The sequence below is a fragment of the Anaerostipes rhamnosivorans genome (genome assembly GCF_005280655.1).
In the GTDB taxonomy this organism is placed as follows: Bacteria; Bacillota; Clostridia; order Lachnospirales; family Lachnospiraceae; genus Anaerostipes; species Anaerostipes rhamnosivorans.
The window spans coordinates 3,007,060-3,122,402 of the sequence record NZ_CP040058.1 but is presented as its reverse complement, the minus strand read 5'-3'; the positions used below and the strand labels follow the sequence as shown (position 1 = coordinate 3,122,402).

General features: G+C 44.4%; 100 protein-coding genes and 2 riboswitches (1 of these 102 running past the window's edge). Of the genes, 78 read left to right on the top strand and 22 right to left on the bottom strand.

Going from position 1 to position 115,343, the window contains the following annotated elements; genetic code table 11:
• Positions 1–28 precede the first annotated feature (28 nt).
• From AR1Y2_RS15345 to AR1Y2_RS15270, 15 genes are all read left to right on the top strand, one after another.
• Positions 29–1,282: a zinc-binding dehydrogenase gene (locus AR1Y2_RS15345; protein WP_137329759.1), complete on the top strand. Its 1,254-nt coding sequence runs from the start codon at positions 29–31 to the stop codon at positions 1,280–1,282.
• Between the two features lie 20 nt (positions 1,283–1,302).
• Positions 1,303–2,067 (top strand): DeoR/GlpR family DNA-binding transcription regulator, encoded by a 765-nt coding sequence (locus AR1Y2_RS15340; protein WP_137329758.1) that lies wholly within the window; start codon positions 1,303–1,305, stop codon positions 2,065–2,067.
• Between the two features lie 37 nt (positions 2,068–2,104).
• The gene (locus AR1Y2_RS15335; RefSeq protein WP_137329757.1) at positions 2,105–3,949 is read left to right on the top strand and encodes a PTS mannitol transporter subunit IICBA; all 1,845 of its coding nucleotides are present in this window, start codon (positions 2,105–2,107) and stop codon (positions 3,947–3,949) included.
• A 235-nt stretch (positions 3,950–4,184) separates the two neighbouring features.
• Positions 4,185–4,826 (top strand): VanZ family protein, encoded by a 642-nt coding sequence (locus AR1Y2_RS15330; protein ID WP_137329756.1) that lies wholly within the window; start codon positions 4,185–4,187, stop codon positions 4,824–4,826.
• A gap of 184 nt (positions 4,827–5,010) precedes the next feature.
• Positions 5,011–6,264 (top strand): zinc-binding dehydrogenase, encoded by a 1,254-nt coding sequence (locus AR1Y2_RS15325; protein WP_137329755.1) that lies wholly within the window; start codon positions 5,011–5,013, stop codon positions 6,262–6,264.
• A 3-nt stretch (positions 6,265–6,267) separates the two neighbouring features.
• Complete coding sequence (locus AR1Y2_RS15320) at positions 6,268–7,050, top strand: DeoR/GlpR family DNA-binding transcription regulator (RefSeq protein WP_137329754.1); 783 nt, start codon at positions 6,268–6,270, stop codon at positions 7,048–7,050.
• A 320-nt stretch (positions 7,051–7,370) separates the two neighbouring features.
• A complete protein-coding gene (locus AR1Y2_RS15315; protein ID WP_137329753.1) occupies positions 7,371–8,792 on the top strand; it encodes a PTS mannitol transporter subunit IICB in 1,422 nt (473 codons plus the stop codon).
• Positions 8,793–8,854: 62 nt separating this feature from the next.
• Complete coding sequence (locus tag AR1Y2_RS15310; RefSeq protein WP_137329752.1) at positions 8,855–10,933, top strand: BglG family transcription antiterminator; 2,079 nt, start codon at positions 8,855–8,857, stop codon at positions 10,931–10,933.
• A gap of 12 nt (positions 10,934–10,945) precedes the next feature.
• On the top strand, positions 10,946–11,389 hold the full coding sequence (locus tag AR1Y2_RS15305) for a PTS sugar transporter subunit IIA (RefSeq protein WP_137329751.1): 444 nt from the start codon (positions 10,946–10,948) through the stop codon (positions 11,387–11,389).
• A gap of 20 nt (positions 11,390–11,409) precedes the next feature.
• Positions 11,410–12,564, top strand: a complete 1,155-nt coding sequence (locus AR1Y2_RS15300) for a mannitol-1-phosphate 5-dehydrogenase (RefSeq protein WP_137329750.1) — start codon at positions 11,410–11,412, stop codon at positions 12,562–12,564.
• A gap of 3 nt (positions 12,565–12,567) precedes the next feature.
• Positions 12,568–13,194 (top strand): 3-hexulose-6-phosphate synthase, encoded by a 627-nt coding sequence (hxlA, locus tag AR1Y2_RS15295; RefSeq protein WP_137329749.1) that lies wholly within the window; start codon positions 12,568–12,570, stop codon positions 13,192–13,194.
• A gap of 30 nt (positions 13,195–13,224) precedes the next feature.
• Positions 13,225–13,785, top strand: a complete 561-nt coding sequence (gene hxlB / locus AR1Y2_RS15290) for a 6-phospho-3-hexuloisomerase (protein ID WP_137329748.1) — start codon at positions 13,225–13,227, stop codon at positions 13,783–13,785.
• A 92-nt stretch (positions 13,786–13,877) separates the two neighbouring features.
• A complete protein-coding gene (locus AR1Y2_RS15285; protein WP_137329747.1) occupies positions 13,878–15,032 on the top strand; it encodes a mannitol dehydrogenase family protein in 1,155 nt (384 codons plus the stop codon).
• Between the two features lie 263 nt (positions 15,033–15,295).
• Positions 15,296–16,705: an NAD(P)/FAD-dependent oxidoreductase gene (locus AR1Y2_RS15275; RefSeq protein WP_137330296.1), complete on the top strand. Its 1,410-nt coding sequence runs from the start codon at positions 15,296–15,298 to the stop codon at positions 16,703–16,705.
• Between the two features lie 229 nt (positions 16,706–16,934).
• Complete coding sequence (locus AR1Y2_RS15270; RefSeq protein ID WP_137329746.1) at positions 16,935–18,353, top strand: MATE family efflux transporter; 1,419 nt, start codon at positions 16,935–16,937, stop codon at positions 18,351–18,353.
• 132 nt (positions 18,354–18,485) lie between these two features.
• On the opposite strand, the gene AR1Y2_RS15265 is transcribed toward AR1Y2_RS15270, so the two are convergent.
• Complete coding sequence (locus AR1Y2_RS15265) at positions 18,486–19,364, bottom strand: PHP domain-containing protein (RefSeq protein WP_137329745.1); 879 nt, start codon at positions 19,362–19,364, stop codon at positions 18,486–18,488.
• 127 nt (positions 19,365–19,491) lie between these two features.
• Between AR1Y2_RS15265 and AR1Y2_RS15260 the strand changes: the two genes are divergently transcribed.
• The 4 genes from AR1Y2_RS15260 (at position 19,492) to AR1Y2_RS15245 (ending at position 23,526) form a co-directional block, all read left to right on the top strand.
• The gene (locus AR1Y2_RS15260) at positions 19,492–19,842 is read left to right on the top strand and encodes an Hpt domain-containing protein (RefSeq protein WP_137329744.1); all 351 of its coding nucleotides are present in this window, start codon (positions 19,492–19,494) and stop codon (positions 19,840–19,842) included.
• Positions 19,843–19,857: 15 nt separating this feature from the next.
• Complete coding sequence (locus AR1Y2_RS15255) at positions 19,858–21,309, top strand: GGDEF domain-containing response regulator (RefSeq protein ID WP_137329743.1); 1,452 nt, start codon at positions 19,858–19,860, stop codon at positions 21,307–21,309.
• Between the two features lie 278 nt (positions 21,310–21,587).
• The gene (locus AR1Y2_RS17910) at positions 21,588–21,737 is read left to right on the top strand and encodes a hypothetical protein (RefSeq protein WP_175403677.1); all 150 of its coding nucleotides are present in this window, start codon (positions 21,588–21,590) and stop codon (positions 21,735–21,737) included.
• Complete coding sequence (locus AR1Y2_RS15245) at positions 21,727–23,526, top strand: recombinase family protein (RefSeq protein WP_137329742.1); 1,800 nt, start codon at positions 21,727–21,729, stop codon at positions 23,524–23,526. The genes AR1Y2_RS17910 and AR1Y2_RS15245 overlap by 11 nt, the downstream gene beginning before the upstream one ends.
• Before the next feature lie 72 nt (positions 23,527–23,598).
• Here the strand turns inward: AR1Y2_RS15245 and AR1Y2_RS15240 are convergent, their stop codons facing one another.
• Positions 23,599–24,912, bottom strand: coding sequence for an MFS transporter (locus tag AR1Y2_RS15240; protein ID WP_137329741.1), 1,314 nt, complete (start codon positions 24,910–24,912; stop codon positions 23,599–23,601).
• Between the two features lie 36 nt (positions 24,913–24,948).
• Positions 24,949–25,824: a phosphodiesterase gene (locus AR1Y2_RS15235; RefSeq protein ID WP_137329740.1), complete on the bottom strand. Its 876-nt coding sequence runs from the start codon at positions 25,822–25,824 to the stop codon at positions 24,949–24,951.
• A 267-nt stretch (positions 25,825–26,091) separates the two neighbouring features.
• Here AR1Y2_RS15235 and AR1Y2_RS15230 point away from each other — a divergent pair, with 267 nt between their 5' ends.
• The 3 genes from AR1Y2_RS15230 (at position 26,092) to AR1Y2_RS15220 (ending at position 28,614) form a co-directional block, all read left to right on the top strand.
• Positions 26,092–26,355 (top strand): hypothetical protein, encoded by a 264-nt coding sequence (locus AR1Y2_RS15230; protein ID WP_137329739.1) that lies wholly within the window; start codon positions 26,092–26,094, stop codon positions 26,353–26,355.
• Between the two features lie 141 nt (positions 26,356–26,496).
• Positions 26,497–27,213, top strand: a complete 717-nt coding sequence (locus AR1Y2_RS15225) for a DUF554 domain-containing protein (protein WP_137329738.1) — start codon at positions 26,497–26,499, stop codon at positions 27,211–27,213.
• 18 nt (positions 27,214–27,231) lie between these two features.
• Positions 27,232–28,614 carry an MATE family efflux transporter gene (locus AR1Y2_RS15220; RefSeq protein ID WP_137329737.1) on the top strand — a complete coding sequence of 461 codons (1,383 nt, stop codon included), beginning with the start codon at positions 27,232–27,234 and terminating at the stop codon, positions 28,612–28,614.
• Positions 28,615–28,991: 377 nt separating this feature from the next.
• Here the strand turns inward: AR1Y2_RS15220 and AR1Y2_RS15215 are convergent, their stop codons facing one another.
• From AR1Y2_RS15215 to nifJ (AR1Y2_RS15200), 4 genes are all read right to left on the bottom strand, one after another.
• A complete protein-coding gene (locus tag AR1Y2_RS15215; RefSeq protein ID WP_137329736.1) occupies positions 28,992–30,158 on the bottom strand; it encodes an iron-containing alcohol dehydrogenase in 1,167 nt (388 codons plus the stop codon).
• Positions 30,159–30,280: 122 nt separating this feature from the next.
• Positions 30,281–32,002 carry a sigma-54 interaction domain-containing protein gene (locus AR1Y2_RS15210; RefSeq protein WP_137329735.1) on the bottom strand — a complete coding sequence of 574 codons (1,722 nt, stop codon included), beginning with the start codon at positions 32,000–32,002 and terminating at the stop codon, positions 30,281–30,283.
• Positions 32,003–32,120: 118 nt separating this feature from the next.
• Positions 32,121–33,614, bottom strand: coding sequence for a 4-hydroxyphenylacetate 3-hydroxylase family protein (locus AR1Y2_RS15205; protein WP_137329734.1), 1,494 nt, complete (start codon positions 33,612–33,614; stop codon positions 32,121–32,123).
• A gap of 81 nt (positions 33,615–33,695) precedes the next feature.
• On the bottom strand, positions 33,696–37,205 hold the full coding sequence (gene nifJ / locus AR1Y2_RS15200; protein ID WP_137329733.1) for a pyruvate:ferredoxin (flavodoxin) oxidoreductase: 3,510 nt from the start codon (positions 37,203–37,205) through the stop codon (positions 33,696–33,698).
• Between the two features lie 327 nt (positions 37,206–37,532).
• On the opposite strand from nifJ (AR1Y2_RS15200), the gene AR1Y2_RS15195 reads away from it, so the two are divergent.
• From AR1Y2_RS15195 to AR1Y2_RS15140, 12 genes are all read left to right on the top strand, one after another.
• Positions 37,533–38,150 (top strand): GntR family transcriptional regulator, encoded by a 618-nt coding sequence (locus AR1Y2_RS15195; protein WP_243118780.1) that lies wholly within the window; start codon positions 37,533–37,535, stop codon positions 38,148–38,150.
• A 65-nt stretch (positions 38,151–38,215) separates the two neighbouring features.
• Positions 38,216–38,848, top strand: coding sequence for a TetR/AcrR family transcriptional regulator (locus AR1Y2_RS15190; RefSeq protein ID WP_137329731.1), 633 nt, complete (start codon positions 38,216–38,218; stop codon positions 38,846–38,848).
• A 255-nt stretch (positions 38,849–39,103) separates the two neighbouring features.
• A complete protein-coding gene (locus AR1Y2_RS15185) occupies positions 39,104–40,318 on the top strand; it encodes an NAD/NADP octopine/nopaline dehydrogenase family protein (RefSeq protein WP_330554796.1) in 1,215 nt (404 codons plus the stop codon).
• A gap of 395 nt (positions 40,319–40,713) precedes the next feature.
• Positions 40,714–41,496, top strand: a complete 783-nt coding sequence (locus tag AR1Y2_RS15180; RefSeq protein WP_137329729.1) for a glycyl-radical enzyme activating protein — start codon at positions 40,714–40,716, stop codon at positions 41,494–41,496.
• Positions 41,497–41,515: 19 nt separating this feature from the next.
• Positions 41,516–42,256: an AraC family transcriptional regulator gene (locus tag AR1Y2_RS15175; protein ID WP_137329728.1), complete on the top strand. Its 741-nt coding sequence runs from the start codon at positions 41,516–41,518 to the stop codon at positions 42,254–42,256.
• 65 nt (positions 42,257–42,321) lie between these two features.
• Positions 42,322–43,974, top strand: a complete 1,653-nt coding sequence (locus tag AR1Y2_RS15170; RefSeq protein WP_137329727.1) for a BCCT family transporter — start codon at positions 42,322–42,324, stop codon at positions 43,972–43,974.
• Between the two features lie 42 nt (positions 43,975–44,016).
• Positions 44,017–44,964, top strand: a complete 948-nt coding sequence (locus AR1Y2_RS15165) for a sugar phosphate isomerase/epimerase family protein (protein ID WP_137329726.1) — start codon at positions 44,017–44,019, stop codon at positions 44,962–44,964.
• 89 nt (positions 44,965–45,053) lie between these two features.
• Positions 45,054–45,944 (top strand): YitT family protein, encoded by an 891-nt coding sequence (locus AR1Y2_RS15160; protein WP_243118779.1) that lies wholly within the window; start codon positions 45,054–45,056, stop codon positions 45,942–45,944.
• Positions 45,945–45,982: 38 nt separating this feature from the next.
• Entirely contained in the window at positions 45,983–46,942 is a 960-nt protein-coding gene (locus AR1Y2_RS15155) for a tetratricopeptide repeat protein (protein ID WP_137329725.1), read from the top strand.
• A 271-nt stretch (positions 46,943–47,213) separates the two neighbouring features.
• Positions 47,214–49,610, top strand: a complete 2,397-nt coding sequence (locus tag AR1Y2_RS15150) for a glycyl radical protein (protein ID WP_137329724.1) — start codon at positions 47,214–47,216, stop codon at positions 49,608–49,610.
• Between the two features lie 398 nt (positions 49,611–50,008).
• Positions 50,009–51,820 (top strand): leucine-rich repeat domain-containing protein, encoded by a 1,812-nt coding sequence (locus tag AR1Y2_RS15145; RefSeq protein WP_137329723.1) that lies wholly within the window; start codon positions 50,009–50,011, stop codon positions 51,818–51,820.
• Between the two features lie 156 nt (positions 51,821–51,976).
• Positions 51,977–53,035, top strand: coding sequence for a protein kinase family protein (locus AR1Y2_RS15140; protein WP_137329722.1), 1,059 nt, complete (start codon positions 51,977–51,979; stop codon positions 53,033–53,035).
• Here the strand turns inward: AR1Y2_RS15140 and AR1Y2_RS15135 are convergent.
• Both AR1Y2_RS15135 and AR1Y2_RS15130 read right to left on the bottom strand, forming a co-directional pair.
• A complete protein-coding gene (locus tag AR1Y2_RS15135) occupies positions 53,015–53,770 on the bottom strand; it encodes an ABC transporter permease (RefSeq protein WP_137329721.1) in 756 nt (251 codons plus the stop codon). The genes AR1Y2_RS15140 and AR1Y2_RS15135 overlap by 21 nt on opposite strands.
• Entirely contained in the window at positions 53,763–54,530 is a 768-nt protein-coding gene (locus AR1Y2_RS15130; protein WP_330576931.1) for an ABC transporter ATP-binding protein, read from the bottom strand. Before AR1Y2_RS15130 ends, AR1Y2_RS15135 begins: the two co-directional genes overlap by 8 nt.
• A gap of 130 nt (positions 54,531–54,660) precedes the next feature.
• Positions 54,661–54,748: riboswitch (cyclic di-GMP riboswitch) on the top strand.
• 180 nt (positions 54,749–54,928) lie between these two features.
• Positions 54,929–55,016, top strand: a riboswitch (cyclic di-GMP riboswitch).
• Between the two features lie 99 nt (positions 55,017–55,115).
• On the opposite strand from AR1Y2_RS15130, the gene AR1Y2_RS15125 reads away from it, so the two are divergent.
• Together AR1Y2_RS15125 and sfsA are read left to right on the top strand one after the other, a co-directional pair.
• Positions 55,116–55,907, top strand: coding sequence for an anthrax toxin lethal factor-related metalloendopeptidase (locus AR1Y2_RS15125; RefSeq protein ID WP_243118778.1), 792 nt, complete (start codon positions 55,116–55,118; stop codon positions 55,905–55,907).
• Positions 55,908–56,117: 210 nt separating this feature from the next.
• On the top strand, positions 56,118–56,816 hold the full coding sequence (gene sfsA / locus AR1Y2_RS15120; protein WP_137329720.1) for a DNA/RNA nuclease SfsA: 699 nt from the start codon (positions 56,118–56,120) through the stop codon (positions 56,814–56,816).
• Between the two features lie 84 nt (positions 56,817–56,900).
• Here sfsA and AR1Y2_RS15115 read toward each other — a convergent pair whose 3' ends face one another.
• Both AR1Y2_RS15115 and AR1Y2_RS15110 read right to left on the bottom strand, forming a co-directional pair.
• A complete protein-coding gene (locus tag AR1Y2_RS15115) occupies positions 56,901–58,151 on the bottom strand; it encodes an MFS transporter (RefSeq protein ID WP_137329719.1) in 1,251 nt (416 codons plus the stop codon).
• 116 nt (positions 58,152–58,267) lie between these two features.
• On the bottom strand, positions 58,268–58,918 hold the full coding sequence (locus AR1Y2_RS15110) for a TetR/AcrR family transcriptional regulator (protein ID WP_137329718.1): 651 nt from the start codon (positions 58,916–58,918) through the stop codon (positions 58,268–58,270).
• A 149-nt stretch (positions 58,919–59,067) separates the two neighbouring features.
• Here AR1Y2_RS15110 and clpB point away from each other — a divergent pair, with 149 nt between their 5' ends.
• Positions 59,068–61,650 carry an ATP-dependent chaperone ClpB gene (clpB, locus tag AR1Y2_RS15105; protein WP_137329717.1) on the top strand — a complete coding sequence of 861 codons (2,583 nt, stop codon included), beginning with the start codon at positions 59,068–59,070 and terminating at the stop codon, positions 61,648–61,650.
• A gap of 212 nt (positions 61,651–61,862) precedes the next feature.
• Entirely contained in the window at positions 61,863–61,958 is a 96-nt protein-coding gene (locus AR1Y2_RS18080; RefSeq protein ID WP_330554812.1) for a putative holin-like toxin, read from the top strand.
• Positions 61,959–62,116: 158 nt separating this feature from the next.
• On the opposite strand, the gene AR1Y2_RS15100 is transcribed toward AR1Y2_RS18080, so the two are convergent.
• Positions 62,117–62,926 (bottom strand): HAD family hydrolase, encoded by an 810-nt coding sequence (locus tag AR1Y2_RS15100; RefSeq protein ID WP_137329716.1) that lies wholly within the window; start codon positions 62,924–62,926, stop codon positions 62,117–62,119.
• A 97-nt stretch (positions 62,927–63,023) separates the two neighbouring features.
• Positions 63,024–63,509: a peptidylprolyl isomerase gene (locus AR1Y2_RS15095; RefSeq protein WP_137329715.1), complete on the bottom strand. Its 486-nt coding sequence runs from the start codon at positions 63,507–63,509 to the stop codon at positions 63,024–63,026.
• Between the two features lie 174 nt (positions 63,510–63,683).
• On the opposite strand from AR1Y2_RS15095, the gene mltG reads away from it, so the two are divergent.
• Together mltG and nifJ (AR1Y2_RS15085) are read left to right on the top strand one after the other, a co-directional pair.
• The gene (mltG, locus tag AR1Y2_RS15090; protein WP_243118777.1) at positions 63,684–64,544 is read left to right on the top strand and encodes an endolytic transglycosylase MltG; all 861 of its coding nucleotides are present in this window, start codon (positions 63,684–63,686) and stop codon (positions 64,542–64,544) included.
• Between the two features lie 273 nt (positions 64,545–64,817).
• The gene (gene nifJ, locus AR1Y2_RS15085) at positions 64,818–68,342 is read left to right on the top strand and encodes a pyruvate:ferredoxin (flavodoxin) oxidoreductase (RefSeq protein WP_137329713.1); all 3,525 of its coding nucleotides are present in this window, start codon (positions 64,818–64,820) and stop codon (positions 68,340–68,342) included.
• A gap of 67 nt (positions 68,343–68,409) precedes the next feature.
• Here the strand turns inward: nifJ (AR1Y2_RS15085) and AR1Y2_RS15080 are convergent, their stop codons facing one another.
• The 6 genes from AR1Y2_RS15080 to AR1Y2_RS15055 form a co-directional block, all read right to left on the bottom strand.
• Positions 68,410–69,270, bottom strand: coding sequence for a MurR/RpiR family transcriptional regulator (locus AR1Y2_RS15080; protein WP_137329712.1), 861 nt, complete (start codon positions 69,268–69,270; stop codon positions 68,410–68,412).
• Between the two features lie 45 nt (positions 69,271–69,315).
• A complete protein-coding gene (dhaL, locus tag AR1Y2_RS15075; protein ID WP_137329711.1) occupies positions 69,316–69,954 on the bottom strand; it encodes a dihydroxyacetone kinase subunit DhaL in 639 nt (212 codons plus the stop codon).
• On the bottom strand, positions 69,941–71,032 hold the full coding sequence (locus tag AR1Y2_RS15070; protein ID WP_243118776.1) for a dihydroxyacetone kinase subunit DhaK: 1,092 nt from the start codon (positions 71,030–71,032) through the stop codon (positions 69,941–69,943). Before AR1Y2_RS15070 ends, dhaL begins: the two co-directional genes overlap by 14 nt.
• A gap of 12 nt (positions 71,033–71,044) precedes the next feature.
• Positions 71,045–71,902 carry a sugar phosphate isomerase/epimerase family protein gene (locus tag AR1Y2_RS15065; RefSeq protein ID WP_137329710.1) on the bottom strand — a complete coding sequence of 286 codons (858 nt, stop codon included), beginning with the start codon at positions 71,900–71,902 and terminating at the stop codon, positions 71,045–71,047.
• A 15-nt stretch (positions 71,903–71,917) separates the two neighbouring features.
• Entirely contained in the window at positions 71,918–73,114 is a 1,197-nt protein-coding gene (locus AR1Y2_RS15060) for a cupin domain-containing protein (RefSeq protein ID WP_137329709.1), read from the bottom strand.
• Positions 73,115–73,275: 161 nt separating this feature from the next.
• Positions 73,276–74,280: an aldose 1-epimerase family protein gene (locus tag AR1Y2_RS15055; protein ID WP_137329708.1), complete on the bottom strand. Its 1,005-nt coding sequence runs from the start codon at positions 74,278–74,280 to the stop codon at positions 73,276–73,278.
• A 302-nt stretch (positions 74,281–74,582) separates the two neighbouring features.
• Between AR1Y2_RS15055 and AR1Y2_RS15050 the strand changes: the two genes are divergently transcribed.
• The 8 genes from AR1Y2_RS15050 (at position 74,583) to AR1Y2_RS15015 (ending at position 81,450) form a co-directional block, all read left to right on the top strand.
• Positions 74,583–75,461, top strand: a complete 879-nt coding sequence (locus AR1Y2_RS15050; RefSeq protein ID WP_137329707.1) for a ketose-bisphosphate aldolase — start codon at positions 74,583–74,585, stop codon at positions 75,459–75,461.
• A 22-nt stretch (positions 75,462–75,483) separates the two neighbouring features.
• Entirely contained in the window at positions 75,484–75,933 is a 450-nt protein-coding gene (locus AR1Y2_RS15045; protein WP_137329706.1) for a PTS sugar transporter subunit IIA, read from the top strand.
• 13 nt (positions 75,934–75,946) lie between these two features.
• Positions 75,947–76,252, top strand: coding sequence for a PTS fructose transporter subunit IIB (locus AR1Y2_RS15040; RefSeq protein ID WP_039946376.1), 306 nt, complete (start codon positions 75,947–75,949; stop codon positions 76,250–76,252).
• A gap of 25 nt (positions 76,253–76,277) precedes the next feature.
• Positions 76,278–77,360, top strand: a complete 1,083-nt coding sequence (locus tag AR1Y2_RS15035; protein WP_024726441.1) for a PTS fructose transporter subunit IIC — start codon at positions 76,278–76,280, stop codon at positions 77,358–77,360.
• A gap of 120 nt (positions 77,361–77,480) precedes the next feature.
• Positions 77,481–79,121, top strand: a complete 1,641-nt coding sequence (locus AR1Y2_RS15030; RefSeq protein WP_024726442.1) for a Na/Pi cotransporter family protein — start codon at positions 77,481–77,483, stop codon at positions 79,119–79,121.
• A 94-nt stretch (positions 79,122–79,215) separates the two neighbouring features.
• A complete protein-coding gene (rpe, locus tag AR1Y2_RS15025) occupies positions 79,216–79,872 on the top strand; it encodes a ribulose-phosphate 3-epimerase (RefSeq protein WP_137329705.1) in 657 nt (218 codons plus the stop codon).
• A 2-nt stretch (positions 79,873–79,874) separates the two neighbouring features.
• A complete protein-coding gene (locus AR1Y2_RS15020) occupies positions 79,875–80,696 on the top strand; it encodes a P-loop NTPase (protein ID WP_137329704.1) in 822 nt (273 codons plus the stop codon).
• Between the two features lie 340 nt (positions 80,697–81,036).
• Positions 81,037–81,450, top strand: a complete 414-nt coding sequence (locus tag AR1Y2_RS15015; RefSeq protein WP_137329703.1) for a 3D domain-containing protein — start codon at positions 81,037–81,039, stop codon at positions 81,448–81,450.
• A 264-nt stretch (positions 81,451–81,714) separates the two neighbouring features.
• Here AR1Y2_RS15015 and AR1Y2_RS15010 read toward each other — a convergent pair whose 3' ends face one another.
• Entirely contained in the window at positions 81,715–82,629 is a 915-nt protein-coding gene (locus AR1Y2_RS15010) for a nucleotidyltransferase family protein (protein ID WP_137329702.1), read from the bottom strand.
• Positions 82,630–83,692: 1,063 nt separating this feature from the next.
• On the opposite strand from AR1Y2_RS15010, the gene AR1Y2_RS15005 reads away from it, so the two are divergent.
• The 9 genes from AR1Y2_RS15005 to AR1Y2_RS14965 all read left to right on the top strand — a co-directional run bounded on the left by AR1Y2_RS15005 (position 83,693) and on the right by AR1Y2_RS14965 (position 93,020).
• Positions 83,693–85,621, top strand: coding sequence for a BglG family transcription antiterminator (locus AR1Y2_RS15005; RefSeq protein ID WP_137329701.1), 1,929 nt, complete (start codon positions 83,693–83,695; stop codon positions 85,619–85,621).
• A 449-nt stretch (positions 85,622–86,070) separates the two neighbouring features.
• Complete coding sequence (locus tag AR1Y2_RS15000; RefSeq protein ID WP_137329700.1) at positions 86,071–88,137, top strand: BglG family transcription antiterminator; 2,067 nt, start codon at positions 86,071–86,073, stop codon at positions 88,135–88,137.
• Complete coding sequence (locus tag AR1Y2_RS14995; protein ID WP_137329699.1) at positions 88,118–88,582, top strand: PTS sugar transporter subunit IIA; 465 nt, start codon at positions 88,118–88,120, stop codon at positions 88,580–88,582. Before AR1Y2_RS15000 ends, AR1Y2_RS14995 begins: the two co-directional genes overlap by 20 nt.
• Before the next feature lie 50 nt (positions 88,583–88,632).
• A complete protein-coding gene (locus tag AR1Y2_RS14990; protein WP_137329698.1) occupies positions 88,633–88,917 on the top strand; it encodes a PTS sugar transporter subunit IIB in 285 nt (94 codons plus the stop codon).
• Between the two features lie 32 nt (positions 88,918–88,949).
• The gene (locus AR1Y2_RS14985) at positions 88,950–90,311 is read left to right on the top strand and encodes a PTS galactitol transporter subunit IIC (protein WP_137329697.1); all 1,362 of its coding nucleotides are present in this window, start codon (positions 88,950–88,952) and stop codon (positions 90,309–90,311) included.
• Between the two features lie 13 nt (positions 90,312–90,324).
• Positions 90,325–90,825: a hypothetical protein gene (locus AR1Y2_RS14980; RefSeq protein WP_137329696.1), complete on the top strand. Its 501-nt coding sequence runs from the start codon at positions 90,325–90,327 to the stop codon at positions 90,823–90,825.
• 81 nt (positions 90,826–90,906) lie between these two features.
• On the top strand, positions 90,907–91,779 hold the full coding sequence (locus tag AR1Y2_RS14975; protein WP_137329695.1) for a class II fructose-bisphosphate aldolase: 873 nt from the start codon (positions 90,907–90,909) through the stop codon (positions 91,777–91,779).
• 18 nt (positions 91,780–91,797) lie between these two features.
• Positions 91,798–92,319: a YjbQ family protein gene (locus tag AR1Y2_RS14970; protein ID WP_137329694.1), complete on the top strand. Its 522-nt coding sequence runs from the start codon at positions 91,798–91,800 to the stop codon at positions 92,317–92,319.
• Positions 92,320–92,330: 11 nt separating this feature from the next.
• Entirely contained in the window at positions 92,331–93,020 is a 690-nt protein-coding gene (locus AR1Y2_RS14965; RefSeq protein WP_137329693.1) for a triose-phosphate isomerase, read from the top strand.
• Positions 93,021–93,788: 768 nt separating this feature from the next.
• Here AR1Y2_RS14965 and AR1Y2_RS14960 read toward each other — a convergent pair.
• Positions 93,789–94,676 carry a LysR family transcriptional regulator gene (locus tag AR1Y2_RS14960; protein ID WP_137329692.1) on the bottom strand — a complete coding sequence of 296 codons (888 nt, stop codon included), beginning with the start codon at positions 94,674–94,676 and terminating at the stop codon, positions 93,789–93,791.
• Between the two features lie 143 nt (positions 94,677–94,819).
• On the opposite strand from AR1Y2_RS14960, the gene AR1Y2_RS14955 reads away from it, so the two are divergent.
• Together AR1Y2_RS14955 and AR1Y2_RS17905 are read left to right on the top strand one after the other, a co-directional pair.
• Positions 94,820–95,314 carry a GNAT family N-acetyltransferase gene (locus AR1Y2_RS14955; RefSeq protein WP_137329691.1) on the top strand — a complete coding sequence of 165 codons (495 nt, stop codon included), beginning with the start codon at positions 94,820–94,822 and terminating at the stop codon, positions 95,312–95,314.
• Between the two features lie 86 nt (positions 95,315–95,400).
• Positions 95,401–95,553, top strand: coding sequence for a hypothetical protein (locus AR1Y2_RS17905; RefSeq protein WP_175403676.1), 153 nt, complete (start codon positions 95,401–95,403; stop codon positions 95,551–95,553).
• 266 nt (positions 95,554–95,819) lie between these two features.
• Here the strand turns inward: AR1Y2_RS17905 and AR1Y2_RS14950 are convergent, their stop codons facing one another.
• Positions 95,820–96,626, bottom strand: coding sequence for a class II aldolase (locus AR1Y2_RS14950; protein WP_243118775.1), 807 nt, complete (start codon positions 96,624–96,626; stop codon positions 95,820–95,822).
• A gap of 347 nt (positions 96,627–96,973) precedes the next feature.
• Here AR1Y2_RS14950 and AR1Y2_RS14945 point away from each other — a divergent pair, with 347 nt between their 5' ends.
• The 19 genes from AR1Y2_RS14945 to AR1Y2_RS14855 form a co-directional block, all read left to right on the top strand.
• A complete protein-coding gene (locus AR1Y2_RS14945; protein ID WP_137329689.1) occupies positions 96,974–97,384 on the top strand; it encodes a PTS sugar transporter subunit IIA in 411 nt (136 codons plus the stop codon).
• Complete coding sequence (locus AR1Y2_RS14940; protein ID WP_137329688.1) at positions 97,381–97,866, top strand: PTS sugar transporter subunit IIB; 486 nt, start codon at positions 97,381–97,383, stop codon at positions 97,864–97,866. The genes AR1Y2_RS14945 and AR1Y2_RS14940 overlap by 4 nt, the downstream gene beginning before the upstream one ends.
• A gap of 15 nt (positions 97,867–97,881) precedes the next feature.
• Positions 97,882–98,676 (top strand): PTS mannose/fructose/sorbose/N-acetylgalactosamine transporter subunit IIC, encoded by a 795-nt coding sequence (locus tag AR1Y2_RS14935; RefSeq protein ID WP_137329687.1) that lies wholly within the window; start codon positions 97,882–97,884, stop codon positions 98,674–98,676.
• A gap of 1 nt (position 98,677) precedes the next feature.
• Positions 98,678–99,517 (top strand): PTS system mannose/fructose/sorbose family transporter subunit IID, encoded by an 840-nt coding sequence (locus tag AR1Y2_RS14930; protein WP_137329686.1) that lies wholly within the window; start codon positions 98,678–98,680, stop codon positions 99,515–99,517.
• 30 nt (positions 99,518–99,547) lie between these two features.
• Positions 99,548–100,594, top strand: a complete 1,047-nt coding sequence (locus AR1Y2_RS14925; RefSeq protein ID WP_137329685.1) for a zinc-dependent alcohol dehydrogenase — start codon at positions 99,548–99,550, stop codon at positions 100,592–100,594.
• Positions 100,595–100,597: 3 nt separating this feature from the next.
• Positions 100,598–102,076: a xylulokinase gene (locus AR1Y2_RS14920; RefSeq protein WP_137329684.1), complete on the top strand. Its 1,479-nt coding sequence runs from the start codon at positions 100,598–100,600 to the stop codon at positions 102,074–102,076.
• Positions 102,077–102,092: 16 nt separating this feature from the next.
• Positions 102,093–102,686, top strand: a complete 594-nt coding sequence (locus tag AR1Y2_RS14915; protein WP_137329683.1) for a DUF4428 domain-containing protein — start codon at positions 102,093–102,095, stop codon at positions 102,684–102,686.
• Positions 102,673–102,930, top strand: coding sequence for an HPr family phosphocarrier protein (locus AR1Y2_RS14910; RefSeq protein ID WP_137329682.1), 258 nt, complete (start codon positions 102,673–102,675; stop codon positions 102,928–102,930). Before AR1Y2_RS14915 ends, AR1Y2_RS14910 begins: the two co-directional genes overlap by 14 nt.
• A 193-nt stretch (positions 102,931–103,123) precedes the next feature.
• On the top strand, positions 103,124–104,032 hold the full coding sequence (gene nadA, locus AR1Y2_RS14905; RefSeq protein ID WP_137329681.1) for a quinolinate synthase NadA: 909 nt from the start codon (positions 103,124–103,126) through the stop codon (positions 104,030–104,032).
• Between the two features lie 45 nt (positions 104,033–104,077).
• Positions 104,078–105,385, top strand: coding sequence for an L-aspartate oxidase (locus AR1Y2_RS14900; protein WP_137329680.1), 1,308 nt, complete (start codon positions 104,078–104,080; stop codon positions 105,383–105,385).
• Positions 105,354–106,208 carry a carboxylating nicotinate-nucleotide diphosphorylase gene (gene nadC / locus AR1Y2_RS14895; protein WP_282432147.1) on the top strand — a complete coding sequence of 285 codons (855 nt, stop codon included), beginning with the start codon at positions 105,354–105,356 and terminating at the stop codon, positions 106,206–106,208. The genes AR1Y2_RS14900 and nadC overlap by 32 nt, the downstream gene beginning before the upstream one ends.
• Positions 106,209–106,538: 330 nt before the next feature.
• Positions 106,539–108,512 (top strand): BglG family transcription antiterminator, encoded by a 1,974-nt coding sequence (locus AR1Y2_RS14890; RefSeq protein ID WP_137329679.1) that lies wholly within the window; start codon positions 106,539–106,541, stop codon positions 108,510–108,512.
• A 343-nt stretch (positions 108,513–108,855) separates the two neighbouring features.
• Positions 108,856–109,575, top strand: a complete 720-nt coding sequence (locus AR1Y2_RS14885; RefSeq protein ID WP_137329678.1) for a ribulose-phosphate 3-epimerase — start codon at positions 108,856–108,858, stop codon at positions 109,573–109,575.
• Positions 109,559–109,987 (top strand): PTS sugar transporter subunit IIA, encoded by a 429-nt coding sequence (locus AR1Y2_RS14880; protein WP_137329677.1) that lies wholly within the window; start codon positions 109,559–109,561, stop codon positions 109,985–109,987. Before AR1Y2_RS14885 ends, AR1Y2_RS14880 begins: the two co-directional genes overlap by 17 nt.
• A 15-nt stretch (positions 109,988–110,002) precedes the next feature.
• The gene (locus AR1Y2_RS14875) at positions 110,003–111,070 is read left to right on the top strand and encodes a PTS fructose transporter subunit IIC (protein WP_137329676.1); all 1,068 of its coding nucleotides are present in this window, start codon (positions 110,003–110,005) and stop codon (positions 111,068–111,070) included.
• A 35-nt stretch (positions 111,071–111,105) separates the two neighbouring features.
• Positions 111,106–111,420: a PTS fructose-like transporter subunit IIB gene (locus AR1Y2_RS14870; RefSeq protein WP_137329675.1), complete on the top strand. Its 315-nt coding sequence runs from the start codon at positions 111,106–111,108 to the stop codon at positions 111,418–111,420.
• A 303-nt stretch (positions 111,421–111,723) separates the two neighbouring features.
• A complete protein-coding gene (locus tag AR1Y2_RS14865) occupies positions 111,724–114,078 on the top strand; it encodes a glycyl radical protein (protein ID WP_137329674.1) in 2,355 nt (784 codons plus the stop codon).
• A 1-nt stretch (position 114,079) separates the two neighbouring features.
• Positions 114,080–114,991, top strand: coding sequence for a glycyl-radical enzyme activating protein (locus AR1Y2_RS14860; RefSeq protein ID WP_175403675.1), 912 nt, complete (start codon positions 114,080–114,082; stop codon positions 114,989–114,991).
• Between the two features lie 22 nt (positions 114,992–115,013).
• On the top strand, positions 115,014–115,343 hold the beginning of the coding sequence (locus tag AR1Y2_RS14855; RefSeq protein WP_137329673.1) for a fructose-6-phosphate aldolase. 357 nt of this gene lie beyond the right edge of the window; the window shows 330 of its 687 coding nt (coding positions 1–330); the start codon lies at positions 115,014–115,016; the stop codon falls past the right edge of the window.

Below are 115,343 nucleotides of genomic sequence, written 5' to 3'. Positions count from 1 at the left end.
AACACATGAAAATTCCAAGGAGGGCATTATGCAGGTAAAAGGTGTAAGATTGTACGGGGTGGACGACATTAGATTAGAAGAATTTGAACTGCCGGAGATCAAAGATGATGAGATCTTAGTGAAGGTCATCAGTGACAGTATTTGTATGTCAACATGGAAGACAGTAAAGCAGGGAGCAAACCATAAAAGAGTGCCGAATGACGTTGCGGATCATCCGATATTGGTGGGACATGAGTTTGCAGGCGATATTGTGAAAGTAGGAAAGAAGTGGAAGGATCAGTTTAAACCTGGACAAAAGTTTGCCCAGCAGCCGGCCATCCCGGGTCAGATGGAATCCCCTGGGTATTCTTATCAGTACTGTGGCGGTGCGGCAACCTACTGCATCTTCCCGAACGACATTATCGAGAAGGGATGTGTATGGACATTTGAGGGAGACAGCTACTTTGACGCATCTGTGGCAGAGCCTATGTGCTGTGTGATCAGCGGCTACCACACAAACTACCATACAGTTCCAGGGAACTATGAGCATGTGATGGGAACAAAAGAAGGCGGAAATATCCTGATCTTAGGCGGATGCGGACCTATGGGATTAGGTGCTGTGAGCTACGCGCTTGCATTTGAGAATAAGCCGAAACGTGTTGTTGTGACCGATATCAGCGACGACCGTGTGGAACGCGCAAAACAGGTGATTTCAATCGAGGACGCCAAAGCGGCAGGCGTGGAACTCCACTATGTGAATACTGCAGCTATGGATGACCAGGAAAAGGAACTGATGGATATCACAGAAGGACACGGATATGATGATGTATTCGTATATGTTCCGATCACAGGCGTTGCAGAACTTGGAAATAAGCTTCTTGCATACGACGGATGCATGAACCTCTTTGCAGGACCTACAGATCCGAAGTTCTCAGCAAATATGAATCTTTATGACTGTCATTACTCCAGAACTAAAATCTTAGGAAGCACAGGCGGAACGATTGACGATATGAAAGAGGCCATCAACAAGGCAGCTTCCAAGGAGATCAAACCTGCAGTCATGATCACTCATATCGGAGGAATCGACGCAGTTGCTGAGACAACAAAGAATCTTCCGGACATCCCAGGAGGAAAGAAGCTTACTTATATGCAGTTTGACATGCCGCTGACGGCGATTGCTGATTTCAGAAAGTTAGGAGAAACAGATCCGTTGTACGCCAAACTGGCTGACGCATGTGACAAACACAACGGATTATGGAATGTAGAAGCTGAGAAGATCTTATTTGAGCACTTTGGGGCATAACAACAGATAGTGAGGTGCCAATGTTTGCAGAGGAAAGAAGAGAACAAATTCTAATATATTTAAAAAAGCACAAACGGGCTGAAGTGAAGGAACTCATTGAAGAGTTCCAGGTCACAGGGGCAACTCTGAGGGCGGACCTGCGGGCGATGGAAGAGGAGGGGTCGATTGTCCGCACCCACGGCGGCGCACTGCTGAAAGAAGATGTTCTGCAGAAAGAAGACTTCTTATCACTCAGAAGAGGGCACGAAGAAGAAAAGAAAGCCATTGCCAAAATCGCCAGAGCTTATGTGAAAGAGGGAGACGCGGTTATCTTGGACAGCGGAAGTACCACACTGGAACTTGCGCTGCTGTTAAAAGACGCGAAAAACATCAAGGTTATCACCAACGATCTTCAGATTGCGTTGGAACTTCAGGAAAATCCGTGGATTGAACTTTACATTGTCGGAGGAAAGGTGAGAAATAACTTTCGTCTGACCCAGGGAGCTATTGGCACTGACTTTATAAAAAGCATTGCGGTAAACAAAGTATTTCTATCTCCCAACGCCCTGTCCATTTTCGGCGGGGCAACTACGAGTAATGAAGAGATGAAGGAGATCAAGCAGGCTATGATGGAAGCGGCCGGCGAGATCTATATGCTCTGCGACAGCTCAAAGATAGGACAGAGAGCTTTCTGTAAGTTTGCCAGACTGAGCGAGTTTAAACTGATGCTCACGGATTCCGGAATTTCCAAATTAGACAAAAATGCAATTGAAGAACAGGGACTTGAAGTAAAGATATGCAAATGAGGGGGAATGTTTGCATGGGAATGAAGGAGATGAATATATGAAAAACGCAGTACAAAGATTTGGAAAGTTTTTGAGCGCAATGGTCATGCCGAATATCGGCGCATTTATTGCATGGGGATTAATCACGGCCCTGTTTATTGAAAAGGGATGGTTCCCGAACGCAAAACTTGCAACTATGGTTGATCCGATGCTGAAGTACATTCTTCCGGTACTGATTGGTTATCAGGGAGGTAAACTCGTAGCCGGAGACCGGGGCGGGGTCATCGCAGTCATCGCCATCCTGGGTGTGATCTGCGGAAGCAATGAGGTCATGTTCATGGGAGCGATGGCTATGGGTCCTTTTGCAGGATGGGTCATCAAGAAGTTTGACAAGGCAGTGGACGGACATATTCCGGCCGGATTTGAAATGCTGGTCAACAACTTCTCCATCGGTATCATCGGAATGATCCTGGCGATCATCGGCTACTACCTGATCGGACCGGTTATGACAGCCATCCTGACCGTACTTACGGCAGGAGTTGATTTCCTCATCGGACACAGCCTGTTACCGCTGGTATCTGTTTTTGTGGAGCCGGCAAAAGTATTGTTCCTGAACAATGCCATTAATCATGGTATCTTTACTCCGATCGGAGGAGAGCAGGTACAGGCAGCCGGGAAATCCATCATGTACATGATCGAGGCGAACCCAGGCGCAGGCCTTGGAGTTCTGTCCGCATACTGGGCATTTTCCAAAGATAAAAGAACAAAGGATTCCGCGCCAGGCGCGATCATCATCCACTTTTTCGGCGGAATCCATGAGATCTATTTCCCTTATGTACTGATGAACCCTGTTGTCATCATTGCATCCATCGTAGGTTCTGCCTGTGCGGTATTCTATTACTCTTTGTTTAACATCGGACTTACCGGACCGGCATCACCTGGATCTATCATCGCTTTTCTAACAATGGCGCCGAAAGGATCAACGCTGGCCGTACTGCTCGGAGTTGTGATCGCTGCGGTTGTATCTTTCCTCGTAGCGGCTCCGATCATCAAGATGTCCAACGGAAAGAGCCTGGAAGAGGCCTCAGACAGTGTTCAGAATATGAAGGCCGCCAGCAAAGGTATTGCAAAAAAGGCAGGAGAGATCAAGAAGATCGTATTCGCCTGTGACGCAGGTATGGGCTCCAGCGCCATGGGAGCGACCAAATTCAGAAACAGGATTAAGCCTTTGGGGCTTGGCATTACAGTGATCAATTCCTCTGTTGATACGGTGCCTGCCGATACGGATGTGGTTGTATGTCAGGAGGTTTTAGCAGACCGTGCGGCCAAAAGCGCACCAAATGCACAGCTTGTAACGATCAAGAACTTTCTCCAGGACGAGGCCATTGACGGTCTGTACGATAAACTGGCCCAGGGCCGGGAAGAAGGAGCCGTCTCTGTGAAAGAACAGACAGAACAGGCGTCTTCAGGGACAGAGGCAAAACCGATGGTCATGGTGAGGGAAGGAATCAAGCTCGGACAAAAGAGTGTCTCCAAAGAAGAAGCCATAGAGGCAGCAGGAAAATTACTTTATGAGCTGGGTTATGTAGAAAAAGAGTATATTGAAGCCATGCAGGAGAGAGAACGCACAGTCACCACCTATCTTGGTATGGGAGTTGCGATCCCTCACGGAACCGGAGATGCGAAAAATAAAGTCAAGAAAACCGGTATCGTCCTTGTTCAGTATCCGGACGGTGTGGATTTCGGAGACGAAAAAGCCTACTTAGTGTTCGGAATCGCAGGAATCGGCAACGAACATCTGGAACTGCTTGGAAAGATCACACAGGTGATCGACAGCCAGGATAATCTTGACAAATTAAAAGCAGCGGGCAATGTCCAGGATGTTCTGGATATGCTGAAATAGAGTGAAAAAGAGTGCTTTTGCAGGGCAGGCCGGAGAAAGGACTGCCCTGTAGAAGCTTTTGTTTTGAGGAATACATATCATTTGACAAATAACAAAAAACGGTTTCTTTCAGAGTTCATAAATAAGTTCCTTTTATAAAGTCAGAAAAAAGTAAGAACCCTGGAAGGGTTTCTTAAAGCGGGGATGTTATGCTGTTTACACAGAAAAATCATGTGTGTAAAAGGAGGGAGCCGCTATGGAAACCCAGTTAAGCCTATTTGAATCAATCAAAGACCTGTTATATTTAAAGCCGTTGTTTTTTGTGGGACTGGCAGTGATCATTATATTGCTATATCTGGTGTCCAGGGCAGACAAGACATGGCTTAACATAAAGGTATTGTGCGGTTCCTGTCTAATGTACTATTACCTGTGTATTGTTTTAAAGCATATTGTTGGGGTCCCGACAGTAAAAGATCTAGTCTGGAGAGCTGGGATCGGGGAGGCGATTTTTAATCCGAATATCAGTCTGATTCCACTGGCTGGCGGTATCGGAATGGATTTTATCCTGAACATTCTTTGTTTTATCCCCTTGGGGCTGCTTTGCCCGGTTATAAGCAAGAGCTATGGACGGATGAAAAAGACGGTTCTGTTTGGACTGTGGTTTTCGCTGGCCATTGAGATAAGCCAGATGTTTACACTGTACAGGGCAACAGACAGCAGTGACCTGATCGCAAATGTCTTGGGAACAGCCCTAGGCTGGTTCTGTTTTAAGATGGCCGCACGGCTTAGAAAGACTAGGAAACCGTACGGTGACAGCGGCTCCGCGGGAAAAGATCCTGGGCGGTTTTTCCCTGGCCTGACCTTAATGACTGCTTTTATGTTTACTTTTATAAGCTAAGATAAACATTTTATGTACGCTAAAAATCCGGAGAGGGATCAGAGATGATCCTTTTCCGGATTTTTAAGTTTTATGAATTGACGGTTGCCAAACAAAAGAATGCGTGGTATGATATTTGTGAAATGAAAAAAATAATAAATTTTTAAAAATAATTAAAAATTTTTGCAAAGCCAGGAGGGACATTATGAAGGCAAAAGGTGTGAGAATGTATGGGGCAAAGGATATTCGGCTGGAGGAGTTTGAACTGCCGGAGATCAAAGAAGATGAAGTGCTTTTGAAGGTCATGAGTGACAGCATCTGTATGTCTACATGGAAGGAAGTAAAACTTGGAAGCGGACATATCCGTGTACCAGACGATATCGCAGACCATCCGGTCATCATCGGACATGAATTTTCCGGAGTGATCGAGCAGGTCGGATCTAAATGGGCAGATGAATATAAAGAAGGGGAACGTTTTGTAGTACTGCCGGGTATTCCGGACCAGATGGGTGCGCCGGGTTATTCCTATGAGCATTTTGGAGGTGCAGTGACTTACTGCATCGTTCCGAATGATGTTATTGAAAAAGGGTGTCTGCTCCATTATGACGGTGATGCTTTCTATGAGGTTTCTGTGTCAGAGCCTATGTACTGCATCATCGGCGGTTATATGGCTAACTACCATACAAAACCTGAGACCCATGAACATTTTATCGGGGCAAAAGAAGGCGGAAATATCGCAATTCTTGGAGGATGCGGCCCGATGGGGCTGGGCGCTATCAGCTATGCGCTCGCTATGGAAAATAAACCTAAAATGGTTGTAGTCACAGAGATTAATGACGACCGAATTAACAGGGCAAGAGAAGTAATCTCAGAAGAAGATGCCAAGGCGAGGGGCGTTGAACTTCATTATGTAAATACTGCGAAGATGGACGATGAGGTCAAAGAACTGATGGATCTCACCGGAGGAGAAGGATATCATGATGTGTTTGTATACGCTCCGGTAAAAGCCATTGCAGAGACGGGCAACAAGATCCTTGCGTTTGACGGATGCATGAACCTTTTTGCAGGGCCTGCAGACAGTGGATTTTCCGCAGACATGAATTTATATGACTGCCACTATAGAAATACAAAGCTTCTTGGATCTTCAGGCGGCATCAAAGCAGACCTTCTGGAGGCATTGGATCTAATAGCCAAGAAGGAAGTAAATCCGGCTGTTATGATCACTCATGTGGGAGGTATAGATTCTATCGTTGATACGACCCTGCGTCTGCCGGAGATTCCGGGAGGAAAGAAGCTTACTTATACACAGTTTGAAATGCCGTTAACTGCCATTGATGATTTCAGAAAACTGGGTGAGACAGATCCTCTGTTTGCGAAGCTCGCGGATGCCTGCGATAAGAATCAGGGATTATGGAATAAAGAAGCAGAAGAGATGTTATTAGATCATTTCGGAGTATAATATATGTTTGCAAGAGAGCGGAAAGAAGAATTGCTCGCCTACATGAGGATACATAAAAAGGCTGGCATCCATGAATTATCGGAAGAATTCCATGTGACCGGCGCCACCATAAGGTCCGACTTGAGTGAATTGGAGAAAGAGGGACACTTGATTCGGACCCACGGCGGTGCACTGTTAAAGGAAGAAGAAGTCACCAAGGAGGCATTTCTTGCCTCCCGGTGGAATTTAAATCCCGATAAAAAAAGGATCATTGCCGAGGGAGCAAAGGAATATGTCAGTGAGGGTGATATCATCTTGATCGACAGCGGTTCCACCATGCTGGAGTTTGCAAAGGTTCTGACAGACTTCAACGACTTGAAGGTTGTGACAAACGATTTGAACATCGCTCTTGAACTGCAAAAAAAACCTTCGATTCAGGTGATACTGATTGGAGGAACTGTAAGGAACCAGTTTGATTGTACCTTTGGTTCTCTGGGGATTGAATTCCTTGAGAGGATTTCTGTGGATAAATTGTTTTTGTCACCGAATGCTTTATCCGTGTCCAAAGGGCTGACCACGCCAAATGAGGAGACGGCAGCGATGAAGCGTGCAATGATGAAAACCGCTACGGAAGCATACATGCTGTGCGACAGTACGAAAATTGGACGGAAAACCTTTTGCCGGTTTGCGAGGCTTTGTGATTTTCAGTATCTGATCACAGATGATGGGATTGGTAATGCTGACAAAAAGGAACTTGAAAAACAGGGAATGAAGGTAAAGGTGTGCAGGATGAAGACCGGGAGCTGACTCGGTCTTTATCTGACCACCGGTAATAAATCAAAATTTATTAAAAAAAAGGGGAGAAAAATAATGAGAATTTTTCTCCTCTTTTTTGTGTTGGGGGAATTAGTAAAACCACCATTTTATGCGGTTTAGGAGGGATCTATAAGGAGAAATATGTAAGAAAACTTTGTCAAAAATTCTTCTGCAAAATTTACCACTGGCAATAGTGGACGTATGGAAATACAATCAATATAATGGAATTATAGATAAACGTTTATCAAGTTAATACCATTAACCGCAGCAACAAATTATACCAAAAAAGAGGAGAAAAAAGGAGGATTATTATGGCAAGTAGTTTTAAAGCTAAAGTCCAAAAAATGGGCGGATTCCTTTCAGGAATGGTAATGCCTAACATTGGTGCCCTGATTGCATGGGGTATTATCACAGCATTATTTATTCCTACAGGATATTTCCCGAATGAAAAGATGAATGAACTCGTAGGCCCGACACTTAAGTTCTTGATTCCATTGTTGTTTGGATATACCGGAGGTCACACAGTATATGGAAGACGTGGTGCCGTTGCAGGTACACTTGCAACAATCGGTGTTATCATTGGATCAGAAGCAACTATGATGATCGGTGGTATGGTCATGGGACCGCTTGGTGCATTGATCATCAAACAGTTTGACAAATTATTAGAAGGACGTGTAAAACCAGGTCTGGAAATGTTAGTAGACAACTTCTCCATGGGTATCATTGGAGCACTCATGATGATCGCAGGATTCGTTGTGATTACACCGCTTTTTGCAGGTATCACAAATATCTTAACAGTGGGTGTTAACTTTGCTATTGATCACAGTATCCTTCCATTTACACCAATCTTTGTTGTACCAGGACAGGTATTGTTCTTAAATAATGCGATCAATCACGGTATTTTTACTCCGCTTGCGATTGAACAGGCTGCACAGACAGGAAAATCTATTCTGTATCTTGTTGAGGCAAATGGTGGTAACTGGGCAGGACTTGTACTTGCGTTTATGTTCTTTGGAAAAGGTATGGCAAAGAAATCTGCACCTGGCGCAGCAATCATACATATCATCGGTGGTATCGGTGAAGTATCTTTCCCTTACGCTTTGATCAAACCAGTAACAATCCTTGGGCCAATCTGTGGTTCTATCGCAGCATTATTCTGGTTCCAGATCATGGGTGGTGGTGCTGTTGCAGCAGTATCTCCTGGATCTATCATTGCATTGGCAATTATGTCTCCGAAAGGCAAGCTGCTCGTCAACTTGGCGGGATATGTCATAGCCGCTGTGGTATCGTTCCTCATCGTAGCGTTCTTCCTTAAACGAGATAAGACACCGGAGGATGAGGTTGAAGAAGTAGGCGGAATTGACATGAGTCAGTTTGTGGAAAGCCACAGTGCTCCTGGAGAAGAGAAAAAAGCAACAGCAGGAGATACAACTCTTCCGAAAAAAGAAGTTAAAAAAGTAGCATTTGCGTGTGACGCAGGAATGGGATCCAGCGCAATGGGTGCTTCTATGCTGAAGACACAGCTGAACAAGATTGGAATGTTTATTGATGTCAATCATGTATCCATCCATCAAATCCCAGCAGATATTGATGTTATTGTAACGAACGAAAACTTATATGAGACTGCGAAGAATGCGGCTCCTGCAGGAGTACCGGTCATAGCGATCGAAAACTTCCTGGATGCGGCAGAACAGGCAGCAATCGCAAAGAAGATTAAAGATATGTCTGAATAGTCAGGCTGCGGCGCCATAATTGAATGATTATGGCGCCTTATAAGTAAAGGACCTGCAAAGATATGCTGATGTCTAATCGTGTAAAAGATATAATACAGATAGTCTTAAGCAGCCGTGGATTCGTGACGATGAAGGATATTGCCAATAAAATGAACATTTCAGAGAGGACGGTTTACCGGGAGATTCCCGAAGTGACAGAGGTCCTCAGGCAGTATCAGATTACGCTGGAAACGGTGAGCAAAAGAGGGATCCGAGCTATCGGTATGCCAGAAAACATCAAAAAGATTCAGGATGAACTGGGAGAACAGACAAAGTACCAGGTAGTAGACCCCAAGGAACGCATGTATTTCGTACTTTTAGAACTGCTTCATCAAGAGGACTTTATAAAGACAGAAGCATTGGCGATTGATATGGGCACCTCCCTGCCGACAATCCGGAACGATCTTAAAAAGATCGAGAAACTGCTTCCGGAGTACAACATTAAATTAATCTCTAAAAAAGGAGACGGAATATGCCTGAGCGGAGAGCAGGTTGCCAGGGACCATTTGATGGTCAACATTGTAATGAAAAATACAGATGTTGACGTGACGGTACATTGGCTTGCAGGAAACGTCAGACAGTTTCATCCGTTTATGCAGAAGTTAGCTGAATACGGCTATATGGAATTATTCCAGACTTGTGAGGGAATCTTAAGAGAGATCAGCCATAAGCTGATCCAGAAGAATTACCAGATACTGGATCAGAATTATGCTGAACTTGTAATGCTGGTTGCACTGCTGATTCGCAGACATAAGCTGGGCAACCGGAAATACAGCACAGACTTTGTGGTAGGAGAAGTTGACAAGAACCAGAGAAAAGTGAGTGCGGCACTGATCCGTATGCTGGAAAAGAAATATTCTATTTCATTGGATGAAGCAGAAAAAGAATATATAGCATGGGTGTTAAATATCAGTGTTGGCAAGAAAAAGAATGAAGATGTTTTTGTCAAAAATTTTGTGCTGAAGCCTAAAATTGAAGAATTTGTTGAGCTGGTGGAAGGGCGTATGGGTATATCACTCAGTCAGGATACAAAGCTTATGGACGGGCTGCTGGCGCATATTGATAAGGCGCTGATACGGACGAGAAGCGGAATGAGTATATCAAATCCCATTATCCGTGACATTGAAAAGGATTATTCGCAGCTGTTTACCATCATAAGGGATACAATCAAGAAGGTTTTTCCGGAGGACTATTTTCCGGATGACGAGATTGGGTATCTGGTATTATATTTTGCGGTATCACTGGACAACATTACAAAGAAGACCTTCCGGGTGCTGGTGGTATGTTCCAGCGGGATGGGGTCCTCAAAGATGCTGGCCAGCCGCCTTGAGAGGGAAATACCTGAGATCTATGTGAGAAAGATTGTGTCTTTGGTCGGACTGGGAGAAGAAGACCTGAATGACTATGACTTGATACTGTCAACGATTCCTCTGTATCTAAAGGACAGAGAATATCTGAAGGTATCGCCGCTCTTAAATGACAACGAGTTGGAGATTGTCAAAGAAAAGATAAGAAGGCACAAGCATCAGACTTTAAGGAAGATCGAGGAAGAGGAAAGAAAGGCGGCGGAGTTAGAAAGCATAAACAGTATTGTATCTTTAAAACAATTAAAACAATTAACAACGTGGGCAGTAGACTTATTAACTGAATTCCATGTGTATGAGATCAACAATCTGAAGGATGAAAACCATCTGTTTTCTCATTTGGAGCATACGATCTGGGAGGCGGGCATTTTTATCGGAGAGCAGGAGATCAAAAACTATGTGATCCGGCATGGAAATGAATGCAGGTTTACCATACCGACAACGGAGATCAGTTATTTTGAATGTTATTTAAAGAAAATTAAAAAACCGCTTCTTTTCGTCTATCATTTAAAACAAAAACGAATGATCGATCCTCAGGAGGGAGATGCCATCAGTAATATCATATTTTTCTTCTATCCGGCAGAAATGGATGAAGTGCAGAGAATGTTCCTGCGGTATATTACCGAATTAATCATCGAAGACCGGGATATCATGAAGTTAATAGAAAAGGGTGACGAAGAAGAAATCAGGCAATGCTTTGGACATAGGTTCAGACATTATATAGGAGAATCAATTTAGGAGGTTTCAGTTATGGGAGATAAGAAAAGTATTTTTAACGCGGACAACATCAGATTAAACGCATCTTTTGCGTCAAAGGAAGAAGCAATCCAGGCAGCAGGACAGATCCTGGTAGACAACGGCTATGTAAAGAAAGAATATATTGAAGATATGCTGAAGAGGGAAGAAGTGGTCTCTACCTATATCGGCAATCATATCGCGATCCCGCACGGCATCGTAAAATCCGAAGAAAGGATTATGGCTTCAGGAATTTCCTTTATCCAAGTTCCTGAGGGTGTAGACTATGAAGGAAAAACAGCCAATGTTATCATCGGTATCGCAGGAAAGAACAATGAGCACATTGAAATCTTAGGAGATATCGCAGTGGCATGCTCAGATCTTGACAACGTGGAAAAACTTAGAAATGCAAAGACCAAAGAAGAAATACTAAATGTATTTGCAGACGTGGTCCGCTAGAATAAGACGGAGGGAATAAAATGAAAGCAGTACACTTTGGGGCTGGAAAGATCGGCCGCGGATTCATTGCAGACTTACTGCATGACACAGGATATGAAATCGTATTCGTGGACGTTAATGAGAAAGTCAACGAGGAACTGAACAAATACCATAATTACTACTTATATGTAATTGAAGAAGACTATAGGAGAAAAGAGATTGACAAGGTTTCTGCTCTTTCTCCGATCACAGAAGAAGACAAAGTTGTAGAGGCTATCGTGGAAGCGGATGTGGTTACCACAGCTGTACTGGCAGATAATTTTCCGAAAATCGCAGGAACGCTCGCCAAAGGATTAAAGGCCAGACTGGAAGCGGGAAAAGACAGGATCAACGTGATCCCTTGTGAGAATGCGTTGTTCAACGGAGACCTGCTGTTGAAGGAGCTGGTGAACACAGGAATCGCATCGGAGGAAGACTTTTTAAAGGCAGCCGCATTCCCGAACACCGCTGTGGACCGTATGGTATTCGGAACTGACAAAGATGGCAGGGACGGTATTGATATCGGTAAGGATCATGAACTGGCTGTGGAAGTCAACAAGCTGGTGGACCCGGAAAAGCTTCCGATCGATGGGGCAGAGTATACAGACAACCTTCAAAAGTTCCTGGAGAGAAAACTTTATACCATCAACTGCGGCCATGCGTGGTCCGGATATATCGGAAAGCTCATGGGCTATGAAATCATCCAGGATTACTTTGCAGTGCCGGAGAACATTGAGATGACCAGAGAGGTCATGAGGGAAGTGGCAGCCCTTATGGTGGCAAAACACGGATTTACGGAAAAGGATATGGAAGACTATATCACTTTTGCCCTGAACCGTTTCTGTACTCCTGGAATCAAAGATACCATTACCCGTATTTCCAGAGCGCCGATCAGAAAACTGGCGCCGAATGACCGTCTTGTAGGACCAACAGTTCAGTGTGAGGAAAGAGGACTTAAGAATACTCTGCTGCTTCGGGGAATTGCTGCAACGTTCCTGTTTGACGTGAAGGAAGATGAGCAGTCTGTGGAACTGATGAAGTACGTGGAGGAACATGGCATTGAAGATGCGGTAACTCACTTTACCGGCATTGAATCAGGAACCAGGATGTTTGACGAGATCATCAAGGATTATAACGAATTAAAGGAAGGGAAGTAAAAAATGAAATTACAGTTAGCATTAGACGAAATGAATCTTGTGGATGCACTGCGTTTTGCCGATAAGGTTGCAGAGCATGTTGACATCATTGAAGTGGGTACGCCGTTCGTCATGGATGAGGGAATGCGTGGAGTGCGCGAATTCCATCGTTTCTTCCCGGACAAAGAGATTCTTGCGGATCTTAAGATCATGGACGGCGGATATCTGGAAGCCAGCTACGCTTATGAGGCAGGGGCAGCATATGCAACAATTCTGGGTGTCTCTGATAATCTGACCATTGAAGGTGCATTAAAGGCAGCCAGAGATTATGACAGAAAGCTTGTAGTGGATATGATCTGCGTGGAAAATCTCCCGGCAAGGATCGCAAAGATGGAAGAGATCGGGGTGGATATCCTGGCTGTCCATACCGGAGCTGACCAGCAGGCAGCCGGAAGAGAGCCGATTCAGGACCTTCAGGTTATGACAGAGCATGCGAAAAAGGCCCAGATTGCGGTAGCCGGTGGCATCAACAGCAAGACCATTGATAAATATGTTGCTCTGAAACCAGAGATTATCATTGTTGGATCAGCGATTGGACATGCGGATGATCCTGTGGCGGAAGCTAAAGCAATCAAAGATGCAATGCTTTAAATTTTAAAGCACGGACTGGAGGAAAAGATTATGACAGAATGTAAAAATATGATGGCTATTCTCGGCGAGTTGACCGATAATGCAAAAGAAGTAGACAACGATCAGATCAAAGAGGTAGAGAAACTGATCACAGAGGCAAAAAGGATTTTTGTCGGTGGTGCCGGACGTTCCGGATTTGCTGCAAGAGGATTCTCAAACCGTCTGATGCATCTTGGATATACCGTATACTTTGTTGGAGAACCAACGACTCCATCAATTCAGGCAGGGGATCTGCTCATCGTGGGTTCTGGTTCCGGCAATACGGCAAGCCTTGTATCCAATGCAAAGAAGGCAAAGAGTCAGGGCGCAAAGGTAGCGACCATCACTATGTTCCCTGAGAATACCATCGGATCTATGGCGGATGCAGTGATCACACTTCCGGGAGTTACAAAGAAATGTGACAACCATGAGGGCGCAGGAACTGTGCAGGCCGCAGGTTCTGGATTTGAGCAGTTAAGCTGGATTACATATGACTGTATGGTAATGGATTTGATGAGGATCACCGACCAGACGGACGACGATCTGTTTGCGAGACACGCGAACATGGAATAAAAAGACAGAAAGATAAAAGGGGGCTCTTTTTGGGGCCCCTTTTTAAAAATATAAAACCAAAATACATGACAGTAGGGAGGAAACTTTAGACTATGAAACAGGTAATGATTGTAGGAGCGGGACGTCTCGGAAAAGGATTCTTTGGAGAAACATTTGACAATGCCGGTTGGAAGATTGCTTTTTTGGACAAAGATCCAAAGGTAGTTGAAGAGCTGAAGAAAACAGGAAGTTATCATGTGGAAGTCCACAGGGTAGATTCCATCGAGGACCGGACGGTGTCAGGCTATGAGGCTTATGTCTGTGACGAAGAATATTCCTGTATGGAAGCCTTTTTGAATACGGACGTCATCATGATGCCGCTGTACCCGAAAGATTTTAAGGAAGCAGGGCATTATTTATCAAAATGTTTCATCGAATTCTATAAAAAGCAGCCAGAAAAAAAGCTGACAGCCATCTGTGTCACAAACAAAAATTATCTGATCCCTGGCATTGTGGAGAACTTTCGCGAGAAGCTTCCTGAGGATGTAAAGGCATGGTTTGATACCAACGTTGCCATCAGGGATTCCATCATCCGTAGAGGTACAGACGCCGCAACCCACTATTCTACAGATATTGTGACCATGGCGGTGGCTTCACTGTTGATTCAGACACCAGTTTATAATGATTTCAGCGATGTGGAATGGCTGGAGTTAAACGACCGGATCGAGATGCTCAAAGACTTAAAAGTGTTTGCCATTAACGGCCCGCATGCATCCACCGCCTTCTGGGGTTACCTGAAAGGGTACAAGACGATTCCGGATTCTGAGAAAGACGAGGAAATTGCACAGATTATCGGACAGGTGCATCAGGAGATCCTTGATATGATCGGGGAAGAGTATGATATCACCAAGGAGGAACTGGATAATCTGGAGAATCTTCCGACTCCGATGGGAGAGATCCCGGATTCCATCTACCGGGTTGCTTTTGACCCAATCCGTAAACTGTCAAAGGGAGATCGTTTGACAGGTGCGGCAGAGAACTGTCTCAAGCACGGACTTTCTTATGCTGCGATTGCCAAAGGAATGGCAGCCGGATTTGCTTACTCTGATCCAAAGGATGAGAACGCTGTGGTTCTCCAGAAGGATATCAAGGAACTGGGTATTGAAGAGGTGGTGAAGAAATACACTGGCCTTGAGACTGAGAATCCAATTTTCAAGAAAGTAGTGGAAGAGTATCAGGCTCTGGAAACCAGAGGATTCATTAAATAACATGTGATGAAAAGCTGTGCCCGGAATTGGTGCACAGCTTTTCTTTATGGGGTTCATTCATCTTCCAGTTCTTCTAATAAACGCATTCCCGCAGTGCTGGTCACTGCGGATGGCAGAGACACCGATACCAAGGGCCATGATAAAAGGGACAGTCATGGTACCATAAAAACCGATGAAGAAAAATATATCAAATAAAAAATCTTATGTTACAATAAAGCTGTGTTTTGAAATCTAGAAGCAGTGGAAAAAGTATTGGAAAGGGCGTGTGTGTTGTGGATAACAAGTTTGATGTCATCATTATCGGGGCAGGACCTTCTGGGATTTTCTGCGCCTACGAGTTGTCACAGAAGAAACCGAAATTAAAGATACTGATGATAGAAAAGGGGCGGAGGATCGAGGACCGGTTATGCCCAAAAAGAAAGACGAAGGTCTGCGTGGGATGCAGACCCTGTTCCATCACCACGGGCTTTGCAGGTGCAGGAGCATTTTCTGACGGGAAACTCTCCCTGTCGCCGGATGTGGGAGGAAATCTTCCACAGATCCTTGGCTATGATGAGACAGAAAAGTTGTTAAAGGAATCGGATCAGATTTATCTGAAGTTCGGGGCAGATACAAAAGTCTACGGCCTGAACGAAGAAAGGGAGATCGCAAGGATCAGAAAAAAGGCGATCAGGGCCAATTTAAAACTGATCGAGTGTCCAATCCGCCATCTGGGAACGGAAGAAGGGTACAAAATATACCAAAGACTCCAAGAACATCTGCTCAAAGAAGGTATCCGGATGGAATTTAACACTATGGTGGAAAATATTCTGATCGAAGAAGGACAGGCGAAGGGAGTTGTGACGGATAAAGGGGATACTTTTTATGCCCCAGAGATCGTGGCCGCAGTGGGAAGAGAGGGATCAGAGTGGCTCAGCAATCTGTGCAGGGAGCATAAGATTGAGACAGAGGTAGGCACCGTGGATGTGGGTGTCCGTGTAGAGGTGCGGGATGAGATCATGGAAGAACTAAACAGGAGCCTGTATGAAGCCAAGCTGGTTTACTATACCCCAACTTTCGATGATAAGGTCCGGGTTTTCTGTACGAACCCGTCGGGGGAAGTAGCCACAGAATATTATGAGGACGGTCTGGCAGTGGTAAACGGACATGCATATAAGGCAGAAAAATATAAGACAAAGAATACCAATTTCGCGATCTTAGTTTCAAAAAACTTTACGAAGCCTTTTAAGGAACCAATACAGTACGGCAAACATATTGCACAGCTGAGCAATATGCTCTGTGACGGAAAAATTCTTGTCCAGAGATTCGGAGATTTTGTCAGGGGACGGAGGACAACGGAAGAACGGCTGCTTCGCAACAACATCACCCCTACGCTAAAAGATGCGGTACCAGGGGACCTTTCCCTGGTGTTTCCGTACAGGATCATGAAAGCAATCGAGGAGATGATTTACGCTTTGGATCAGGTAACACCGGGTATGGCCAGCGATGAGACTTTGCTCTATGGGGTAGAAGTGAAATTCTATTCTAATAAGGTAGTCACAGACAAAGCATTTGAAACTAACATTAAAGGGCTTAGAGCCATCGGAGACGGGGCATCTGTCACCAGAGGACTTCAGCAGGCATCTGCAAACGGTCTGAGTGTTGCCAGAAGTATTTTGAAATCGCAGCTATAGGATAAATGAATAAAAATTTCAATTCTTTTTTGTATTTTTCTATTAAAATGAACGAAATTCTAAAAAACACTTACGAACATGATTTTGAACCTGATATACTGAAAATGTAAATAAAATAGAAGACAGAAATGGAAATGGTAGCGAGATTATAAGACTCTAATCGCAGCGAAAGTTACGGTCTTATACTCACGCTGCCTTTTTTCTGCAAAAATATTGTTTGGAGGGAATTATGGAAAGAAATCGTTTTATGGAAAAAGAAAGTGTGGGGAAATTAATGCTGAAATTCTCCGTACCTTGTATTTTGTCGCTGCTGGTGTCATCCTTATATAATATTGTAGACCAGATATTTATAGGACAAGGGATCGGCTATTTAGGGAACGGGGCTACCAATGTGGTATTCCCAGTTACGATCATAGCACTTGCTATGGCCTTGATGATCGGAGACGGGTGTGCTGCCTGTCTGAGTCTCTGCCAGGGATGCAAAGACACAGAGAGGGCACACAAAAGCGTCGGCAATGCCGTGGTGATCCTCACTGCAGCCGGAATTATCTTTACTGTGTGTCTTTTCATTTTTAAGGACCAATTTCTATATGCCTTCGGAGCCACAGAAAATAATTTTGCATATGCGCAGGAATACTTTCTTTATATCATGATAGGGATTCCGTTTTTTATGTTTTCTAATGGTATGAACTCGATGATCAGGGCAGACGGGAGCCCGCAGTTCGCGATGATATCTACCCTGATCGGCGCGGTCATCAATGTGATTCTGGACCCTGTCACGATCTTTGTATTTCACTGGGGCATGATGGGAGCCGCATTGGCAACGATCACCGGGCAGATCGTATCTGCTCTTCTGGCGGTTTATTATCTATGCCATATGAAATCTGTGGATATGAAAAAAGAGAGCTTCAGCCTGAAAGCTGCAATTTCCAAGAAGGTTCTGTCTCTTGGAATCAGCAGCTTTCTTACGCAGATTTCTATTGTCGCCATCATGGCAGCTATGAATAATATGCTTGTGATCTACGGGGCCAGGTCCAGATTCGGAGCAGATATACCGCTCACGGTGGTGGGGATCGTCATGAAGGTATTCCAGATCGTTATCGCTTTCTCTGTCGGTATTGCGGCAGGCTCACAGCCGGTCATCGGCTTCAATTACGGTGCAGGACTTCATCTGCGGGTTAAAAAGATATTTAAGCTGATGGTTGCGGCAGAGGCCTGTGTGGGTTTTGTGTCTATGATACTGTTTGAGTGCTTTCCTATGGAGATCATCAAACTGTTCGGAAATGAAAATGCGCTTTACAATGAGTTTGCGGTCATGGCGTTCAGGACCTATCTGTGTACGATTATTTTATGCTGCATTCAGAAATCAATCAGTATTTTTCTTCAGGCTTTGGGAAAACCGTTTCTGTCTATGGGGCTTTCCCTGCTCAGGGACTTTGTGCTAAGTGTTCCGCTGGTGATCCTGCTGCCGAGACTGTTCGGATTAAAAGGAACTTTGTACTCAGCGCCTGCAGCTGACATCATCTCCTTTCTCGCCGTGATCGGCGCGGCTGTTTTTGTCTTCAGACACTTAAAAGATGGCAGGGACGAAAACAAGGAGGCAGTATTACAGAAAAAGAAAGATAGAGTAAACTTAGCCGCGGAATAAAGATAAGTTTTATTCTATTATTGGACATCACTTAAAAACAGGTTCCCGTTAAGTAGGAACCTGTTTAACTACGTCAAATCGAGCCATTCAAAGAGTGAGGGAGTGGAAAGAGGAGCGGGCTTGTCCGCTTTGTTATTGATCTTCGGTGTCTTGCTGCCTAGGTGATTCAAAGTATTCCCGGTTTGCCTTTTTTCCTGCGGCTTTCAGCCGTTCCAGTCCTTCCTCCGGGCACAGAAAGGAACCAATAGGATAAGGAGTTTTGGTGTAAAGTCCATGAAAATCTGTACCGCCGGTCATAAATAAGTCATGCTCTTTGGAAAGTGACTCTATATGTTCTTTTGTGTGTCTGCCATTTCTAGGATGGTTTAATTCCAGTCCGTCTAACAGATGTTCTTCGATGAGCATTTCCATGAGCATTGGATTCTTATATTCTCCGGGATGGGCCAGGACTACCACGCCGCCGCAGGAGCGGATCAGATCCACTGCTTCCCGGGTGGTCATATCCTTTTGGGCCAGTTTATATTTAGAACCTGAGGAAAAGAGCTCCCGGTGGAGTTCTCCAATAGGAGTGCCGGTATATCCAAGGGAGGCCAGCACCTGCATCATATGGACTTCATAAAGAGTTGTGCTTTCGCTGGCAGCCTCAAAAAGCTGTTCCTTAGTGATGGGATAATCCTCCATGAGTTTTTCATACATGGAAAGTTTTGTCTCCCTCTGATATTCCAGATAACGGTCTAGCTTTTTTTGAAGCTTTTTTACATCCGCGGGGTAATAGCACAGAAGATGGGGTTTTGTGTCTGAAGCCTCATGAACCGAGTTAATCTCAACTCCGGGGATCACATGGATACCCAGCTCTTCTCCCAGTGCCCTGGCAGCAGGGATAGAATGAGTGGAATTGTGGTCAGTGACGGCAATATAGTCCAGGCCGGTTCGTTTTGCCTGAGAGATCAGCTGGTCGACGTTCAGAGCTCCGTCAGACAGCACAGTATGTGAGTGAAGATCTGCTTTCATTTTTAAATTCCTCCTAGTAATTTAGCTGAATATATTATATCATGAAGATAAAGCAAAATAACACAAATACTTACGAAATCTAAGTTTTCAGGTGCTGTGGCAGTGAGAGCTGAAAGGGGCTGTAAATATGAATTTAAAACAATTTTATCAGGGAAGAGATGAGGATTATCCGGTGATCCTGGGACGGTTTATGGGAAATGAAAATCTGCTTGCTAAGTTTGTCAGGAATTTTCCTGATGATCCTACCTACAAACTGCTCTGCAGTGCGATGGAAGCAAGGGATTGGGAACAGGTGGAAATGTCAGCCCATACCCTGAAAGGTGTAGCAGCAAATTTAAGCTTTACAAAGCTGTTTCAGGCATCGGCAGATCTTGTCAACACCATCAGAAGCAAAGAGTTGGATAAGGCAGAAGGGTTATTCCAGGAAGTTAAAAGAGCATATGAAGAGGTAGTTCAGGATATATCCGGGCTGGATTAAGGTTAGGGAAACGCTATGGCAGAAGAGAAACGGACGCTCTTGATCGTTGATGATGTAGAATTAAACAGGGCAATCCTGAATGAGATATTCTGCAAGAGCTATCATATAATTGAGGCTGTCAACGGAAAAGACGCCCTTGATATTATAACAGATAAGGAGAAAAAGGTAGATCTGGTTCTGCTGGATTTAGTCATGCCTGTCCTGGATGGTTTCGGTCTGATGGAGATTCTCAGAGAAAAAGGGATATTGGAACATCTTCCTGTCGTTGTCATTACGGTGGACGGCTCGGAACAGATTCTGGAAAAGGCATATTCTATGGGGGCGGAAGAGATCATCATTAAACCGTTTAACCCCGATATTATCAGAAGGAAGGTCAGGAACATTCTATCGATGTACATGAGAATGGAGCTGATCAGCAATATAGGGAAGCTACAGCATTTGCCAGAAGGAGAGGCGGAAGATTATGGATCTGTGGATGTCGGTTCTAAAGCTGAGATGGAGGCTCTTTCCAGTCGTACCTTATACCTTCTGGAACTGGAGAGGGAGAAGAACAGAGTCCTGGCCAATCTATCCGGGGACATTATGTTTGACTACGATGTCAAGTCAGACACTTTGTCTTTCTCTGAAAAATACTATGAGGTGTTCGGCCGGGATACTATGATCGAGAAGGTCAGCAAGAAGGTCAGCGGTACCGATATCATTTACGAAGAAGACAAACAGGTGCTCATAGAGAATTTAAAGGGTCTGAGCATCAATAATTCAACCATGAGGGCGCAGATCCGGCTTATGACAAAGGACAGCGGATATTTATGGTATGAGTGTTTTATCAAGTCCATCTGGGATATGGATGACGAGACATGTCTTTCTCTGATCGGCAAGTTCGTCAATATTGACAAGCATCGGAAGGAAATTTCCCGTTGGAAAGAGGCTGCTGACAATGATGCCCTGACAGGGATCAACAACAGAAAAGGACTGGAAGAGAAGATCCTCAATATTATGAAAAGCAGCTGGGACTCTACAGGTGTACTGCTGTTTCTGGATCTGGATGACTTTAAACAGATCAATGACAGCAAAGGCCATGCGTTTGGAGATAAAGTCTTGAGGACTGTAGCAGAGAAGATCAAAAGCTGTGTCCGCTCAACAGATGTGGTGGGCAGAATCGGCGGAGATGAATTTATTGTCTTTTTAAACGGGATCAGCGGTAGAAATGCCGCGCTCAAAAAAGCAGAGGAAATTGACCGGAAGATCCAGAATAGCTGCATTGGTTATCCCGTTACTGTAAGCATTGGCATTGCACAATTTCCAGAAGATGGGTCAGAGTACGATGTGTTGATCAAAAGGGCGGATCAGGCACTTTATTATTCCAAGAATAAGGGAAAGAACCGATACACATTTTACGATAAAAAAACGAAAGACATGCCGTTTCAGTCTCTGCTTTCCAAGAAGGACAGCGATGAAGAAGGGTGAATGTTAATTTGAGATCATCGGAAATCAACGGGCAAAGAACGTTTGATTTCCTTTGGTCTCATTTTTTTGCGAATCAGATTTTTCTCTGATACATTTTCTTGATGAATCCAGTCAGAGCGTAGAGAAGCATAGCGATGATGCACAAAATCACGATAGACATTAATACCCAATCCATTTTAAAGAGAATGGAGCGCCGAAAGAGAAAAATGATCGGTTCAGTTCATGTTACAGGGATCTGTCTCATATAATGAATTAATCAAATTGTACGGGGCATGTCAATGGAGCATCTGAAACGATTGACAGAAGAGGAACCGCTGCAGCGGACAAATCAGGTTTTGATGTATGTGGCAGAACTTTTGCAGCAGGAAAACCTGATCACCATTGATGAGAGAGTTTTTATGACGGAGGCTCTCCAGGATGAAATATAATACAGAATTACAGCGGGCGGTCCTTTACGCCCGCTGTTCTACGGAGGAGGAAAGCCAGAAAGATGCCCTGCAGAAGCAGGTTAGGGAAGGGAGAAATTGTATTGAGAAAAACGGCTGGCTATTGTCGGATGTCTACGTGGAGGCAGTCAGCGGCACGGTTGCGGGCAGGAGAAGTGAGTATCAAAGACTTTTAAGAGATATGAAGCATGACAGATACGATATTATCGTGATCAAATGCCTGGACCGCCTGATGAGGGAGACAAAGGAGTGGTTTTATTTCTGTGATAAGCTGAATCAGGAGGGAAAACGGCTGTATCTGTATCTGGACGGCCGTTTTTTTGAACCAGAGGAAGACCAGGCGAACCTTGTGTCAGGGATTGAAGCGATCATGGCGGAGCAGTACAGCAGAAATCTGAGCCGTAAGATCAACAATGCCCACAAAAACAGGCAGAGATCCGGGGAATCGGTAGTCCTGACCTCCCGCACATACGGATACCGGAAGGAGCACAAAAAGATCCTGGTCGACGGGGAGCAGGCGGATGCGGTAAGGAAGATGTTCTATTACTGCAGGGAAGGTTTTGGAGGGCGCCTGATCTCCAAGATGCTGGAGCAGCAGGGCTTCCGAAATTTGAATGGGAAACCCATCGGGGAGGCAACCATCCGCCGTATCATCAGGAACCCTTTATATAAGGGAGTGGCTGTGATGAATAAAGTTCATTATGATTTTAACAGAAAATGCCTGATAAAGAATCCGCCGGAGGAGTGGATCTATCACGAAGAAGCAGTGCCGGCCATTGTAGATGCGAAGTTGTGGGAGGAGGCCAACAAAGCCATGGACCTTCGGACCAAAAAAGCAGGACATGGGGAAGCACGTTCAACGGGAACTTCCCATAGATCCTCCCGGCTTTCTGGAAAACTTGTCTGTGGTTTCTGTGGGTGTCCATATTATAGGAGTGTGAGAAGGTGCGGAAAAACAGGCAGAAGGGTTGTAGAGTGGAAGTGCAGCCAATATCTCTCCAGAGGGAGAAAAGGTCCTCAGGGCGGGTGCGATAATGTACATGTGGATGAAAAGGTTCTCATAAGGATACTGGAAGAAGTAGGAGAATCATATTTCAAAGGGGACTTACCGGACAGGGATGTGGTCATAGAGCAGGCTATCTTTATTCTTCAGAATATTTTTCAAAGAGACCAGGAGCAGTCTGGGAAGACAAAACAGATAGAGAGGGATATTGAGGCGGTAAAACATCAGCAGAGACAGCTGCTGGATCTGCTTTTGAGAGGAGTGGTTGATGAGGAACTCTATGTGGAAAAAAACAAGAAGTTAAAGGAGCGGATGAAGCAAAGGGAATCAGACTTAGACATGCTGAGAGAATCTGAAATCCCCACAAAACAGGGAGAGAAACGGCTGGAGCATATCAGACATCGGCTGCAGGAGAATATCGCAGAAACAGCCGCAGCTTATGTGGCCGCGGACAGTATTGAAAACATAAAGGTATACCCAGAATATTTAGAAATCCAGTTTTCCTCAGGCAATGACGTTAAAAAGGCTGAATTTTGCAGTACACGGATCCCCTGTGTCTTTTCCTCATCGTCAAAGCTTAGAAGAGAACAGGAAAAAGGAGAGATCATGCGCTTAATGGATGAGAATCCAAGGATTACGGCGAAAGAGATCGCGCGGGAGATGGAGAAAAACATTTCTTTGGTCAGAAGGAGGATCGACCAGCTGAGAAAAGACAATAAAATACGGTTTGTGGGAAAGGGAGGACACGGATACTGGGAGTCCAAGTAAGGAATATAATAATTTTCCCCAGCCCGGATGCAAGGATTCCGGGCTGGGGAAAAGAAGGAATTGATCACAAGGTTATCGTTTTCCCTTGTCGTGGCGCCTCTTTAGAAGGATGGCACACAAAAGGCTGATCAGCGCAATCACTGTGGAATAGATTCCAACGTAGATGGTATCTCCTTTTCCGTAGTTGATCAGGAGAGTACAAATAGTAGGGACTAAGCCCGCAACCAAGAAGCTTGGTACATGATATACAAAGGAGATGCCGGAATAACGAACCTCAGTCTCAAAGTAAGAGGACCATAAGGAACTTAACACAGCCCAGATCAGGTTATATGCAATACTCCATCCCAGGACAACTCCGGTGATCGTAACAAACAAGTTTCCATTGCTGAGTTCAATCACTTTTAAGGTTGGGATGCTCAACACTGCAGATGCAATACATCCGATGGCGAAGGTTTTTGTTGTTCCGAATTTCTGCGCACACCAGCCTCCGAACAGTGTGAACGGAATCTTAAAGACACAGGCAACGATGGTGATGATGTAAGTCTGGATCAGCGGCATTCCCAGCCATCCTGTACAGTAGGATAGGATCCAAACAATAAAAATATTATAAAATGTCCCGTCAACCCAGCGGGTACCGCAGCCTAAGAGCAGGGTTTTCCAGTAGTCTTTTACCATCGGGATAAAACCGACTTTATGTTTGATTCCTTCCGCTTCTTCAGCCTCAAGCTTTGCCTGGGCTTTTTTATAGTCTTCGGTTTCCATCATCTTCCCTTTCTGCCGTATGACGATGATGGTTAAGATGATAGCTGCTAAAAATGGCACTCTCCAACCCCATGAGAAGAAAATTTCTTCAGGAAGGAGCAGGGTAGGCACAGCGATCAAAATGGAAGACAAACCGAACCCGATGGGCAATCCGATCTGAGGAATAGCAGAGTAAAAAGCCCGCTTGTTTTCTGGAACGTTTTCATATGCCATCAGGATACTTCCGCCCCATGTGCCGCCGCGGCCAAAGCACTGTGCCAGACGCATAAGCTGTAAGATGATGACGACTCCGACTCCGGCTGATGCGGCGGAGGGGAGGATGCCAATAATGGAGGTGGAAATTCCCATCATGAGCAGGGATGCATACATTGTGACCTTCCGCCCCTTTTGATCTCCGATATGTCCGAAGAAGATTGCGCCGAACGGACCGGCGATATAACCGATCGCAAAGGACATGTAAGACAAGATCAAAGCGGTGGTGCCGTCCCCGGTTGCTGAAAAGAATACTTTGTTAAAGACTGTGCCGGCTGCCGTACCGTACAGCAGGAAGCAGTACCATTGGACTGCGCTTTCAAATAAAGTGATGGCAGCGATTTTTCTAAAATCATTTTTCTTATTTTCCATATGAGTTTCTCCCTTTCTCATCCATACTTTTCATGACTAGTGTCCTTCTCCGTCATAGTATTTAAAGGGCCACGGACCGGAATAATCAGCTTCGGCTGGAATGGTCACATAATGGGTGTTGATCGTATCTCCCTGTAGGTCATGAATCAGGTAAGCAGGGTTTCCAAGGAAGAAGCGGTCTCCACCGCCTTTGAAATTGTCTTTTAATTCATCCGGCGTCACATCTGGACCGTCTTTTCTTCTGAAGTCTACCTCCATCTGCATGGAGACAGAAGGACATGTAACGCATGGAATCCCGTTCCACATGGTAAAAATACTGGTGTGCATATGGCCGCAGCACAAGCGCACGTTTTTGTGTTTTTTCAGAATCTCTGCAAGCCGGTCCGCCTGGTCAAATCCTTCATCCATGGCCGGAAGGCCTGTTACAAAAGGAGGATGATGGGTAAAAACCAGAGTTGGTTTGTCAGGATATTCTGTTATTTTTGTCTCAAGCCATTGGGCTGCCTTGTCAGTCATTCCTCCGGAATGACAGCCTGGCTTGCTGGTGTCCAGCACGATCGTGCGGATCGGATCATCATCGAGGGTATAACAAATGTAAGGTTTGATATCTTCCTTTACAGGCGTTTCAGCCGGAAACATCTCAAGAAAGAAATCGCGTTTGTCATGATTGCCCGGCACAATATAGCAGGGACGGGGAAGCTGGTGTATCTTTTCTCGTATGATCTCGTAGCCCTCCCTGGTGCCTCCGTCCGCAAGATCACCTGTGACGACAAAGTATTCTGGCAGTTCATATTCCTTGAGACTGCAGAAATAGGCTATGGTCTTGTTTAAGGCTGCGATGGTATCTGCTTTTTGGAAAGAGAGCTTTCCGTCACCTCTGAGATGAAAGTCTGAGATCTGAATGATTTTCATATAAATATACCTCCTGCTTAACAATGGTTTTCGGTACTCCGGAGTTAAAAAGAAAAATGATTCATTAAAATTTTAATGAAAAAACATATCGATTGTTTTTAATATAGTGCAATTTTAACTCAATAATGCGTTTATAGCAATTATTTTTATATGTTTTAATGAAAAAACATTAAATTTAATAAAAATATATTTGTAATTTGAACAAATATAACAAAGGAAAAGAGAATAAAATTAAAATTTTAATAATTAGAAAAAGGAGAAATAGTAGTGAAGGAAAATTTAGAAAAAATAGGGATTAAATATTGCGGAGGGTGCAATCCTCTCTTTGATAGAAAGGAGTATGTACAGAATTTGGAGAAAAATATGACAATTCCGGTGGAACTTGCGGTGGAAGGCCGGGAATATGACTTGATTTATGTTGTGTGTGGCTGTCCGGTATGCTGTGCAGATATTTCTGGATTAAGATCCAAAGAGTTTATTTTTGTCGCTGAAAACGGGCGATACATAAAAAGGACGGTGATGACTCAGTAGACAGAATCTGTGTGCTGTTTTTTGGATGTTGTTTGCCGCAGCTCTGTTTTTCAAGCATTTCTCTTATAATCAGTAAAGCTTTGTGCTAGAGTCAAACGAGATAATATACAAAGAAATGAATCAATCAGAGGGGGAAGGCTCATGCCTGGATTAGGAACAGTCATAAATGTCAGTCTCATACTGCTTGGGGGAATCTGCGGGCTTATGTTCGGAGAAAGACTTTCAGATAACTGTAGAGACAGTCTGATGAAAGTAAACGGTGTAGCGGTATTTCTCATCGGAGTCTCCGGAGCCTTAAGTAAGATTTTTGTGATCCAGGATGACACGCTGGCCACACAGGGTACTGTGATGATGACCGTTTCCTTGGCTGCGGGGACGGTCTTTGGCGAGCTATGTCATATTGATTACCAGATAGAACGGTTTGGAATATGGCTGAAGAACCGGTCAGGAAACGCAAAGGATGTTCAGTTCGTGGAAGGATTTGTGACGGCAGCATTTACTGTGTGCATAGGAGCCATGGCCGTCATCGGATCCATTCAGGACGGGGTGTCCGGTGATCATTCTATTTTGATCGCAAAAGGGGTCTTGGACTTTGTGATCATACTGGTCCTGGCTGCGGCTATGGGCAAGGGATGTATCTTTTCAGCCATTCCTGTGGCGGTTTTCCAGGGAACGATTACTTTACTGTCAAATTATCTTGCGCTGATGATTACGGACGGAGCCATGGATCATATATCTCTTGTGGGATCTGTTTTGATTTGTTGTGTTGGCATTAACCTTGTATGGGACCAAAAGATCAGAGTGGCCAATATGCTGCCTGCGGTGGTCATTGCGGCGGCATGGAGCTACATATTCTGAAAGAGATTGAGGTAGTTTATGAGGGAAAAAAATAACGATTTAACACAGGGGTCTATTTTTAGGGGGCTTTTTCTTTTTGCCCTGCCTCTGCTGGGCAGCAGTCTGATTCAGCAGATGTACAATACTGTTGATCTGATGTTTGTGGGAAATATTCTGGGAAAGGAGGCCTCGGCAGCTGTCGGCTCTACCAGTCTGCTTACTGTATGTATCATAGGATTTTTTAACGGTATGGGCACCGGCGTGGGAGTCATCACTTCTCAATACTTTGGGGCAAAGCAGAAACAGAGTCTTACAGATACCATTCACACTGCGGCAGGTCTCACCATTGTCTTATCTGCGGTTGTTATTGTTTTCGGATGGATCGCCTGTCCGGTTCTGCTGAAATGGATTAACATCCCCGACAATATTATGGGGCTGGCGCTTACTTACATCCGTATTTATTTTCTCAGTGTTTTTTCCATTGTAAGTTACAATATCAGCGCAGGGATTCTGCGGGCACTCGGCAATTCCCGCTCACCAATGACTTATCAGCTGATCGGAAGGATCGCAAACGTTTTTGCAAACGCATTTTTTATGTGTGTACTAAAGCTGGGGATCGCGGGAGCAGCGCTTGCCACCTTGCTCTCCCAGACCGTAGCTGCGGTTTTGACCCTGCGCCACCTTTGCATGCTGAACGAAGAATACCGCCTGAAGTTAAGGAAGATCCGTATTATACCATCCATAGCGAGAAGAATATTTATCATCGGTATTCCCGAGGCGGTCCGTTCTATGCTGATCACATTAGCCAATCTGATCGTACAGTCTCAGATCAACATGTTGGGAGTGGACAGTATGGCCGCCTATGCTGCGTATTGTAAAGCGGAAGGCTTTTTATATCTCCCCCAGTGGGCGGTAGGGCAGGCAAATACCACTTTTGTTGGGCAGAATCTTGGCGCTGGCAAGGTAGAGCGTGTAGAGAAAAGTACGCGCACCGCTTTGGTCATGGGAATCGGCATTACTATGGCTATAAGCGCTGTTGTGCTAATTTTCCCACATCAGGTATTCCGTCTATTCTCCAATGAGCCGGATATCATAAGCCTTGGAGCGAAGATTGGGCAGATGACCTTTGGTTTCTACTTCCTATATGCGATTGTGGAAGTACTGTCCGGGGCTATCCGGGGAGCGGGAAAGAGTACGCCGCCGATGGTTGTCTCTCTGATCAACATGTGCGGTGTGCGTCTGATCGTTTTAAAGGTTGCTCTGATGTTTATACCTACGGTCAACGGCATTGCCATTGTGTTCCCGATCACCTGGGTTACAACGAGCTTATCTATCGCTCTCTATTATAAGAGTGGGCGATGGAAAAACTCATCTGTAGTAAACCATAATAAAATAGAAGCTGTAAAAGCAGAAGAGTGTTGAAAATAAAGTAAGAAGGAAAAGATCCGGCAAAGCGTCGGTTTCCGGGCTGTCGATACAGAAGTGTCGACAGCCTTTTTCATTCCATAGGAAAGTTCTGCGAACCTCCCTATGGAAGAAAAAAGCCCTCCGGTTTGATGAGGTTGGGTAAATGAAAAGTAGGATCGGCGCAAAGAGAGGCGGCAGAGCCATATTTAGAATGCACTGGTTTGATAGATGAGCTAGAAAGGGTTTATGTAATATGGAGTGTGAGATATACCTGATGAATACAGAAAAGTTCTGCGGTTTTTGTAGGAGTGAAGCGAAATGTCAAAAACCGCAGAACAGGTAAAAAGATATATATAAATGTAATCGAGATGATATGTTAAGCAGAAGGAGGTTTAAAGTGCCATTCTGTATATTTCCATAGCGATTTCTTTTGTGAGTTTTACGAAGTTTCCGTGATCCGGAGCTCCGTGGAACATGCTGTCGGCAAGTTTAGGAACATCTTCTTCCTTGCCTCCGATCTCGCTGATGGTGGTCGGCATTCCGATCTCTTTGATAAATGCCTGGTAACGTTCGATACCTTCCAAAGCTGTCTTTTCAGGATTCTGGAAATCCATCTCGCAGCCCCAGACTCTGACAGCAAACTGTGCGAATCTCATAACGTCTTCTTTCATAGCGTATTTCATCCATGATGGGAAGAGGATTGCCAGGCCTGCACCATGAGAACATCCGTAAGTGCTGGAAAGCTCATTTTCCATGTGGTGTGTTCCCCAATCCTGGGCACGTCCGGTACCTGTGATATTGTTATGAGCAATGGTTGCAGCCCACATGATGTTGGCGCGTGCTTCATAGTTTGCTGGATCATTCATGGCTCTGCGGCCTTCTTTGATCATACACAGCATAACGCCTTCCAGCATACGGTCTGTCAGTTCTACATCCGGAGTTTTTGAGAAGTAGCGTTCCATACAATGAGCGATGATATCAGTGATACCGCTGGCTGTCTGGTATGGAGGAAGTGTTGTGGTGAGTTCAGGATTCATGATAGAAAACTTAGGGCGGAGAATATCGCCGTCAGCGCATCTCTTGTACATACCGTCTTCATGTGTAACGACAGTATCTGTGGAAGCTTCGCTTCCGGAAGCCGCAAGAGTTACAATGGTTCCTACCGGGAGAGCTTCCTCAACAGCTTTTCCAGTGTAGAAGTCCCAGAAATCTCCGTCATAAGGGACGCCAAGCGCAATAGCCTTAGCAGAGTCGATGACACTGCCGCCGCCCAGTGGAAGCATAAAGTCAACGTTTTCTTTTCTGGCCATTTCAATGCCTTCATAGACAAGGCCGCTCTTTGGGTTAGCCTCTACGCCGCCTAGTTCAACATACTCAATGCCTTCAGCGTCGAGAGAAGCTTTCACCCTGTCCAAAAGCCCGGAACGCTTAACGGAACCTCCGCCGTAATGCAGCATAACCTTATGTCCGCCGTATTTTTTTACTAACTGTCCGGTCTGGTTTTCTGTCTCTTTTCCAAAAACAAAATATGTAGGGCTGTAAAAAGTAAAATTATCCATTATGGAACCTCCTTATATGGTCAATCATTATCTTAAAATCATTATAGATCAAATACCGGAGGAAGGTTTTGCTGTTCATCTTTTCTTCTTTGCCAAACCTCGTTTTATCGTAATGAGTGCTGTTAATTACGGAAATCTTTAATGTCAATTTTATAGCGCTTGATGCGGTACTGGAGGTTCTGTCTGCTCATTTTTAAAACCTGTGCGGACTTTGAGATATTGCCTTCATTCTCCATTAGAATCTGGCAGAGTGTATTCCGCTCAATATCCTGCAGCTTGTTGTGCAGAGAGTGGGAAGGCTCAGGTTCTGCGGCAGCTGCGGACAGGGAGGAGATATCTTCTTCTGTCAGTAGGTTCTGGGGGATATATTCGGAGGTGATCAAACACTGATCCTCCGGCAGCATGATCACGGCGTGTTCCATGGCATGCTGTAATTCCCTTACATTTCCAGGCCAGCTGTATGTGTTGAAGATCTCCAGAGTGATCGGGTCAATACCCTTAACACACTTCAACAGCTTGCTGTTAAAACTCATCATAAAATGCGTGGCAAGGAGAGCGATATCCTCTTTCCGTTCTCTCAGCGGAGGGATATTGATATTGATCACCCCAAGACGGTAAAATAAGTCCTGGCGCAGCTTATTTTCGGCAATGGCCTGATGGGGAGGAATATTGATGCAGGAAAGAACCCGTACATCCACTTTTATCTCTGTAGATCCTCCGATCCGCCGGATGATGCCGTCCTGGAGGACACGCAGCAGCTTGGCCTGCAGTGAGATATTCATGGAATTGATCTCATCCAGCAGGAGTGTGCCGTGGTTTGCCTGTTCAAAAAAGCCGGGCCTGTTTTCCGCACCGGTATAGGCGCCTTTGACGGAGCCGAAGAGCAGGCTTTCCAAAAGATTTTCTGGAAGGGCGGCACAGTTTATCGCCAGAAAAGGCCCGTCAGAACGGTTACTGGCATTATGAATACTCTGTGCGAACAATTCCTTTCCTGTTCCTGTTTCACCGTAGATCATAACGGAAGAGTCAGTCTTGGCGACCTGTCTGCATTGGTTGATGACTGTCCGCATAGGAGAGCTTACAAAAATAATGTCATCAAAAGTATATCTTGCGGACAGGACACTTTTCGTTTTGTTATTGCCGGAAGTATAATGGAGCAGTTTTTCCCGCAGGTCAATGATCTGTTTGTGGAGGTCATTGACGGTGCTCCAGTCTTCCACAATATTAAACGCGCCTAAAACCTGTCCGTCTTTGATGACAGGATGGGTATCCGCAACCGCATCCACCTGTTTGCCGTACTTTGTTGTGTAGCGGTGGCGGTGGTTGAGGATCGGGCGTCTCTTTTGGAGTGTTTCTGGAAGTGCGCAGTTTTCTTCGCCGTTCATAGTATATACATCATTCACACATTCGCCTAGGACATTTTCCGCCACAAGGGAATCCAGCCTGACTGCTGGGTTGTTGAAGAAACTTAAGCGGCTGTCAGAATCACACATGACAATGCCCTCTTTGATCTGGTCAATGACACTGGTCATCATTTCAAGCTGGTAATCGTTTGTCCCGTCGCGGAAGACGATGAGTCTTGTGTGTTCCGGCAGGCTTATGTTCTGCGGAGAAGGCTGGCGGAGCAGATATTCCCCGAACTTTATATTAATATAAATAGAATCATCCTTTTGTTCACAGAGGGGAAGCGCAAATTCAGGGACAGAGTTCCCTGTAAGTTTCCCATTTCCGTGGAGAAGACGGTCACCGGTCATATTGATTGACAGTATTGTATTATCCTCAGAAATCAACATAGCTCCCAAGCCATACTGAGACAAAACCTCTATTAATTCCTCATGGTTCATCGGTGTACCTCCCTGATTTATAACCCTGATCAACTGGAAAAAGGACAGGATCAACAAACGATGCGAGCTTGATCCTGTCACTTTTGTTTATGCTATTATTTTAAATATTTGAGAATTTTTAGTCAATAGCCGAATCGGATTTTTTAATACCGGCAATGATCTTTGCTAACTCTTTTTTATTCTGGAGGTTGCTCTGACGGGAAATCATAATGCGCTGAGCCTGCGGAGATCCTGCGCCGTGCATGGATTCTGTACGGTATCCGACAGCGGCTGCGCCAAGGCATATGTTCTCAAGGAAACGCATGATTTTCTGGCGGTCTTCTGTGGAGACACCCTCATGGGCCGCAAAGTACTTGTTGCAGATCTCTCCAATGGTCTCTCCATTGCGGCCTGCAACAGTAGCTGACTTGAAGTCTTTTTCGGAAGGCATGGTCACCATCAGACCGCCGGCGATATCTTCTGCAAGGCGCACGATCTCATATGGGAAACGGGTAACGTTCTGTTTACAGACGTTTGCCAGGAGAAGGTTGATCTGATAATTTCCGGATTTTGTCGGACAGCCTTCACAGGAACATGCGATACCGCAGGAAAACAGTGTCTCATTGAGATGAGTCATCTCGATCAGTTTATCTTTGATATGGGAAGCCTTCTCAGCGCCGTTGTACTCTGCGGCTAAGGCAGCGGCACCGATCACCACATCACCTACACCGACTTTGCATCCGCCGTAGCTCTGGCGGTGGTATCCGGCGAAGCGTTCTACCATCATACCGGAGAAGTCATATTCTCCGTCCATAAAAATATATTCATTCGGGATAAATACGTCATCCAGGACAACCAAAGCCTCCTGGCCGCCGAATTTAGGGTTTCCTACGTCGATGCAGCCTTCTTCCATTTTTCTCGTATCACAGGACTGGCGTCCGTATACCATGTAGACCCCTTCTGCGTCACTTGGACATGCAAAGGAAACGGCATAATCTTTATCTGCCTCTCTCATGGCAATGGTAGGCATCATAAGGTGCCAGTGAGAATTGATGGAACCAGTCTGGTGAACCTTAGCCCCTCTGACTACGATACCGTCCGGACGTCGTTCTACCACATGGACAAACATATCTGGGTCCGGCTGGTCATGAGGTGCCTTTCCCCGGTCTCCTTTTGGATCTGTCATAGCTCCGTCGACTACCAGGTCATTGTCCTGGACGAAAGTGAGAAACTTTTTAAAATTGTCGTGATAATGTGTGCCGTATTTTTCATCCACTTCAAAGGTTGTGGAAAATACAGCGTTGAAAGAGTCCATTCCCACACAGCGCTGGAAACAGGAAGCTGTCTTCTGTCCCAGGAGACGCTGCATTTTCACCTTTTTCACTAAGTCATCGGTGGACTGGTGAAGATGATTGAACCGGTTGACTTTTTTCCCGGTGAGATTGGAAGTGGCTGTCATCAAATCTTCACATTCTGGATCATGGGCCAGGTCATAAGTCATCATGATGCTGTTGATAGATGGTCTCACCATAGGGTGATCTACCCAGTTTTCTATTTTCTCCCCAAACATATATACACGGGTGTTCAGTTTTCTTAAGCTTTCAACATATTCTTGTCCTGTCATTAATGCCATAATGGAACCTCCTTAATTAAATCGGTTATTTGGAACATACATCTTTGCAGAAGAAGCCTCCTGCAAAGATGCGATAAGTAGTTATTGATTATCTGCCATGGCAAGATAAGATTCGTAGCGTTCCATTGCATCTCTTTCTGCCTTGTCATACAGTTCCTGGGCTTTCTCAGGGAATGCAAGTTTCAGAGACGCGTAACGGCTCTCGCCCATGAGGAATTCCTGGAAATCACCGGTCGGTTTTTTGGAATCGAGGATGAATGGATTCTTTCCGTCCTTCTTTAAATCCGGATTGTACCGGTACAGATGCCAGTATCCTGCGTCAACGGCTTTCTTTTCTTCCATGATGCTCTGACCCATACTGGCTTTCATATGGTGTTCGATACATGGGCAGTAGCAGATGATCAATGAGGGACCGTCATATGCTTCCGCCTCGCGGATTGCCTTTAAGGTCTGGTTTGGATTACCGCCTAATGCAACCTGGGCAACATAAACATATCCATAGCTCATGGCCATCATACCAAGGTCTTTTTTCTTCGTGTCTTTTCCGCTTGCCGCAAACTTGGCAATGGCAGAGGCAGCTGTTGACTTGGAAGCCTGGCCTCCGGTGTTGGAGTAAACTTCAGTATCCAGAACAAGAACATTGATATCTTTGCCGGAAGCAAGAACATGGTCCAGTCCGCCGTAGCCGATATCGTATGCCCATCCGTCACCGCCGAAGGCCCATACACTTTTCTTTGTGAGGAATTCCTTGTTGTCCCGGATGAATTGTGCTTCTTCGCTGTTGTTATCCTGAATAGCGGAAAGAAGTTCATCACACACTTCACGGGTCACTTCCGGGTCTTTGCCTTTCTCAAGGTATTTCCTGCAGGCATCCGCCGCAACCCCTTGTTCCATTAACGTCTGTACTTTATCTTTCAGCTGGTTCTTGATGGCTTCCTGTCCCAACAGATATCCGTAAGCATACTCTGCATTATCTTCAAATAATGACATTGCCCAAGCAGGACCGCAGCCTTTTTTGTCCACACAGTATGGAGAAGAAGGAGTGGAACCGCCGTAAGCAGAGGAGCATCCGGAAGCGTTGGTGATATACATTCTTTCTCCGAACAGCTGGCTGACAAGTTTGATATATGGAGTCTCTCCACAGCCTGCACATGCACCGGAAAATTCAAAATAAGGTTTTGCGAACTGGCAGTTTTTGATAGAACAGCTGTTGACTGCATCCTTTTTGATCTCCACTTCCTCAACCGCATAGGTCCAGCTGTCTGCTTCTTTAAGCTGGCTGTCTAACGGTTTCATAACAAGAGCCTTTTCCTTTGACGGGCAGACATTCACACAGCTTCCGCATCCGGTACAGTCATACGGAGATACCTGAATACGGAACTGATAGCTTTCAAGTCCTTTTCCAATGGCTTTCTTTGTCTCAAATCCATGGGGAGCTAAAGCCTTTTCCGCATCTGTGACAAGGATTGGGCGGATCGCAGCGTGCGGACATACGAGAGAGCACTGGTTACACTGAATACATTTTTCAGCTTCCCACTGAGGAACCTCTACTGCAGCACCGCGTTTTTCGTATTTGGATGTGGCAGCAGGCCATGTTCCGTCTTCCAGACCGTATTTCACCATCTGGGAAACAGTGAGGACATCCCCTTCCTGGCGGTTCATTGGTTCTACAATCTCTTTGATAAATTCCGGTACGTTCTTTTCGACAGCCTCATCCTGTGCTGTAAGCCAGCTTTCAGGGATCTGGATCTCATTGAGCTCATTAATACCGTGTTCAATGGAAGCGGTGTTCATATCAACGATTGCCTGGCCTTTTTTCTTAAAGTAGGATTTATAAATCGCATCCTTCATCTCAGTCACAGCCTTATCAATCGGAATGACACCGGAAAGTTTAAAGAAAGAGGCCTGTAAAATTGTATTGGTCCTGTTTCTGAGTCCCAGGTCACGGGCGATACTGATGGCATCAATGGTATAGAATTTCGCATGTTTTTCTGCGAGAGAGCGTTTCATGGACGCAGGAAGGTTTTTCTCAAGCCCTTCAAGATCCCATCCGCAGTTCAGTAGGAAGGTTCCTCCATCCTTTAAGTTATGTACCATGTCGTATTTATCCACATAGGAAGGATTGTGGCAGGCCACAAAGTCGGCTGCCTGGATCAGATAAGGTGATCTAATCGGGTTCTTTCCGAAACGCAGGTGAGACTGTGTAAGTCCGCCTGATTTTTTGGAGTCATATACGAAATATGCCTGGCAGTACAGGTCTGTGGAATTACCGATGATCTTAATGGAGTTCTTATTGGCTCCGACGGTTCCGTCTGATCCCATGCCCCAGAACTCCGCACTGGTCTCGCCTTCCGGAGTTGTATCGATTTCTTCTGGAACTGGTAGGGAAGTGAAAGTCACATCATCCACGATTCCAACGGTAAAGTTGTTTTTCGGTTTATCCTGTTTCAGATTCTCATAAACGGCCAGTATCTGTGCAGGTGTGGTGTCTTTTGAACTGAGGCCGTAGCGTCCTCCGACGATGGTCATCGGGATGTCCTCTTCCTTAAAGATTGTACAGACGTCCTGGTACAGCGGCTCACCCATGGCTCCGGGTTCTTTTGTCCTGTCCAGAACAGCAATCTTTTTCACTGATTTTGGGATTGCCTTCAGGAAATAATCTGCTGCAAAGGGGCGGTACAGGTGGGCATTGATCATTCCAACCTTTTCTCCGTTTGCGTTCAGATAATCAATGGCTTCCTTAGCCGTCTCTGCGCCGGAGCCCATCAAGATAATGATGCGTTCTGCATCCGGTGCTCCGTAATAATTGTATAGATGATAGTCACGGCCGGTCAGCTTGTTGATCTCCTGCATATAGTGTTCAATGGCATCCGGCATCTGAGCAAGCTTTGTGTTCAGAGCTTCACGGCACTGGAAGAAGATATCCGGGTTTACGGTGGTTCCTCTTGTTGCCGGGTGTTCTGGATTCAGGGAATTCTGGCGGAATGCCTTTAACGCATCCATATCAACCAACGGGCGGAGGTCTTCATAGTCAAGTGCGTCAATCTTCTGAATTTCGTGGGATGTTCTGAATCCGTCAAAGAAATGCAGGATCGGCATTCTGCAGTGGATCGTAGCCAGATGTGCAACTGCGCCTAAATCCATAACTTCCTGAGGAGAAGAGGATGCCAGCATTCCGAAACCTGTACTTCTGACGCCCATAACATCGGAATGGTCACCGAAAATAGAAAGCGCATGGGCGGAAAGCGTACGTGCGGAAACATGGAATACACTCGGAAGCATTTCTCCGGCGATCTTATACATATTCGGGATCATCAGGAGCAGTCCCTGGGAAGCGGTGTAAGTCGTTGTCAGGGCTCCAGACTGAAGGGAACCGTGGACTGTACCGGCAGCACCGCCTTCAGACTGCATTTCCACCACTTCAACCGGCTGGCCGAAGAGGTTCTTTTTACCATTGGCAGCCCATTCGTCTACGAACTCGGCCATCGGTGAGGATGGGGTGATAGGAAAGATTCCGGCAACCTCGGTAAAGGCATATGAAATATATGCAGCAGCCTGGTTTCCATCCATCAATGCGATTTTTTTGGACATTATAGATTACCTCCTTGTGAATCATTATTAAAAAATAGTAATATTGACAGTTCCTTGGCCCTGTGTAACAGGAATTTAATGTTAAAATAATGCATGTATAAGTTTGAAATGCATGCAATTTAAGTGATTACATACAGAATAGATTATGAGATTCAAATTGTCAATGATGAATATAAATAATCTTTAAGCTGAAAATTTGGTAAAGATGTATAACAGAAATAATTTGATATGTAAAATTTTGAGGTGTATACTTAAGCTTAAGAATGTATATAAGGAGGTGCTACTATAAGTTCGCAAAGTGAAATAGCCTATGAGAAGATTAAAGATATGATTTTTCACATGGAATTCCTGCCAGGGATCAAGATTTCTGAACCGCAGATATCCGAGAGGTTATCCATCAGCAGGACTCCGGTGCATGACGCACTGCGCAGACTGGCTGCGGAGGGATTGGTAAAGATCGGTACGAACCGAGGAGCGGCAGTGGCTCAGTTCACCGATGAGGAAGTGAGAGAGATCGGAACGATCCGGCTGTCCCAGGATATCCTATCCGCCCAGCTGGCGGCTTATTATGGCAGTGCGGCGGATTTTGAGCAGCTCTGCCGTCTGGCCGATGTCTGTGAGGAGGCAGCTGTGAAAGGTGATATCTATGGCCGTATTAAGGCTGACAACGATTTCCACCTGGAGATATCCAGAGTATCAGGGAATTCCCATCTGTATAAACAGCAATATGCCATATACCAGCAGGTTCATTTGATACAGATCTCAAAGTATACGGATATTGAGGACAGCCTGATCCAGATCCACCACCACGTACCGATCATTGAGTCCATCCGCAATGCGGATCTTAAGGAAGCGGCCAGGCTGATCTGTGATCATATTAAGGACTTTTACCGGCTGGACCCTTATCTTATGAAATGTTATGGGTACAGTCAGGATGCTGAATGATATCCATAGTTCAACAATGTACTGTCAACAATAGAAGAATTTAAGAAGTGAGGCATTTGAGAGATATGTCAAAGATGAACAGCCAGTTGGAAGAAGAAAACGGCTCCAAGCTGACAAACCGCCAGCTTCAGGCGCTGGAGACAAAAAACAAAATATATAATGCGGCGGTCACTGTGATCAATGAGAAAGGATTTCATAATACCAGCATCGAAGATATCACCAGTTACGCCGATGTTGCCAAGGGGAGCTTTTATACCCACTTTGAATCAAAGGAAGCCATTGTCTTTTATACGTTTCAGCAGTCCGATGAAATGTATAATAAGGCATTTGCCCAGATTAAGGATGAAGATTTCCTGGATATGATGATTCATTTTGTAAAGATCTCTTATACAGAATATGAGAAGAGAGGCAAAGGGATCATCAAGGCCATTGTCTCAAGTTATTTTACCTTTACAGACTATAATTTCTACAGTAAAGACCGTGACTTGATGAAGTGCCTGAACAAGATCATAGAGAAGGGAAAAGAACAGGAAGTTCTGGATATCCACATTCCCACGGACAGATATGTAAACCTGCTGCTTTCAACTTTAGTCGGCGTTGAGGTGATGTGGTGCCTGGATGACCAGGGGAACAGTCTTGCGGATATGATCGCGGACGCCGTCAGGATCACCACAGTTGGAATGATGGCAAAAAATTAGGGTTATGATTAGAAATAAAATCGAGAGAAAGAGAAAGCTGTGAATCAGAACAAAAAATCTGGTTCACAGTTTTTTTGCTGTTTTGCACAAGAAAATATTTTTATTTTGGTTGTTTTTACGCTTTACAAATTGGATAAAAATTAATACAATGAATTCAAGTCAATGAACTTAAGTCAATGAATTAGGTTCATAGAAAATGTATCAAGTTAATTATATGCACTGGAAACAAAATTAAAGGAGGAAAAACAAATGGATATGAGTTATTTAAAGGATAAGCCGATCGCGATCCTTGGCTGTGGCGGAGTTGGTAAAACAATGGCAGGTGACTGTGCTTTGGCAGGGGCAAAGGTGCGTATCTGGGAGCAGGAAGCCTTTAAAAAGAACTTTAACAACATGGAGAGAACAGGGATCAAATTGACAGGTAACCAGTTCAGCTACTATGGCTTTGAACGCCGTGGTACAGCTCATGTTGACCTTGCCACAACAGATATGGCAGAGGCAGTAAAGGGAGCAGGTATCATCGTGATCGCTACAGTAGCTATGGCTCATGAACCTATTTTCCGTGAATTGATCCCATTGCTGGAAGACGGACAGGTAATCCACATTCTACCGGATAACTGTGGTACATTTATTTTCAGAAAAATCATGCGTGAACTGAATTGTACAACAAAAGTGATTGTAGGTGCATGGTATACAGCTCCTTACGGTGTCCGTATTGTAAAACGAGGTGGAGTGACAACGAATGAATGTAAGGTAGAAGACCGTATCACAACCATCCGCGGTGCTGCGCTTCCTCATACAGATACAGAAGCCTTCATTGAATCCGCAAATTACATACCAGCTCTCGACGCAGTGCGCACAGGAGACGGATTCGTTACAGGTGAGACTGTCATCGATGTAAACCTTTCCAATGTAAACCCTGTCATCCACGTACCAGGAACTGTTCTCGGAGCAGCAGTTATGCAGAACTTTGATACAGTACTCGGACAGGATAAGAAAAACTACTCTCTCTACGGATTTGCTCTCTGCCCTGCCATCGCTGAAGTGCAGGCAGTGTTCTGGGAGGAAGAAAAGGCCCTGGCCAAAGCAATGAACGTAGGTTTATGTACTGTTAATTATGAGGACTTCTTCTCACGGACAACAATGTACGGCAAAGAATACATGGGACCGGACTTTGCAGTGCCGTTTGAAGAAAAATATGAAAACTTCTATGGTGACGGACCATTCGACTTAGAGAACCGTTATATTACAGAAGATGTACCGGTAGGCTGCTACCTGATCCAGCAGTTAGGTAAAAAATACGGTGTGGCTACACCGACTGTTGACAGCATGATCTATCTTGCCAATGTTATGATCAAACGTGACCTGATTGCAGAAAGCAAATATACTTTGGATTACCTTGATATCGGACATATGAATGATGAACAGCTCCAGAAATATATCCGTGAAGGTGTCTATACAGAAAAATAATTAGAGTCACAATTGAGAAATAATGTGAGGCTTGATTCGAATATTGATTGATTAAACAAGGGCGCATTTCACATATGCTGGATGTATTCGGTAGAAGCAGGCAGAAAGAAATGCGCTTTTGTCATTTGAGTAGGAAGTTGTTTTGCAGATCCGGTGCAAAATAGTTTGCAGCCTATGGAACTGGTGCAAAATAAATTTGCAGGCAGGTGCCAGTACAGATTTCTAAGCCCCGGCATCGGGAAAAGCTTTTGATCAATTCGTAAGGTTTTTACTACAGATTTCCACTTGTTGTACCCAGAAGTGTGAATATGAAGTGGTTTGGCACGGGTTTTGCTATGTTATGAAGTAAAGCGATATCATGTATCTCATATTTTCAGGGAGGGTTGTGAAATCTTATGGAAACAAACTATGAAGGAAAAGATAAAAAGGGTATGATTCTCCGGTTGGAGAGAAGCTCTATCTATGACGGAGATGGATTCCGTACAGTAGTTTTTCTAAAAGGATGTCCTTTGCGCTGTTCGTGGTGTTCAACACCAGAGAGCCAAAATTTTCAGATGGAAGAGACTGAAACCAAGACATATGGGCAGGAGATGACAGTAGAGCAAGTCTTAAAGGAAATACGAAAGGATATTCCGTTTTACTTTCATTCCGGAGGGGGCCTGTCAGTTTCCGGAGGCGAAATGCTGTGTCAGCCAGAGTTCTCCCGCTGTTTACTACAGCAGGCAAGGAAAGAAGGCATAGACACCGCAATTGAAACAACCCTTTTTGCACCGTGGAAAACGGTCGAACCGATACTGGGGCATGTTCGTACAGTGTTTGCAGACCTTAAGTTTATGGACAGTGATTTACATAAAAAATACTGCGGCGTAGATAACAGGCTGATCCTTAACAACTTTTTGAGAACCAATGACTGCAGCACACAATTTGATCTGATTGTTCGGATACCAGTGATACCTGGGGTCAACGACTCAAAAGAAGAGCTTAACAGAATGGGAGATTTCTGTGCACAGTTAACACATCTTGACCATGTGCAGCTGCTTCCGTACCATCGGCTTGGGAGCGATACCTACCGCAAATTAGGGCGGCCGTATGAGCTGGAAGGCCTGCTTTCGCCGTCGGTAGAGCATATGGAAACATGCAGGGCAGTGATCGGACAATATGTCAGCAAAGTGATTTGAGAGTGATAAGGAGGAAATTATGATGGATCAGGCTATGAATATTCAAATGTTCTATGAGTGCCGGGGAGAACATTCACATGATTATATGCAGATTCTTGTTCCACTTCAGGAATCTATGAGAATTAATATAGAAGACACAGAGTTCAATGTGACTTCCCAGGAGCTGTGTTTTATTCCAGAGGGAATGAAGCATGAGTGTAATTTTTGTGGAAAAATGCTGGTTCTCAACATGGAAGATTCATCTAATAACAAGGATATGTTATTCTTGACCAATCCAGTCATTGTACCGATGCAGGGTCAGATCCTGCAGCTGGTGGAACTGATCCAGACAGAGATCAGACAGAATCCCCAGAGTAAATCGGTGCACTTTCTTTATGATTTTCTTTACAGCAAGCTGATGGAGAATCATGCACCACCCTCTATCCAATACATAAGTGAACATTATGATCTGTCTATCACAGTAAATGAACTGGCGGAGATCGAGCGATATAGTGTAACATATTATAATGATTGGTTTAAGCAACAGACCGGTGTATCTCCGGGAAATTATCTGCGCCGGATCAGGATTGATAAGGCCAAAGAGTTACTTAAGAATACGGAATTCAACGTGACAAATATTGCGGTCATGGTTGGATATGGCAGTAATTCAACGTTTACAAGAGCTTTCCGAAGCATCACAGGAATGACTCCGAAAGCATACCGGGAGAGTTTTTCCATCAGACTCTGTCCGGAAAAACAGCTGGAACGACGCAGCAGTTAATGTATACGGAGGGAAATAACCACTCACCACGAAGGGAAGCTTTTATATAACAGTGGGAGGTTTATATGGAGACAGATAAACAAAAAGGCAAGATTTATAAAGAGGTTTTAATCGTTTTAGGGGCACTATTACTGATCGAGATCATTTTAGGCGTGTTTTTTACAAAACAGTTCGGAGCCGTTATGTCAAATATGATATATTTGGTTGGAGATAATTTCGGTTGGTGGATCAATCTTTTGGCAGTCGTCATCGTAGTCCTGGGGATTGTATTTGTGATCTTTAAGTATGGTGATGTTGTGATCGGAGGAAAGGACGCAAAGCCTGACTTTACAAGATGGCAGTGGTATTCCATCTCTATCTGCGGAGGTATTGGATGCGGCTTGCTGTTTTGGGCAATGGGTGAACCGATCTTCCACTTTATGGAACCGCCGATCGCAGCAGGAGTTACGGCACAGAGCAGAGGAGCGGCCATATTTGCAGTCAGTCAGGCTATGTTTGACTGGTCATTTGTGCAGTACTTTATTTATGCACTTCCTGCGGTAGCTTTTGCACTGCTCACATTTAATTATCAAAAAGCATTATCGTTTTCACCGGTAGTGGAGGCAACATTTAAGAAAAATAAGAGATGGCTGACCACACTGCTTCATATCCTCTGTGGTTATGCTGTAGCCAGCGGATTGTCAAATTCCATGGGAGCAGGATTGATGCAGATCTCCGGAGGCATCAATGCGGTATTTGGCATCAAGCAGACTCCTGTTTTGTATCTGGCCATTACGATTATGGTAGCGGGATTTTTCATTTTTTCCTGCCTTACCGGAATCAACAAAGGATTGACCTATGTGTCAAGTGCCTGCATGGTGGCATTTATCGGTCTTATGATCTATGTGCTGGTCGCAGGTGATGCACAGTTTATCGGCAAGATAGGGACGGAGTCCATGGGAGATATATTAAATAACTTCTGGTCCAAGATCACGTTTAACAACACGCTGGTCCCATCGGATCAATGGGCAAACAAATGGAGTATTACTTACTGGAATTCATTTTTCATCTATGCTCCTGTGATCGGTATGTTCCTTGCACGTATGGGAAAAGGACATACGGTCCGCGAATTTATCTTAGTTGAGATTCTTGTACCATCCTTGTTCTGCTGTTTATTTATCGCGATCTTCGCAGGTACGATTATGAATATGCAGACCAGCGGTATCGTGGATGTCTGGGGCAAGGTTCAGGAACTGGGAATGCAGACGGCGCTGTATCAGGTGCTTGGGGCAATGCCGGGAGGCAAGATCGTACAGTTCTTCTTCCTTATCACAGTCTGTATGTCATTTATTACACTAGCAGATCCGAATACTTCAGCGTTATCAACACTGTGTGTACATGGACAGGAAATTGATTCAGAACCGCCGAAGCTGTTAAAGATCATTATCGGCATTGCGGTATCCGCAGTTGCTTATCTGCTGGTGGTGTCGGGCGGAATGGATGCGGTAAAAGGCCTGTTGAATGTAGGCGGCCTGCTGATGACCATACCGACCATATGGCTGTGCTTTATGATATTTAAGCTATGTAAGCCGCTGCTGAATTCCAAGAGCCACAGGATGAAAGATATACCGTGCTGTGATGAGGTCGAACCGCCGACAAAAACACTTACGACAAAAATGAAAGGGCTGGGCCTGGTGGTAGATGACAGTCCCGCAGAGAGTCAACAGGGAACTGAATAAATAGGAACATTATAATGATATTCACGAAAGGAGCATTTAGGAATGAAAAAAATGACGAAAAAAGCGGCGGACAGAAAGTTTAAACTCGGCATGCACAGCTACACGCTTCATCTCAGTGGACTGGGAGAGAGCTGGGGATTTCAGAGTGAGGGGAAGACTTATGCCTTTGAAAAGGTGATTGATCTGGATAAATTCATGGATCTGGCGGTGGAGGAAGGACTTGAAGTTTTACATATTACTTTGGTGGATCTGGACAAGGACACTTCACCGGAACATCTGGAAGCGGTAAAAGAAAATGCCAAGAAACACGGCCTGGATTTAGAACTGAATGTATCGTTTAATGCACCATCTGATCCGAGAGTCAACGCAACCATTGAAGAAGCGCTGGAAATAGGACATTCCATCGGAGCCACGCTGGTCAAATTCAGCACTGACGTAGAGCATCCGCACCCGATTTCCCATTCCTGCATGTGTCCGGAGGCTATGACTCAGATGGCTGAGATCGTGAATAACTTTAAAAAGAATATCCCAACTATCGAGAAATACGGCATGAAGATTGCCATTGAAAACCACTGTGATCTGTTTTCCGACGAAGTCATCTGGATTGTGGAGCAGTTGAACCATCCACTGATCGGTGCCTGCTGTGATACGATCAATTCATTGGTAATGTCTGAGGGTGTGAAAGAGTGTGTGGATAAGATGGCTCCATATTGTTACTGTGTGCATTTCTGCGATAACCGCGTATTTGCTGACCCGGACGGAACCCATTCCCTGGGATGTGCCATCGGAGACGGAGACATTGACGTGGTTGAGATCATGAAGATTCTCCGGGAAAAAGCACCGGAAGAACTGGACACCATTGATCTGGAGATCGAACTCCCATTGTCAGGTTATACTCTGGAGGACGGACGGAAAGAAGAGATCACAGCAATGCGAAAGAGTATCAAGTATATGAAAGAGGTTCTGGGAATCGGCACCACAGAAAAATAATAAAATCTTAATATATAAATGGAGAGCGGTTGGTGGTTACACCGGCCGTTTTCTATGCTGTAAATGATTTAAAAATTGGGGAAATTAAAGTGAAAGAAAGATCTGAGAAGAGCAAGTATCTGAAAATAGACCTAAACAGAGAGGCAATCAAAATACTGGCACTTACACTTTCAGCTGTCCTGACAGCTGTTGATACGAAAACCTTTATTAATACAGGACATTTGTATCCGGGCGGTGTGGGCGGAGTCACGCTGCTAATCCAGAGGGTGGCTGCACAGTATTTTGATGTGAGTATCGGTTATATGCCGGTCAATATTTTATTAAACGCTGTACCTGTGTACATAGGATTCCGTTTCCTGGGAAAACGATTTACAGCTTACTCCTGTTATACTATTGTGCTGGCATCTGTCATTACGGATATGATACCGTCCTACGTGGTTACCTACGATATCCTGCTCATCAGCATTTTTGGGGGATTGATCGGAGGATTTGCCAGTGTGCTGTGTCTGTGGGTGGACGCAACGGCGGGAGGAACTGATTTTATTTCCATCTACTTGTCAGTTAAGAGAGGAATGGATGCATGGAATATTCTTTTGGGATTTAATATTATCATCCTGGCGGCGGCCGGGCTGCTGTTCGGCTGGGATAAAGCTCTTTATTCAATCATATTCCAATATGCTTTCACCCAGATCATACAGGCTTTGTATCACAAATATCAGCAGCAGACGCTTTTTATAGTGACAAAGGAACCGTATAAAGTCAGCCAGGCTATTTATGATGTGAGTTGTCACGGGGCAACCGTTTTAAGCGGGACGGGTTCCTATGAACAAAAGGAGCGGAATGTTGTGTACTCCATCGTATCGAGGGGAGAGACAAAACAGATCATGAATGCCGTAAGGAAGGTGGACCGGGAGGCCTTTGTGAATGCAATCCGGACAGAACAGGTACGGGGATATTTCTACCAGAAACCGATAGAGTGAAATTAGATAATACGAAAAATATAAAGGCGGATAATATTATGAAGGAATCAAAAACGGACAGCGGCATGTTACATAATTTCTATGAGTCCCTTAACCAGTCCTATCGGACAGGAGATGTGCAGGGGATTGAGAAATTTTTGATGGATTATGAGGAATGCCTCTTGGAAAGCAAAAGAAACAGGGGAATGCTTGTGACAGTATATAATGAACAGGGATCTTTTTACCGGCAGACCGGCAGATACCACCATTCTATAGAAGCTTTCCGTAAAGCGCAGGACGAGATTGTGTTCAGTCTGGGCACAACTTGCACGGAATATGCGGCCTTGGTCAATAACATGGCAGGAACCTACCGGCTTGCCGGACGGCACGATGAGGCAATACGGTTATTTCAGGATGCGGTCCGAATCTACCGGGAGGCTGGGGAAGAAGGCAGTTATGCCTGTGCCAATGTTCATAAGAATCTCTCGCTGGCCTATCAGGAGACAGGAAAGACGGAGCCTGCTGTCAGCCATTTGAGACTGGCCCTTGATCTGGTCAAAGACACAGAAGACCACAAGCAGGAGTCCGTGGTGATCTACAGCAACCTGACAGCCCTTTACCACAAAGCAGGGAGCACTTTAAAAGCTATACAGTGTATGGACCAGGCGCTGCAGAATTTTGAGCGATACTGTGGCATAAAAAATGCATACTATGGAGCATCACTGAACAGCCTGGGAGGATTTTTGTGTGGGCTGGGCGAGTATTCCCGGGCAATTGAGGTCTATAAAAAAGCGGCTGACTATACCTTAACCTGTTTTGGCCCGAATGCAGACTGCATCAGTTCTTACCAGAATATGTACTGGGCCTATATGCATATAGGAGAGAGGACCAACGCCGTTCAGGCACTGACTGCTTCGGCGGAGGTCTGCCTGAAGCTGTTTGGCCCTGAACATGAGCACACCATAACGATCCAGAACGAACTGATGAGGATCACGGGCAGAGAATATTCAGAGTATTGACTTAGATGCAAAAACTATTGCGGTAACTGCAAATAAACAACTGAAAATTTTGCACTTTTATTATTTAAAATTGACTATTCGTGGAGATCTATAAAAATGTCTGATAAATAGACTGGTCAAAAAGTAAGGAAACATCCCATTTTACGGCCTTCTCTAATTTATCTTCAAAAAAATATACTAAAATTCTAAGATTGGCACAGGTTTTGCTCTTTAACTGAGTGTAAAGAAAAATCGGAGAAAACAGATAAATTTTATTAGGAGGTAAGTAAAAATGGCAAAAGCATATTTAAACAGGATTGAAGCTTTAAGAAAACGTTATTTTGAAACACGTGTAGATATGGACGTATATAATGCAAAATATTTGACAGAAGGTTTTAAGGAGTCAGAGGGACAGCCTTGGATCATTCAGAAAGCTGTTGGATTTAGGAATCAGTGCCTTAAGAAAAATATTTATATTCTTGACAATGAACTGCTGGTGGGCGGTGCCGCATTCAAACCGCGTGCAGGCATCCTATGTGCGGACAGCTCCTGTTCTATATTAGACCGTGAGCTTGATACGATCAGCACACGTGAGTTTGACCCCTTTTATCTCAGTGAAGAGGGAAAGAAAATATTTAAAGAAGAGGTTTCCGACTACTGGAAAAATAAATGTCTGCTGGACCGCTGGCGTGCCATGGCTCCGGAAGACATGGAGATCCTCAGGGACAGCGGAATGATCTACATCGACAGAAAAGCGGTACGCGGCTATGGCGAGACTACACCGGGATGGACCACACTGCTCAAAAAAGGTGTGGGCGGCATCAAGAAAGAGGCAGAGGAAAAGCTTGCACAGTTGGATGACTCAAAAGTTGGTGATCTGGAAAAGATGATCTTCCTGAAAGCTGAGATCATTGCTGCGGAAGGTATCATCGCATTGGCAAACCGTCATGCGGATCTTGCGGAAGAGATGGCCGCAGAATGTACGGATGAAAAACGAAAAGCAGAACTGTTAAAGATAGCAGAAGTAAACCGCAGAGTACCGGAACATCCGGCGCGTAACTTCTACGAAGCGGTTCAGTCTATGCTGACCTATGAATATGCGATCTATATGGAACAGAATGCGTCCTCTTATAATCTCGGAAGGATCGACCAGTATCTGTATCCGTTCTACAAAGCAGATATGGAGGCAGGCATCCTCGATGATGACGGAGCACAGGAGCTTCTGGACTGTATGTGGATTAAAATAGCGGAACTTTCCCTGTTCCAGGATGAGGTGACCGCACAATTTGCGGCCGGCTACTGCATCACTGTCCAGGTTACGGCAGGAGGAATCGACCAATACGGCAATGACGCGGTAAATGAGCTCTCTTATAAGGTCATTCAGGCAACCATGGATGTGCGCTTAAAAGAGCCGAACATGTCCATCCGCTATAATATCGCTAAAAATCCAGATTCCTTCCTTCACAAAGCGGCAGAGGCTATCCGTATGGGTCTGAGCATGCCGGCAGTATACCACGACGATGCGGGAATCCGCATGCTGTTAAACAAAGGCGTACCTCTCAGCGAAGCCTGGGATTGGAATCCATGCGGCTGTGTGGAGACCAATCTGGAAGGGCGCATGAAGCAGTACACCGATATGGCGGACATCAACATGGGCGGTATCGTGGAAATGGCACTGAACAACGGCGTCAGCAGAAAAACCGGAAATCAGGTTTCCGTTCAGACAGGAGATCCAAGAGACTTTAAGACATTTGAAGAATTCTTTGAGGCTGTAAAAGCACACATCCGCTATTTTGTAGATGTTGTCGTATCCGGAGATCAGCTTTTAGATTACCTGAGCATGAATTACCGTCCGGTGCCGACACTTTCCCTGATGTATCCTAATTGTATGGAAACGCTCACGGACTATAGCAGCGGGGGAGCAAAATATAACTGCGGCGGCGGTGTGATCACAGTGGGCCAGGCAGACATTATAAACTCCATAGCGGCAGTAAAATATCTTGTATATGATGAGAAAAAGATCACCATGGATGAGCTCTGCAAAGCATTGGATGCGAATTTTGAAGGCTATGAGGAAATCCATCAGATGTGTATGGATGCTCCGAAATACGGAAATGACGATGAACGCGCAGACTTCTGTGTAGGTGAAATTTTCACATATGTCACCGACGAGTTTGAAAAATATGATACAAAATTTGGCAAGATGACAACTGGAATGCTTCCGGTATCCGGAAACACACCGATCGGAGCATGGGTAGGAGCCCTTCCTTCCGGGCGGTATGCTGGAACTCCTCTCACCGACGGAATCGGGGCAACAGGAGGAACCGACATCAACGGGCCGTCCGCACTGCTCAAATCCGTAAGCCACATCCCTCATGCAAGGTTTACACAGGGAACGCAGCTCAACATGAAGCTGGAACCTTCTATGCTCCAGGGAGAAGAAGGGCTGCACAACATGATGAATATGTTGAAGACCCAGTGTACCCTTGATATCTATCACTCCCAGTTTAATGTGGTGGATAAGGAAATCCTCATGGACGCGCAGAAGCATCCGGAAAACCATAAAGATCTGCTGATCCGGGTAGCTGGATATACAGCTTTCTTCGTGGAACTAGGCAAAGAAGTACAGGATGAGATCATCGGACGTACAGAAATCGGTGCCTGGAATGGCTGCAGTGCAGCAAGTTAATAAATGATAGACGGCAAAAAGGCCTCCTGTAACGGGAGGCTTTTTTGTGTCATAGGAGATTCCTACGGAACCCCCTATAACATAAAAACGCTCCGCGAGGATGCACACGAAATGCGTAAGGAAATCATTTGACTACGTCAAATCGCATTTGGTGCTCAAAGTTGTCAAGCCCCTCAAAGAGTCAGGGGTTGGGGAGATGAGGTGAGCTTGCCCACTTTGTTCTTACCTGGGAAAGCTCTCTGAATCCTGCCGGGACAGTAAAAATGCCCTTCAGGCAAAATGAACACAAATGTGTAAGAGAAGTATTTTGAATATATGTTTATAGTTGTAGTTATTTTGTTGTAAATGTGTTATAATTGAAACATATCTATTTATTATCTAGAAAAGGAGGCAGGGGAATGAGGAAAAGTTTGAAAGTGTTATTGGCAGCCAGCCTGTTCGTATTCATGTTTGCGGCAGCGGCCCCGGAAACCAGCATTCAGGCATCAAAGTCGAGAACGTCAGTTACTTATAAACTGAAGAAGGGGACTTTGACGATCTCAGGTAAAGGCAAAATGCCTGCCAGGATGAAATTTAGGAAAAACAAGAAGATTAAAAAGGTTATTATCAAAAAAGGCGTTACATCCATCTCCAAAGAAGCTTTTATGGGATGTAAGAATTTGAAATCAGTTTCTATCTCAAAGACAGTAAAAGAAATCGGATGGTACAGTTTCTCAGGGACGGCGATTAAGAAAATCACCATTCCATCTGGTGTGAAAACCATTGGACAGGAGGCTCTTGGAAACTGTAAGTTATTAAAAAATGTAACAATACCCGGGAAATTTAAACTTAAGACAATGCCCTATGATGACAAGGCTGAATGCATTACAGATGATGATATCGGACATATTGATATGGTGACGTTTAATACAAAATTATCGATTTCCAATGTATCCTATCTTGCCGCCAAGAATTTTACTGTAAAAAAAGATGATCCAAATTTTCGGAGTATCCGGGGTGTTATCTATACAAAGAATGGAAAAGAAATTGTGAGAGTCCCATCGGCCAGAACGGAGCTTGTGATTGAAGACGGATGCACGGATTTTCATATGCAGTCCGTATTATATTATTCTGAAGACTCTGAGGGCGATTTTGTTAATGGCTGTGATAAACTAAAAAAAATCACGATACCTCAATCTGTCAAGCGGATCGACAATACAAAATATAAAACATCATCTTATTTTAATTCTGAAGTTCCTGTCGAGCATGTTGCGGTCAACACAAAACAGCTGGACGGTCATAGCATTAGTGTTCTCATTAACTCTCTTAATTTTATTGGCATCAAAGATATTGCTTCACAACTGCCAGAGCAGATTACATTTGATCATGATATGTATATTACGAAAGACAAAGTACTGCTTAAATATATTGGAAAAAGTGCGGCAGTCAGTATACCAGACGGCGTAAAATCTATAGAGGAAAGGGCATTTTATGACTGTAGCGAAATGAAAACAGTAACAATTCCACAGAGTGTAGAAATGATTGAGAAGTGTGCATTTAAGTATACAGGACTTACGAAAGTTGATCTACCATTAAATTTAAAAGAAGTATCAGAAGCTGTTTTTTATGGATGTTCAAAACTCTCTTCTATTAAGATACCTGATTCTGTAGCAGTCATAAAAAAAGAGGCATTTAATGATTGCAGTTCATTAAAGACCATCACATTCGGTAAAAACCTGAAAGAGATCAGAGGAAATGCATTTGCAGGTACGGCATGGACGGAACTGGTCATTCCGAAGAACATTAGAAAAATTTATAAGAATGCATTTGTGTCATGCGAAGCGGCAAAAAAGGTCATCATTGAAGGATCGACAAAGAATATCAGTGCAAATGCATTTTGGCTTTGCCCAAAGCTCACCATCACTTATAAGGCATCTCCGAAAAATTATCAGACATGCATTGATCTTTATGAGAGGGATTATATAAAGAATGGAAAATCAAAAATTAAGTTTGGATGGACAAAATTATTCGGGGTCAGCGGTTATCAGATCAAGCTGAGCACAGATAAGAAGTTTAAGAAGAACGTAAAGACAGTTACGGCAAAGAAAACTGCAAAAAGTAAAACAGTTACGGTGAAAAATAAGTATAAGACGGAATATGTAAAGATCAGGCCGTACAAAGTGGTAAACAAAAAGAAAGTATATGGCAGGTGGTCATCAGATAGTTTATAACAGCAGATCGTTACATGTAAAAAGCTGAAATAAGAAAGCAGCGGATATAGGCAGAAGCTGCGTATATCCGCTATTTTTTGCAAGCACAGTTGTGTTATACTAAAAAACAAGCGACAGGCCAAAAAGTTGAGAGTAAAATCGGTAAGGAGGAAATGCATGCTGTTAATGATGAAAGACCGGAAAGTTTTAGAGACTATGCCGGACGGCAGTCTTAAAATATATAACAAACAATTGGTGCCGTTTGCATTGCAAAAGGAAGATCTTACGTATGAGGATTTTATTTTTAATTGGCTGGCAGTACGGCCGTTATCCATGGGAAGAACCAATGCAAAGAATATTTTGAACAATGCGAACATACCCCAGACTCCATTGACGATCGCAAGGACCAGCCATGCTCTCAATCTCACGGACTGCTACTGGGTCAGGGAAGAAAACGAGGCTATTACATGGGAATCAAATAACTTTTATGACCATCCTATGGATGAGGAGTACGCAGATACCGCCCTTACCGGTACACCGCATGCAATAAATAAGGAAAGGATTCATACGCCTGAACTGACCGCACAGGGGGTCTCAGCCAAATGCTGGATACAGGAAGCAGACGGTATCTACTTATATAAAGTAGGGAAGAGAGAACTGCCCGCATCAAAAATTTTACAGCAGCTTGGGATTTCCCATATTTTATATGAGAAGGCAGAGCTATATCAGAATTATCTCTCCAAAGAGCGCCTAGAGGAGATAGAACAATCCGGAGAAATCATCGTTAAATCAAAGCTTATCACGTCCAAAAAAGTTAGTATCGTATCGTTTGAGGAGTTTGCTGTATGGTGTGCCAATCAGGAGAAGGACGAGTTTGAGGAGGCCAGAAGTCTGGATCCTGAGAGATATTATGAAATGCAGATTGCAGATTATATTTTAAACAACAGTGACCGCCATGTGGGCAACTGGGGATTTTATTTTGTCACGGATGAAAACAGGATCACAGGTTTGTATCCATTGATGGACCACGATCATGCCTTTGATGAGAATGAGAATCTCATGTCCCAGACATGGGAGGGGAAAACACTGTTGGAAGCGGCGGCATGTGCTCAGGCTGTTCTTAAACTGCCGCTTAAAAGCGTATTTAAAATGGAGCGGCCAGAGTGCTTAAGTAACCGGGAATGGAAGGCAGTGAAAACAAGGGTTCAGACCCTTTTAGAGAAAAGCAGCCGATAGAGGGAGGATGTGCGGTTCTATCTGTCTGCGCTCCCAGCTGAACACCTGGCTTCCGTAGATGATCAGGTATCCAAGTCCGGAGCGCGCCGCCAAAAACTCTCCGATGATGACGCCTACTAGGGAAAGGCCGATGTTGACATTCATAATACTCAGCAGCAGCGGGATACAGCTGGGGATCACCGCCAAGGTTAGGCAGTCTTTTTTAGAACCCCCAAGAGTCCTGATGAGTGTCAGGCGTTCTCTGTCCACATTCAGGAAGCCGCTGTATAAATTCAAAATACTGCCGAATACTGCAATAGATATGGCAGTGATAATGATGGTCTTCATGTTGTTCCCAAGCCAGACGATGAGGATTGGCGCAAGCGCTGATTTGGGAAGACTGTTCAGTACGACAAGATAAGGGTCGATAATTTTAGCAGCCGTAGGGAACCACCACAAAACCGTTGCGATCAGCACCGAGAATATGGTGATCAACACAAAACTCACAAGAGTTTCCGCCAGCGTGACCCCGATGTGAAGGAATATGGAATGATCCAGCGCCATGGAATAAAAGCAGCGGATGATCCTGGTCGGACTGCTGAAAATAAAACCGTTCAGTATATCTTTAGAAACGGCGGTCTCCCAGGCAAATAAAAGAAGTAAAAGCAGAAGGACCTGGGCAACGCGAATCCAATATTTCTTTCGTTGAATTTGATTTAAATATTCGGACTGTTCTTTAGAAATTGGATCAGTCATTGATTTCCCTCCATAATTGATTGAAATAATCTTTAAACTCCACTGCATTTCTTGCAGCTTGGGGCGTTTTATTCTCACAGGTGAGATGGATTGGCACAATGGCCTTTACGGTTCCCGGACGTTTCGACAGCACAATGACCCGATCAGCCATGCTGATAGCCTCGGACAGGTCGTGGGTCACGAGAAGAGCCGTCTTTTTTTCATCTTTTATGATACAGCCAATATCATCAGACACCTGTAGTCTTGTCTGGTAGTCAAGTGCAGAGAATGGCTCATCGAGAAGAAGAATATTCGGAGAAAGTGCAAGGGTACGGATCAGTGCCGCCCTCTGGCGCATACCTCCGGAAAGCTGGCTTGGATAAGAATTCTTAAAATCACGGAGTCCGTAAAGCTCCAGCAGCCGGTCAACTCTATCAAATGCCCCGGGGTCATTGATTTTTTGTATCTTAAGTCCAAGGGTTACATTTTCATAAATGGTGCGCCAGGGAAGAAGCTGGTCCTTCTGGAGCATATATCCGATATGGTCGGTGGATTCTTCGATTGGTACGCCGTTGATCCTGATCGTTCCGCCGGATAGGGGGAGTAATTTAGCGATCAAATGTAGCATGGTGGATTTCCCGCACCCGCTGGGACCGACGACTGCGACAAATTCACCGCTTAAGACATCAAAAGTGATAGAGGAAAGAGCTGTGGTCTCTTGCTTGAGAGTATGGTATGAATAGGATACCTGCTCTAAGGAAAGGGCAGTGGTCATTCTCATATCTCCTTTCTTGGAGGATTATAATATAGATTATGCTGGAGAGAAAAAAGGTGATATTATTCCTTGACATATGAGGAGCCAGAAGCCTATAATTAAGGTGTAGACAAGAGTGGATTGTCTCGTACAATTTCATATTCATGGGTAAAACTGTCGAAAGGCAGTGACACAAAGCCAAGGGTCTAAAGTCCATCAGAGGACTATGACAGCCGGTTGCCACATTATTCATTTAATGTGTATGGATATAGGTATCTAACTTATATTTGAATCGTAAGCGCAGCCGTTTGTGAAGGAAACTTCACAGACGGTTTTTCTATTTTTTTAGAAGCGTTCTGTATTTCAATAGCTGGATCATTGTATTCATCACATGGTTAACACATCCAGAGCGATGAATGGAACAATTACATATTCAGTAAAGCTGTCGAAAGACAGCGGCACAAAGCCAAGGGTCTAAGGTCTGGCAGCAGACTATGACAGCCGGTTGCCGCATGATGGGGATCATGTGCAGGAAGAGCAGAGTAGGGAACTGCTTTTTTCACCGGTGATTTACCGGGTTTGTGCCTTGGGATCAGAGGAGGCGCATCAGCTATGAAAAAAGCAGTCACGAAGATTTTTGCATTGGCATTAGCAGTTATTATAATAGCCGCAGGTGTTGGGATGGGGGTCCCGGCTCCGAAACGTGTCGAAGCATCAAACAAAGTTTCAGTTAAGGTCAGCACAACCAGAAAAGTCAAAACAAAAAAGTATAAGTTAAAGAAAAAGGTACGCAGGAAAAAGACAACCACAGTCAAGAAGATCAAAACAACAAAGAAACTGACGAAAAGTGTTTCAAAAAAAGTTGAAAAGATCATCCGTAAGAACACAGTAGTCAAGACCACTATGAAAGCGAAGCGTAAGACGGTCAAAACTACGGTGACGACGAAAACTACGACAAAGACGACAAATCTGGCCAGATCAGGAAGTGCTGATATTAACCAATTGAAGGGGATCATTGATACAAGGGTAATCAATTCTTTTAAGAAGACCGGAATGAAGATTGAAACTAATCCACGTTCCTCCGTCTTAAAGGGAGCAGACGGAGTGTTCAGCCCATCTAAGAAACGGATTTATTTAAAAGCCAATGTAGACCGCGTTCTTGTCCACGAAGTGGGACATTTCGTAGCCTATCGGCAGGGAAGAGCTGATTCAACAAAAGAGTTCCTGTCTATCTACAAAGCAGAGAAGAACAAGTTCAAAGGAGACAATAAAAAGTATGCTGTATCCTCTAACAAGGAGTTTTTTGCAGAGTGCTTCAAGGAATACTCCATGAACAAATCTTCCTTAAAGAAGAATTGCCCGCGCTCTTATAAGTACATACAGTCTGTGATCAGCAGAATGTGATGAAAGTAGGAGTTTAAAAGGATGTCTCAAAACTGTAAGTGTAAACTATGGTTTTGAGACATCCTTTTTTGTTCCATTAGGAAAGTTCTCCGAACCTCCCTATGGAAGAAAAAAGCCTTGCGGGCACTGTGCACACAAATGCGTGAGGAAACTATTTGACTTGAAAGGCCTGGGCAGTTATCATAAGGGACGGAAGAGGAGAACGTAAACATGCATTATGATAATATAATTTCAGGTACATTTTTAAGGCGGCCGAAACGGTTTCTGGCGATTGTCCTTATTGGGGGACAGGAAGAAGAGGTACATGTGAAAAATACCGGGCGCTGTAAAGAGCTGCTCAGACCGGGTGTCAGGGTTTATCTGCAGCAGCACGACGATCCCAAGAGAAAAACAAAGTACTCTTTGATCGGAGTTAGAAAAGAGAATCTGCTGATCAACATGGATTCCCAGGCTCCCAATAAAGCTGTAGGTGAATGGCTTAGACAGGGAGGAATCTATCCTTATATAGAAGAGATCAAGGCGGAGAAAAAGTATGGCAATTCCAGATTTGATTTTTTTATCAGAGGCGGCAATCTTATGGAGGAGACCAGGGATGCATTTGTTGAGGTCAAGGGGGTGACCCTGGAAGAAGACGGGACAGCATGGTTTCCGGATGCTCCCACCGAGCGGGGAGTCAAGCATATGGAGGAATTGATCAGCTGTATGGAAGAGGGCTATGAGGCTTATATTATTTTTGTGATACAGATGAAGGGCGTCCATTGTTTCAGGCCCAATGACCGCACTCACAGAGCCTTCGGTGACACTCTCAGGAAGGCTGCCGGCGCAGGAGTCCATGTGCTTGCGGTGGACTGCCTTATATCAGAAGATACCATGGAGATCGACGAGGAAGTTCCGGTAATCCTGAATTGACCTCAGACAGCATACAGCGGCATTAAAATAAGGAAGCAGTTTGTAATATAGCTGCTTCCTTATTTTTGTGTCACAGATAAAAGTTTATTCTGCTGCTGGTTCTGCCCTGGGGATGGTCTGGAATATTTTCCTGGACTTCCAAGAGATCAGACAGCAGATCAAGCATGCGCCATAGACCATAAGATAAGGCTGGTTCGCCAGTACATCGAATAAAAATCCGTAGACAGCCTGCCCCAGAGGCTGGGAACACATGGAGAGAGCCATGATACAGGAGATCACCTTTCCGATCAGATGTCCCGGTGTCTGTGCCTGAACAAAAGAAAGCATTTGTACAGTAAATATAGTGGAGCATGCCATCATAAAGAAGCTGCAGACAGTGATCACGATATAAGCTGTCATTGGAGCTAAGCCAAGGTTCAGTACAATCCCGATGGGAAGGAGTGCTGCTCCGCTGGACAAAAGAAGAAGATGTACATTCTGGATATTCAGCCGTTTTGCAAAGATGCCTGTGAGAATACCGCCTAAAAGGCCTCCCAGGGCCAGTGCACCCTGTGCATATCCGTAGAGCTGGCTGGACATATGGAGGATCTGTGTGAGGATCACGGGCAGCCCCACGATCAGGAGAGCACTTAAAAACAGGTTAAAAGCGCAGACGATCAGGATACCTTTTCCAATAACGGGCTGTTCCATGCGGATGAACCGGAAACTTTCGCTGAGATCTTGTTTTACGATAGAAAGTACACTGCTTCCTTTCTGAGGTTTTTTAAACGGTATGTGGATAAACAATTCCATTGTGGCAGAAAATAAGAAACAACCTATGCTCACATATAAAATCGGGCGGATGCCGTAGAAACCGTACAGAGCGCCGCCGGCTACCGGCCCGATCAGGTTGGCCAGAGCATTGACCTGATTGATCACTGCATTGCCGGAAAGCAGCCGGCCAGGACTTAAAAGAGCCGGAAGGCTGGCCTGGACTGCAGGTTGGTAGGCTCCCTGGATACCATAGAGGGCCATCAGGGTTATGATCAGCAGAAGTACCAGGGAAACGTGGCCCAGAGCAGCAGAGAACAGCAGGATCAGAGCGCTGGTGGCATAATCAAGGATGACCATGATATTTCTTTTATTCACCCGGTCAGCGACAATGCCGCCTGCCGGTGAAAGCAGGATCATGGGAATAAAGGAACAGGCAGTGACAATGCCAAACAGTGACGCGGATCCCGTCTCTTCCAGCAGATACAGGGGAAGAGCAAATCTCAGAATGGAATTTCCAAACAGGGAAATGATCTGTCCTATGACTACAAGGGAGAAATCCCTGGTAAAAAGTTTATCGTTCATAAAAACTCCTTTCATACATTCGGTTGGTATGTAAAGATGACAAAAAAATAAATAGTTTCCACCAGTCCCCGGGAGCGTACTTTTTATGTACACATCCCTGGGAGTGATGAAAGGGGTCAGGAATTCTGCTCCAGCTGTTCCCGGTAGGATTCCAGGACACCGATGATCTCATCATCCATCAGAGGCAGGCCCAGTCTGTCCAGCAGATCCCCCATAAACTGAATCTTCCGCATGAGGTCCTCAGCGGAGTTCTCTATGATAAATGGATTCAGCCAGAGGTTGCAGAGAATGATCAGGGCTTCGGAGAGTTCCTTTGGGTAATCCGTTTGAATGGAGCCGTCTCGGATGCCCTCTTTCATTAACGGAAGTATTAAATTGGGGACGGTATCGTTTAGGCTCTCAAACAGCTGTTGTGTCAGAAAACGGGGGTTCTTTAGAATGTTTGGAGCTACCTTTATCATCATTTGGTTCCCGGGATTCTTGGTAGAGACAATAAATAGACGCTTTAAACGGTCCAGTCCGGTTCCCTCACCATTTATAATATCTTGATAGCTTTTTTCATGTGCACTGTAGAGTCGTTCCATGACAGCCTCTATAATATCGCTTTTTGATTTAAAATGATGATAGATGGCTCCTTTTGTTAAATCACCCAGCTCATCAATGATATCCTGAATGGTCGTATGCTCATATCCCTTTTCTAAAAATAACTTAAGCGACGCATCCAGGATCCGTTGTTCTGTGATCTCGGGGTATTTATTTCTTGCCATGAAATCATCCTTTCTCAATTACATACTAATGGTATGTATTCAAAGTAACAGATTGGAACAGGAAAGTCAAGAAAAATAAAAATAGTACTTGCTTTTTCTATGCTAGGTGTTATACTAGATATAGAACAATTAAGATTGGAGGAGTGAAGATGAATATTAATAAGTTTACTCAGAAGTCAATAGAAGCAGTAAATCAGTGTGAGAAGATTGCTTATGACGGCCAAAATCAGGAGATTGACCAGGAACATTTATTATATAGTCTGCTGACCATAGAAGACAGTTTGATTTTAAACCTTTTGGAAAAGATGAATGTGAATAAGGATTCCTTCTTATCCCAGGTGCAGGAACTGCTTCAAAAGAAGCCGAAGGTTTCGGGAGGCCAGGTATATATGAGCCAGGCGCTGAACCAGGTGCTGCTTGCCGGTGAAGATGAGATGAAGGCTATGGGAGATGAGTATGTCTCCGTGGAGCATCTGTTTTTGGCTATGATCAAGAAGCCGAACAACGCAGTGAAAGAGCTGTTCCGAGGCTACGGCATCACCAGAGATCGTTTCCTCGAGGTTTTATCACAAGTCAGAGGAGATAAAAAGGTTACCACAGATAACCCGGAGGCAACTTATGAAACATTAGAGAAATACGGATATGACCTTGTAAAACGTGCCAGAGAGCAGAAGCTGGATCCAGTTATCGGAAGGGACAGTGAGATTAGAAATGTGGTCCGCATTCTTTCCAGGAAAAGCAAAAACAATCCGGTGCTCATCGGAGAACCGGGAGTTGGTAAGACTGCAGTTGTAGAGGGCCTTGCCCAGAGGATTGTCAGGGGAGATGTGCCGGAACAGCTGAAAGACAAGACGATTTTCTCATTGGATATGGGATCTCTTGTGGCAGGAGCCAAGTACAGAGGAGAATTTGAGGAGCGTCTGAAAGCGGTCCTTGAGGAAGTAAAAAAGAGCGAAGGACAGATCATCCTGTTTATAGATGAACTGCACACGATCGTAGGAGCCGGCAAGACAGAGGGGTCCATGGATGCGGGGAATATGCTCAAACCGATGCTCGCCAGAGGGGAGCTGCATTGTATCGGAGCGACTACTCTGGATGAATACCGCCAGTATATTGAAAAAGACGCGGCTCTGGAGCGAAGATTCCAGCCAGTCATGGTGGATGAACCCACGGTGGAGGATACCATTTCCATCCTGAGGGGGATCAAGGAACGCTACGAAGTGTTCCACGGCGTAAAGATCACAGACGGTTCCCTGGTGGCGGCAGCTACCCTTTCCAACCGTTATATAACGGATCGGTTTCTTCCTGATAAGGCCATTGACCTGGTGGATGAGGCTTGTGCCATGATCAAGACAGAGATGAACTCCCTGCCGGCAGAACTGGACGAAGTCCAGAGAAAAATCATGCAGTTGGAGATCGAGGAGGCTGCTTTAAAGAAAGAGGATGACAACCTGAGCAGGGAACGTCTCGCAGAGCTTCAGAGAGAACTGGCGGAGATGAGAGAAGACTTCAATGCTAAGAAAGCTACCTGGGAAAATGAAAAATCTTCCGTAGAGCGGGTTTCCAAGCTGAGAGAAGAGATCGAATCTGTCAATAACGAAATACAGATTGCCCAGAGAAACTATGACCTGAACAAAGCTGCGGAACTCCAGTACGGACGCCTTCCTGAGTTGAAAAAACAGCTGGAGGAGGAAGAAGAAAAAGTACGCAGAGAAGACCGCTCTATGGTAAGAGAAAGCGTCACAGACGAAGAGATTGCCAAGATCATCTCCCGCTGGACCGGTATTCCAGTGGCGAAGCTTACGGAGAGTGAGAGAAATAAGACCCTTCACCTGGATGAGATCCTGCATAAGAGAGTGGTGGGACAGGACAACGCAGTCCAGCTTGTGACAGATTCCATTATCCGCTCCAAGGCAGGGATTAAGGATCCGAGCAAGCCGATTGGTTCTTTCCTCTTCCTTGGGCCAACCGGTGTAGGAAAGACGGAGCTTGCAAAGGCATTGGCGGAAAGCCTGTTTGACAACGAACAGAATATTGTCCGCATAGATATGAGTGAATATATGGAGAAACACTCCGTAGCCCGTCTCATCGGGGCGCCTCCGGGATATGTGGGATATGAAGAAGGCGGACAGCTGACTGAGGCAGTCAGGAGAAAACCGTACTCTGTTGTACTGTTTGACGAAGTGGAGAAGGCCCACCCTGATGTATTTAATATCCTGCTGCAGGTGCTGGATGACGGGAGGATCACGGACTCCAAGGGAAGGACTGTGGACTTTAAGAATACGATCCTGATCATGACATCCAATATCGGCTCCACTTATCTGCTGGAAGGAATTGATCAGAACGGCAATATCACAAAAGAAGCAGAAGATATGGTCATGGCGGACTTAAAAAACCATTTCCGTCCGGAATTTTTAAACCGTCTGGATGAGATGATCCTGTTTAAGCCGTTGACAAAAGCAAATATCACCAATATCATTGATCTGTTAGTAGCTGGATTAAATAAGCGTCTCAGTGACAAAGAGTTGTCTGTGGAGCTTACGCCTGCCGCTAAAATCTATGTGGCCGACAACGGATATGATCCGATGTACGGTGCAAGACCTCTTAAGAGATATCTGCAGAAGAGCGTGGAGACACTGGCAGCAAGGCTGATCCTAAGCGATGGTGTCAACATGGAGGATACAATTTTAATCGATCAACAAAACGGAGAGCTGACGGCGAGAGTTAAATAGGTGTACTAAAATAGGGTATATGTCTAAATGAACGAGCCTTCAAATGTTAGATTTTTAGGTCTGATTTGGAGGTTCAAAAATTAAGACATATACCCTGTTTTTTTATTGAATGAAATTGTAAATCGATGTAAAAAATGTTATAATAATTAACAGGATTGAATCGTGTACAAGGTGGCGGCCTCCCTATTCATTAGAGAAGGGAGGTGGTGTAAATGACAGTATTTGAAGCAATCTCTTTAATGATTTCTTTCAGTATTTTCACAGTTACACTGCTTGCCTACATAGATAGGAATAACAAGCATAAATAAATAAGCCTACCTTGTTACTTGACCGGTACAGGTAGGCTTATGCCGTTTAATGGAGGTCAACCACCAATGTGGGCGGTTCACTCCTATATTCTATTTATAGTATATCATTTTGGATATTTTTTGTAAAGTTACTTTCGATACCTGTTGCCAGCACAAAACTATAAAAAACCGTAATGCTCCAATGCATTCCGGATTCCATGGGCATCGATATCGGTTGTCACATACTCTGCCACATTTTTTACACAGTCATAGGCATTCCCCAGGGCAATACCGTGTCCGGCAGCCTCAAACATGGGAAGGTCATTGGGCGCGTCTCCGAATGCATAACAATCATCCTTTGGTATATTAAAATATTCTGCAATATAGGTGATGGCAGTGCCCTTAGAGGTGCCTTCCGGGATGATTTCATAAAAACTGTCATCATTTCTGATGCACTTTAACGGAAAGTCCAGAGATTTAATCTGTTCAATAAAAGCGGCCATATTCTGCGGTGCGTCCGGGCTTGAAAAGCAGACCAGTTTGTCAAAGGATGCAACATGGTCCCAGCTGAATTCAATCACCATGCCGTCAGAGCTTTTGCACACTTCGATCATGGAAGCATAATAGGGATGGAACGAAGTATCATCGTCGGTGAAATAAGAACAGCGGCTTCCCTCCAGGCTGGCACGAATGCTGTATGTGCGGCATAGATCCATGATTGCCCTCTGGATCTGCTCTGGAAGCTCCCGGTGATACAAAATGTCTCCGCTGTAGCGCAGATCAGTGCCATTTCCGCAGAGATAACCGTCAAAATTCAGGGAAAAGAAGTCCGTCCCCACATATGCATACGGCCTCCCGGTGTTTAAGAATATCGTGTGCCCGTTTGCCTGAGCCCGCTTTAACGCTTCCCCTGCACTGGGCGGGATCTGACCAGTCTTATTGCTGTACAAAGTCTCATCCACATCAAAAAATAAATACTTATGTTCCAAAAAAATTCCTCCCTATCAGATGTACAATTATTACTGTGTCAAAAGAAATGCTTAGAACAACAGGATGTCCTAAGCATTTCGAGTCTCATTTTAAGTTTTATTCTTCCACAGTCACGGATTTCATGACCTGTTTTTCCAACGGTGCGTCAGAATAATCCGTTGCCACTTCCGCAAGCTTGTTAACCACATCCATTCCTTCAATGACCTGCCCGAAGCCAGCGTACTGCCCGTCCAGATGGGGAGATGTTTTATGCATGATAAAGAACTGGGAACCGGCAGAATCCGGGTCCATTGCCCTTGCCATAGATAAAACGCCAGGGGTATGCTTTAAGTCATTCTGCACCCCGTTTAAGCTGAATTCACCTTTGATGGTATGTCCCGGTCCGCCTGTGCCGTTTCCGTTCGGACATCCTCCCTGGATCATAAATCCGGAGATAATGCGGTGAAAGGTCAGTCCGTCATAAAATCCTTCCTTTACCAGCTTTACAAAATTCTCTACGGTGATTGGGGCAATATCCGGGTATAATTCTGCTTTAATGATATCGCCGTTTTCCATTGTAATTGTTACGATTGGGTTTGCCATAATTCCTATTCCTTTCTATGTTTTCCTATACCACTGATTATATAGCAAACCAAAAGAATGTCAATGAAGTTACAAATGTATTAAAAATATTAAAATAAATTAATAAAAAGGGTGGCTTTTCATAACAATATCAGTATAATGGGAGATAACATATGTCGGATTATGGAGGAATTTATGGGGTTAAGTTTTTACAAAAAGAAAAAGAAGAAAAAGAAGCTGTGGATTTTTCTGCTCATTTTGGTCATTGCTGTTTTGGGAGCAGCATGCTGGATGTTTAAGGTGAAAAAAGAAGAACGGGAACAGGCGGCGGCAAAAAAGAGGGAGGAACGGACGGTCAGGGTGACGATCCCAGAAGGATATACAGCAGAACTTGTCGCTCAAAAACTAGAGAAGCAGGATGTATGTAAGGCGGAAGACTTTTTGAAAGCTGCCAATGATCTGGACGGATATTCCTATGACTGGATCAAATCCATACCGGAAAAGGCAAAGACCAATTATAAGCTGCAGGGCTTTTTATTCCCGGATACCTATGAGGTATACAAACATACAGACGCAAAGAAGATTGTGGGTATGATGCTGAACAATTTTAATACGAAATGGGAGCAAATCTCCAAGGATGGAAAGAACAGTCTGACACCGTATGAGATTGTGACCCTAGCGTCCGTTGTGGAGAGGGAGGCCAAAGTGGATTCAGAATACGCAAAGATTTCCGGCGTAATCTACAACCGTCTGGATAAGAAGATGAAACTCCAGATTGATGCCACAGTACTCTATCCTCTCACAGGAGGCAAATATAATAAGAAGAGAACGCTGTATAAAGATCTGGAAGTAGACTCACCTTATAACACGTACAAATACCAGGGGCTGCCGGCCGGACCGATCTGCAATCCAGGGGCCAACGCACTCAGGGCAGCAGTTTCTCCGCAGAAGAATTCGTACCTATATTACCACACAGATAAAACAGGAGAGGGAACTCACATTTTCTCAGAAACATTCAGTCAGCACCAGAAATCATTAGAAAATCAGTCAAAATAGACAAAAGACACTGTTATTTTTTGGACAAGATTTTCATGGAGAAAAATGATTCATAAAGTACTAAAAAAAATACGAAGAAATTTGGGTAAAATCCTTTAAAAACCCGCCTGAATGATGTAGAATAAAGCTGTATGCAGGATTGTATACAGTTTTATTTTGTTCTAAACAACGGTCTCGTTGTTGTGATAACATCCTGTCTCCGCTGGAAGGAGCAGGGAAAAACTTAAGTGTAGATTGTTAATATTTGCACAAGATTTTTTAGGAGGAAGAAACATGGCAAGAAAAATGAAAACCATGGATGGTAACACAGCTGCAGCACACGTGTCTTACGCTTTTACTGAGACAGCTGCTATCTACCCAATTACACCATCCTCACCAATGGCAGAATCAACAGACCAGTGGGCAACACAGGGAAAGAAAAATATTTTCGGACATCCTGTAAAATTAGTTGAAATGCAGTCAGAGGGCGGAGCAGCAGGAACTGTTCACGGATCTCTTGCAGCAGGCGCATTGACAACTACATACACTGCATCTCAGGGATTATTACTGATGATTCCTAATATGTACAAGATCGCAGGTGAATTAATGCCTTGTGTATTTGATGTATCTGCACGTGCAATCGCATCTCATGCACTGAATATCTTTGGTGATCACTCTGACGTTTACGCTTGTCGCCAGACAGGTTTTGCAATGCTTTGCAGCTCCAGCGTTCAGGAAGTTATGGACTTAGGCGCTGTTGCTCATTTATCTACAATCAAGGGAAGCGTTCCAGTTCTCCATTTCTTCGATGGATTCAGAACATCTCATGAGATCCAGAAGATTGAAATGTGGGACAACGAAGATCTTGCAGATATGGTAGATTACGATGCTCTTGAAAAGTTCAGAGCAAATGCTTTGAATCCAGAACATCCGGTTCTCCGCGGATCTGCTCAGAATCCAGATATCTTCTTCCAGGCAAGAGAAGCATGCAACAAATACTACGATGCATTCCCGGCAATCGTCGAAGATTACATGAACCAGGTTAATGCAAAGATCGGTACAGATTATAAATTATTCAACTACTACGGAGCTGCTGATGCTGAATCTGTTATCATTGCAATGGGATCTGTATGTGAGACTATCGATGAGACCATCGATTACTTAACAGCAAAAGGCGAAAAAGTCGGTGTTGTTAAAGTAAGACTTTACAGACCATTCGTAGCTGAAAAATTACTCGAAGTTATCCCAGAGACTGTTAAAACAATCAACGTTTTAGACAGAACAAAAGAACCGGGATCTCTTGGAGAGCCATTATACTTAGACGTTGTTTCTGCATTAAGAGGAACAAAATTCGAGCAGGTAACAATCAACGGAGGACGTTACGGATTAGGATCCAAAGATACAACTCCTGCTGATATCATCTCTGTATTCAATAACAAAGATAAGAAAGAATTCACAGTTGCGATCAACGATGATGTGACAAACTTATCTCTTGAAAGAGGAGAAGCTGTTTCTTCTACACCAGAAAGCACAGTAAGCTGTAAGTTCTGGGGTCTTGGAGCAGATGGTACCGTTGGTGCTAACAAGAACTCCATCAAGATCATCGGTGACCACACTGACAAATATGCTCAGGCATACTTTGATTATGATTCCAAGAAATCCGGTGGTGTTACAATTTCCCACTTACGTTTCGGCGATGACCCGATCAAAGCAACTTACCTGATCAACAAAGCTGATTTTGTTGCATGTCACTGTGCTCCGTACATGACAAAATACAACATGGTTCAGGACTTAAAAGATGGCGGAACATTCTTGTTAAACTGTAGCTGGCCGGTAGAAGAAATCGGAGATCATCTTCCAGGACAGGTAAAAGCTTACATGGCAAAACACAACATCAAGTTCTATGTGATCGATGGTATCAAGATCGGTAAAGAGATTGGACTTGGCGGACGTATCAATACTGTACTTCAGTCTGCATTCTTCAAATTATCTGGAATTATTCCGGAAGCAGACGCGATCCAGTATATGAAAGACGCTGCTACTGCTTCTTACAGCAAGAAGGGTGATCACATCGTTAAGATGAATCATGACGCGATCGAAGCTGGTGCTAAGAGTGTTGTAGAAGTTCCGGTTCCTGCTGAATGGGCTGACTGCGGAGAAGAAAGCTTATTACATCCAGTATCCGGAGATAGAAAAGATCTTGTTGATTATGTTAACAACATTCAGAACGCTGTCAATGGACAGATTGGTAACAGCCTTAAGGTAAGCGACTTAGTTCCTTACGCTGACGGTCATATGCCTCAGGGATCTGCTGCATACGAAAAACGTGGAGTTGCTGTAGACGTTCCTACATGGAATCCGGACAACTGTATCCAGTGTAACTTCTGTGCATATGTATGTCCTCATGCAGTTATCCGTCCTGTTGCCATGACAGAAGCAGAACTTGCTGCAGCACCGGAAGCTACAAAATCTCTTCCGATGACGGGAATGCCAGATTACAAATTTGTAATGACAACTACTGTTCTTGACTGTACAGGATGTGGTTCTTGTGCAAATGTCTGCCCAGGTAAGAAAGGCGAGAAAGCTCTTACAATGGCACCACTCGACAGCATGAGAGATCAGCAGGAAGTTTACAACTATGGACAGTCTTTACCTATAAAAGAAGATATCTTTGACAAGTTTAAACCAGAATCTGTTAAGGGAAGCCAGTTCAAGAAACCTCTCCTTGAGTTCTCAGGAGCTTGTGCAGGATGTGGAGAGACTCCATATGCGAAACTGATCACTCAGTTATTCGGAGACAGAATGTACATTGCCAATGCGACAGGATGTTCTTCTATCTGGGGTGGTTCTTCACCTGCAACACCTTACACAGTAAACAGCGAAGGACAGGGACCGGCTTGGTCTAACTCACTGTTCGAAGACAATGCTGAGTTTGGTTTAGGTATGTTCACAGGACAGAATACTTTAAGAGAGCAGACAAAAGAAAAGGTTGCAGCATTAGCAGAATCTACAGATAATGCAGATGTAAAAGCAGCAGCGGCTGAATACTTAGATACTTACACAGACGGTAAGAAAAACGGAGCAGCTACTAAGAAATTAGTTGCAGCACTGGAAGCTTGCGGATGTGAAGAAGGAAAAGAAATCCTTAAGATGAAAGATTACTTATCTAAGAAATCTCAGTGGATCTTCGGTGGTGACGGATGGGCTTACGACATCGGCTTTGGCGGTGTTGACCATGTACTTGCAAGTGGTGAAGATGTTAATATCTTTGTATTCGATACAGAGGTTTACTCTAACACCGGCGGACAGGCATCCAAATCTACACCGGCAGGTGCGATCGCTCAGTTCGCAGCAGCAGGTAAGGCTGTGAAGAAAAAAGACCTTGCAGCAATCGCAATGAGCTACGGATATGTATATGTTGCTCAGATCTCTATGGGTGCTGATTACAATCAGACAGTCAAAGCGATCGCAGAGGCAGAAGCTTATCCAGGACCATCACTGATCATCGGTTATGCTCCATGTATCAACCACGGTATCAAGGGTGGAATGAGCATTGCTCAGTCTGAAGAAAAGAAAGCAGTTACATCAGGATACTGGAACTTATTCCGTTTCAACCCTGAATTAGCTGAAGAAGGAAAGAATCCATTCTCATTAGATTCTAAAGAGCCTACAACAGAGTACAATGACTTCATCATGGGTGAGGTTCGTTACAACGCTCTTGCTCGCCAGAATCCTGAGAGAGCTAAGGAGCTGTTTGAGCAGGCAGAAAAGAATGCCAAAGAAAAATATGCTCGTTTGAAAGAATTAGCAGATAAATAAAATATCTTTAGCAAAAATGAAGAAGTCGGGACACTGATTAGCAGTATCCCGGCTTCTTTTTTTGATTCTACAATTTTGTTGTTGATAAGTAAACTTCCATCTCATCCGTTCGCTTTTTGAGAGAGGGAAAAGATTTTGAAGTCTGTGTCAATAAACATATTTTGACCGCGTAAAGGAGTGCATCACATATGGCCATAGAACACAAATGTGATAAGGGTTCTTTTGTCTCATTGAACAAAGGGTGTTCTTCGGTGCTGGACAGAATATGATCAGAGACCCTTGCCAAAGGTGAATCACTGTCGGAGGTAATCGACATGATCGTCATTCCGATATCTTTTGCGATATCAGCAGCCTGAAGCACTTGTTTTGAAGTTCCGGAACCAGAAATTGCGATCACAACGTCTTCTTTACTGCCAAGGCTAACATTGTTCAAATAGTACTCGGAAATGGAACTACTAAAAGACTGAACACCAAACCGGGAAAGCCGAAAGCTTAAATCCAATGCAATCGGTGTCGTGTTTCCTGTAGCTATGATATGAACCGCAGGAGCTTTGAGCAATATAAGAGCACATTGTAACAGTACATCTTTGGACAAATTGGATGAGAGGTTTCTTAAGTTTTGAATATTGCGTTCAAACGTATAAGAAACAAAATCTGTATCTGCATCAATGCCAATATCATTGGATTTTGTGCCGATATCTCTGGATAAAATTAAACGAAGCTGATAGTATCCCTGATACCCTAGATGTTTGCAGGTTCTTACAACCGTTGCCTCACTGGTACCGCTGGCTTTGGCAAGTTGGGATACGTTCATCATGACAACTTCATCCGGGTGATCTTTTATATAGTCGGCAATTTGCTTTTCCTTTGAAAATAACTGTTGATAAAGGTTGTCGATGCTGTCTAAAACATTGATTTCGCTTGACATACAACCTCCTTTCATTGTTGGTGGGCTGCTATGCATATAAGCTAATTATAGTATAGACTGGATAGAAGACGCAAGACAATCTAGGATAAAATAGCAGCTGGTTGCACCTGCATCAAGAACACCGCGGCTTCGTTCTCCTAGACGGCTTGACCGTCCAACCTTAGCTATCATATCTTTGGTAGACTCCCATCCTTTTTTAGCGGCATCCCTCATGGCATCCAGACATTCAGAAAAATCTTTCCCTGCTTCTTTTGCTATTATGAAAGCTTCTTTTGCAGGGATCAGAGTATCAAGAAGAGTCTTGTCTCCAAGCTTTGCAAGGCTGATCTCCTGGATCCCTTCCACGGCTCCGGTGATCATCTTTCCGAATACCTCTACATCAATGTCCTCTTGATCTTCGCTTGCAGCAGAAAGCTCATCAAATAAAAGTCCGTATAACGGCCCCATAGAACCTCCGATATCCTCTAAAAGAGTTTCCCCAAGAGCACACAGGCCTTCACTCATGTTATAGGCTTGGCCTTTCAGTTTATCTTTACACATGGTAAACCCTTTGTTCATATTGATGCCGTGGTCGCCGTCACCGATCTTTCCGTCAATCTCGCTTAAGTAATCTCTCTGTTCCTGGATTGTCTTGATCAGATGATCGACGATAACGCCTGCATCTGCATTTTTAAAACTTGACATTATCTTTCTCCTTATTATCATTTTTATCCGCACTAACAGGAATAGCTACACGGTTTATTCTGGCTTCTCGTGTCATTCCCTGCAGCTGCTTTAAGCCGACAGAGTTGCAAGGCATGTCGATGCATTCTTCCAGTTCGTCATCCAGCTTCATGACAGTGAGTGTGACACCCATCATTTCAAGAGAAGTAAAATAATTTCCTACATATGCTTTGTGCACACTGATTCCTTTTTCAGTGAGAACTTCTTCTACACGGTCATATACAATGTACTGTTCCATGACAGGTGTGGCACCTAATCCGGAGAGGAGCACTACAACTTCGTCACCCTCTGCAAAAGGAAGGTCCGGAAGAATGATATCCAGCATTTCATCTGCGATCTCGTTTGCAGTTTTTAAAGGCTGTACATTAATGCCCGGCTCCCCGTGATGTCCGATTCCCACTTCCATGGTCCCGTCTTTGATCTCAAAGTTTGGATGTCCCACTGCCGGGATGGTGCACGGTGCAGTACCGATCCCTACGGATCTGGTGTTGTCGATGGCTTTCTGTGCTGCGGCAATGACACCGTCAAGGTCTGCTCCCATGGAAGCTTTTGCGCCTCCGATCTTCCACATGAGGACTTCCCCGGCGACACCGCGGCGTTTTTCCAGCTCATCCTTTGGAGCAGATGCACAGTCGTCGTTGGCAACCACTGTTTTTACATCGATTCCCAGTTTCTTTGCTTTTCTCATAGCCATTTTGACGTTCATATTGTCTCCGGCATAATTTCCGTAAAGACATGCAACACCCTTTCCTGAATCAGCCTCTTTCATGGCGTCCAAAAAAGCTTTGGCCGTAGGTGATGAGAAAATCTCTCCCACAGCTACCGCATCACACATATTCTTTCCGATGTAACCGATGAACGCTGGTTTATGTCCGGAACCTCCTCCGGTGACAATTCCCACTTTTCCTTCCACCGGTGCATCTTTATATTTCAGGACACGGGGATCTTCTGTAGGTGCCACAATATCCTTGTGTGTCTTTACAAATCCTTTCAGCATATCCTCAACAGCGTAATCAGGATTGTTTACAATTCGATTCATCTGTTCTCCCTCCTATATCTCAGCCGCGATGGCTTTCAGATTCTTAAGTCCTTCAATGGCAAGTTCTTCTCCTGTATCAGCAAACTTTCTCCAGATCGCACAGTTGCCGGACAGTTCTTCAAAGCTTGGGTCAAAGGATTCAATGACTAACGGTCCATCATAACCGATTTCCTTTAACGCCGTGAAGAATTCCTTAAACGGCACCAATCCGGTTCCCGGGATTCCCCTGTCGTTTTCATTGACATGCACATATCCGAGATATTCCTTTCCGCAGGTCTTTACAGCTCCGGCAAAGCTCTTCTCCTCGCGGATCATATGGAAGCAGTCAAGATGAACTTTGACATTTCCTGTTCCCACATCCTTGCAGAACTGAACAGCGTCCTCCGCAATGTTGAGGAAATGTGTCTCGAAACGGTTGACACACTCTACACAGATGGTCACATCGCCTGTTTCTTTAGCATATTCAGCCACTTCACGCATACATGCCACACCGTAGTCCCATTCTTCCTGTGTTCTTGGTTTCTTTGTGAGATAACCCCAGCCTGCATAGTTTACTCCGCCCAGGATCGGTGCTCCCAGTTCGTTGCAGATATCCACGCATTTTTTCATGGCCTTGACGCCCGCTGCCCTAATCTCTGGATCCGGGGAGATCGGGTTCGTCCCTGGTGTCAGTGTTGTCGTGCAGACACAGTCAATACCCACCCGTTCCAGTTCAGCCTTTACCTGTTTTACTGGAAATGTAAATGGATTGGAGATCGCAAAGTCAATGACTTCAAATCCCAGTTCTTTTGCCTTTGGGATGATCCATAAATCTTTTTCAGAAAAGGATTCAGTCCAAATGAAACTGTCAACTCCGAATTTATTTCTCATAAGAGCTCCTTTCAGTTAGATGCTGGCTGGTACTTCAGGATTGTTATTCGCATAGTTCTGAAGAATTACCAGGGATTCATAAGAACTGGTGTTTTTAACTATAACGCCGTTTTTTGCGGCTTTTTCAGAAACAAAAAATTCATCACCGGAAATATCGTCAAAATGGAGCAGCCCCGGAGCCTCGCATTCAAAACAGCCGAAAGTTCCGTGGCCCTGTGTGATCACAGCACCATATGCAGCCTGATCAGTGAGAGTATAAGTTTGTCCAGGAAGTATAGTGACTTCTTTCGCAGCGACAAAATCATTTGCATAGGCAACCCACTTTTCAATAGCTCTATTTGATTCTGTCTTGATTTTCGGCATACGGAAGTAGGTTTCTTTATAATCAGGGCGTGTGCTTTCCTCCCAGTCAATCTGAGCAAAAATAGCATCCAGGTCATTTTTTTCTTCTTCCGGAGCGCAGTCGGTCAGAAGATTATGTGGGTTTACTTCACCCATGGTTACATTTTCCATGATAGTATTTACATCACTGTTCCACTGGGGTTCAAAGGTTACCACAGAGGCCGGGGCATGGATAACACCGGCCGGAGTATACCATCCTGTCCCTAATTTAATACGGTAGGCTCTGGAAAGTTCTGTGATTCTTGTATCTTTCACGTCGTAATTTTTAAGACAGTCCATAACCTCTTCTTTGGTTGTGGACGGATCAAAACCAAAATAAGTCAGAGGGAATCTTCCCAGATAAGAAGAGTTATATTGCGGTGGGAAGTAGTAGGCTTCTGGCTTTCCATGCATTCCGATTTTATTTGCGCGCTCTTCTGTCAAATGCAAATGGTGGAATAGAGGCTTGTCATAGTCATACAATTTTGCAAAAACAGGCCAGGTTCCGTACTTTTCCATCAATGTTTCCCCGATCAGGGAAGAACCCAACTCATCTACAAACTTTGAGAGAAGTATTTTTTCTTTTGTTTTTTTATCTGCAAGCACGTAGCTCATGCCTTCTGTCTCCCCGGTCTCAGGACCATTGAGAGCCTTTGTTATGGAACCGAGCCAGCGTTCGCAGATTCCTCCGCGGCTCATGCCGAGTGCATAATAGTCATCGGGATGAAGACGAAGCCTGTGTCCCGGTTCGTTGAATCCTCTTGGCACCCAGGTTGGTGTAAGCTGTAAAATACCTTTTCCTGCTTCAAATACTTTCTTAATTGTTGACATTCTCATTACCTCCTTAAAAGATGAATAGTTTCTTTATGTCATAGGAAATTCCTGTGGAACCTCCTACAGCTTATCGTGCGCAGCACACAAATGTGTAAGGAAATTATTTAACTTCGTTAAATTACATTTGGCGCTCAAAGTGAGCAAGCCCGCTTTGTTCTTTATAAATAGGATTCCCATTGAGCCTTATTGGTGAATAAATTGACGGTAACAGAAAATTCCTTTGATTCTCCAGAAGCTAAAGAAAGGATATTCCCTGAGTTCTTTACCCGGTGACGGCCATCTAAGGAAGCAGTACAAGGTTCCAGTCCCAGAACATAATCACGTTCCCCCATCATTTTCCACTGGATACTTTGAGGAAACTGGCAGGTAGGAAACTGAATCTGTATGCCTTTTTCAATTTTGGTGTTATAGACCATCATGTTTGCAGTATCCGTATTGTAAGTATGGTAAAAACATTGTTCAGAAAAATTCGGTGTGGGAGGAAGTATTTGATTCCAGGAGCTTAACCCTTTTTTTGACGTCTCATCTCTCGGTGAGACATGGGCTGAATTTATGTAGATTTCTGCATGTTCATCTAACAGCGGATAACCAAGATTTATGTGGTAAAGATACATCAGAGGTTCTGTTTTTGAACCTTCATTCAGGATATTATCCTTCAATATAATCTGATTGGATATTTTTGAAATAGTAAAAACGCGTTTTAATGTGAATTTTGCTCCAAAGATCTCATGATCTTTTATCAGTGCGTGAACCTCTATTTGCTTATCATTTTCAGTGTGATAGATGTAATCGGAAGGTGTATTTCCAATATTTCCATGGAGACCATGCATTTTCCCCTCATCTTCATTGGGAGAGCCAATGTTGTTAAAGCCGCATGTTGTGAGAAAACCGCAGTTAAATGATTTTAGAAAGCCGAAACCATCCTGCCCCAAAGTATAGTAAGATGGGGCTACTTCTCCTGCCACGGAAGTATAGCTTAAATTTTTCCCATCCAGGCAAAGCCGGGAAATGTCGGCGCAGCGGTCAGCATTAATTACCAGTTCCATGCCTAATCCATTCCGTATGTGAAGCATATGCATATGATCACCTTTTCCGTGCATCAGCCGGTATTCTTCTACACCCATGATCTGTGAAGGGTGTCCAATATAGTTTTTCTGCTGCATAAAAACCTCCTTAATACATTTAAAGTAATATTAACCAGATAAAAGCTACAAAAGAAATAATATTTCTTATATAAGAAATAATATTTTATATAGGCCCTGGATTTAAATGAATATTAGCATATTTTTTGTAATTTGTATATAAAAAAATAAAAATATAAAATAATATTTTATAAAAAGATTGACAAATATCATAAGCAAAGTTAATATTATAATATCAAAATCAACAAAGGTAAGATGCATCTATAAAATTCCTTTGTGAAGAGTTGCTAGAACATCCATCAAATTCAAAAGGAGATTTCATTATGTTATTGAACATGAAAGATTTATTGGCAGTCGCAAATGAGAAGAATTTCGCTGTACCGGCATTTAATATTGGTACCGGACAGATTTTGAACGCAGTTGTTGAATGCTGTGAGGAAAAACAGGCGCCGGTTATTCTGGCGATTCATCCGAATGAATTGGAATTTCAGGGCGACAGCTTTATTGAAATGTGTAAGGACAAGGCTAACAAAACCCGTGTTCCTATGTGTATCCATTTAGATCATGGTGAGACGATGGAGCAAGTACAGAGAGCTATCCGTTGCGGATTTACTTCTGTTATGATTGATGCATCAAGCAAATCATTTGAAGATAATATTTCCATTACAAAAGAGGTGATTAAAGTCGCCCACCCGTTAGGCGTATCTGTAGAAGCTGAGCTTGGAACCATTGGGGATATCAAAGAGGATTCAGGAAACCGTGAGATCGGAGCAAAAGAGATCGTATTTACACAGCCGGAAGACGCAAAGAAATTTGTTGAGGAAACAGAATGCGATACGCTGGCCATTGCGATTGGTACGGCTCATGGTATTTATCCGAAAGATTTTGTACCGCACTTGGAGCAGGAATTGCTGACGGAGATCAAAAATATAGTTTCTATTCCATTGGTACTTCACGGAGGTTCAGCAAACCCGGATTTAGAAATTGCAGAAGCAGTAAAACGGGGAGTTAATAAGATTAATATATCTTCTGATATTAAAGATGCTTTTTATCAGCAGACAAGAAAAACTTTGGCGGATGATGCTGTTATCAGAGAGCCCTTCGATCTGTATGTTGACAGTATTGCTGCCATGAAGAAGGTTGTAAATCAAAAAATTGACTTGTTTGATGATGCGGATAAAATGAAATATTACAAATTATAATATTTTTTGAAAGGAAGAAGCCATGGATATTAAGAGTGTTTTAGACGACAGAGTGATCCGTTCCGATCTTTTCGCAGTCAATAAGGAAGATGCGCTTAAAAAAATGACAGAAATGTTGCAAAAGGCAGGATATGTTGATGATGCAGCCGGATTTATTGCAGATGTTATGCAAAGAGAAAGTCTGGGTTGTACGGGGATTGGGAATTATGTGGCCATCCCCCATGGAAAAAGTCCGTCCGTATCAAAAGTTGGGATCGCCATCGCAAAGCTTCAGAATGAGATTGAGTGGGAAACTCATGATGGAAGAGGAGTCAAGGTCATCTTTTTGTTCGCAGTTGGAACTGATAATGAGAATGCTATGCAGCATTTAAAATTGCTTGCACAAGTAGCAGGGAAACTGGGAAATGACGAAGTTGTTGGAAAACTCTTAAATGCAGGTTCTGTTGAAGAGATCAAAATGACATTGGAATAAGAAAGGAGCACCTATGAACATTGTTGGAGTAGCGGCATGTACGGCTGGAATCGCCCATACATATATTGCCAAAGAAAAGCTTGAGAATGCTGCCCGAAAGAGAGGACACAAGATTCATATGGAAACACAAGGGGTGATCGGAGTTGAGGATGCGTTAAGTTCCGGTGAGATTGAGACGGCTGATGTCGTCATTCTGGCGACGGATGTAAGTATTTCCGGGAAAGATCGGTTTGAGGGAAAAAAGGTGGTAGAAGTGCCTACAGAGACAGTGGTCATGTCTCCGAATAAATTAATAGAGAAGATAGAGGAGCTTGTATAAAATATCATAGAAGGAGATAAATAATATGAAAGAACTGCAAATAAAAAAACATATGCTCACAGCAATTTCATATCTGATCCCATTTGTATGTACCGCAGGTATGCTGATGGTGATCGGTAACATTGCAGGAGGAAGCTCTGTAGAAGACTTTACAAAACAGCTTGCTTTCCCTGACTTTTTGACAACCATCGGTGGAACTGCACTGGGATTTCTCCCGATCGTTATTTCCACAGGGATATCTTATAGTATAGCAGATAAAGCCGGCATTGCTCCCGGTATCATCCTTGGACTGCTCTGTAAAGATGCGGGATTTGGTTTTTTAGGGGGGCTAATCAGCGGTTATCTGGTCGGATATCTGACTGTTTATCTGTTAAAAGTTATGAAAGTACCAAAATGGGTTGCAGGATTGTTGCCTCAGTTAATTCTTCCCCTGATCGGATCCCTGGCGGTAGGGCTGGTCATGAAATATGTGATCGGAATTCCGATCAATGCGCTGACCAATGCGATTACAGATCTTTTGGTGAATATGCAGAACAATGCGGGTATGATCATCCCATTTGGAATATTGGTTGGAATATTGTCGGCGGTTGATTACGGCGGCCCGATCAACAAAGTTGTTTTTGTTTTTGCATGTGGTGTTATGGCAGAGGGAATCGGTGGGCCCATTGCGATTTTGATGCAGGCATCAATGATAGCGCCTTTTGGCCTGACGATTGGATATTTCTTATCTAAGATCATGAAGAAAGATATTTTTTCTAAGGAAGAAGTAGACAACTTGAAATCAGCATTTGTCATGGGATGCTGTATGATAACAGAGGGATCTTATCCCATCATTTTAAATGACTTGATTCGGATTACAATTTGTACCGGTGTAGGTGCCGGCGTGGGTGGTGCTGTATGTGCGGCTTTGAACGTTACATCCAAGGTTCCCACGGGAGGGCTCTTTGCACTTCCGGGATTTAACCATCCGCAATACTGGCTTTTGGCATTATTGATCGGTTCCTGTGTATTTGCGGTGCTGCTTCAGTTCCTTAAAAGAAAACCTGTCAAAGGAAATGTTGAAATTGAAGAAAAAGAAATTGATTTGTCATCATTAAAGATTAGTTAACCAAATAAAGTTTAACGTTAATTTTACAAGGATTTAACATTATTCTCCACGAAAATCATGTAAAATAAAATTGCTGTTAAGTTATGGTGAAATGATTGTGAGACAAAGGAGAATAAAAATATGAATACAACGATTGTATTAGGACTGCTGGGAGGACTTGCCCTGTTCCTGTACGGTATGCAGATGATGGGCTCCGGCCTGGAGGCAGCTGCGGGCAACCGGATGAAACGGATCTTAGAGAAACTGACGTCCAACCGGTTTCTAGGAGTCGCCGTAGGGGCAGGGATCACAGCCGTCATTCAGTCGTCTTCCGCTACGACTGTCATGGTCGTAGGATTTGTAAATTCAGGGCTTATGACGTTGAATCAGGCAGTCTGGATCATTATGGGGGCCAACATTGGGACAACCATTACCGGGCAGCTGATTGCTCTGGATGTAGGGGCCATGGCACCGATCTTCGCTTTTGCAGGAGTTGCGATGGTCTTGTTTCTGAAAAAGCCAAAGATCCAATACATAGGACAGATCATCGCGGGCCTGGGTGTGTTGTTCATCGGAATGGACATGATGAGCACAGCCATGATGCCGCTTAGGGATGCACCTGCATTTATTAACCTGATGACAAAATTCTCGAATCCGTTGATCGGTATCCTGGCAGGGGCAGGGTTTACAGCTCTGATCCAGTCTTCCTCCGCATCTGTGGGTATCCTGCAGGCCTTGGCAGCCAGCGGACTGATCGGATTTAACAGTGCGGTGTTTGTACTGTTCGGGCAGAATATTGGTACCTGCATCACGGCGATCCTTGCAGCCATCGGTACAGGGCGGAGCGCCAAAAGGACTACGGTGATTCATCTGCTGTTTAATATTATTGGTACTATTATTTTTACAACCATATGCCTGACACTTCCATTGAGTGATCTGGTTGCATCCTGGACACCGGGAAATGCGCCGAGACAGATCGCGAATATGCATACACTGTTTAATCTTGCCACAAGTTTTCTGCTCATCCCATTTGGAAACCAGCTGGCATCTCTTGCGGTGAAGATCCTGCCGGAGAAGGAAGAAGAAAAACAGAAACAGAAGCATTTGAAATATTTAAGGACTTGGGATGCGGGTCTGGATCCCAGGATCGGAGGCGCTGCCATTCATATGGAAGAAGTGGGCAAAGAGATCCAGAGAATGCTTGAGATGGCAAAAGAAAATGTGGACGAAAGCTTCCAGTCCTTCTTAATTGGAAACAGCCACAAGTTAAAGGAAGTGGAGGAGAGAGAGGCATATATTGACTACCTCAACAAAGAAATTTCCGGGATCATTTCCAAGATGATGGTGACTGAGACCAATGAGAAGACTTCTGAGATCATCAGTCTATACTTTAAAATGACAGGAAATATCGAACGGATCGGTGACCATGCCGTCAATATATGTGATTACACAAAGATCATTGAGGAGAAGGAGATCAAGTTTTCCCGCCAAGCCAGGGCGGAGTTAAAAGAGATGAAACAGATCTGCCACAATATGTTCCGGTATTTCCAGAGAGAGATCCAGGATACAAAGAAATGGCTTGAGGATCTTCACGAGATGGAGCGTTTTGTGGATGCAAAGACACAAGAGTTTTACGACAGCCATCTGAGAAGGATGAAGAGGGGAGAATGTAACGACGAGGCTTGCATCATCTACTCTGAGATGCTGGTAGACTTTGAACGGATCGGGGACCACCTGTGGAATATGGCCAAAGCCATGAGGGAAATTGCAGAAGAAGTTTAGTGTAAAGGGGAAGAGCTTTTCTTCCCCTTTTTTCTCTGAGGATATGTTATAATACTACTGTTAGAGTATTAGTGGATAAAAAGGAGAAGGTAGCATGGAATACATTTTATCGCCGTCGATTTTATCGGCAGACTTCAAGACACTTGGTGACGATATCAGAAAAGCAGATGCCGCTGGGGCCCAGTGGATCCATATCGATGTGATGGATGGAGACTTTGTGCCGAATATCTCATTTGGTATGCCGGTCATCAAAAGCATCCGCAGCGTAACGGACAAGGTATTCGATGTCCATCTGATGGTAGAAGAGCCGGGAAGATTTATTGACGAATTCGCTGCCTGCGGGGCAGACTATATCACAGTACATGCGGAAGCGTGCACCCATCTTGGCCGTGTGGTCCAGCAGATCAAAGAAAAAGGCTGCAAAGTGGGAGTTTCGCTGAATCCTGCCACTCCGCTGAGTGTGTTGGATTATGTGCTGGATGACCTTGATATGGTGCTCATCATGTCAGTGAATCCAGGGTTCGGAGGACAGTCTTATATAGAAGCAATGGATCAAAAGATCAGGGACTTACGGAATATGATCGAGAAAAAGGGACTTGATGTGGATATCCAGGTGGACGGAGGCGTGACAGCTGATAATATCGCCCATATCAAGGAATGTGGCGCCAATGTATTCGTAGCAGGATCTGCCGTTTTTAACGGAGATATAGAAGAAAATATAAAGAAACTTTTTAAAGCAATGGAGGTTTAGAGATGAGTGAGTGTACTCATGACTGCAGCAGCTGTAGCGAAAGCTGTTCTGACAGAACGCAGTCACAGACAGATTTTATGGAACCATTATACAAAGACAGCAGTGTAAAGAAAGTGATCGGAGTTGTGAGCGGCAAAGGCGGCGTGGGCAAATCTATGACCACAGCCCTGCTGGCCGTGGCCGCAAACAGAAAGGGGCTCCACGCAGCCATTTTGGACGGTGATGTGACGGGTCCGTCTATCCCACAGGCATTTGGCCTGCACGAAAGGCTGCTGGGCAATCAGGAAGGGATTATCCTTCCGGCTCTCACTAACTTTGGTATCGAGGTCGTATCAGTGAATCTCATGCTGGAGGAGGAGACCCAGCCAGTGATCTGGAGAGGCCCGGTTGTAGCCGATGTGGTCAAGCAGTTCTGGGGCAAGACGTTATGGCGCGATATTGACGTAATGTTTGTAGATATGCCTCCGGGGACAGGGGAAGTACCACTGACTGTCTTCCAATCCGTACCTTTGGACGGGATCGTCGTGGTAGCCACACCTCAGGATCTGGTTGGAATGATCGTGGAAAAAGCAGTCAACATGGCAAAAATGATGAACATCCGGATCCTTGGCATCGTAGAAAATATGAGCTACATTAAATGTCCGGACTGTGGAAAGGAAATTTCTATTTTCGGTGAGAGCCATATTGACGGCATCGCTGATAAATACCAGATTCCTGTACTAGGAAAGCTTCCAATCGATCCGAAGCTGACAAAAGCCTGCGATGAAGGACTGATTGAAGACGTAGAGGAATTGTATTTAGATGGAGTGATCGAGACTCTATAACAGACAGGGAGTGCCCGCTTCCTGGTAATTTGACCATAATGTCGAATTCTTTCTAATATTATCAGTTTTTTAATGAATTTAAATAGACTTGAATAAAAAAGAGATGAATCCTTTGGATTTGTCTCTTTTTTTGTAATAGATCCGTAATAATTATCTGGGGATATTTGGGTGAAAACTGTATTTTTTTAAGTACAACGGTTGACAAATCGTCAATTGTTAAGTAAACTAGCACTAAGTTGTTACAAAAATATTTCAAATATTTAAAAAGTAAGAATAAATCTTAAAAAACTATCATAGGTTATACAGTAACCAGAATGATTTACTTTAGAAAGAGGACATTATGAAGATATTAAAAATAGCAGCAAAGAAAAAACTTTTATTGCTGACCATGATGGTCGTAGTATTAACAGGTACATTTATCACAGGTTCATCATCAACAGAAGCCAAATCAAAGAAAGTACAGTACTTAGGAAAATATAAACTGACAGCATACTGCGGATGTAAACGATGCAGCGGAGGTTATGGAAACAGAACCGCTACCGGAAGAAAAGCAAAACAGGGCCGTACGATCGCTGTAGATAAGAGAAAGATCAAACTGGGAAGCAAGGTTAAGATCAAGGGTAAAACTTATGTAGCCGAAGATGTAGGGGGAGGAGTAAAAGGAAAACATATTGATGTTTACTTTAAATCCCATAAGAAGGTAAAACAGTTCGGACGTAAGAACAACGTAAAAGTTTACAAAATTAAAAAATAAATATAATACAAAGCAGAGAGCAGGGCACTTTATCAGTGATCTTCTCTCTGCTTTTGTATTTCCATAGGAAAGTTCTTCGAACCTCCCTATGGAAAAAAAGCCCTATGGCCATTATGCACACAAATGCGTGAGGAAACTATTTGACTATGTCAAATCGCATTTGGTGCTCAAAGTTGTCAAGCCCCTCAAAGAGTGAGGGGTTGGGGAGATGAGGTGGGCTTGTCCACTTTGCTCTATTGTTTTAGGATTCCTTATACAAGCTGCCTAAAAGTGTTCTGGATATAATCCTCCTTCCTTCATGGCTTTTAAAGCATCCATCACATGCTGTTTGTCTTCTTTGTAGGTCACCCCATACCATTGATCCTTGGAGACAAGGACATCCATGGTGGCTTTTCCGTTCTCCATCAGCTGGCTGGCCACGCTTGGTATAAAGTATTCGCATTTCAACGGGTTTTCTTTCAGGGAGGCGGAAAGGAACTCAGAAAAGCCTGTCTCTAATTCATCCATGATCATAGGGCGGAATCCAAAAAAGTTCATGGACACCAGAGTGTCAAAGGAAAGAGAAGTCCAGGTCTTCCCATCGTCCTCTGTATATTCTGCGTGATCTCCGCGCTTTTCAATATGAGTCTGTTCTGTAATGGAAACCAGCTGACGGTTTTCATCTACTTTACAGATTCCTCTGGATACATATCCGCTGTCCGTGACCGTATTTCCAAGGTGATAGCCGACCATTGCAAATTTTGCTTTGGCAGAGGATGATTCTCTCATAAGGAATTGGGCCATGGCTTGATAGCCGTGGATGCCGTAGTAGTCATCAGCGTTGATAACAGCAAACGGCTCTTGAATAAATGGTTTTGCACAGAGAACTGCATGGGCAGTACCCCATGGCTTTACCCGGCCTTCCGGGACAGAAAAGCCGGCGGGAAGATTGTCCACTTCCTGAAAGGCATAGCAGACCTCTATACCGTCGGGGATCCTGGATCCCACAGTCTCTTTAAAATCTTTTTCGATCTCTTTTTTTATTACAAAAACGACCTTACCGAAACCGGCCCGTTTTGCGTCATAGATAGAATAATCAATGATGGCATGTCCCTGTTCATCCATTGGATCCATCTGTTTCAGACCGCCATAACGGCTGCCCATACCGGCGGCGAGAATCACTAATGCTGGTTTTTTCACTTTTGTTACCTCCAAATCAAATTACTGAACAACATTATAACATAGAAAAACATGCGAAGCACGCTTATCTTCCCAACCACAAGATATAGACAAATGCCTGTAAACCGTATAAAATGGCGGACCGTAGACGTTTTCAGAGAAAAAACAGAAAAAGTACAATCGGTTGGGAAAAAAGAAAGGAAACGTTGATTTTATCAGGAAAACTGACTATAATAAAAAGAAGAAACGGCGAAGAAGCGGTGGATAAACATTAACAAGGGTTGTATTGAAATGTCACATTGGAAAAATAATCCTTTCAATCTGTTATATGATAAACATTAACAAGAGTTGTATTGAAATTTCGGATTTTCAACCTCAATATCAACCTTCGTAGTCGATAAACATTAACAAGAGTTGTATTGAAATATATATTGCTTCTTACTAATCTTCTTGAGACAACGGGATTAACATTGACAAGTGTTGAATCGAAATAAGTCTTTTAAGTTTGTTAGCTTTTGCATCTGGATTAATTCTTCACTTCCAAAGATCCATTGCCATTGGACCTTTCTTTTTATACACAAAATTCCTAACAACATAGCATCGTCAATTCTTTTCACAAGCTTTCCCCATTTACGATAGTTTTTCTCCATTGTCTCCAGTCGGCTCTGGAAAGGCCTCCTTCCGACAACGGAGAAAAACTATCGTAGGATGGCACCTTATATTTTTATAAATTTCATCTATTCTCTAACGAACTGCCAGTAAGCCTGAACGAATATGTAACGTTTAATGAAAACACACAAAATGTAAACTGATAGGAGCAAAAGGAGCCACTTTACGAAAGTTATTTACCACTATTGGAGGAGCGCATTTCAAAAGCGTGACGGAAATAGTGGTAAATAACTCATACTCAGTAGGGCATCCCGTGTTTTATACCCTCCGGGTGGACGCGCTTTGCGCGATAAGGTATACCCACAGGGCATCCCGTATGTTATGCCCTTTCAGGGCTTGGCGCGCTCCGCGCGATAAGGTATAATAGATTCGTATTATTAGGCGGATTGAACAGCAGCACAAAAGAGGGATTTGAATGTTAAATCAACGGCAAATTGAAATTTTATTAGAATTTTGTAATCATTCTGATGAGTACCTGACGGCGTCTCATTTTGCGAAGAAACTGGATGTGAGTCTTAGGACGGTTCAGGGTGATATGAAAGTGATTAAAAAGGAATTGATGGATGAGACATGTGCGGAATTGGTCTCTAAGGCTTCCAAGGGGAGCTGTATCCAAGTGAAAAACTATGATGAATTTTCTGCATTTGTGAACTCTCTGTACCAGCAGTATACAACGGTATCTCTCAATTATCCTACAAGCCGCATCAGCAAAATACTGCTTTTACTTCTGAACAGACACAGAGCCGTGTCGGTTATGGAGCTGGAAGATAAGTTTTATGTGTCAAGATCCACACTGCAGAATGATTTAAAAAAGGTAGAAGAAATACTGGAGAAGTTTCAGCTGGAGCTTTTGAAAAGCAGTAATAAGATCATGATCGACGGGTATGAGATCAACAAAAGGCGCTGTCTGGCAGAGCAGGATCTCTATCTGGCCCACATAAAAAATGAACAGGGTATGGTGTATATCGACGAGAGACAGCTGGCTAAGATTAAGAATATACTGACCGATATTTTCGTCAATTATAAATATCATATTATGGATACGGATTTTAACAATGCTATCTTGTTTCTGAATATCATGATCGGCCGGATGGGAGAGGGCTTTTACATACAGCCGGGGGAACTGGATATCACAGAACAGCTGGGAAACGAGTATGAGATCGCAAAAGCGGTCTTTGGAAAGATCAGCCGCAGGTTTTTCTTAAAGGTCACAGAGGAGGAAATCCGATACTTTTCTTTGTACCTGAAGGGCCAGGGCAATAACAGAGATTCCGATACTATCACCCAGGAGATGGACAATTTTATTTCCCAGGCATTTGAGGAGATCAAGAGGAACTTCGGAGTAGATTTTACAGACAACATTAACTTAAGGATTACTCTGGCGTTGCACTGTATGTCACTGAGTATCCGCATAAAGTACGATATGCAGGTGAAAAATGATATGCTGAACTATATCCGTGAGACGTTTCCTCTGGGATATGACATTGGGGCATACTTTGCCTTTCTGCTCCATCAGCAGTATGGAAAGAGAGTATCCGAGGATGAGGTGGCGCTTCTGGCTGTCCACTTCTACAGCAGCCTTTTGGAATTAAACAGCCGGCAGGGGAACAAAAGGATCCTGGTGATCTCCGCATTAAAAAACAGTATGACGCTTCTCATGAAGCAGACGCTATTAAAATGGTTTTCTGAGTATGTCTCTGTCATCGACTTTGTAAATCCCATGGATGTGACGGAGGATATGCTGGATGAATACGACATCTTTCTGACAACGGAAAAGGAAGAGTTTTTTGAAAAAGGCTTGGCGATGTATGTGGATACATTTCCCAACCAGCATGACTATATGAACATTAAATTAAACATTGATGGATTCAAGGACATAGAGGATGTGGCGGAGATCTTCCACCCAGAGCTATTTTCCAGTGTGAGATCATCCAACAAGGAAGAAGTGCTCAGCATGCTCTGCGAGAAATCCACCGCCTATTTTGAGGTAGAGAACCTTTACTCCCAGGTTCTCCAGAGGGAGGAGATCGGAAGTACATTTTTCAGCAAACAGATCGCGGTGCCCCATCCCATGTATGCAGTTTCATCGGATACCTTTGTGGCTGTGTGTGTATCCAAGGAGCCTGTCATTTGGGATGAGGAGAAGAACGAAGTCCACCTTGTAATGCTGATGCACATTGGAAAAAATAATCCGCAGGCCTTTCAGCTCTGGGATTATTTCTCCAAAATGTTCGCAGACAAATCTCTGGTGGAACGTCTGGTGGAGGATCCAACATATCCTAATTTTATCCGGTTAGTAAAAGAAGCGCTGGAGACAGGCATTAACAGCACAGATACAATTTAATATAGAAGAAATTGATGAAAGGCGGACGATCAAAATAGATTTCCGCCTTTTGTTTTGAAAGTAGAAAAGAAGGAGGTGCTTGTATTGAAGATCCGTCATGAGTTTACATGCCCGCTGGAATTGGTTCACGATATTGATGAAGGGCAAGTAGATCCCAATTTCATGAAAACGGGGTGCCATCCTGTTCCCTGCCTTTCCGGATAGAAGAAACGCCAAAAGGCACTGTGTCATTTGCCAAAAAACTGAATCGTGATAATTAAAATCAGGACAGAAATCCAAAAGAACGGATTTCTGTCCTGATTTTAATTACAATAAACAGTAAAGAGTCAGATATCAAAGAATTGGCTGCCGGAAAATAACCCAATTTAATGTATTTGTTTTGCATTTGTTTGGACTTTTTTGTCGAATAAAATAGATTTAGAATAGAATTAAGCTCAAGGAGGAGAAAAATGAACAGAAGAAGTAATAAGATCCTGAAGGATTTGATTCTTGGTATTCATGCAGATGTTTCTGAGTTGGAGGAGACATATAACATACAGGAGAGGACCATTCGGGCGGATATAAAAGAGCTGAATAAAGATCTGGAAACGCATCATCTGCCTGTTATTGCTTCGGATGCTGAGGGGAAATTATGGATCGAATCTGATGCGAAGATCGACATACGGGCATTTGAAAAAATGATTTCAGAATATGACTTCTATACCTATTACCTTTCAAAAAAAGAGCGTTCCACGATCCTTGCGATGATCCTTTTGAACGCAAATGGATATGTGACCGTAGACCAGCTGAAAGAAAAGATCGGAGTCAGCCGCAATACGCTGCTACAGGACTTTCAAGAATTAAAAGCCTGGTTTAAGGAAAACGGCATGACGCTGGTGTCACAGGTCAGACGCGGTTACATCATCGAAGCGCCCGAGATGGAGATCAGGAACGGGATTCTTAAATTGCTGGAAGTGAACGGAGACGATAATTACTATAAGAATGGCTATAATCTAAGCGTTTTCTGGAACCTGCTGCTCAAGGAAGCGGACAGTCTGGGAAATTACGAGATGATCAAAAATTGCATTCTGGAAGAGGAAGAAGCACTTCAGACATTTTTTGCGGACTATTCTTTCTTTGAAGCGGTGACGGAGTTAACGATCATCACCAACAGGATCACAAGAAGGCAGTTCCTGCCCGGCTATTATACAAACGAGTGGAATTATCTGAAGGAAGGTTCCAAATATACGTTCAGTAAAAACTTATTTGAGAAAATATCAGAAATGCACGACATAGATATTCGTGAGGTAGAGATTCTGTATTATACAGAATGCCTGAACGGAAAAAGCTACCTAAAGGACGATGCCCAAAAAACAAATGCGCTGGAATTAAAGGTGATGATAGCGGAGACCATCTATCAGATTTCCACCTGCTTTGGAATTGATTTTTACCTGGATTTTTCCCTGTATGATCTGCTTGTGGCCCATATGAAATCCGCGGTCCACCGTTTAAAAAACGGTGAGATCCTGGTGAATCCTTTAAAAGATACATTAAAGCAGGACTATCCGAAGATTTTTGAAAATGTCCGGCAGCATCTTGGTTCCCTGGAGGAGTATGTGGGGAAAAAGTTTTCTGAGGATGAAATGTCGTTTATGGTACTTTACTTTGCCTCAGTTCTGGAAAAGGAGCGGGCTGAGACCGAAAAAAGTAAGAAGGTAAAAGTGGCCCTTGTCTGTGCTACTGGAAGAGGAACGGCACAGTTTATGCTGGCGAAACTCCAGATGCTGGATGACATGATCGAGGTTGTGAGTATTTCTTCCTTCCATAATATGAAGGAGATCGAGACAAATGGAACCCAGATGATCATTTCCACGATCCCGCTGGACAATGTGAACCTGCCTTGCGTGGAAGTACGTTCACCGATGCTTAATAAGGATGACATTCTGGATATCCAGAGGATGGTCTTGGACATCCGCGAGGGAAGTGACCAGACAGTAAAAGAGAAGGTACCCGATACAGCCAGTCTGTCTGACGCCAATATCCAGGGAGCATTTTATGATCTGCTGTCTGAGGAAAGGATCCAGGTGGAGTATCTGGCCAAAGACTGGGAGGATGCAGTGCGGCAGTCGGGTAAGCTGCTTTTGGAAACAGGGGCAGTGAAATCGGAATATGTGGAAGAAATGGTCATGAACATTAAGAAAAATGGTCCTTATATTGTGGTCTGCCCTGAGACTGCACTGCCCCATGCAAGTGCCGAACAGGGTGTGGTCGAGGAGGCGGCATCGATCTTAAGACTAAAAGAACCTATAGATTTTCACAGCGGAACCAATGATCCGGTGAGATATGTGGTCGGAATGAGCATCCAAAGCGCAAAAAGTATCAACAGTGCCATCTATGATCTGATGATGATCTTCGGCAATGAAAACATACGGAAGAAATTAGATTCCATGCCGGATGCAAAAGCATTGCTGCAAACTTTAAAAAATCTAGAAACAAGAAATGATAAGGAGAAAGACAATGAAGATGATAACCAATAACACAGACAAACATTACCTTGCAGTTTCTTTGTCAGGTTCCAGTGATAAAGATGTGCTGGGGCAGATGGCAGATGCCATGTTCGGGGAGGGTTATGTGACAGACGAGTTCCATGACGCCATTATAAAACGGGAAGAGAACTTCCCTACTGGACTTCCCACCGGAGACATCAATGTGGCAATCCCTCATACAGATCCTGAATATGTGAAAAAGCCTGCCATCTGTCTGGGCGTGCTGGATGAACCTGTGGATTTTTGTGTCATGGGAATGGAGGGGGAGAAAACCAGCGTGTCCCTTCTGTTTATGCTGGCCATCAAGAAAAAAGAAGAACAGCTGGGACTGCTGCAAAAACTCATCGAGGCATGCCAGGATCAGAATGTATTGGCGGTACTTAAATCAGGCAGCGTGGAGAAGATTGAAGAAGTCTTAGGTGATCTGATCAATTGACAGCCCAAAATAGAACTTATTAATAATTTATATATAAAGGAGAATGTATCATGAAGAAAATTTTAATTGCATGTGGATCAGGAGTCGCAACATCAACTGTTGCAAACCAGAAAATTTCAGCTTATTTGGACGAACACGGTTTTGCGGGAAAATACAAAATCGAACAATGCCAGGTTTCAGAGGTCGTTGAGAAATCCGGAAACGTTGATTTTTGTGTTTCTACTACGTTAGTCAGCGGCGATGTGAAGTGTCCTGTATTGGCTGGACTACCACTGTTAACCGGAGTTGGAGTAGATAAGCTGTATGCTTCTATCTTGGAAGAGATGCAGAAGTAATAAGGAGAAGAGGATAAAAAAGGAGGATTATTATGCAAGCGATTATTGATGTATTTAGTTATATTAACCAACTTGGCGCCAGTGTCATGATGCCGATCATCTTGACGATCATCGGTGTAGTATTAGGGGCTAAATTTGGAAAGGCCCTGCGCGGAGGCCTGACCGTAGGAATCGGCTTTATTGGGTTGAATCTGGTTACTGGACTGATGGGAGAAAACCTGGCACCAGCAGTTCAACAGATGGCTCAGCGCTTCGGACTGGCACTTTCTACAGTAGATATCGGCTGGCCGGCGGCGTCAGCGATTGCCTTTGGTACTACCATCGGCCTGATCATCATCCCCATCGGATTGATCGTTAATATTGTCATGCTGCTCACAAATACAACACAGACGCTGGATGTGGACATTTGGAATTACTGGCACTTCGCATTTACAGGTTCCCTGATCTATGCGCTGACCGGAAATTTTGCTTACGGAGTGATCGCAGCGATCATCAACATGGTCATCGTTATGGTTATCGGTGACTATACGGCGCCAAAAGTTGAGGAGACCCTTGGAATGCCGGGAGTATCCATTCCCCATGGTTTTACAGCGGCATTTGTACCGATTGCAATTGTTGTTGATAAGATCATTGATTGCATCCCAGGAGTAAAAAACATCAATGTAGATATTGAAAAACTACAGAAACGTTTTGGGGTGTTCGGAGAACCGATGCTTGTGGGAACAGTCCTTGGTATCGTCATCGCAGCACTGGCGGGTAATAATCTCCAGAGTGTACTGCAGATCGGTGTCACCCTAGGTGCCGTCATGGTGCTGATCCCAAAGATGGCAGCTCTGTTAATGGAAGGTCTGATGCCAATCTCTGACGCAGCACAGGAATTTGTATCATCTAAGTTTGCAAACAGAGGAAAGATTTATATTGGACTTGACTCCGCTGTTGGAGTGGGACATCCAGTGTGTCTGACTGTTTCCCTGATCTTAGTTCCGCTGGCAGTATTTTTGGCAGTAGTACTTCCGGGTAATACAGTGCTTCCGATGACAGACTTATCTGTTCTGCCGTATATGTTTGTACTGATCGTGCCTTTGGTAGGAGGAAATGGATTCCGTGCTTTGATCACAGGTATTGTCTGCCTGGTAGGAGGACTTTATATTTCCACAGACCTTGCACCATCCATCACTGCCGTAGCAAAATCTATCAACTTTGCGATTCCAAAAGGGGCTGCGACCATCTCCTCAATCTGTGACGGAGCCAACCCGTTGTCATGGATCCTTGTAAAGGCCCATTCCATCGGAGCTGTGGGAGTTATCATTGCAGTTGTAATAGCCGTGGGGCTGGCACTGATGAACCGGAAACGTATCATCAAGGAAGCAAAAGAATTACATGCTGACGCATAAAGAAAGGTAAAAAATGATGAAACGCTATCTATATCAACCATCTCATTTTTTCATACAGATGACGCTGCCTGGAATTTTTACCGGAGCCATTGGAGCATTTTGTCTCTTCCAGTTCTTTGCCGGGGGACACCAGCTTCTGTATTTGTTGGTCCTTGGTCTGTGCGTTTATAATGTCTGGAACGTTTTTGTGTCTCTGAGCAACCCATCGGAGGTCCTGCTTGACAGAGACAAATCCATTGAGTTTTGCGCTTATGGCAGAAGCCATAAATATGAGATAAACCAGATCAGGAAATACAGCATGCGGCCTTTGGCGGGCAATACGAGAATGTATATGACCATCGACAACGGCGGCCTCCTGAAAGGAAGGTACTGGGTCAGGATATCTGAGTTTTCTGGTGAAAAGGAGCTGGAAGAGTTCTTTTATGACCTGGACGCAAAAGTCAACCCTGAATCTCTCGTATCCAAGGCAAGATCCCAGGGAAGAGAGCGTTTGAGAAAACTTGGGAAACAGTAGCATATAGACACAGGGCATAAAACACGGGATGCCCTTTTGGGTATAGATAAGCGTGAAGTCATTGAAACAGGAGGATATCAATTGTTAGTTACATTAAAAGATCTATTAGATCAGGCAAAAACAGAGAAAAAAGCGGTCGGCGCATTTAATGGCACGACACTGGAGGCGATACGGGGGATCATTCAGGCAGCAGAAGAGCTAAACTGCCCGGTTATCTTACAACACGCACAGAGTCACGACGATCTCATCGACCTAGATGAGATCGGGCCGATCCTGAAATACTACGCAAAGCGGGCCAAAGTGCCTGTGGCACTCCATCTGGACCATGGAAGCAGTTTTGAGCGATGTGTGCAGGCACTCCACCTCGGCTTTACTTCCGTAATGTACGATGCGTCTGCCAAAAGTTTTGAGGACAATGTAAAGGAAACAGCGGAGATCGTAAAAATCGCCCATGCGGTTGGCGCCAGCGTGGAGGCTGAGCTGGGACATATCTTCACCTCGGAGGTTGTACAGGGGGAAGGATCCGGTTCTGATAACAAAGACGACTATGAGAATCTAGATGATATTTACACAGATCCTGAGGTCGCCAGAGAATTTGTAGAGAAGACCGGAGTGGACTGTCTGGCTGTGGCGTTCGGAACAACCCACGGGGTATATCTGACAGAACCGAAGCTTGATCTGCCGCGGGTAAAAAGGATCAGGGATGCAGCCAAGGTGCCTCTTGTTATGCACGGAGGATCCGGGGTATCAGAGGAAGATTACAAGATTGCCATTGAAAACGGCATCTGCAAGGTGAACTATTATACTTACATGAACACGGCAGGCGGAAAGGCTTCCAAAGAATACTGGGAAGATGAAACAAAGCCGCTGTTTTACGATTCTATGTCCCTGGCGGCCACAGAGGCGGTCAAGGAAGATGTAAAAAAGGCGATCAAAGTATTTCAAAAGAAATGATATGGAGGGAAATCAGAAATGGCAGTATATAAAGAAACGATCAATGTACAATCTCATGGGAAGACCCCTACATATATCAATGTGACTGAGGATGTGAGAAGGATCATTGAAGAGAGCGGAATTCAAAATGGACTCTGCGCAGTGATCTCACCACACACGACCTGTTCCGTATTTTTTGAGGAATTTGTCCATGATTATAATGAAAACGGTGACGAGTTCCTACAGGAGGATCTGAACAATGCTCTTTCAGCGATCATTCCTGACCATGTCAGCGCGGACCAGTACAACTATCCTGGCGAAAAGCACTACGAGGAAGTGGAGACTTGGCCGGATGTGGACTTCTGGCTTCCGGGAGGGGACAGGACAGCGCTGTTTAACGGGGACGCACATCTGCGCTCAACAATCCTTGGTTCCAGCGAGACCTTTGAAGTGGACGAAGGAAAGCTGGGAGTAGGAGTTACGGGATATATTTATTTTGTAGATTTTGACCGCACACGTCCGCGGGAAAGAAAATGTAAAGTCGTGGTAATCGGTGAGTAAGGAGGAACAACATGAGTAAAACAAAATCACCGTTTTTGGTTGTCAATCCAAAATCATATTTATACGGAAAAGAAAGTCTTTCCTTAGCTAAGGAGGCAGATCAGGTGGCAAAAGATACCGGACTTCCGATTATTTTTACCTGCCCGTATGCAGATGTCCGTCTGATTCGCGAAAATACCGAAAATATTATTGTCTGTGTACAGTCTATGGACCCGCTGACACCGGGACGGGGAATGGGGCATGTGCTGCCGGAATCTTTAAAAGAGGCAGGGGCAGACGCAGTATTTTTAAACCATGCGGAAAATCCCAAGACCTTAAGTGATTTATACAAATGTATCCTGCGGGCTGCCGAGCTTAATATGACCTCGATTGTTTGTGCAGATTCTATCACGGAAGCTAGAGCTGTGGCATGCATGAATCCGGATATCGTACTGGCAGAGCCCACGGACCTGATCGGAACTGGGCATGTAGCCGATGATTCTTATACGATCGAGACCATCCAGGAGGTACGCAAAGTAAACCCAGATGTTCAGATCATGGTTGCATCCGGCGTCAGCACAGCAGACGACTGCTACAATGTGATCAGGTTAGGCGCGGACGGCACAGGGGGAACATCAGGAATTCTGAATGCACCTTCTCCGGCTGAACGCATCAGAGAGATGGCAGAGGCGATTGTGAGAGCAAAAGAGGATATAAGCTAAATTTAAAATAAGTGTATAGAACTGCCATATAAATTCTGTATGGCAGTTCTTTTAACATGAGTTATTTACCACTATTTCCGTCACGCTTTTGAAATGCGCTCCTCCAATAGTGGTAAATAACTTTCGTAAAGTGGCTCCTTTTACTCCTATCATTTTACGTTTTGTGTGTTTTCTTTAAACGTTACATATTCGTTCAGGCTTACTGACAGTTCGTTAGAGAATAGATGAAATTTATAAAAACAAAAGGTGCCATCCTACGATAGTTTTTCACCACTATTTCCGTCACGCTTTTGAAATGCGCTCCTCCAATAGTGGTGAATAACTTTCGAAAAGTGGCTCCTTTTTGACAGAAGCCCTTCTCCAGCAGACATTACGTCCATTTTCTACATGATTGGAGTGAGGCATTCTAAGAGCCGAACGGAAATCATGTAGAAAATGTCATACTTTATCGCGCAAAGCGCGCCTACCCAAAGGGGATGAGACGGACTCCTTCCGACAGGGTATTTATATTAAATGTATATATGTACTAACGAGTGATTCTAGTATTAATGTTGAGCGTGTTGCATCAAGAGTATTGTCTGGTGGACATAATGTTCCAACGGATAAGATTGTCAGCAGATAAAAGACTTAGTTTTGTAAGAAAAGAAATATTTAGAAACCTGAAAAATCCACCGGATAAATGTTTTAATTCGGTGGATTTAATATGCTTGTTATTAGTAATGTATATTATAGTTTTTTACTTTGTTGTATTTTTCGGAAAATACGGTTTTAAGGTAATAGATATTCCCTTAACAGCTGAAGAAACAACTCCATTGTCGGAGTGACCCATTTCTTTTTGTGATACACACAGACTGCGGTGATGGTTGGATTTGTAAGTCTGGTAGGAAGTTCTTTTAAGATCCCCTGTTGAAGTTCATCTTCTGCGGCATATCTGGGCAGATATGTCACGCCCAGATTGCTGGCGGCACTCCGTTTCACAGCCTCCACACTGCCGATCTCCATCTCTCCATTCAAGACGATATCAGATTCGTTCAGATAATCATGAAAGATTTTATGATAAACGCTTTGTTTGTCCACGGTCAGCAGACAGATATCCTTTCTCTGTCCCTGCTGGATAAAATCCAGATCTTCTTTTCTTAAATCCGGGCTGGCGATCAGAGCCAGGGGGTAGGCGGCCAAGGGTTTCACAGCTGTCTGGGCACCGTATCCTCCGATGTCATAATGGATGCCCAGATCAACACTTCCATTCTTAACCTGTTCCTGAATCACATAACAATTCGGGATATCAAGGGAAAGCCTGACATCCGGAGCCTGTTCCCTGAATTCTCTTAAGACTGGCTGAAGCTTATATGTCAGCAGCGTTTCAGGCACGGCGACACGGAGCGTTCCGGATAGCTGGTCTTTGCTTTTTCCGTAATTATCTAACTCCTGGGCCGCATCCAGTACAGCATCAATGTATGGGACCAGATCCTGGCCTGCCTGTGTCAGCTGCATTTTACGCCCGATCTTATCAAACAGCTTTACGGATAATTCCTGCTCTAATGACTGAATCTGCAGAGTAACTGTGGATTGAGCGTAATTCAGACGTTCTGCTGCTTTTTGAAAGCTGCCCGTTTCCAGGATCGTCTTAAAGGTTTTCATATATTTTATATCCATCTTGTATCCTCCCTTTGTCCGCAGATATAGTTTAAAATAAATGAACTTATAATTCAGGAAGTTCAATTATACTGAATTTATCTTTTCGGTTATTATATAGATATACAAAGAAGCTGTCAAGGATAGGAAAAGGAGGAGAGCCTGTGATAGAAATTAAGATATATACCGAAGAAGACAGGGAAGAAGTGATCGATCTGGTGCTGAGCTGCCAAAATGACGGAACCCGGCCATTTGTATCGGTTGAGGACCAGCCGGAATTACTTCATATTAAAGACAAGTATATCAATACCGTAGGGAACTTCTGGGTGGCAAAAGAAAACAGCCGGGTCGTGGGTTGTATTGGACTAATGAACTGCGGCAATGGGATCGCTGTTATGAAAAAGTTTTTTACCGATGAAGCATACAGAAGCGCCCCTCATCATCTTGGACGGAGACTATACAGCAGACTTCTTGATTTCGCCAGAGAACATCACATAAAAATGCTGCTGCTGGATACACCAAAAAATACCCACAGAGCACACAAGTTTTATGAGGCAGCTGGGTTCCGCTTAATGGAAGAACAGGAGCTGCCGGTGACCTTTGATCATCCATACACAGAAAGTGATTTTTTTTATCTAAGGATAGGTGAATCAATATAAATGATGGATAAAAAACCTTCAAAGAGAAATACTGATTTTGTAATAAGATCTTTTTAAAAGCAAAAGAACTGGAGGTAACCAATCCAATGGCAAAGGCTGGAATGAGACGGCCAGATCCCAAAGAACCACATGGTACACAGAGCAATCATAAGACACACATTCCTAAAAATGACGTACCTCCTGTACCAGAGATTCAGGGCAAGGCAAAGACAGGAAACAAAAAAGCAAACCCAATGTAACTATAGTGGCAAGAAAAAACATCTATTCAGCCGAATAGATGTTTTTTCTTGATATGAACACAAATAACTGACAACAGAGTGAAATTTTCACCAGTTCTACAGCGTGCTGTCTTAGGAGTGCAAAGCCTCCGAACTGGTAAAAATAGACGTAATGTCTGCTGGAGAATCTTGATGCAAGACAAAAGGTACCGCCTACGATAGTTTTTCTGCATTGTCGGAAGGAGGCCTTTCCAGAGTCGACTGGAGACAATGCAGAAAAACTTATGTCATGCATTAATAATGGATACCAGCTCCGCTGCCTTTTTGCTCACTTTTTCTATGGACTCAAGACTCAGCCCGATTACATTCACCTCATTATGGTTCTGTTCATAAGCCTCACCAAAGGTAGAAATAAAAGCCTTTCTCAGATCTGATCCATAATTTACTTTTAACAGATGAAACTCTCTCGCTTTCTGGATAGTCTCAAATGGGATTCCGGAACCTCCGTGCATGACAAGGGGCACAGGGGAAACCTTTGAGATTTCATCTAACAGTGGAAGATCTACTTTTGGAGTTAGATCCAGTCCATGTACATTTCCAACGGAAACTGCCAACAGGTCACATCCGGTTCTTTCCACAAAGTCTGCTACCATTCCAGGATCGGTTTTGCAGTCCGCTTCATTTACGATATCCTCTTCCTTTCCTTTCAGCGCGCCAAGCTCTGCCTCTACAGGAACACCATAGAAATGACAGTACTGCACGGCACGTTTTACCTCCTTGATATTTTCCTCGAAAGGCAGATGAGAAGCATCGATCATAATAGATGTAAAACCTGCATCCACACATGCCTTTACATGTTCATAAGACTTGCCGTGGTCTAAATGCAGACCGATGGGCACATCGCTGTCTTTCAGTGCATCACTCGTCAGATAAGTGATGGTATCGGGGCTTGACAGCCTCAGGTTATTGGAAGAAATCTGAATATATCCAGGAAGTCCTGCCTGATTTAATCCTTTGGCAATGGCATAAGTCATCTCCAGGTTGGTCGTGTTGAATGCAGGCAGAATATAGTGGTTATCTTGTGCAAAATTCATCAGGTCAAATCCATTTACAATTTTCATTTTCATATAGCGGCGGTGATAAAAAGGCCGCTTCCTCCTATCTAATCTGGAATTCGTCGTTTTTACCGTTCACCTGTACGTACTAAGCTTGATTTGATTATAACAATGAAAAAGCCCAGAATGATTTTGTTTATTGCACAAACCATCCCGCAAAGCCAGTGCAAAAATAAAGTGAAAACTGCGTAATAAATTGCGCAATCAATCATGCAAAATGTTGGCAGATCCTGCGGTAATGTTCATGCAAATGTCTGTGAAAATCACAGGATATACCGTGGTATACTTCAATTACATCAAAGGCCAGATGAAAAGGAGGTAAGAAGATGAAGGTCATTGCAGTATCCCACGGAAGCTACTCAAAAGGGCTCGTGGAAAGTACCCAGATGCTTGTCGGTGAACAAGAAAACCTGGTAGCTTATGGATTGTTTCCGGAGCAGACGGTAGCCACCTTAACGGAAAAACTGGAGGCAGAGATCGAAAAGACGGAAGAGGGGGAAGAGATCCTTTTTGTTTCTGATCTGTTCCACGGAAGCCCGTTTAATGCAATTGTTTCTTTAATGGAACATCATGATGTGTATCACGTGACAGGGATTAACCTGCCTTTAATGGTAGAAGTGATGATGGGGCGGTATGCAGGAAAAAATGCAGAGGAGATCTGTGCTGGGCTTATTGAAGCGGCACCAGGGACAGTTAAAGATGTTAGGAAATTATTTGAGGAGGTAGAGGAAGAATGAAAAATGTCGTATTAGCCAGAGTGGATGACCGGCTGATCCACGGGGAAGTTGTCTCTGTGTGGACACCCAGCTTAAATGTCAACAGGATCATCGTCGTAGACGATGAAGTTGCCGCAGATAAGTTCAACAAACGGGTCATCAAAGCACTCGCTCCAAACGGCGTCAAGGTAAATGTATATGGTACAGAAAAAGGAGCGGAGGTTCTGAAAAAAGATCCGAAGGAATCAGGAGAAAGAGTCATGATTCTTACCAAGACGCCGATCACATATGACCGGATGACAGATCTTGGATTGGAACTTAAGGATGTGAACCTAGGAGGCATGGGCCTTCGCGGGGAGAGAACGCCATTTATTAAAAATGTGGCCTGTGATCCTGATGAGATCATTTCCATCAAAAATCTTATGGCAAAAAATGTCCACGTCTACTATCAGCTGGTCCCGGAACAGCAGGTGATTGAAGTAACAGGATACTTGGATAAATAGAAGGAGGAAATATATATGGAAAAGATGACCATTATACAGGCAGTTCTGTGCGGTGTTGTATACTGGCTGGCAGTCGGCAACTTACCGTTTGTAGGCCTTTGGTCCTTACAGAGACCGCTGGTATGCGGTATGATCACTGGTTTGATCCTGGGACATCCGGTACAGGGTGCCGTGATCGGGGCAACCATCAACTTGGTGTATCTGGGCTTTATGTCTGCAGGAGGAAGTATGCCGGCGGATATGGGTCTGGCAGGAGTATTGGGAACAGCTTATGCCATCGTGGGCGGACTGGATACGGACACGGCGCTGGCGCTGGCAGTGCCTATCGGTATTCTTGGAACTATCGTCTGGGCAGGGCGTATGACCTTTGACTGCTTCTTTGTACATATCGCAGATAAATACATCGAGAAAGAGCAGTATAACAAAATATGGCGGGCCAATGTTCTGTTTCCGCAGATCATGTGTTTTATAATGACGGCAATCCCGTGTGCCCTGGCAGCTTATTTCGGATCTAACTATATTCAGGGTATTTTAAACATGCTCAGCGGAAAAGTGTTGACTGTCTTCCAGATCATCGGCGGACTGATGCCTGCACTGGGAATCGCTATCACCCTGCAGTATATTTTCAAGGGGGAATCCAAGGTATTCTTATTTGTAGGATTTTTGCTGGCTGTATATTCCAAGCTTCCGCTGCTGACCTTAGGTATCATTGCGCTGCTTGTAGCAGTTGTCTATGTTCAGGTCACCTCCGCAATGGAGCCGGCAAGAGCAGCAGTAGTAGATGATGAAGACGATGAGGAGGACGACTAAGATGGAAAATAAAAAGAAAAGTTTGATCCCAAAGGCCGCCTTGATCAAAGCCTGGTTTATTTGGGAGACATTCCCGCAGACATGCTATAACTATGAAAGAATGATGGGCCAGGTTGTTGCCCATATGTTCTCAGCCATTATCAATTTCTTATATAAAGATAACCCTTCCAAACGAAAAGAAGTCATGAAGCGGGAGATTGAATTTTTTAATGTCCATATCGAATTCGGGGCATGTATCCTTGGTATGGCAGTTGCCCTGGAAGAACAAAAGGCTATGGGCGAACAGATACCCGATGAGTTTATCACAAACTTAAAGACCTCCCTGATGGGGCCTCTGGCAGGTATGGGTGATACCATCTGGCAGGGCGTGGTGATCCCGATCCTTTTGGCAGTATGTATTGACTTAACCCGCTCTGGAAGCGGAAATATATGGGGAGCTGTGATCTATGCGGTTGTCATCATTGCCGCAGCATATGGCTTAAGCTACTGGAACTTTATGTTTGGTTATAAAGCCGGAAGTGAAGCAATCATGGATTTCCTGGAAAAAGGAATACTCAATAAGCTGATCAAAGGCGCGTCCATCATGGGCTGCATGGTAATGGGCGGACTGGTTGTAAATTATGTAAAAGCAAGCTGCGGGCTTAAGGTGGTAAGCTCCACATCCACATATGATATTCAGACCAGTTTTTTAGACGCCATCTGTCCAAGTATCCTTCCGCTGGCAGTAACTATGCTCGTTTATTATCTGATGAATAAGAGGAGATGGTCCTCTTTAAAGATCATCGGTCTGATCGTTGTAATCGGTGTTGTAGGCGGTGTCACAGGAATCCTGGCATATTAAAGGCAGACAGGAATAGAAAGTGTGAGGTAGATGAAAGCAATTATATTAAATCAGCCGAAAGATTTCTCTATTAAGGAGATCGAATTACCAGAATTAAAAGAAGATGAGGTGCTGATCAGGATCAAAGATTCTGGTATCTGCACGAACGATGTGAGGGACTTTAACGGAGACTGTAATTACAGCTATCCAAGGATCGGCGGACATGAGTACTGCGGAGTGATCGAAGAAATGGGCAGCGGAGTAAGCGGCAGGCGATTTTCTAAAGGGCAGAAGGTGGTCCAGTACATCATTGACGACTGCAAGGAATGTTTCTTCTGTAAACATGGGGAAGAAAATATCTGTGAGGAACACCCAAAAAGCAAAATCTTTACGAACCCGGACGGGTTGTCAGGTTACGGCGGATTTGCAGAATTTGTCGTAGCTAAGGCGGAAGACCTGTTTGTATACCCAGACAGCACAGACTTTGAAAAAATGGCATTCACCGAACCTTTGGCATGTGTAGTCAACAGCATTAACCGGACAGAGATTCAGTTTGGGGATGATGTGGCTGTCATCGGTGGTGGTACCATGGGGATGCTCCATGTGATGATGGCAAAATTAAAAGGAGCTAGAGTTATTCTGAGTGAACCTCTGAAGGAACGAAGAGAACGGGCTTTAACGCTTGGCTGTGACGATGTAGTGGATCCGGTAAATGAAGATGCCGTGGAGAAGGTAAAAGAGCTTACCGGAGGAAGAGGGGCCCAGGTTGTATTCAATACCACAGCAATCCCAGCCATTGCGGCTCAGGCTGTGGAGATGACGGCTCCCGGCGGAATGAGTGTCATGTTCAGCTCCATGCATCCCAATGATCCGGTGCCGGTGGATATGGGAGCCGTACATTCTTACCAGAAGACTGTGACGGGAGCTGTCAGTCCCACGATCACATCCTTTCATCAGGCAGTACAGCTGATTGGAAAAGGGCTGATTGATCCTACCGTGCTCACGGAACAGATTTATGATTACCGGGATTTTGATAAAGCCATCGCGGCTGCTATGAAGCCGGACACATATAAAGTGATTCTGAGATTTGGAGAATAGCAAATGGAACAGTATATTGGAATTGATATAGGAACTTCTTCTGCAAAACTGACGCTGATTGATGAAGCAGGGAAGATCAGAAAAGAAAGCAGCAGGGAATATGGGATCGATGAGCCTAAACCCGGATGGAAAGAGATCAATCCGGAAATCTGGATGAACGCGGCAGAGGATGCTATGAAAGAACTTCTTCTGAGAGAAGATCCGGAAAGTATCAAAGCCATTGGAGTGACAGGCCAGATGCACACGGCAGTATTTGTCGGAGGGGACGGAAGATCCATCCGTCCGGCACTGATGTGGAATGATACGAGGACAATCGATCTGGTAAAGGAACTAAAAGAAAAGATTCGTAAGGTCCCGGAAGTTTCCTATATCTCCAATATCATTTCCACTGGGAGCCCGGCAGTGAACCTGCTGTGGTTAAAGCAAAATGAACCGGAACACTTTCAGCAGATAAAGACGTTTCTGATTGGCCCGGACTATATTGTTTACCGTCTGACCGGACAATGTCAGACGGATTACTGCGAGGCATCTACATCTTCTCTTTTTGATCTGAAGGCAGGAAAATGGTCCCCAGAGATCAGGGAGATCCTGGGATTTCCAGAAGCAATCTATCCAAAAGTGAAGGGAAGCAAAGAGACAGCTGGATATGTGACGGATTCGTGGAGAAAGAAGTTTGGGTTCCGGCAGCAGGTGAGAGTGATCGTCGGAACCGGAGACAATCCGGCAGCGGCCATATCTACGGGATGCTTTTCTTACCTGTATCCGGTTCTGTCACTGGGCACATCCGGTGTCCTTATGTTCCCGAAAGAACAGATGGATTTTGAGGCAAAAGGAAAGAATATCATGTTTTCTGTGGACGGAAAGAAGATTCTGACGCTTGTCCAGGGAGTGATACAGTCATCAGGAAGTAGCTATGGATGGTGGGTGAGACAGATCCTGGGAACAAAAGATTTTTCAGCGGAGACCAGCGGGATGGATCTTGAAAAACTCGGTGAGAATGATCTGATCTTTTATCCTCACCTTGTGGGTGACAAGACCATTTATGCGGACCCTGCTTTAAGGGGAGCTATGGTCGGTATTGGGACGGAGACTACCAGGCAGGAGATGACTGCAGCGGTCATGGAAGGAATTTGTCTCGGCGTGAGACAGCTTGCTGAGGTCATGAATATTGACAGGACTGCCCTTGGGAATCTTAAGGTCACCGGAGGAGGGTCTAAAAACAGCGTTTGGATGCAAATCCTTGCGGATGTCCTGAACACGAAAGTGGAGCAGCTCAAGAATAGTGCGGGAGCGGGATACGGTGTGGCTCTCATGGCAGCTGCCAGTGACAGGACTGATGAAGACCTGGAACAGCTGATCGGCAACACAGTGGAGACGAAGAAAAGTTTTTATCCGAGAGAATACAATGCAGGTCTCTATGAGAAAAAGTATCAGAAATATACGAAACTCTATAAGGCATTGACCGAAGTATTCAGCGATTAGAAAGGGTGGTTTGAAAATGAAGACATGTGATATCTGCCATGCATCCCTGGGGATGTTCAAAAAGTTCCGTTATTCGGACGGATTTATCTGTAAAGTCTGTTATGAGAAAGCGAGCAATCATTTTACAGAAACGATCACTAACAAAAGTTTTGACGAGATCAGCAAGCTGTGTGAAAGTAAGAGAGAACTAACGGAAGATTTTGAAATCACAGGGAGAATCGGAAATTATATTTTATTTGATGAAAAGAACGGAAAAATCTGTCTTCTGAACAACCGCATGAACCAAAAACAAATTAAGGAACCGGAGTTTTATTCGCTCGATGATATCAGCGAATGCAGGATTGAGGCAGGGCCTGCAATACCTCTGGATGAATTAGACGAAAAGATCAAAAAGAAAGATGCGGGAACGGTGGACTATATGAAGGTTACGATCAGCCTGCAGGGCGGCAGGCAAAGAGAGATTCCCCTGATATCAAACCCTGTCAGAATAAAAAGTTTCGCGATGAAGCAGTCCTTTTCATTTGCAAAGCGGATTACACAGGAGATCCAAAGGCTCAAAGAGGCACCCGCCCTTAAATCATCAGGAGGAGATCATCATGAAGCAGTTTGATTTTGAGGTGCAGTCACCGGTGGGGATCCATGCACGGCCGGCTGTGCTTCTGGTGGAAAAGGCAAAGACCTATAATAGCAGGATCATAGTACAAAAGGGAGTTCTGAAAGCCAATGCCAAAAATATTATTTCTCTTCTGACATTGCGGGCACACCAAAAGGAATCGGTCACATTCGTCATCGACGGGGAGGATGAGGAAAAGGCGGCAGAGGAGCTGAAAGAGTTCTGCATTCATAACCTTTAAGCAGACAGCATCTTTATCAACGGAAACGGCACCGTTGATAAGGGTGCTGTTTTAAGTACTTTTTTGGCATAAGTTAAGCATTTATGCCAGAAAACCCCGCCAAATACTTGATAACAATTAGTCAAAGTGGTATATTAAATCTTAGTATGGAATTATATCAGTTGGGAAAATTCCCTTGCTAAGGAGGAAAAGGATGGACAACCTCGCAAAAGAGATTGAAGAGTTAAAAAGAGAAAGAAATGCGGTCTTATTGGCCCATTATTATGTAGATGATGAGGTGCAGGCGATTGCGGACTACGTGGGAGATTCCTACTATTTGGCAAAGGTGGCTTTAAAGGAGTCAAAGGATGTGATTTGTTTTGCCGGTGTCAGTTTCATGGGTGAAAGTGCTAAGATCCTGAACCCAGACCGAACAGTGATCATGCCGGACCAGCTGGCGGACTGCCCTATGGCTCATATGGTAGACTTGGACAAGATCCAGAAAGTGCGGGATGAGTACGATGACTTGGCAGTTGTCTGTTATATCAATTCCACAGCGGAGATTAAGTCTTACTCTGATGTCTGTGTGACATCTTCCAACGCTATGAAGATCGTCAGCTCACTGCCACAGAAGAATATTTTCTTTATCCCGGACGAAAACCTGGGCAGATATATCGGATCCAAGCTTCCGGAAAAGAATTTTATTTACAACGACGGCTTCTGCCATGTACATACAAGCATTACAGCGGACAATGTCAAAAGAGCCAAGGAAGCACATCCGGACGCAGAGATCCTGGTGCACCCGGAATGTACTATGGATGTTGTGGAACTGGCGGATTATGTGGGGAGCACATCCGGTATTATCGATTATGCCACAGCATCTGACGCAGATAAATTTATTATCTGTACGGAGATGGGTGTCTTATATGAGTTAAAACAAAAGAATCCGAACAAGACATTTTATTCCGTTGGACACAGACAGTTCTGCCCGAATATGAAACGAATCACGCTTGAGAATGTCAGAGATACATTGAGAGATATGAAAAATCAGGTGGAATTGGATGGGACATTGCGACTTGACGCAAAGAAAGCGTTGGATGAAATGCTGCGCATCGCTCAATAAAGAGAAAGCAGCTTTTTCGTTCAGGGGAAAGGATTAATTTTAATTATGAGATCAGCAGATGTAATTATAGTTGGAACCGGGGCAGCCGGATTGTTTCATGCCCTGTTTCTTCCTAAAGATTACAGAGTTATTATGATGACCAAAGCAGAAGTGGAGGAAAGTGATTCCTTTCTGGCCCAGGGCGGTATCTCAGCTTTGAGGGATGAAGAGGACTATGACCAATATTTCGAAGATACCATGAAGGCCGGGCATTATGAAAATGATAAAGCGGCTGTGGACAAGATGATTGTCCGCTCCAGGGAGATCATTGACGATCTGACGGCATTCGGCGTTGATTTTGACGAAAGAGACGGGGAGATTGAGTATACCAGAGAGGGAGGCCATTCGATTTTCCGCATACTCCATCATGACGATGTGACCGGAAAAGAGATCACAAGCAAGCTTTATGAGGAGGTCAAACGCCGGGACAACATTGAGATCCTGACCCACTGCACGATGATTGACCTGATCGAGTCAGAAAATGCATGCCGTGGCGTTGTCTATGTGACCCCGGAGGGGGATGTGGACTGTATTTTTGCGGGAAAAACCGTACTTGCCACCGGAGGCATGGGCGGACTGTTCAAGCATTCCACCAATTACAGACATTTGACAGCTGACGGTCTGGCCATCTGTCTGAGGCACAATGTGGAGATACAAAATATCAACTACATACAGATTCATCCCACGACCTTTTATTCGGACAAGCCTGGGAGAAGCTTTCTGATCTCAGAGTCCGTCAGAGGGGAGGGGGCCTATCTCTACAACAAAGCCGGGGAGCGTTTCATAGATGAGCTGCTTCCACGGGATATTGTGACTGCTGCCATCCGTGAGCAGATGGAAAAGGACGGCACGGACTATGTGTATTTATCCGTTACCCACCTTGACGGGGAGCGGATCAAGCAGAGGTTCCCTAATATTTATAAGCAATGTCTGGAGGAAGGCTATGATATGACAAGAGAATGCATCCCGGTCACGCCGGCCCAGCATTATTTCATGGGAGGGATCAAGGTGGATTTAAGAAGCCGTACTTCTATGGAAGATTTGTATGCAGTAGGAGAGGCCAGCTGTAACGGCGTTCACGGCAGGAACCGTCTTGCGAGCAATTCTCTGCTGGAATCTCTTGTCTTTGCGCTGGAATCCGCTGAAGATATCACAAAAGAACCAAAGAAGCCTGTAGAATGCCAGGTGGATTTAGGAATGTATCAGGATGTGTCCGGTATACAGGAAGAGAATAAGCGTCTTGTGCTGGAGGAGATTAAAAGAAAGGATGGGGATTTCTATGATAAATGGTGTAACAATGGCGGTAAACATTGACGAGTATCTGCTGAATGCGTTGAAGGAAGACATCACAGGGGAGGATGTCAGCACAAACTCCGTGATGCCGGAGCCGAAACAAGGAAAAGTAGATCTGATCTGCAAGGAAGACGGGATCGTGGCAGGACTTGAGGTGTTTCACCGTGTGTTCACCCTTCTCGACGAGAAGGTAGCGTTTGAGACGGAACTTTCAGATGGGGATGAGATCAAAAATGGCCAGCTCATGGGAACTCTCCGGGGAGATATCCGTGTCCTTCTGTCAGGAGAGAGGACAGCGCTGAATTACCTTCAGCGGATGAGCGGGATCGCTACTTTCACTAATTCTCTTGTAAAGGAACTGGAGGGATCTTCTACACAGCTTTTGGACACGAGAAAGACCACTCCAAATATGAGGCCGTTTGAAAAGTATGCGGTCACCGTAGGCGGAGGGAAAAATCACCGGTATAACCTGTCTGACGGGGTTATGTTAAAGGATAATCATATCGGCGCGGCAGGTGGCGTGCGGGAAGCTGTTTATATGGCAAGGGCATACGCTCCGTTTGTCAGAAAGATCGAAGTGGAGACAGAAGATCTTGCCATGGTTAACGATGCTTTGGAAGCCGGTGCAGATATTATCATGCTGGATAATATGTCTGATGATATGATGAAAGAGGCAGTGGAGATCATAGGAGGTCGTGCCCTTACGGAATGTTCCGGAAACGTGACAAAGGACCGGTTAAAGAAGATAAAGGAGATCGGGGTCGATTTTGTATCCTGCGGTGCACTGACACACTCCGCGCCGATTTTGGACATCTCATTAAAGAATCTGGAACCTACAGAATAAGAAACCGAAAGGTCGTAGAATCGATAAGATTTTATGGCCTTTTTTTATTCCATAGGAAAGTTCTGCGAACCTCCCTATGGAACAAAAAAGCCCTGCGGGCATTATACACACAAATGCGTGAGGAAACTATTTGACTGCGTCAAATCGCATTTGGCGCGCAAAGTGGAACAAGACCTTTATGATCGAGGGATTTAGGGAGTTGAAGCGGACTTGTCCGCTTTATTCCAGCCCTGAGTTTACTTCAAATGTACGAAGTTGACAGAAAGTATAAAAAAGTATAAAATAATAATAAATAAGAATATATAATAAAAAACAATAAAAGGAGTTTTTATGCTTTCCAAGACTGCATCTGAAATTATGAAAGTGCTGATCCATCAGGATGACGAGTTTATCACATATGAGAAAATTGCAGGATTGTTGGAAATCTCCCAGCGCAGTGTACATAATTATATGAAGGAAATAGCCGCATTCTGCGAAGAAAAAGGCTATCAGCTGATCCGGCAGAGGGGAAAGGGCGTATGTCTGAATGCTGGTCTTCACATGAAGGAACTGCAGGAGGCATTTCCGAAGGAACGGGTGTCCTGTGAGACTAGGAAATACCGCATCAGCTACATCGTGCGGACATTGATTCAAAGCGGCGAGCCGTATACGGCGGCACTGTTTGCAGAGGAACTGTTTGTATCCAAGGCTACGATCCGGACAGATATTGAAAAGGCAAACAAGGCTTTAGAGCCAGACAAAGTGTTGATCCGCCAGATCGTGGGAAAAGGGATCGAGATCAGGGGAAAAGAATTTGACTTGAGAAAGGTACTGGTGTGCAACAACCAGAAGGTCCTTGATACAACAGAGCGCAGGGAGGAGACTGCCCCGGATTACAGGATAGATCCGGGATCTTATGCAAGGCTGATGACTCAGTACAGAAAAAATAGTGTGGATAAAGTGGTCTACAGTATCCAACAGCTGGAGAGACAGATCGGTTACCAATTTAATGATTATACATTCTGTATGATCACAGAGTATGTCAGTAACCAGATGAATCGGTTGAAAGGGAAGCATTTTTTGGAGGAATCCATGGTCAACAGGCTGACACTGGTGGAGGAGATTGCTGACTGGACGGATATTTTTACAGGGATCTTAAACAGGCAGTTCCAGATGAATATAGATCCAAGAGAGGGGCTTTACCTGTATATCCTGCTTCTTGGGGCAGAGGTACAGAACAGCAGCAGGATCGTCAATAAGAAGTTTTTCATAGAAAAAGAAATCTGTATTGAGGATGTAGCCCAGAACATGATCCAGTATATTTCCTCCATTGTGGGAAGGAACTTTATAGAAGATCCGCTGCTCAGGACGAGTGTGGCTTTGTTCTTGAACAGCTCCTTTGTAAGAGTCAAGTTTGGTTTTGAGATCAAAAATCCCTTTTTGGATGAGATCAAACAGACCTATTCCGCCATTTTTTCAGCCTGTTTTACTGCCAGTAAGGAATACGAGAATCTGGTGGGGGCTTTGCCGTCAGAAGATGAGATCTCCTATATGGCCATCCTCTTCGGTGGAGCGATGGTGCCCAAAAAGAGGGATGTCAATACTGTCATCATCGGAAGCGGCGGTGTGGGAATTGCCCAGATCATTGCCAGAAAGATTGAGAATAAGATCCGGGACATCAATGTGATTTCTGTGCTGCCGGCCAATGCTGGGGTTATGATCGATGAGAGCCAGTATGATCTAGTGGTCACGACAGTTCCATCTCTGAAAGTGAAGCATCCCCATGTTGTCTATACGACTCCGGTGGTGGGAGAGCAGGATGTATACCGGATCAAAAGGCAATGCAATGAGATGAAGGCTGAAAAAAACAATCTGAAAAAGCAGTGGACCATTAAAAATCTGATGCAGGATGACCTGATTCTGATTGAATCAGATCCAATGACAAAAAAAGGTCTGCTGAAAAAAGCCTGTGATATGCTGAAGGCCGGAGGATATGTGGAGGAAGGATTCTTTGAAGACGTGCTTAGGCGGGAATCCATCAGTGCCTCTGTTCTCGGAGGAGGAGTGGCTGTTCCCCATGGAATGGCAAATCTTGTGAAAAAGCCTGCGGTTGTTATCATAAAGACGGATCAGAAAGTGGAGTGGGAAGAGGGCAGTGTGGATGTGATCTTTTTGCTGGCGCTGAATTTTGAAGACATTCAGTCAACTAGAGCATTTTTTGCGTCATTTTATGAGATGACTATGGAAAAAAACTCTGCAAACCTTATACGGAAGGCAAAAAATAAAGAAGAGATTAAAAATGTGATTATGATGAACTCAGATTGAAGGAGCCTGATATTTAACACTGAGAAAAAAGCTGCGGCAGACGTACCGCAGCTTTTTTTATTCCATAGGAAAGTTTTCCCTATGGAACAAAAAAGCCCTCCGGGCATGATGTGCACAAAGTTGTCGAGCCCTTCATGAATAGGGATATGATGTGGGCCTGTCCGCTTTGTCCTAGTTTTAGATTTACATTAGTATTACTGCAAAAAATGCATTTGTATGGCCAAGGTGTCCTCTTTTTGCAGAAAGCCAACGGCAAAAAGAGAAGAAAGAACCTATTGAATAATGGGATAAATAAATATAGAATAATATTAAACAAAGATAAACAATAAAAGAAAGGATTAGTATGAGACAGGCAGAAGAAAAACAAATTATGGTGTCTGCATCGGTTTCCTGTATGGACCTATGCCGTCTTGGAGAGGCGGTGAAAGAGGCAGAACAGTCAGATATCTCATTTTTTCATTTTGATATGGTAGACGGACGGTTTAATAAGTGCTTTATATTATCTGAGACTCTTCTGGAGCACATGAGGAAAGCGGCAGATCTCCCGATCGAAGCGCATCTGGCGGCTTATGAACCGGAGTGCTACATTGACTTATATGCCAGAGCCGGAGCTGATTATATTGCAGTGCACTATGAGGCCATGGAAGATCCGTTCAAGGTGTTTGAACAGATCAGAAAGGCAGGATGTAAGCCAGTGCTGGCATACAAGGCATCAACACCGCCGGGAGGGGATTTTGTACAGCTGGCGGCAGAGGTGCCGTGGATCTTAAAGCTTACGGTAAACCCAGGATTTTCAGGGCAGAAAATGCAGGAAGGCGCCATAAAACATATCCGTAGGATGAGGGAACTGCTAGACGATGCCGGACTGAAGACAAAGATACAGGCGGACGGCAATATCAATCAGGAGACAATACCGAAAGTGGTAAAAGCGGGAGCCGACATTTTGACCGGTGGGACATCGGGATTATTCTTACAAGGCAAAACAGTAAAACAGTGCTGCGGGGAAATGCTTGAAGCGGCAGAAAGGGCGAAAGGGGAATCAACAGATGGAACTAATGAATGAAGGACTGGTGGTATTGGACTTGGAAGCGGGCTCTAAGGAGGAAGTTGTAGAAAAAATCGCCGGCGTTATGGATAAGCAGGGAAGGCTGGAAGACAAAGAGGGATATGTGGCTGATGTTTTAAAAAGAGAGGAGGGAGCACCCACAAGTATTGGATTTCTCATCGCCACACCTCATGCAAAATCTGTCCATGTGAAGGAACCCTCACTGGCCTTTGCAAGGCTTCTGGAACCGGTACAGTGGGCTGACGAGAAAGTGCAGATCGTATTCCAGATCGCTGTGCCCGATCCGGGGCAGGGAGAGAAGCATCTGGAGATCCTGGCGAAGATCTCCAGAAAGATCATCCATGATGACTTCAGAGAGGGACTTCAAAGAGCGACAGATGAAAAAGAAGTGTTGGAACTGGTTTTATAAAAAAGGAGAGAGAAGATGAATGAGTTTGTAGGTATTTTCAAAGATACGAGAAAACACCTGATGAATGGTGTGTCCCATATGATTCCATTTGTGGTGACAGGGGGAATCCTTATGGCTGTGGCAGTCATGGCATATGGGCAGGGAGGTGTTCCTCCGGAGGGAACATGGATGGCAACTCTGTGGACCTTCGGATCTACTGCGCTGAATTTGATGGTTCCGGTGCTGTCCGCGTATATTGCAGCGTCCATTGCAGACAGAGCAGGTATTTGCCCGGGCTTTGTAGGCGGTATGATTTCTATCAATGTGGGGGCCGGTTTTCTGGGCGGTATTGTCACAGGGCTGCTGGGAGGCGTTGTATGTTATTATTTAAAGAAGATCAAGGTTCCGAAAGCACTCAGTTCTATCATGCCTATCATGATCATACCGATTGTAGGATCTCTGGTAACGATGGGATTTATGCAGTATATTTTAGGGGCGCCCATTGCCGGCATTATGAGTGGTATGACAAAGGTGATGGAACATTTGGGCAACGGCAACAAGGTGATCCTGGGTGCTGTCTGCGGGCTTCTGGCAGGCTTTGATTTTGGGGGACCTTTTAACAAAGTTGCATATACCTTCGGTGTGGCCACTGTAAGTGCCGGAGTTTATACATACGCAGGGCCGATGGCGGTCACGATGACAGCGCCGCCCCTTGGATGTGCACTGGCGGCGTTTCTGGCAAAGAAAAAATTTACACAGGAAGAGAGAGAAGCGGCAAAGAGTGCCATTGCCATGGGATGTGTAGGCATTACGGAAGGAGCCATTCCCTTTGCGGCAAATGACCCTCTGCGCGTGATTCCGTCCACGATGATCGGCGCCGCTGTGGGAGGAGCTGTGGGGTATCTGTTCAATATTACCAATCCTGTGGCCTGGTCCGGGCTGATCATGCTCCCTGTATTGGGCAATCCCATCGGATTCCTTGTTTCCCTGGCCGCGGCTGTAGGGGTAACGGCAGGACTGATGATCCTTCTGAAAAAGGATATCACAGAAAATGTAGCAGATACAGACGGAGAAGATCTGGAGATTGATCTTTCCTTTGAATAAGTCTTAGAAGATACAGTTATAAGGAGGTACACAGAATGAAATTTTTAGCAGTAACAGCATGCCCATCCGGGGTGGCACATACCTATATGTCAGCGGAGGCATTGGAAAAGGCGGCGAAAAACCATGGGATCGAGATCAAAGTGGAAACACAGGGTTCCATCGGGATTGAAAACCAGATCAAGGCGGAGGATCTTTTGGGGGCGGACGCAGTCATCCTTACAAAAGATATGCCTATCAAGGACGAAGGACGTTTTGACGGTATCCCGAAGGTAAGAGTTGGTGTCAGCGATGCCGTAAAAAAGGCGGAAGCGATTATAGTAAAGCTGGAGAAAATGGTAAAAGAACTATGATGATCCCAGAGGGGCTGTCATACTCAGAAATGATTCAAAGATGAACTTCAATAGATAGAGAATTACTCACGAGAGGGGTAATTACAGCCCTATTCAAATAGGCATATTGTACTAAACAAGGGAGCCACAAGCGGGCTCCCTTGTTTATTCATTTATTTATATCCGACTTTCTCCTGTACTTGTGAATCCTTATTTTTTACATATAAAACGGAATAAGGCTTGAAAAATAATAATAAATAATATATAATAATAAAAAACAATAAAGCATAGCAATCTATAAACTATCCAAGAAAGGAGCAGCGGATGAAAGAAGTTTTTCAGACTGAGAGAGTAAAGTATTTAAAAGATAAAATGTTGTCAGAACCCAGATATGCGTCCATTGAACAGGCATTGATCATCACGGAGTGCTATAAACAAAATGAGGAGAAACCAAGAATCATTCAGAGGGCATTGGCGTTAAAGGCCTCATTGGAGAACATAGGGATCAGCGCAGAGCCGGAGGAGCTTATTGTAGGAAACAGGACAGCCGGGGTGCGCTATGGTGTTGTATTTCCGGAGAGCGGCAGCACATGGGTGGACCGGGAGTTTGAAACTCTGCCCACAAGACCCCAGGATAAATTCAACGTTCATTCTGAGGATATCGAAACTTTCAGGAACGTGATTAAACCGTACTGGGAAGGGAAATCCCTGGAGGATGTGCTGAACAGACGATACGGGAAAGAAATCGACGAGATCGCAAAGGTGGTAAAGATCAACCAGAAGGATCATGCACAGGGGCATATCTGTCCCAACTGTATAGAATGGCTCAATCTGGGACCGGCAGGACTTAAAGAACAGGCCAGGGAAAAGCTTAAAACATGCAGTGAAGGGCAAAGGGATTTCTATGAGAGCGTGATCCTTGTGATGGAAGGTGTTCAAAACTTTATGGTCCGGTATCATGACTTGATCATGTCCATGGCAGAGAAGGAGCAGAACGAGGAAAAAAAGAAGTCCATGATCCAGGTGGCAGCAAATTGTAAGGAGCTTAGCAAACGCCCGGCAGAGACTTTTCATGAGGCAGTCCAGTCCATCTGGTTTTTATTTGTGGTTCTTCAAATGGAATCCAATGCATCCTCCTTTTCCCCGGGACGTCTGGACCGCCACCTGATTCAGTACTATGAAAAAGATGTAAAGGAAGGAAGGCTTGACAGGCAGGCTGCCCTGGAGATCATCGAATGTATGTGGCTGAAGTTCAATGAGATTGTGTATATGAGAAACTCCCACGGTGCGAAATACTTCGCAGGCTTTCCTATCGGATTTAATATTGCTGTAGGCGGACAGGATGAGGAAGGAAACGATTACTCTAATGATCTTTCATTTTTATTTCTTGAGGCACAGAGGCACCTAGGACTGCCACAGCCCAACCTCTCAGTGAGACTTCACGAGGGCACCAGGGATGAACTGCTTCATGAGGCAGTTCGGGTCGTTGCAAAAGGAAGCGGTATGCCGCAGTTTTTCAACGACAAGGCGGTGATCCCATCTATCATGGAACTGGGGATCGAAGAAAAGGATGCCATGGACTATGCCATCGTAGGCTGTGTGGAACTGACTACCCAGGGAAATAATCTGGGCTGGAGTGACTCAGCTATGTTCAACCTGAATAAGGCGCTGGAGGTCACACTGACCGGAGGAGTCTGTCTTTTGACGGGAGAGAGAATTGCTCCTGATTTCGGAAGTCTTAAAAGCTATGAGACTTTTGGACAGCTGGAGCAGGCATTTCAAAAGCAGATCGACTACTTCATGGATAAGATGATCCTGGCCTGCGAGGAAGTGGAAAAGGCCCACATTGACCTGCTGCCATCCCCGTTCTTGTCAGCGTCCATTGACGACTGTATGGAAAAAGGAATGGATGTGACCGCAGGAGGGGCCAAGTACAATTTGTCCGGGATCCAGATGATCCAGGTGGCAAACCTTGCAGACAGTCTGGCAGCAATAAAGCAATTGGTTTACGATGAGAAAAGGGTTTCACGGGAAGAAATGCTGGACGCGTTAAAGAAGGATTTTGAGGGTTATGAGATCCTGCGCACTATGATGTTAAATAAGGTTCCAAAGTATGGAAACGACGTGGACTGGGTGGATGCTATGGGTACCAAATGGGCAGATTATTTCAAAAACCGTCTGAGGACCTTTACCAACTATCGGGGAGGCCCATACCACACAGGGATGTATACAGTGTCAGCACACGTTCCTATGGGAGAAAATGTGGGGGCCACACCGGACGGCCGCCACGCAGGGGAACCTCTTGCGGACGGCGGTATGTCACCAGTCTACGGAAGAGACATCAAGGGACCTACGGCAGTCCTGAAATCTGTCTCAAAGCTGGATAAGACCCTGACCACTAACGGCGGTCTGCTGAACATGAAGTTCCTCCCTGAATTTTTTCACAATGAGACCGGGGTTAAAAAGTTCGGAAGTTTCCTGAGAAGTTTTGTGGATCTGGAGATACCGCATATCCAGTTTAACGTGGTGAGAAAGGAGGACCTCATTGCCGCCAAGGAAAACCCGGAACAGTACCGGGGACTGACTGTGAGGGTGGCAGGCTATACGGCATATTTTACGGAATTAGCTGATGAACTGCAAAATGAGATCATCGCCCGCACAAGCTATGGAGACATCTGATATGGAAGGGAGAGTATTTGATATCCGGAGATTTTCCACCCATGACGGGGATGGCATACGCACCACTGTATTCTTAAAAGGCTGCCCGCTGTCCTGTGTGTGGTGCCAGAATCCTGAGGGCATTGCATGGGAAAGAAGGCCGGTCTGGTTTGAGAACCGCTGTATCCACTGCAAAACCTGTGCGGCCCGAGCCCTGGCTTCGGGAGCCAGGATGGTTTCAGGGAATGTGGTGTTGGATACAAATGCCCCTGAGGACTGGGAACGTCTCATAGACCTGTGTCCTTCGGGCGCTCTGCAAATGGACTCCAGAGTGTGCAGCGCTGAGGATGTGATGAAAGAGATTCGGAGAGATCTGGTATTTTATCATCATGGAGGCGGGGTGACACTGTCAGGAGGGGAGCCCCTTTTACAGTGGGAGTTTGCGCTGGAGATTTTGAAGCAGTGTAAAGTGGAAGGAATCCATACGGCCATTGAGACGTCCCTGTATGCACAACAGGACGTGCTGGAATATCTTCTGCCCTATTTGGACAGTATCTTTGCGGACTTTAAGATCGCAGATGAGGAAATGCATAAAAAGTACGTTGGGGTATCCAATGAACAGATCAAAAAAAACTTGAAGTTCCTTCTGGAATCAGACAAAAAAGACCAGGTTACTGTGCGCACGCCCATGATCCCGGAACTTACGGCCTGCAGAGACAATATAAAGGAAATCGCCGGATATATTAGCGGAATCTACCCGTCTGCGGCCTATGAGATCTTAAATTATAATCCTCTGGCTGAGGCGAAGTATCATTTGATCGGCAAAACGTTTTGTTTCAAAGAAAATCCTAAAATGTATACCGGAGAACAGATGCAGGAATTTGGACAGTGGGCCAGACATGGCGGAGTCCAAAATGTGATCATGGAACTATAGAGTGAGAAAAGGAGAAAAAGAAGTGAAATTTATTATTGACGATGCAAATATTAAAGCAATTAAACATTTATATGAGTATTTTCCTGTGGATGGTGTGACAACAAATCCGTCTATCCTGGCGAAAAGCAAAAGGCAGCCATATGAAGTTCTGAAAGAGATCCGGGACTTTATCGGAGAAAAAGCGGATCTGCATGTACAGGTAGTGTCCAAAAGGGCGGAAGATATGGTGGAAGAAGCGGGGACCATCCTGGAACGGCTTGGACAGAATACATTTATTAAAGTACCTACTACTGCAGAAGGTCTGAAAGCCATGAAACAGCTGTCCAAACAAGGGGTGGGTATTACAGCTACA

Excerpts from the sequence above, each read along its gene's own strand:
- AR1Y2_RS15345 (WP_137329759.1), top strand. The coding sequence starts at position 29 with ATGCAGGTAAAAGGTGTAAGATTGTACGGGGTGGACGACATTAGATTA.
- AR1Y2_RS15340 (WP_137329758.1), top strand. The coding sequence starts at position 1,303 with ATGTTTGCAGAGGAAAGAAGAGAACAAATTCTAATATATTTAAAAAAG.
- AR1Y2_RS15335 (WP_137329757.1), top strand. The coding sequence starts at position 2,105 with ATGAAAAACGCAGTACAAAGATTTGGAAAGTTTTTGAGCGCAATGGTC.
- AR1Y2_RS15330 (WP_137329756.1), top strand. The coding sequence starts at position 4,185 with ATGGAAACCCAGTTAAGCCTATTTGAATCAATCAAAGACCTGTTATAT.
- AR1Y2_RS15325 (WP_137329755.1), top strand. The coding sequence starts at position 5,011 with ATGAAGGCAAAAGGTGTGAGAATGTATGGGGCAAAGGATATTCGGCTG.
- AR1Y2_RS15320 (WP_137329754.1), top strand. The coding sequence starts at position 6,268 with ATGTTTGCAAGAGAGCGGAAAGAAGAATTGCTCGCCTACATGAGGATA.
- AR1Y2_RS15315 (WP_137329753.1), top strand. The coding sequence starts at position 7,371 with ATGGCAAGTAGTTTTAAAGCTAAAGTCCAAAAAATGGGCGGATTCCTT.
- AR1Y2_RS15310 (WP_137329752.1), top strand. The coding sequence starts at position 8,855 with ATGCTGATGTCTAATCGTGTAAAAGATATAATACAGATAGTCTTAAGC.
- AR1Y2_RS15305 (WP_137329751.1), top strand. The coding sequence starts at position 10,946 with ATGGGAGATAAGAAAAGTATTTTTAACGCGGACAACATCAGATTAAAC.
- AR1Y2_RS15300 (WP_137329750.1), top strand. The coding sequence starts at position 11,410 with ATGAAAGCAGTACACTTTGGGGCTGGAAAGATCGGCCGCGGATTCATT.
- hxlA (WP_137329749.1), top strand. The coding sequence starts at position 12,568 with ATGAAATTACAGTTAGCATTAGACGAAATGAATCTTGTGGATGCACTG.
- hxlB (WP_137329748.1), top strand. The coding sequence starts at position 13,225 with ATGACAGAATGTAAAAATATGATGGCTATTCTCGGCGAGTTGACCGAT.
- AR1Y2_RS15285 (WP_137329747.1), top strand. The coding sequence starts at position 13,878 with ATGAAACAGGTAATGATTGTAGGAGCGGGACGTCTCGGAAAAGGATTC.
- AR1Y2_RS15270 (WP_137329746.1), top strand. The coding sequence starts at position 16,935 with ATGGAAAGAAATCGTTTTATGGAAAAAGAAAGTGTGGGGAAATTAATG.
- AR1Y2_RS15265 (WP_137329745.1), bottom strand. The coding sequence starts at position 19,364 with ATGAAAGCAGATCTTCACTCACATACTGTGCTGTCTGACGGAGCTCTG.
- AR1Y2_RS15260 (WP_137329744.1), top strand. The coding sequence starts at position 19,492 with ATGAATTTAAAACAATTTTATCAGGGAAGAGATGAGGATTATCCGGTG.
- AR1Y2_RS15255 (WP_137329743.1), top strand. The coding sequence starts at position 19,858 with ATGGCAGAAGAGAAACGGACGCTCTTGATCGTTGATGATGTAGAATTA.
- AR1Y2_RS17910 (WP_175403677.1), top strand. The coding sequence starts at position 21,588 with ATGGAGCATCTGAAACGATTGACAGAAGAGGAACCGCTGCAGCGGACA.
- AR1Y2_RS15245 (WP_137329742.1), top strand. The coding sequence starts at position 21,727 with ATGAAATATAATACAGAATTACAGCGGGCGGTCCTTTACGCCCGCTGT.
- AR1Y2_RS15240 (WP_137329741.1), bottom strand. The coding sequence starts at position 24,912 with ATGGAAAATAAGAAAAATGATTTTAGAAAAATCGCTGCCATCACTTTA.
- AR1Y2_RS15235 (WP_137329740.1), bottom strand. The coding sequence starts at position 25,824 with ATGAAAATCATTCAGATCTCAGACTTTCATCTCAGAGGTGACGGAAAG.
- AR1Y2_RS15225 (WP_137329738.1), top strand. The coding sequence starts at position 26,497 with ATGCCTGGATTAGGAACAGTCATAAATGTCAGTCTCATACTGCTTGGG.
- AR1Y2_RS15220 (WP_137329737.1), top strand. The coding sequence starts at position 27,232 with ATGAGGGAAAAAAATAACGATTTAACACAGGGGTCTATTTTTAGGGGG.
- AR1Y2_RS15215 (WP_137329736.1), bottom strand. The coding sequence starts at position 30,158 with ATGGATAATTTTACTTTTTACAGCCCTACATATTTTGTTTTTGGAAAA.
- AR1Y2_RS15210 (WP_137329735.1), bottom strand. The coding sequence starts at position 32,002 with ATGAACCATGAGGAATTAATAGAGGTTTTGTCTCAGTATGGCTTGGGA.
- AR1Y2_RS15205 (WP_137329734.1), bottom strand. The coding sequence starts at position 33,614 with ATGGCATTAATGACAGGACAAGAATATGTTGAAAGCTTAAGAAAACTG.
- nifJ (WP_137329733.1), bottom strand. The coding sequence starts at position 37,205 with ATGTCCAAAAAAATCGCATTGATGGATGGAAACCAGGCTGCTGCATAT.
- AR1Y2_RS15195 (WP_243118780.1), top strand. The coding sequence starts at position 37,533 with ATGATTTTTCACATGGAATTCCTGCCAGGGATCAAGATTTCTGAACCG.
- AR1Y2_RS15190 (WP_137329731.1), top strand. The coding sequence starts at position 38,216 with ATGTCAAAGATGAACAGCCAGTTGGAAGAAGAAAACGGCTCCAAGCTG.
- AR1Y2_RS15185 (WP_330554796.1), top strand. The coding sequence starts at position 39,104 with ATGAGTTATTTAAAGGATAAGCCGATCGCGATCCTTGGCTGTGGCGGA.
- AR1Y2_RS15180 (WP_137329729.1), top strand. The coding sequence starts at position 40,714 with ATGGAAACAAACTATGAAGGAAAAGATAAAAAGGGTATGATTCTCCGG.
- AR1Y2_RS15175 (WP_137329728.1), top strand. The coding sequence starts at position 41,516 with ATGATGGATCAGGCTATGAATATTCAAATGTTCTATGAGTGCCGGGGA.
- AR1Y2_RS15170 (WP_137329727.1), top strand. The coding sequence starts at position 42,322 with ATGGAGACAGATAAACAAAAAGGCAAGATTTATAAAGAGGTTTTAATC.
- AR1Y2_RS15165 (WP_137329726.1), top strand. The coding sequence starts at position 44,017 with ATGAAAAAAATGACGAAAAAAGCGGCGGACAGAAAGTTTAAACTCGGC.
- AR1Y2_RS15155 (WP_137329725.1), top strand. The coding sequence starts at position 45,983 with ATGAAGGAATCAAAAACGGACAGCGGCATGTTACATAATTTCTATGAG.
- AR1Y2_RS15150 (WP_137329724.1), top strand. The coding sequence starts at position 47,214 with ATGGCAAAAGCATATTTAAACAGGATTGAAGCTTTAAGAAAACGTTAT.
- AR1Y2_RS15145 (WP_137329723.1), top strand. The coding sequence starts at position 50,009 with ATGAGGAAAAGTTTGAAAGTGTTATTGGCAGCCAGCCTGTTCGTATTC.
- AR1Y2_RS15140 (WP_137329722.1), top strand. The coding sequence starts at position 51,977 with ATGCTGTTAATGATGAAAGACCGGAAAGTTTTAGAGACTATGCCGGAC.
- AR1Y2_RS15135 (WP_137329721.1), bottom strand. The coding sequence starts at position 53,770 with ATGACTGATCCAATTTCTAAAGAACAGTCCGAATATTTAAATCAAATT.
- AR1Y2_RS15130 (WP_330576931.1), bottom strand. The coding sequence starts at position 54,530 with ATGAGAATGACCACTGCCCTTTCCTTAGAGCAGGTATCCTATTCATAC.
- AR1Y2_RS15125 (WP_243118778.1), top strand. The coding sequence starts at position 55,116 with ATGAAAAAAGCAGTCACGAAGATTTTTGCATTGGCATTAGCAGTTATT.
- sfsA (WP_137329720.1), top strand. The coding sequence starts at position 56,118 with ATGCATTATGATAATATAATTTCAGGTACATTTTTAAGGCGGCCGAAA.
- AR1Y2_RS15115 (WP_137329719.1), bottom strand. The coding sequence starts at position 58,151 with ATGAACGATAAACTTTTTACCAGGGATTTCTCCCTTGTAGTCATAGGA.
- AR1Y2_RS15110 (WP_137329718.1), bottom strand. The coding sequence starts at position 58,918 with ATGGCAAGAAATAAATACCCCGAGATCACAGAACAACGGATCCTGGAT.
- clpB (WP_137329717.1), top strand. The coding sequence starts at position 59,068 with ATGAATATTAATAAGTTTACTCAGAAGTCAATAGAAGCAGTAAATCAG.
- AR1Y2_RS18080 (WP_330554812.1), top strand. The coding sequence starts at position 61,863 with ATGACAGTATTTGAAGCAATCTCTTTAATGATTTCTTTCAGTATTTTC.
- AR1Y2_RS15095 (WP_137329715.1), bottom strand. The coding sequence starts at position 63,509 with ATGGCAAACCCAATCGTAACAATTACAATGGAAAACGGCGATATCATT.
- mltG (WP_243118777.1), top strand. The coding sequence starts at position 63,684 with ATGGGGTTAAGTTTTTACAAAAAGAAAAAGAAGAAAAAGAAGCTGTGG.
- nifJ (WP_137329713.1), top strand. The coding sequence starts at position 64,818 with ATGGCAAGAAAAATGAAAACCATGGATGGTAACACAGCTGCAGCACAC.
- AR1Y2_RS15080 (WP_137329712.1), bottom strand. The coding sequence starts at position 69,270 with ATGTCAAGCGAAATCAATGTTTTAGACAGCATCGACAACCTTTATCAA.
- dhaL (WP_137329711.1), bottom strand. The coding sequence starts at position 69,954 with ATGTCAAGTTTTAAAAATGCAGATGCAGGCGTTATCGTCGATCATCTG.
- AR1Y2_RS15070 (WP_243118776.1), bottom strand. The coding sequence starts at position 71,032 with ATGAATCGAATTGTAAACAATCCTGATTACGCTGTTGAGGATATGCTG.
- AR1Y2_RS15065 (WP_137329710.1), bottom strand. The coding sequence starts at position 71,902 with ATGAGAAATAAATTCGGAGTTGACAGTTTCATTTGGACTGAATCCTTT.
- AR1Y2_RS15060 (WP_137329709.1), bottom strand. The coding sequence starts at position 73,114 with ATGTCAACAATTAAGAAAGTATTTGAAGCAGGAAAAGGTATTTTACAG.
- AR1Y2_RS15055 (WP_137329708.1), bottom strand. The coding sequence starts at position 74,280 with ATGCAGCAGAAAAACTATATTGGACACCCTTCACAGATCATGGGTGTA.
- AR1Y2_RS15050 (WP_137329707.1), top strand. The coding sequence starts at position 74,583 with ATGTTATTGAACATGAAAGATTTATTGGCAGTCGCAAATGAGAAGAAT.
- AR1Y2_RS15045 (WP_137329706.1), top strand. The coding sequence starts at position 75,484 with ATGGATATTAAGAGTGTTTTAGACGACAGAGTGATCCGTTCCGATCTT.
- AR1Y2_RS15040 (WP_039946376.1), top strand. The coding sequence starts at position 75,947 with ATGAACATTGTTGGAGTAGCGGCATGTACGGCTGGAATCGCCCATACA.
- AR1Y2_RS15035 (WP_024726441.1), top strand. The coding sequence starts at position 76,278 with ATGAAAGAACTGCAAATAAAAAAACATATGCTCACAGCAATTTCATAT.
- AR1Y2_RS15030 (WP_024726442.1), top strand. The coding sequence starts at position 77,481 with ATGAATACAACGATTGTATTAGGACTGCTGGGAGGACTTGCCCTGTTC.
- rpe (WP_137329705.1), top strand. The coding sequence starts at position 79,216 with ATGGAATACATTTTATCGCCGTCGATTTTATCGGCAGACTTCAAGACA.
- AR1Y2_RS15020 (WP_137329704.1), top strand. The coding sequence starts at position 79,875 with ATGAGTGAGTGTACTCATGACTGCAGCAGCTGTAGCGAAAGCTGTTCT.
- AR1Y2_RS15015 (WP_137329703.1), top strand. The coding sequence starts at position 81,037 with ATGAAGATATTAAAAATAGCAGCAAAGAAAAAACTTTTATTGCTGACC.
- AR1Y2_RS15005 (WP_137329701.1), top strand. The coding sequence starts at position 83,693 with ATGTTAAATCAACGGCAAATTGAAATTTTATTAGAATTTTGTAATCAT.
- AR1Y2_RS15000 (WP_137329700.1), top strand. The coding sequence starts at position 86,071 with ATGAACAGAAGAAGTAATAAGATCCTGAAGGATTTGATTCTTGGTATT.
- AR1Y2_RS14995 (WP_137329699.1), top strand. The coding sequence starts at position 88,118 with ATGAAGATGATAACCAATAACACAGACAAACATTACCTTGCAGTTTCT.
- AR1Y2_RS14990 (WP_137329698.1), top strand. The coding sequence starts at position 88,633 with ATGAAGAAAATTTTAATTGCATGTGGATCAGGAGTCGCAACATCAACT.
- AR1Y2_RS14985 (WP_137329697.1), top strand. The coding sequence starts at position 88,950 with ATGCAAGCGATTATTGATGTATTTAGTTATATTAACCAACTTGGCGCC.
- AR1Y2_RS14980 (WP_137329696.1), top strand. The coding sequence starts at position 90,325 with ATGATGAAACGCTATCTATATCAACCATCTCATTTTTTCATACAGATG.
- AR1Y2_RS14970 (WP_137329694.1), top strand. The coding sequence starts at position 91,798 with ATGGCAGTATATAAAGAAACGATCAATGTACAATCTCATGGGAAGACC.
- AR1Y2_RS14965 (WP_137329693.1), top strand. The coding sequence starts at position 92,331 with ATGAGTAAAACAAAATCACCGTTTTTGGTTGTCAATCCAAAATCATAT.
- AR1Y2_RS14960 (WP_137329692.1), bottom strand. The coding sequence starts at position 94,676 with ATGGATATAAAATATATGAAAACCTTTAAGACGATCCTGGAAACGGGC.
- AR1Y2_RS17905 (WP_175403676.1), top strand. The coding sequence starts at position 95,401 with ATGGCAAAGGCTGGAATGAGACGGCCAGATCCCAAAGAACCACATGGT.
- AR1Y2_RS14950 (WP_243118775.1), bottom strand. The coding sequence starts at position 96,626 with ATGAATTTTGCACAAGATAACCACTATATTCTGCCTGCATTCAACACG.
- AR1Y2_RS14945 (WP_137329689.1), top strand. The coding sequence starts at position 96,974 with ATGAAGGTCATTGCAGTATCCCACGGAAGCTACTCAAAAGGGCTCGTG.
- AR1Y2_RS14940 (WP_137329688.1), top strand. The coding sequence starts at position 97,381 with ATGAAAAATGTCGTATTAGCCAGAGTGGATGACCGGCTGATCCACGGG.
- AR1Y2_RS14935 (WP_137329687.1), top strand. The coding sequence starts at position 97,882 with ATGGAAAAGATGACCATTATACAGGCAGTTCTGTGCGGTGTTGTATAC.
- AR1Y2_RS14930 (WP_137329686.1), top strand. The coding sequence starts at position 98,678 with ATGGAAAATAAAAAGAAAAGTTTGATCCCAAAGGCCGCCTTGATCAAA.
- AR1Y2_RS14925 (WP_137329685.1), top strand. The coding sequence starts at position 99,548 with ATGAAAGCAATTATATTAAATCAGCCGAAAGATTTCTCTATTAAGGAG.
- AR1Y2_RS14920 (WP_137329684.1), top strand. The coding sequence starts at position 100,598 with ATGGAACAGTATATTGGAATTGATATAGGAACTTCTTCTGCAAAACTG.
- AR1Y2_RS14915 (WP_137329683.1), top strand. The coding sequence starts at position 102,093 with ATGAAGACATGTGATATCTGCCATGCATCCCTGGGGATGTTCAAAAAG.
- AR1Y2_RS14910 (WP_137329682.1), top strand. The coding sequence starts at position 102,673 with ATGAAGCAGTTTGATTTTGAGGTGCAGTCACCGGTGGGGATCCATGCA.
- nadA (WP_137329681.1), top strand. The coding sequence starts at position 103,124 with ATGGACAACCTCGCAAAAGAGATTGAAGAGTTAAAAAGAGAAAGAAAT.
- AR1Y2_RS14900 (WP_137329680.1), top strand. The coding sequence starts at position 104,078 with ATGAGATCAGCAGATGTAATTATAGTTGGAACCGGGGCAGCCGGATTG.
- AR1Y2_RS14890 (WP_137329679.1), top strand. The coding sequence starts at position 106,539 with ATGCTTTCCAAGACTGCATCTGAAATTATGAAAGTGCTGATCCATCAG.
- AR1Y2_RS14885 (WP_137329678.1), top strand. The coding sequence starts at position 108,856 with ATGAGACAGGCAGAAGAAAAACAAATTATGGTGTCTGCATCGGTTTCC.
- AR1Y2_RS14880 (WP_137329677.1), top strand. The coding sequence starts at position 109,559 with ATGGAACTAATGAATGAAGGACTGGTGGTATTGGACTTGGAAGCGGGC.
- AR1Y2_RS14875 (WP_137329676.1), top strand. The coding sequence starts at position 110,003 with ATGAATGAGTTTGTAGGTATTTTCAAAGATACGAGAAAACACCTGATG.
- AR1Y2_RS14870 (WP_137329675.1), top strand. The coding sequence starts at position 111,106 with ATGAAATTTTTAGCAGTAACAGCATGCCCATCCGGGGTGGCACATACC.
- AR1Y2_RS14865 (WP_137329674.1), top strand. The coding sequence starts at position 111,724 with ATGAAAGAAGTTTTTCAGACTGAGAGAGTAAAGTATTTAAAAGATAAA.
- AR1Y2_RS14860 (WP_175403675.1), top strand. The coding sequence starts at position 114,080 with ATGGAAGGGAGAGTATTTGATATCCGGAGATTTTCCACCCATGACGGG.